Source organism: Streptococcus hillyeri (assembly GCF_041081565.1).
In the GTDB taxonomy this organism is placed as follows: Bacteria; Bacillota; Bacilli; order Lactobacillales; family Streptococcaceae; genus Streptococcus; species Streptococcus hillyeri.
On sequence record NZ_CP163513.1, the window covers coordinates 1834561 to 1949903 of the forward strand.

General features: G+C 40.2%; 97 protein-coding genes, 20 tRNA genes, 3 rRNA genes, 2 other RNA genes and 1 pseudogene (2 of these 123 only partly in view). 20 read left to right on the plus strand and 103 right to left on the minus strand.

The window, feature by feature from the left end:
* A protein-coding gene (locus AB6M99_RS08980) for a tyrosine-type recombinase/integrase (RefSeq protein WP_369350605.1) crosses the window boundary here: on the plus strand, positions 1-4 show its 3' portion. It extends 1076 nt beyond the left edge of the window; the window shows 4 of its 1080 coding nt (coding positions 1077-1080); its start codon lies off the left edge, out of view; it ends in the stop codon at positions 2-4.
* Positions 5-50: 46 nt separating this feature from the next.
* On the opposite strand, the gene AB6M99_RS08985 is transcribed toward AB6M99_RS08980, so the two are convergent.
* The 5 genes and pseudogenes from AB6M99_RS08985 to AB6M99_RS09005 form a co-directional block, all read right to left on the minus strand.
* Positions 51-137, minus strand: a tRNA-Ser gene (locus AB6M99_RS08985).
* Between the two features lie 86 nt (positions 138-223).
* A complete protein-coding gene (trmB, locus tag AB6M99_RS08990; protein ID WP_121836046.1) occupies positions 224-862 on the minus strand; it encodes a tRNA (guanosine(46)-N7)-methyltransferase TrmB in 639 nt (212 codons plus the stop codon).
* 9 nt (positions 863-871) lie between these two features.
* Entirely contained in the window at positions 872-1654 is a 783-nt protein-coding gene (gene ccrZ / locus AB6M99_RS08995; protein WP_369350607.1) for a cell cycle regulator CcrZ, read from the minus strand.
* 54 nt (positions 1655-1708) lie between these two features.
* On the minus strand, positions 1709-2746 hold the full coding sequence (locus AB6M99_RS09000) for an ABC transporter permease (RefSeq protein WP_121836044.1): 1038 nt from the start codon (positions 2744-2746) through the stop codon (positions 1709-1711).
* Between the two features lies 1 nt (position 2747).
* Positions 2748-3526 (minus strand): annotated as a pseudogene (locus tag AB6M99_RS09005) (ABC transporter ATP-binding protein).
* Positions 3527-3591: 65 nt separating this feature from the next.
* Here AB6M99_RS09005 and AB6M99_RS09010 point away from each other — a divergent pair.
* Both AB6M99_RS09010 and AB6M99_RS09015 read left to right on the plus strand, forming a co-directional pair.
* A complete protein-coding gene (locus AB6M99_RS09010) occupies positions 3592-4011 on the plus strand; it encodes an HIT family protein (protein WP_121836042.1) in 420 nt (139 codons plus the stop codon).
* The gene (locus tag AB6M99_RS09015) at positions 4008-4307 is read left to right on the plus strand and encodes a hypothetical protein (RefSeq protein ID WP_121836041.1); all 300 of its coding nucleotides are present in this window, start codon (positions 4008-4010) and stop codon (positions 4305-4307) included. Before AB6M99_RS09010 ends, AB6M99_RS09015 begins: the two co-directional genes overlap by 4 nt.
* A gap of 833 nt (positions 4308-5140) precedes the next feature.
* Here the strand turns inward: AB6M99_RS09015 and AB6M99_RS09020 are convergent.
* The 21 genes from AB6M99_RS09020 to AB6M99_RS09120 form a co-directional block, all read right to left on the minus strand.
* Positions 5141-5212, minus strand: a tRNA-Glu gene (locus AB6M99_RS09020).
* A 14-nt stretch (positions 5213-5226) separates the two neighbouring features.
* Positions 5227-5300: transfer RNA gene (locus AB6M99_RS09025), tRNA-Ile, on the minus strand.
* 33 nt (positions 5301-5333) lie between these two features.
* Positions 5334-5404, minus strand: a tRNA-Gly gene (locus tag AB6M99_RS09030).
* 4 nt (positions 5405-5408) lie between these two features.
* Positions 5409-5481 (minus strand) — tRNA-Phe (locus tag AB6M99_RS09035).
* 13 nt (positions 5482-5494) lie between these two features.
* Positions 5495-5568, minus strand: a tRNA-Met gene (locus tag AB6M99_RS09040).
* Between the two features lie 12 nt (positions 5569-5580).
* A tRNA-Ser gene (locus AB6M99_RS09045) sits at positions 5581-5670 on the minus strand.
* Between the two features lie 15 nt (positions 5671-5685).
* Positions 5686-5759, minus strand: a tRNA-Ile gene (locus tag AB6M99_RS09050).
* A 26-nt stretch (positions 5760-5785) separates the two neighbouring features.
* Positions 5786-5859 (minus strand) — tRNA-Met (locus tag AB6M99_RS09055).
* Positions 5860-5868: 9 nt separating this feature from the next.
* Positions 5869-5942: transfer RNA gene (locus AB6M99_RS09060), tRNA-Pro, on the minus strand.
* A gap of 3 nt (positions 5943-5945) precedes the next feature.
* Positions 5946-6019, minus strand: a tRNA-Arg gene (locus AB6M99_RS09065).
* 15 nt (positions 6020-6034) lie between these two features.
* A tRNA-Leu gene (locus tag AB6M99_RS09070) sits at positions 6035-6120 on the minus strand.
* Positions 6121-6126: 6 nt separating this feature from the next.
* Positions 6127-6198, minus strand: a tRNA-Gly gene (locus AB6M99_RS09075).
* Positions 6199-6212: 14 nt separating this feature from the next.
* Positions 6213-6285, minus strand: a tRNA-Thr gene (locus AB6M99_RS09080).
* A 12-nt stretch (positions 6286-6297) separates the two neighbouring features.
* Positions 6298-6379 (minus strand) — tRNA-Leu (locus AB6M99_RS09085).
* A 4-nt stretch (positions 6380-6383) separates the two neighbouring features.
* Positions 6384-6456: transfer RNA gene (locus AB6M99_RS09090), tRNA-Lys, on the minus strand.
* A gap of 2 nt (positions 6457-6458) precedes the next feature.
* Positions 6459-6531 (minus strand) — tRNA-Asp (locus AB6M99_RS09095).
* Between the two features lie 19 nt (positions 6532-6550).
* A tRNA-Val gene (locus AB6M99_RS09100) sits at positions 6551-6623 on the minus strand.
* 28 nt (positions 6624-6651) lie between these two features.
* Positions 6652-6767 (minus strand): 5S ribosomal RNA (gene rrf / locus AB6M99_RS09105).
* An 83-nt stretch (positions 6768-6850) separates the two neighbouring features.
* Positions 6851-9750: ribosomal RNA gene (locus tag AB6M99_RS09110) — 23S ribosomal RNA — on the minus strand.
* Between the two features lie 159 nt (positions 9751-9909).
* Positions 9910-9982, minus strand: a tRNA-Ala gene (locus tag AB6M99_RS09115).
* 66 nt (positions 9983-10048) lie between these two features.
* A 16S ribosomal RNA gene (locus tag AB6M99_RS09120) occupies positions 10049-11597 on the minus strand.
* Together the 16S, 23S and 5S rRNA genes with 18 tRNA genes alongside form the textbook arrangement of a ribosomal RNA operon.
* 309 nt (positions 11598-11906) lie before the next feature.
* Between AB6M99_RS09120 and AB6M99_RS09125 the strand changes: the two genes are divergently transcribed.
* On the plus strand, positions 11907-13073 hold the full coding sequence (locus AB6M99_RS09125) for an IS30 family transposase (protein ID WP_369350352.1): 1167 nt from the start codon (positions 11907-11909) through the stop codon (positions 13071-13073).
* Positions 13074-13446: 373 nt separating this feature from the next.
* On the opposite strand, the gene AB6M99_RS09130 is transcribed toward AB6M99_RS09125, so the two are convergent.
* The 4 genes from AB6M99_RS09130 to AB6M99_RS09145 all read right to left on the minus strand — a co-directional run bounded on the left by AB6M99_RS09130 (position 13447) and on the right by AB6M99_RS09145 (position 18311).
* Positions 13447-15297, minus strand: a complete 1851-nt coding sequence (locus AB6M99_RS09130; RefSeq protein WP_121836340.1) for a proline--tRNA ligase — start codon at positions 15295-15297, stop codon at positions 13447-13449.
* A 191-nt stretch (positions 15298-15488) separates the two neighbouring features.
* A complete protein-coding gene (rseP, locus tag AB6M99_RS09135) occupies positions 15489-16739 on the minus strand; it encodes an RIP metalloprotease RseP (RefSeq protein ID WP_121836339.1) in 1251 nt (416 codons plus the stop codon).
* Between the two features lie 9 nt (positions 16740-16748).
* The gene (locus AB6M99_RS09140; RefSeq protein ID WP_121836338.1) at positions 16749-17543 is read right to left on the minus strand and encodes a phosphatidate cytidylyltransferase; all 795 of its coding nucleotides are present in this window, start codon (positions 17541-17543) and stop codon (positions 16749-16751) included.
* 12 nt (positions 17544-17555) lie between these two features.
* Positions 17556-18311 carry an isoprenyl transferase gene (locus AB6M99_RS09145; protein WP_121836337.1) on the minus strand — a complete coding sequence of 252 codons (756 nt, stop codon included), beginning with the start codon at positions 18309-18311 and terminating at the stop codon, positions 17556-17558.
* A 366-nt stretch (positions 18312-18677) separates the two neighbouring features.
* Here AB6M99_RS09145 and AB6M99_RS09150 point away from each other — a divergent pair, with 366 nt between their 5' ends.
* Positions 18678-19133: a universal stress protein gene (locus tag AB6M99_RS09150; protein ID WP_121836336.1), complete on the plus strand. Its 456-nt coding sequence runs from the start codon at positions 18678-18680 to the stop codon at positions 19131-19133.
* A 499-nt stretch (positions 19134-19632) separates the two neighbouring features.
* Here AB6M99_RS09150 and yajC read toward each other — a convergent pair whose 3' ends face one another.
* The 3 genes from yajC to AB6M99_RS09165 form a co-directional block, all read right to left on the minus strand.
* Positions 19633-19911 carry a preprotein translocase subunit YajC gene (gene yajC, locus AB6M99_RS09155; RefSeq protein WP_369350611.1) on the minus strand — a complete coding sequence of 93 codons (279 nt, stop codon included), beginning with the start codon at positions 19909-19911 and terminating at the stop codon, positions 19633-19635.
* 88 nt (positions 19912-19999) lie between these two features.
* A complete protein-coding gene (locus AB6M99_RS09160; RefSeq protein ID WP_121836334.1) occupies positions 20000-20338 on the minus strand; it encodes a thioredoxin domain-containing protein in 339 nt (112 codons plus the stop codon).
* 119 nt (positions 20339-20457) lie between these two features.
* Entirely contained in the window at positions 20458-21174 is a 717-nt protein-coding gene (locus AB6M99_RS09165) for a YebC/PmpR family DNA-binding transcriptional regulator (protein WP_121836333.1), read from the minus strand.
* Between the two features lie 185 nt (positions 21175-21359).
* Between AB6M99_RS09165 and AB6M99_RS09170 the strand changes: the two genes are divergently transcribed.
* The gene (locus AB6M99_RS09170; RefSeq protein ID WP_121836332.1) at positions 21360-21710 is read left to right on the plus strand and encodes a metal-sulfur cluster assembly factor; all 351 of its coding nucleotides are present in this window, start codon (positions 21360-21362) and stop codon (positions 21708-21710) included.
* A 196-nt stretch (positions 21711-21906) separates the two neighbouring features.
* Here AB6M99_RS09170 and AB6M99_RS09175 read toward each other — a convergent pair whose 3' ends face one another.
* A complete protein-coding gene (locus AB6M99_RS09175; protein ID WP_121836331.1) occupies positions 21907-22377 on the minus strand; it encodes a DUF3013 family protein in 471 nt (156 codons plus the stop codon).
* 340 nt (positions 22378-22717) lie between these two features.
* On the opposite strand from AB6M99_RS09175, the gene serS reads away from it, so the two are divergent.
* Positions 22718-24001 carry a serine--tRNA ligase gene (gene serS, locus AB6M99_RS09180; protein WP_369350613.1) on the plus strand — a complete coding sequence of 428 codons (1284 nt, stop codon included), beginning with the start codon at positions 22718-22720 and terminating at the stop codon, positions 23999-24001.
* A 227-nt stretch (positions 24002-24228) separates the two neighbouring features.
* On the opposite strand, the gene AB6M99_RS09185 is transcribed toward serS, so the two are convergent.
* The 20 genes from AB6M99_RS09185 to AB6M99_RS09280 all read right to left on the minus strand — a co-directional run bounded on the left by AB6M99_RS09185 (position 24229) and on the right by AB6M99_RS09280 (position 45614).
* The gene (locus tag AB6M99_RS09185; RefSeq protein ID WP_121836329.1) at positions 24229-24867 is read right to left on the minus strand and encodes a ribonuclease P; all 639 of its coding nucleotides are present in this window, start codon (positions 24865-24867) and stop codon (positions 24229-24231) included.
* Positions 24868-24986: 119 nt separating this feature from the next.
* A complete protein-coding gene (gene ldcB / locus AB6M99_RS09190; RefSeq protein WP_121836328.1) occupies positions 24987-25781 on the minus strand; it encodes an LD-carboxypeptidase LdcB/DacB in 795 nt (264 codons plus the stop codon).
* 34 nt (positions 25782-25815) lie between these two features.
* A complete protein-coding gene (locus AB6M99_RS09195; RefSeq protein WP_369350614.1) occupies positions 25816-26469 on the minus strand; it encodes a hypothetical protein in 654 nt (217 codons plus the stop codon).
* A 687-nt stretch (positions 26470-27156) separates the two neighbouring features.
* Positions 27157-27984, minus strand: coding sequence for an ammonia-dependent NAD(+) synthetase (gene nadE / locus AB6M99_RS09200; protein WP_121836326.1), 828 nt, complete (start codon positions 27982-27984; stop codon positions 27157-27159).
* Positions 27981-29438 carry a nicotinate phosphoribosyltransferase gene (locus tag AB6M99_RS09205; RefSeq protein WP_121836325.1) on the minus strand — a complete coding sequence of 486 codons (1458 nt, stop codon included), beginning with the start codon at positions 29436-29438 and terminating at the stop codon, positions 27981-27983. The genes nadE and AB6M99_RS09205 overlap by 4 nt, the downstream gene beginning before the upstream one ends.
* 629 nt (positions 29439-30067) lie before the next feature.
* A complete protein-coding gene (trxB, locus tag AB6M99_RS09210) occupies positions 30068-30982 on the minus strand; it encodes a thioredoxin-disulfide reductase (protein WP_121836324.1) in 915 nt (304 codons plus the stop codon).
* Between the two features lie 198 nt (positions 30983-31180).
* Positions 31181-31405 carry a DUF4059 family protein gene (locus AB6M99_RS09215; RefSeq protein WP_121836323.1) on the minus strand — a complete coding sequence of 75 codons (225 nt, stop codon included), beginning with the start codon at positions 31403-31405 and terminating at the stop codon, positions 31181-31183.
* Between the two features lie 265 nt (positions 31406-31670).
* Entirely contained in the window at positions 31671-32414 is a 744-nt protein-coding gene (locus tag AB6M99_RS09220; RefSeq protein WP_121836322.1) for an amino acid ABC transporter ATP-binding protein, read from the minus strand.
* Complete coding sequence (locus tag AB6M99_RS09225) at positions 32414-33268, minus strand: amino acid ABC transporter permease (RefSeq protein ID WP_121836321.1); 855 nt, start codon at positions 33266-33268, stop codon at positions 32414-32416. Before AB6M99_RS09225 ends, AB6M99_RS09220 begins: the two co-directional genes overlap by 1 nt.
* Before the next feature lie 226 nt (positions 33269-33494).
* Entirely contained in the window at positions 33495-34277 is a 783-nt protein-coding gene (locus tag AB6M99_RS09230) for a transporter substrate-binding domain-containing protein (RefSeq protein WP_369351214.1), read from the minus strand.
* A gap of 327 nt (positions 34278-34604) precedes the next feature.
* On the minus strand, positions 34605-35948 hold the full coding sequence (locus AB6M99_RS09235) for a DEAD/DEAH box helicase (RefSeq protein WP_121836000.1): 1344 nt from the start codon (positions 35946-35948) through the stop codon (positions 34605-34607).
* 337 nt (positions 35949-36285) lie between these two features.
* Positions 36286-37302: a phospho-N-acetylmuramoyl-pentapeptide-transferase gene (gene mraY / locus AB6M99_RS09240; RefSeq protein ID WP_121836001.1), complete on the minus strand. Its 1017-nt coding sequence runs from the start codon at positions 37300-37302 to the stop codon at positions 36286-36288.
* A gap of 1 nt (position 37303) precedes the next feature.
* Positions 37304-39562: a penicillin-binding protein PBP2X gene (pbp2X, locus tag AB6M99_RS09245; RefSeq protein ID WP_369350619.1), complete on the minus strand. Its 2259-nt coding sequence runs from the start codon at positions 39560-39562 to the stop codon at positions 37304-37306.
* A gap of 3 nt (positions 39563-39565) precedes the next feature.
* The gene (gene ftsL, locus AB6M99_RS09250) at positions 39566-39889 is read right to left on the minus strand and encodes a cell division protein FtsL (RefSeq protein WP_121836003.1); all 324 of its coding nucleotides are present in this window, start codon (positions 39887-39889) and stop codon (positions 39566-39568) included.
* A gap of 10 nt (positions 39890-39899) precedes the next feature.
* Positions 39900-40850, minus strand: coding sequence for a 16S rRNA (cytosine(1402)-N(4))-methyltransferase RsmH (rsmH, locus tag AB6M99_RS09255; RefSeq protein WP_121836004.1), 951 nt, complete (start codon positions 40848-40850; stop codon positions 39900-39902).
* A 91-nt stretch (positions 40851-40941) separates the two neighbouring features.
* Complete coding sequence (locus tag AB6M99_RS09260) at positions 40942-42075, minus strand: ABC transporter ATP-binding protein (RefSeq protein ID WP_121836005.1); 1134 nt, start codon at positions 42073-42075, stop codon at positions 40942-40944.
* A gap of 147 nt (positions 42076-42222) precedes the next feature.
* On the minus strand, positions 42223-43071 hold the full coding sequence (locus tag AB6M99_RS09265) for a helix-turn-helix domain-containing protein (protein ID WP_121836006.1): 849 nt from the start codon (positions 43069-43071) through the stop codon (positions 42223-42225).
* Positions 43072-43107: 36 nt separating this feature from the next.
* Complete coding sequence (locus AB6M99_RS09270) at positions 43108-44358, minus strand: glutamate-5-semialdehyde dehydrogenase (RefSeq protein WP_121836007.1); 1251 nt, start codon at positions 44356-44358, stop codon at positions 43108-43110.
* A 9-nt stretch (positions 44359-44367) separates the two neighbouring features.
* On the minus strand, positions 44368-45177 hold the full coding sequence (gene proB / locus AB6M99_RS09275; protein ID WP_121836008.1) for a glutamate 5-kinase: 810 nt from the start codon (positions 45175-45177) through the stop codon (positions 44368-44370).
* 41 nt (positions 45178-45218) lie between these two features.
* Positions 45219-45614, minus strand: coding sequence for a PepSY domain-containing protein (locus AB6M99_RS09280; RefSeq protein WP_121836009.1), 396 nt, complete (start codon positions 45612-45614; stop codon positions 45219-45221).
* A 225-nt stretch (positions 45615-45839) separates the two neighbouring features.
* On the opposite strand from AB6M99_RS09280, the gene AB6M99_RS09285 reads away from it, so the two are divergent.
* The 6 genes from AB6M99_RS09285 to AB6M99_RS09310 all read left to right on the plus strand — a co-directional run bounded on the left by AB6M99_RS09285 (position 45840) and on the right by AB6M99_RS09310 (position 50442).
* A complete protein-coding gene (locus AB6M99_RS09285; RefSeq protein ID WP_369350625.1) occupies positions 45840-47093 on the plus strand; it encodes an MFS transporter in 1254 nt (417 codons plus the stop codon).
* Positions 47093-48130 carry a helix-turn-helix transcriptional regulator gene (locus AB6M99_RS09290; RefSeq protein WP_121836011.1) on the plus strand — a complete coding sequence of 346 codons (1038 nt, stop codon included), beginning with the start codon at positions 47093-47095 and terminating at the stop codon, positions 48128-48130. The genes AB6M99_RS09285 and AB6M99_RS09290 overlap by 1 nt, the downstream gene beginning before the upstream one ends.
* Positions 48131-48200: 70 nt before the next feature.
* A non-coding RNA gene (ssrS, locus tag AB6M99_RS09295) (6S RNA) lies at positions 48201-48393 on the plus strand.
* Positions 48394-48466: transfer RNA gene (locus AB6M99_RS09300), tRNA-Lys, on the plus strand.
* Between the two features lie 150 nt (positions 48467-48616).
* Positions 48617-49054, plus strand: a complete 438-nt coding sequence (locus AB6M99_RS09305; RefSeq protein ID WP_121836012.1) for a GNAT family N-acetyltransferase — start codon at positions 48617-48619, stop codon at positions 49052-49054.
* A 221-nt stretch (positions 49055-49275) separates the two neighbouring features.
* Positions 49276-50442 (plus strand): IS30 family transposase, encoded by a 1167-nt coding sequence (locus AB6M99_RS09310; RefSeq protein ID WP_369350628.1) that lies wholly within the window; start codon positions 49276-49278, stop codon positions 50440-50442.
* Positions 50443-51039: 597 nt separating this feature from the next.
* On the opposite strand, the gene uvrA is transcribed toward AB6M99_RS09310, so the two are convergent.
* Positions 51040-53871, minus strand: coding sequence for an excinuclease ABC subunit UvrA (uvrA, locus tag AB6M99_RS09315; RefSeq protein ID WP_121836013.1), 2832 nt, complete (start codon positions 53869-53871; stop codon positions 51040-51042).
* Between the two features lie 228 nt (positions 53872-54099).
* On the opposite strand from uvrA, the gene AB6M99_RS09320 reads away from it, so the two are divergent.
* A complete protein-coding gene (locus AB6M99_RS09320) occupies positions 54100-55044 on the plus strand; it encodes a magnesium transporter CorA family protein (RefSeq protein ID WP_121836014.1) in 945 nt (314 codons plus the stop codon).
* Positions 55045-55086: 42 nt separating this feature from the next.
* The gene (locus AB6M99_RS09325; RefSeq protein WP_121836015.1) at positions 55087-55740 is read left to right on the plus strand and encodes a DUF1129 domain-containing protein; all 654 of its coding nucleotides are present in this window, start codon (positions 55087-55089) and stop codon (positions 55738-55740) included.
* A gap of 152 nt (positions 55741-55892) precedes the next feature.
* Here AB6M99_RS09325 and ffs read toward each other — a convergent pair.
* From ffs to rsgA, 11 genes are all read right to left on the minus strand, one after another.
* Positions 55893-55978, minus strand: an RNA gene (gene ffs, locus AB6M99_RS09330) — signal recognition particle sRNA small type.
* 153 nt (positions 55979-56131) lie between these two features.
* Positions 56132-57832 carry a glycosidase gene (locus tag AB6M99_RS09335; protein WP_121836016.1) on the minus strand — a complete coding sequence of 567 codons (1701 nt, stop codon included), beginning with the start codon at positions 57830-57832 and terminating at the stop codon, positions 56132-56134.
* The gene (locus AB6M99_RS09340) at positions 57832-58779 is read right to left on the minus strand and encodes a hypothetical protein (protein ID WP_220702232.1); all 948 of its coding nucleotides are present in this window, start codon (positions 58777-58779) and stop codon (positions 57832-57834) included. Before AB6M99_RS09340 ends, AB6M99_RS09335 begins: the two co-directional genes overlap by 1 nt.
* 416 nt (positions 58780-59195) lie before the next feature.
* On the minus strand, positions 59196-59588 hold the full coding sequence (gene rpsI, locus AB6M99_RS09345; RefSeq protein ID WP_012516324.1) for a 30S ribosomal protein S9: 393 nt from the start codon (positions 59586-59588) through the stop codon (positions 59196-59198).
* A gap of 21 nt (positions 59589-59609) precedes the next feature.
* The gene (rplM, locus tag AB6M99_RS09350; RefSeq protein ID WP_024381069.1) at positions 59610-60056 is read right to left on the minus strand and encodes a 50S ribosomal protein L13; all 447 of its coding nucleotides are present in this window, start codon (positions 60054-60056) and stop codon (positions 59610-59612) included.
* A gap of 169 nt (positions 60057-60225) precedes the next feature.
* Positions 60226-61041 (minus strand): pur operon repressor, encoded by an 816-nt coding sequence (gene purR, locus AB6M99_RS09355; RefSeq protein WP_121836017.1) that lies wholly within the window; start codon positions 61039-61041, stop codon positions 60226-60228.
* 127 nt (positions 61042-61168) lie between these two features.
* Positions 61169-62107 (minus strand): 3'-5' exoribonuclease YhaM family protein, encoded by a 939-nt coding sequence (locus AB6M99_RS09360; RefSeq protein WP_121836040.1) that lies wholly within the window; start codon positions 62105-62107, stop codon positions 61169-61171.
* A gap of 76 nt (positions 62108-62183) precedes the next feature.
* Positions 62184-63413 carry a DNA recombination protein RmuC gene (locus AB6M99_RS09365; RefSeq protein WP_121836018.1) on the minus strand — a complete coding sequence of 410 codons (1230 nt, stop codon included), beginning with the start codon at positions 63411-63413 and terminating at the stop codon, positions 62184-62186.
* A complete protein-coding gene (locus tag AB6M99_RS09370; protein ID WP_121836019.1) occupies positions 63410-64054 on the minus strand; it encodes a thiamine diphosphokinase in 645 nt (214 codons plus the stop codon). Before AB6M99_RS09370 ends, AB6M99_RS09365 begins: the two co-directional genes overlap by 4 nt.
* On the minus strand, positions 64047-64709 hold the full coding sequence (gene rpe / locus AB6M99_RS09375) for a ribulose-phosphate 3-epimerase (RefSeq protein ID WP_121836020.1): 663 nt from the start codon (positions 64707-64709) through the stop codon (positions 64047-64049). The genes AB6M99_RS09370 and rpe overlap by 8 nt, the downstream gene beginning before the upstream one ends.
* 7 nt (positions 64710-64716) lie before the next feature.
* A complete protein-coding gene (rsgA, locus tag AB6M99_RS09380; protein ID WP_121836021.1) occupies positions 64717-65589 on the minus strand; it encodes a ribosome small subunit-dependent GTPase A in 873 nt (290 codons plus the stop codon).
* A 228-nt stretch (positions 65590-65817) separates the two neighbouring features.
* Between rsgA and AB6M99_RS09385 the strand changes: the two genes are divergently transcribed.
* Complete coding sequence (locus tag AB6M99_RS09385; protein ID WP_369350634.1) at positions 65818-66294, plus strand: NUDIX hydrolase; 477 nt, start codon at positions 65818-65820, stop codon at positions 66292-66294.
* Between the two features lie 189 nt (positions 66295-66483).
* Here the strand turns inward: AB6M99_RS09385 and AB6M99_RS09390 are convergent, their stop codons facing one another.
* From AB6M99_RS09390 to AB6M99_RS09475, 18 genes are all read right to left on the minus strand, one after another.
* The gene (locus tag AB6M99_RS09390; RefSeq protein WP_369350636.1) at positions 66484-69243 is read right to left on the minus strand and encodes a G5 domain-containing protein; all 2760 of its coding nucleotides are present in this window, start codon (positions 69241-69243) and stop codon (positions 66484-66486) included.
* 253 nt (positions 69244-69496) lie between these two features.
* Entirely contained in the window at positions 69497-70639 is a 1143-nt protein-coding gene (locus AB6M99_RS09395) for an MFS transporter (RefSeq protein ID WP_121836024.1), read from the minus strand.
* A 13-nt stretch (positions 70640-70652) separates the two neighbouring features.
* Positions 70653-71678, minus strand: coding sequence for a low specificity L-threonine aldolase (locus AB6M99_RS09400; protein ID WP_121836025.1), 1026 nt, complete (start codon positions 71676-71678; stop codon positions 70653-70655).
* A 15-nt stretch (positions 71679-71693) separates the two neighbouring features.
* Positions 71694-72017 carry an AzlD domain-containing protein gene (locus AB6M99_RS09405; protein ID WP_121836026.1) on the minus strand — a complete coding sequence of 108 codons (324 nt, stop codon included), beginning with the start codon at positions 72015-72017 and terminating at the stop codon, positions 71694-71696.
* On the minus strand, positions 72010-72711 hold the full coding sequence (locus tag AB6M99_RS09410) for an AzlC family ABC transporter permease (protein ID WP_121836027.1): 702 nt from the start codon (positions 72709-72711) through the stop codon (positions 72010-72012). The genes AB6M99_RS09405 and AB6M99_RS09410 overlap by 8 nt, the downstream gene beginning before the upstream one ends.
* 82 nt (positions 72712-72793) lie before the next feature.
* Positions 72794-73456, minus strand: coding sequence for a hypothetical protein (locus AB6M99_RS09415; protein ID WP_121836028.1), 663 nt, complete (start codon positions 73454-73456; stop codon positions 72794-72796).
* A gap of 6 nt (positions 73457-73462) precedes the next feature.
* Positions 73463-73906, minus strand: a complete 444-nt coding sequence (locus AB6M99_RS09420) for a LytTR family DNA-binding domain-containing protein (protein WP_121836029.1) — start codon at positions 73904-73906, stop codon at positions 73463-73465.
* A 137-nt stretch (positions 73907-74043) separates the two neighbouring features.
* Positions 74044-74349 (minus strand): bacteriocin immunity protein, encoded by a 306-nt coding sequence (locus AB6M99_RS09425; protein ID WP_121836030.1) that lies wholly within the window; start codon positions 74347-74349, stop codon positions 74044-74046.
* Positions 74350-74373: 24 nt separating this feature from the next.
* Positions 74374-75087: a TIGR00266 family protein gene (locus AB6M99_RS09430; RefSeq protein ID WP_121836031.1), complete on the minus strand. Its 714-nt coding sequence runs from the start codon at positions 75085-75087 to the stop codon at positions 74374-74376.
* A 130-nt stretch (positions 75088-75217) separates the two neighbouring features.
* Positions 75218-76579 (minus strand): DNA repair protein RadA, encoded by a 1362-nt coding sequence (gene radA / locus AB6M99_RS09435; protein ID WP_121836032.1) that lies wholly within the window; start codon positions 76577-76579, stop codon positions 75218-75220.
* Positions 76580-76581: 2 nt separating this feature from the next.
* Positions 76582-77025, minus strand: coding sequence for a dUTP diphosphatase (locus tag AB6M99_RS09440; protein WP_121836033.1), 444 nt, complete (start codon positions 77023-77025; stop codon positions 76582-76584).
* 89 nt (positions 77026-77114) lie between these two features.
* The gene (locus tag AB6M99_RS09445; RefSeq protein WP_369350642.1) at positions 77115-77783 is read right to left on the minus strand and encodes an ABC transporter ATP-binding protein; all 669 of its coding nucleotides are present in this window, start codon (positions 77781-77783) and stop codon (positions 77115-77117) included.
* Positions 77783-78601: an ABC transporter permease gene (locus AB6M99_RS09450; protein ID WP_369351232.1), complete on the minus strand. Its 819-nt coding sequence runs from the start codon at positions 78599-78601 to the stop codon at positions 77783-77785. The genes AB6M99_RS09445 and AB6M99_RS09450 overlap by 1 nt, the downstream gene beginning before the upstream one ends.
* Positions 78577-78864, minus strand: coding sequence for a hypothetical protein (locus AB6M99_RS09455; RefSeq protein WP_369351233.1), 288 nt, complete (start codon positions 78862-78864; stop codon positions 78577-78579). The genes AB6M99_RS09450 and AB6M99_RS09455 overlap by 25 nt, the downstream gene beginning before the upstream one ends.
* A gap of 14 nt (positions 78865-78878) precedes the next feature.
* Complete coding sequence (locus AB6M99_RS09460; protein ID WP_121836036.1) at positions 78879-80663, minus strand: ABC transporter ATP-binding protein; 1785 nt, start codon at positions 80661-80663, stop codon at positions 78879-78881.
* Position 80664: 1 nt separating this feature from the next.
* Positions 80665-82167 (minus strand): ABC transporter ATP-binding protein, encoded by a 1503-nt coding sequence (locus tag AB6M99_RS09465; protein ID WP_369350645.1) that lies wholly within the window; start codon positions 82165-82167, stop codon positions 80665-80667.
* Positions 82168-82231: 64 nt separating this feature from the next.
* Positions 82232-82675, minus strand: a complete 444-nt coding sequence (locus AB6M99_RS09470) for a MarR family winged helix-turn-helix transcriptional regulator (protein WP_121836038.1) — start codon at positions 82673-82675, stop codon at positions 82232-82234.
* A gap of 410 nt (positions 82676-83085) precedes the next feature.
* Entirely contained in the window at positions 83086-84252 is a 1167-nt protein-coding gene (locus tag AB6M99_RS09475; protein ID WP_369350352.1) for an IS30 family transposase, read from the minus strand.
* A gap of 228 nt (positions 84253-84480) precedes the next feature.
* On the opposite strand from AB6M99_RS09475, the gene AB6M99_RS09480 reads away from it, so the two are divergent.
* Complete coding sequence (locus AB6M99_RS09480; RefSeq protein ID WP_121835259.1) at positions 84481-85494, plus strand: NAD(P)H-dependent glycerol-3-phosphate dehydrogenase; 1014 nt, start codon at positions 84481-84483, stop codon at positions 85492-85494.
* A 30-nt stretch (positions 85495-85524) separates the two neighbouring features.
* Positions 85525-86427 (plus strand): UTP--glucose-1-phosphate uridylyltransferase GalU, encoded by a 903-nt coding sequence (galU, locus tag AB6M99_RS09485; protein WP_369350650.1) that lies wholly within the window; start codon positions 85525-85527, stop codon positions 86425-86427.
* 103 nt (positions 86428-86530) lie between these two features.
* Here the strand turns inward: galU and AB6M99_RS09490 are convergent, their stop codons facing one another.
* Positions 86531-88426: a M13 family metallopeptidase gene (locus tag AB6M99_RS09490; protein WP_121835255.1), complete on the minus strand. Its 1896-nt coding sequence runs from the start codon at positions 88424-88426 to the stop codon at positions 86531-86533.
* Positions 88427-88760: 334 nt separating this feature from the next.
* Between AB6M99_RS09490 and AB6M99_RS09495 the strand changes: the two genes are divergently transcribed.
* On the plus strand, positions 88761-89156 hold the full coding sequence (locus AB6M99_RS09495) for a hypothetical protein (protein WP_121835253.1): 396 nt from the start codon (positions 88761-88763) through the stop codon (positions 89154-89156).
* Positions 89157-89524: 368 nt separating this feature from the next.
* Here the strand turns inward: AB6M99_RS09495 and AB6M99_RS09500 are convergent, their stop codons facing one another.
* The 18 genes from AB6M99_RS09500 to AB6M99_RS09585 all read right to left on the minus strand — a co-directional run bounded on the left by AB6M99_RS09500 (position 89525) and on the right by AB6M99_RS09585 (position 113693).
* The gene (locus AB6M99_RS09500; RefSeq protein ID WP_121835250.1) at positions 89525-90589 is read right to left on the minus strand and encodes a hypothetical protein; all 1065 of its coding nucleotides are present in this window, start codon (positions 90587-90589) and stop codon (positions 89525-89527) included.
* Between the two features lie 840 nt (positions 90590-91429).
* Positions 91430-92848 carry a Fe-S cluster assembly protein SufB gene (gene sufB, locus AB6M99_RS09505; RefSeq protein ID WP_121835248.1) on the minus strand — a complete coding sequence of 473 codons (1419 nt, stop codon included), beginning with the start codon at positions 92846-92848 and terminating at the stop codon, positions 91430-91432.
* A 48-nt stretch (positions 92849-92896) separates the two neighbouring features.
* Positions 92897-93331 (minus strand): Fe-S cluster assembly sulfur transfer protein SufU, encoded by a 435-nt coding sequence (gene sufU / locus AB6M99_RS09510; protein ID WP_121835246.1) that lies wholly within the window; start codon positions 93329-93331, stop codon positions 92897-92899.
* Positions 93318-94544: a cysteine desulfurase gene (locus AB6M99_RS09515; protein ID WP_121835244.1), complete on the minus strand. Its 1227-nt coding sequence runs from the start codon at positions 94542-94544 to the stop codon at positions 93318-93320. The genes sufU and AB6M99_RS09515 overlap by 14 nt, the downstream gene beginning before the upstream one ends.
* Before the next feature lie 82 nt (positions 94545-94626).
* Positions 94627-95889 (minus strand): Fe-S cluster assembly protein SufD, encoded by a 1263-nt coding sequence (gene sufD / locus AB6M99_RS09520; RefSeq protein WP_121835242.1) that lies wholly within the window; start codon positions 95887-95889, stop codon positions 94627-94629.
* An 11-nt stretch (positions 95890-95900) separates the two neighbouring features.
* Complete coding sequence (gene sufC, locus AB6M99_RS09525; protein ID WP_121835240.1) at positions 95901-96677, minus strand: Fe-S cluster assembly ATPase SufC; 777 nt, start codon at positions 96675-96677, stop codon at positions 95901-95903.
* A gap of 73 nt (positions 96678-96750) precedes the next feature.
* Positions 96751-97902: a glycosyltransferase family 4 protein gene (locus AB6M99_RS09530; RefSeq protein WP_121835238.1), complete on the minus strand. Its 1152-nt coding sequence runs from the start codon at positions 97900-97902 to the stop codon at positions 96751-96753.
* The gene (mecA, locus tag AB6M99_RS09535) at positions 97902-98621 is read right to left on the minus strand and encodes an adaptor protein MecA (RefSeq protein WP_121835236.1); all 720 of its coding nucleotides are present in this window, start codon (positions 98619-98621) and stop codon (positions 97902-97904) included. Before mecA ends, AB6M99_RS09530 begins: the two co-directional genes overlap by 1 nt.
* A gap of 623 nt (positions 98622-99244) precedes the next feature.
* The gene (locus AB6M99_RS09540) at positions 99245-99352 is read right to left on the minus strand and encodes a putative holin-like toxin (RefSeq protein ID WP_121835234.1); all 108 of its coding nucleotides are present in this window, start codon (positions 99350-99352) and stop codon (positions 99245-99247) included.
* A gap of 353 nt (positions 99353-99705) precedes the next feature.
* Positions 99706-99813, minus strand: a complete 108-nt coding sequence (locus AB6M99_RS09545) for a putative holin-like toxin (RefSeq protein ID WP_121835234.1) — start codon at positions 99811-99813, stop codon at positions 99706-99708.
* A gap of 446 nt (positions 99814-100259) precedes the next feature.
* Positions 100260-101111, minus strand: a complete 852-nt coding sequence (locus AB6M99_RS09550; RefSeq protein WP_369350656.1) for a sortase — start codon at positions 101109-101111, stop codon at positions 100260-100262.
* A complete protein-coding gene (locus tag AB6M99_RS09555; RefSeq protein ID WP_369351215.1) occupies positions 101098-101895 on the minus strand; it encodes a class C sortase in 798 nt (265 codons plus the stop codon). The genes AB6M99_RS09550 and AB6M99_RS09555 overlap by 14 nt, the downstream gene beginning before the upstream one ends.
* 83 nt (positions 101896-101978) lie before the next feature.
* Positions 101979-102890, minus strand: coding sequence for a class C sortase (locus AB6M99_RS09560; protein ID WP_369350658.1), 912 nt, complete (start codon positions 102888-102890; stop codon positions 101979-101981).
* 235 nt (positions 102891-103125) lie between these two features.
* Entirely contained in the window at positions 103126-104322 is a 1197-nt protein-coding gene (locus AB6M99_RS09565; RefSeq protein ID WP_369351234.1) for a collagen binding domain-containing protein, read from the minus strand.
* Between the two features lie 24 nt (positions 104323-104346).
* Positions 104347-106404, minus strand: coding sequence for a pilin N-terminal domain-containing protein (locus AB6M99_RS09570; RefSeq protein WP_121835224.1), 2058 nt, complete (start codon positions 106402-106404; stop codon positions 104347-104349).
* Positions 106405-106431: 27 nt separating this feature from the next.
* Positions 106432-110073, minus strand: coding sequence for a SpaA isopeptide-forming pilin-related protein (locus AB6M99_RS09575; protein ID WP_369350660.1), 3642 nt, complete (start codon positions 110071-110073; stop codon positions 106432-106434).
* Positions 110074-110901: 828 nt separating this feature from the next.
* Entirely contained in the window at positions 110902-111738 is an 837-nt protein-coding gene (locus AB6M99_RS09580) for an undecaprenyl-diphosphate phosphatase (protein WP_121835218.1), read from the minus strand.
* A 47-nt stretch (positions 111739-111785) separates the two neighbouring features.
* Positions 111786-113693, minus strand: coding sequence for a DUF2207 domain-containing protein (locus AB6M99_RS09585; protein ID WP_142925590.1), 1908 nt, complete (start codon positions 113691-113693; stop codon positions 111786-111788).
* 264 nt (positions 113694-113957) lie between these two features.
* Between AB6M99_RS09585 and AB6M99_RS09590 the strand changes: the two genes are divergently transcribed.
* Positions 113958-115343, plus strand: partial view of an ABC transporter substrate-binding protein/permease gene (locus AB6M99_RS09590; RefSeq protein ID WP_121835214.1) — the 5' portion only. It continues 195 nt past the right edge of the window; 1386 of the gene's 1581 nt are visible here — the first part of the coding sequence; it begins with the start codon at positions 113958-113960; the stop codon falls past the right edge of the window.

Here is a 115343-nt window from a genome sequence, read left to right on the forward strand (position 1 = left end):
GTGAAAAACGGGTGAAACCCCGTTAAAGCCCATGAAATCAATAGGATAAAAGGAGAGGAGGGGATTCGAACCCCCGAGCCCCGTTAAGGACTACACGCTTTCCAAGCGTGCGCACTCGGCCACTATGCGACCTCTCCACCTTGGAGAGCTAAGCTCTCCCTTATTATAACATATTCAACAGTATGATCTGAATGATTTATTTCCCAAACACTGCATTTGATGCTTAAAATCTAGCCTCCACGCGGTAAATAACCTGACCTTTATCCGAGAATTTTTTCTCATATTCTGTCATAACATTTCCCTCAAAAGACTCATCAGCATGCAAGTCCAACCAGACCTTATTCAAAACCATACCATACTGAGAGAAACTTGCTAAACTGTATTCAAACAACCCTCTATTATCCGTTTTGAAATGAATTTCTCCATTTTCAGGAAGAATCTGCTTATAAGTGTCCAAGAATGTTTTGTAAGTCAAACGACGTTTTTCATGCTTGGTCTTAGGCCATGGATCAGAAAAGTTTAAATACATCAAACTCACTTCACCATCTTCAAAATAATTCGTCAAACTCGAACCATCAACGCGAAGCAACTTAACGTTTTGAGCACCGCTTTCCAGCACCTTATCCAAAGCATAGCTCAATACGGATAGCTGAATATCAATACCAATATAGTTAATATCTGGATTTTGAAGCGCCATTCCTGTGATAAACCCACCCTTACCAGAACCAACTTCGATATGAATCGGATTATCATTTCCAAAAACTTCATGCCAGCGTCCCTTAGAAGCCTCTGGCGTTAAAATCACATACTGAGAATGATTTTGTAAATGCTCTTCTGCACCCTTACGTTTTCTAACTCTCATAATCTCTTTCTAAAATAAATCCCTAAACTGACGTAATTCATAGATTTCGCGGTTGACATGCTCCATATCATAACCTTCGTAGAATTTTAAAATCTGTGATAAGTAAGACAGCTGCCCGTACCAATAAATCTTCTTTTTAACCAGGTCATTATTTTTATAACCATAGTAGCTCAGCCATTCTGCCCAACGACTATAAGGAATATAATGACTTAAAATATGAGCGACATCATACATACGATCTGTCAACCGTACCGAATCCCAGTCGACCAAATAAACAAGCCCACTTGTCGTAATAACCCAGTTGCTATGACGAACATCACCATGAACAATTGTCGCCAATTCAGGATTAAAATCAGGAAGATTCTTCTTTAACTCCGTTACGATTGACTGCAAATACGTATTTTGACGCAACTGCATTGGAGCATTCCTATCCCAATCTTGTAACAGCTCAAATGGATTTTCAATACTATAATTCAACTGTAACAATTGATTAACTAGGGCTTTTGAACGATGCAACTGTAAAAGAATTTGGGCAATCTGCTTACTATTCATATCTGCTTTATTTAAAAGACGCCCATTTAACCATTCCTGAGCACTCATCATGTCACCACCCGCCGTACGTTTTGCCCATAGCAATTGTGGTGTGATTTGTTCCTTAGCCAAAGCAGCCAAAATTGGTGTCGTATTTAATTTGACAAAAACACGCTCCCCATTAGGATACTCTCCCATGAAAGCCTGCCCACTTTTCCCCATCAATGGTTTTAAGGTTAAGTCTTTATCTGTAGTAATCACCTTAACCCTCCTTTTTACTAGTCATTCCTTATTATTTTACTTGTTTTCAAGCCTCTAGTCAATCATCTTCTTCACTTTATAGCGCAAATATCCCTCGACAAGGGTAATATTTAAACATAATAGCAGGGCAGCATACTTTGGATTACCAGCACAAGCCATTTCCACTACAGTTATCCCATAGATGAGGCGTCTTAAAAACAACAATAAGTTTCGCTTTTTAAGGTTCCCTGCAAGTGGGAAAAATGCTGTCATATACTGATAATCATAATGCTTATATAAAGCTAAAAGCTGAAAGGCTAAGAGATACGTGAAAAGAAAAGCTAGACCTACCGCTAACCAATTCACCTTCACAAAAAGCAAACTTAAAACAGCTAAAACGACGAGTCTAATTGTCAAACCCAGATAATCACCTGACCGCAAAAAAGCCCTCAAGTAAAGATTATGCCATGTCTGCGCTGACTGTTTAGCCACAACGACAGTTAATTTATCCAAATAAGCTCTTCGCTTCACTGCACTTGAAATACCTTTAACCGTCGTAAACAGAGCAAAAAATTTCAAAATAGACTGTTGCCGCTTCTGCTCAGCTACAATAGTAAGTTTCCAATTAAGCCTACCAGTCCCGCTAACAAAGTGATTTAGCTTATACTGAAAGATGAAAAACTTAAGTGTAACTAAAACAGCTACCAGAACAACAAATCCCCAAAGTGGAAAATGCAAGGCCACAAAAATAGGATACAAAACTAGCAAGAAAACAACTTGCAAAGCCCCCCATAGGATAAAAGAGCGTTGAGCTGCTTCTTTAATCCAGTCAACGATTTCACCCTCTTTTGCCAATACAAACACTTGGTCAGCCGGCTCTAAAAAAGTAGCGATAGTTCCTAATGGTAACCCACCTACAATCAAGACGGACAGAACCAAAATAAGTCCTAGAGGTTGAGTTGGAAAATGTTTCAACAACTGGCTATATTGAAATAGCAGAAAGCCAACTAAAAAAAGTAAAACAATAACAAAATGATCATTGAGAACATATTTAAGGTATTTGAGACATCGACTATGAAAAGCCTGTCTACGTTTCACAAACATTTCTTTCATCTCAAACCTCTTTAGTCAGCGCCATATAAATATCATTGAGCGAAGCACTATCATCGCCAAAAGTCTCTCGCAAATCAGATAAAGCTCCTTGAGCCCTAACCTCGCCCTTGTGCAAAATCACAAAACGGTCACACATCTTTTCAGCCGAATCCAAAACATGAGTTGACATCAAAATTGACGTTCCCTTTTTCTTTTCCTCATCCAAAAGGGCTATCAAATCATTGATTGCCAGTGGATCAAGTCCCAAGAATGGCTCATCAACAATCAATAAAGCGGGCTCTACAATAAGAGCACAGATAATCATAACCTTCGATTACCATTTTAAAAATTGGAAGTAGGCATAAAAGAAGTGGAAGAAACTTTTTGTTTCATCCCCTTAGAAAACTGCGTTGGAAACCAATCCAGTTTATCCGTTAAACGAAACGTTTCAAGCAGAGGCTCTGCTCGTTTTAAAGCAACATCTACAGCAATATCATAAGCCATAGCAATCGTTTCAATATGCTCACGCAGTGTCAACTCCTCATAAAGACTTGGCGTCTCGGGAATAAAACCAAGTTTTTTTCGATACTCAACCAAATTATCTGCCAAGGTCACACCATCAATCGAAATACGCCCCTCATATGGCGTTAACAGACCAATAATCTCATTAATTGTCGTTGACTTACCAGCACCATTAAGACCAATAAGTCCAACCAATTCACCATCTTTAACTTCAAAGTTTAATTTTTTCAATACAGGAAGATTAACGTAGCCCCCTGTCACGTTTTCAAGTTTTAACATTCATTTCTCTCATCTTTTTTGATATAATTGATTATACCAAAAATAGAGACATAAGGGGAAAACAAATGACAGATTGCATTTTTTGTAACATTATTGCTGGAGAAATTCCTTCATGTAAAGTATACGAAGACCAAGAAGTTCTAGCATTTCTAGATATTTCTCAAACAACTCCAGGCCACACTCTCGTCATTCCTAAAGAACATGTTAGAAATATCCTTGATATGTCAGAATCTACTGCAAGTGTCCTATTTTCACGTGTTCCAAAAATTGCCCGTGCCGTCCAAAAAGCTATGGATGCGCCAGCCATGAACATTATCAATAACAATGAACCTATTGCAGGACAAACCGTTTTCCATGCCCATGTTCACCTTGTCCCACGCTACAGCGAAAACGATGGCATTAACATCACATACAGCGTTCATGAACCAGATTTTAATATTTTAGGAAAAATGGCAGAGCAAATAGCCCAAGAGGTCCGAGCATGAAAGCAAAACCTTTTATTATCTCAAGCCTATTAGCAGCAGGCACTGTTCTACTCTTCTCAAAAAAAGAACAAATTCTCACCGAATTAAACAACACTAACGAAAACCTAAACCAATCAAAAGATAGCCTGACAAAAATCAAACAAAGTCTGTCCACCATTCAAGACCAAAAGCTTGTCCTCAAAGATATCACAAAAGACCTAAATTATAAATTCCAAGTCTTTAACAATGACCTGCAAGCCCACCTCAATGAAATACAAACTATCGCAAACAAATATCAAAAAACAGATAGCGAATAACTTTTAATCCGTTCAACCATAAAAAGCCCTTTGATCACTCCTTTTAAAGAATGATTAAAGGGCTTGCTTTTTTTATTGCACAAAACATTTTTAATACTCATCCAAAATCAAAATTAGCAGTTTAAGTAAAATAAAGAAGCAATAAATGGCTTGATTTACCAGAGCTCCTCTCGCCATGGTGGTATTCTTATTAGTGAAACTGTCCAGTGGACAGTTTTAGCCCAAGCTCAGAAATAAAAGAGCGAGGGGAATTGGCTTGATAAGAACGGATTTTTGGGAGAACTACAGAAATTGAAAGTCAATTTCGTAGTAGTTCCCCCGCAAGGATGATTAGGTTGGACGCTGTCTAGTAGTCGACAAGTACAGCCAATCATCTACTGCGAAAAAGAGGCTCAAAAAGTAGCAATGAAACTCCGTAGGAGGTTTTGATGTTGACTTTGTCAACTCTATTTCCCACCTCCAAAGGTCTCCCAGACCTTTGGAGCGTCCGCACCTTTTTAGAAAGAAGCAAAAAAAGTAACTTTTGATTTTTGTTAAGTATAAGTCAAAAAGCTAAGAATATTTCCTCGCTCATACTGAAATGCAAACAGAAAACCTTGCCAAAAATAACTTGAAAATAAGCTAATTTATAAGGTAACAATTTTCTCTTCACAACACCATTCGGTTATCGTTTTTCATGCAGCTCCAAACTTCCCCTACAAAGAATTTCGTCTCCTTTAGGGTATTATAATCACGGTCACCCTCTACAGTTGACAAAGAGCCACAAAGAACCTTCCCCTTTAAAAATAAAAAAAAAAACTAAAGTTATAAATAACCTTAGCTTTTTATTAAGATAGTCCGTACGGGATTCGAACCCGTGTTACCGCCGTGAAAAGGCGGTGTCTTAACCCCTTGACCAACGGACCATATTTAAAGACAATGGGCACGAGTGGACTCGAACCACCGACCTCACGCTTATCAGGCGTGCGCTCTAACCACCTGAGCTACGCGCCCAAGCTAATGCTTGGTTTATTTATTTCTAAATAAAGCGGGTGACGAGAATCGAACTCGCGACAACAGCTTGGAAGGCTGTAGTTTTACCACTAAACTACACCCGCTAAATGGCGCGAGACGGAATCGAACCGCCGACACATGGAGCTTCAATCCATTGCTCTACCAACTGAGCTACCGAGCCTAATTAATCTATATTGCGGGAGCAGGATTTGAACCTACGACCTTCGGGTTATGAGCCCGACGAGCTACCTAGCTGCTCCATCCCGCGTTAATAATAAAAAGGAGGATGTGGGATTCGAACCCACGCACGCTTTTACACGCCTGACGGTTTTCAAGACCGTTCCCTTCAGCCGGACTTGGGTAATCCTCCAAAATAACATATATATGGACCTTGTAGGACTCGAACCTACGACCGCTCGGTTATGAGCCGAGTGCTCTAACCAGTTGAGCTAAAGGTCCAAAGTCATCCATATTAAAATTAAAAATAGCGGCGAAGGGGATCGAACCCCCGACCTCCCGGGTATGAACCGGACGCTCTAGCCAGCTGAGCTACACCGCCATATTTTCATCGGGAAGACAGGATTCGAACCTGCGACCCCTTGGTCCCAAACCAAGTACTCTACCAAGCTGAGCTACTTCCCGAAATGCACCCTAGAGGAGTCGAACCTCTAACCGCCTGATTCGTAGTCAGGTACTCTATCCAATTGAGCTAAGGGTGCTCTATTAAATTTTGATGCCGAGGACCGGAATCGAACCGGTACGAAGGTTACCCTTCGCAGGATTTTAAGTCCTGTGCGTCTGCCAGTTCCGCCACCCCGGCGCCTCAAGCGAATGACGGGATTCGAACCCGCGACCCCCACCTTGGCAAGGTGGTGTTCTACCACTGAACTACATTCGCATCTCTTTGACTTATGCCGGCTACATGACTTGAACACGCGACCCTCTGATTACAAATCAGATGCTCTACCAACTGAGCTAAGCCGGCTTATATTTCCTATGCGGGTTAAGGGACTTGAACCCCCACGCCCTTCGGCGCCAGATCCTAAATCTGGTGCGTCTGCCAATTCCGCCAAACCCGCATCATGACCCGTGCTGGGCTCGAACCAGCGACCCTTTGATTAAAAGTCAAATGCTCTACCAACTGAGCTAACGAGTCTTCGGTCCCGACGGGAATCGAACCCGCGATCTTCGCCGTGACAGGGCGACGTGATAACCGCTACACTACGGGACCTATTAAGTTTCCTTAATCATGGGAGTTAACGGGATCGAACCGCTGACCCTCTGCTTGTAAGGCAGATGCTCTCCCAGCTGAGCTAAACTCCCAAAGGATTTGTTTGAATCCTTATGATTCGCTAAGCAACTACCCTATCTCACAGGGGGCAACTCCCAACTACTTCCGGCGTTCTAGGACTTAACTGCTGTGTTCGGCATGGGTACAGGTGTATCTCCTAGGCTATCGTCACTTAACTTCTTCTTGGATTATCCATCCAAAATTGAATACCTATATTCTATCAAGAAACCGCTACGCTGTCAATATACTTTCTTATTTCTAGGATAAGTCCTCGAGCTATTAGTATTAGTCCGCTACATGTCTCACAACACTTCCACTTCTAACCTATCTACCTGATCTTCTTTCAGGGCTCTTACTGATATAAAATCATGGGAAATCTCATCTTGAGGGGGGCTTCGCACTTAGATGCTTTCAGCGCTTATCCCTTCCATACATAGCTACCCAGCGATGCCTCTGGCGAGACAACTGGTACACCAGCGGTATGTCCACTCTGGTCCTCTCGTACTAGGAGCAGATCCTCTCAAATTTCCTACGCCCGCGACGGATAGGGACCGAACTGTCTCACGACGTTCTGAACCCAGCTCGCGTGCCGCTTTAATGGGCGAACAGCCCAACCCTTGGGACCGACTACAGCCCCAGGATGCGACGAGCCGACATCGAGGTGCCAAACCTCCCCGTCGATGTGAACTCTTGGGGGAGATAAGCCTGTTATCCCCAGGGTAGCTTTTATCCGTTGAGCGATGGCCCTTCCATACGGAACCACCGGATCACTAAGCCCGACTTTCGTCCCTGCTCGAGTTGTTGCTCTCGCAGTCAAGCTCCCTTATACCTTTACACTCTGCGATTGATTTCCAACCAATCTGAGGGAACCTTTGGGCGCCTCCGTTACCTTTTAGGAGGCGACCGCCCCAGTCAAACTGCCCGTCAGACACTGTCTCCGATAGGGATAACCTATCCGGGTTAGAGTAGCCATAACACAAGGGTAGTATCCCAACATCGCCTCATACGAAACTGGCGTCCCGTAATCAATGGCTCCTACCTATCCTGTACATGTGGTACAGATACTCAATATCAAACTGCAGTAAAGCTCCATGGGGTCTTTCCGTCCTGTCGCGGGTAACCTGCATCTTCACAGGTACTAAAATTTCACCGAGTCTCTCGTTGAGACAGTGCCCAAATCATTACGCCTTTCGTGCGGGTCGGAACTTACCCGACAAGGAATTTCGCTACCTTAGGACCGTTATAGTTACGGCCGCCGTTTACTGGGGCTTCAATTCAGATCTTCGCGTTACCGCTAAACCCTCCTCTTAACCTTCCAGCACCGGGCAGGCGTCACCCCCTATACATCATCTTACGATTTAGCAGAGAGCTGTGTTTTTGATAAACAGTTGCTTGGGCCTATTCACTGCGGCTGACTTTAAGTCAGCACCCCTTCTCCCGAAGTTACGGGGTCATTTTGCCGAGTTCCTTAACGAGAGTTCTCTCGATCACCTGAGGCTACTCGCCTCGACTACCTGTGTCGGTTTGCGGTACGGGTAGTGTATACTTAACGCTAGAAGCTTTTCTTGGCAGTGTGACGTCACTCACTTCGCTACTTAACTTCGCTCCCCATCACAGCTCAATGTTAGAGATATAAGCATTTGACTCATATCACACCTCACTGTTTAGCCCAGCTCTTCCATTCGCTGGGTTGAGTTAGCCTACTGCGTCCCTCCATCACTATATACACTAGTACAGGAATATCAACCTGTTGGCCATCGGATACACCTTTCGGTCTCTCCTTAGGTCCCGACTAACCCAGGGCGGACGAGCCTTCCCCTGGAAACCTTAGTCTTACGGTGGACAGGATTCTCACCTGTCTTTCGCTACTCATACCGGCATTCTCACTTCTATACGCTCCAGCGCTCCTCACGGTACACCTTCGTCGCCTATAGAACGCTCTCCTACCATCCCTTACGGGATCCACAGCTTCGGTAATATGTTTTAGCCCCGGTACATTTTCGGCGCAGGGTCACTCGACTAGTGAGCTATTACGCACTCTTTGAATGAATAGCTGCTTCTAAGCTAACATCCTAGTTGTCTGTGCAACCCCACATCCTTTTCCACTTAACATATATTTTGGGACCTTAGCTGGTGGTCTGGGCTGTTTCCCTTTCGACTACGGATCTTAGCACTCGCAGTCTGACTGCCGATTATATCTCGTTGGCATTCGGAGTTTATCTGAGATTGGTAATCCGAGATGGACCCCTCACCCAAACAGTGCTCTACCTCCAAGAGACTTAACATCGACGCTAGCCCTAAAGCTATTTCGGAGAGAACCAGCTATCTCCAAGTTCGTTTGGAATTTCTCCGCTACCCACAAGTCATCCAAGCACTTTTCAACGTGCCCTGGTTCGGTCCTCCAGTGCGTCTTACCGCACCTTCAACCTGCTCATGGGTAGGTCACATGGTTTCGGGTCTACGACATGATACTAATTCGCCCTATTAAGACTCGGTTTCCCTACGGCTCCGTCTCTTCAACTTAACCTCGCTTCATATCGTAACTCGCCGGTTCATTCTACAAAAGGCACGCTCTCACCCATTAACGGGCTCGAACTTCTTGTAGGCACACGGTTTCAGGTTCTATTTCACTCCCCTCCCGGGGTGCTTTTCACCTTTCCCTCACGGTACTGGTTCACTATCGGTCACTAGAGAGTATTTAGGGTTGGGAGATGGTCCTCCCGGATTCCGACGAGATTTCGCGTGTCTCGCCGTACTCAGGATACTGCTAGGTATAAAGACTATTTCAGATACGAGGCTATTACTCCCTTTGGCTTACCTTCCCAGGTAATTCTCCTATAATCTTTAAGTCCACGTTGCAGTCCTACAACCCCGAGGAGTAAACTCCTCGGTTTGCCCTCCTGCCGTTTCGCTCGCCGCTACTAAGGCAATCGCTTTTGCTTTCTCTTCCTGCAGCTACTTAGATGTTTCAGTTCACTGCGTCTTCCTTCTCATATCCTTAACAGATATGGATACTAACCATTAGTTAGTGGGTTCCCCCATTCGGACATCTCTGGATCTGCGCTTACTTACAACTCCCCAAAGCATTTCGTCGTTAGTCACGTCCTTCATCGGCTTCTAGTGCCAAGGCATCCACCGTGCGCCCTTATTAACTTAACCTTATTAACCTAATTCTTTCAAATTAGAAAACTCATTAATTCACAGCGTTTTCGGTTTATTTTCTTGTTACTATTCTTACAATTCAATTTCTTGAATCGTGGAATTTGATATAGATATTCAATTTTCAATGGACAATCCTTAACATCTCTTCGATGTTAATGGAGCCTAGCGGGATCGAACCGCTGACCTCCTGCGTGCAAAGCAGGCGCTCTCCCAGCTGAGCTAAGGCCCCACATCTGTCTCTTCCTGAGACCACTCAAAACTAAACAAGACGCTACAAGTGCTTCCATTTCCTTAGAAAGGAGGTGATCCAGCCGCACCTTCCGATACGGCTACCTTGTTACGACTTCACCCCAATCATCTATCCCACCTTAGGCGGCTGGCTCCTAAAAGGTTACCTCACCGACTTCGGGTGTTACAAACTCTCGTGGTGTGACGGGCGGTGTGTACAAGGCCCGGGAACGTATTCACCGCGGCGTGCTGATCCGCGATTACTAGCGATTCCGACTTCATGTAGGCGAGTTGCAGCCTACAATCCGAACTGAGATTGGCTTTAAGAGATTTGCTTACTGTCACCAGCTTGCCACTCGTTGTACCAACCATTGTAGCACGTGTGTAGCCCAGGTCATAAGGGGCATGATGATTTGACGTCATCCCCACCTTCCTCCGGTTTATTACCGGCAGTCTCGCTAGAGTGCCCAACTTAATGATGGCAACTAACAATAGGGGTTGCGCTCGTTGCGGGACTTAACCCAACATCTCACGACACGAGCTGACGACAACCATGCACCACCTGTCACCTCTGCTCCGAAGAGAAGTCCTATCTCTAGGACGGTCAGAGGGATGTCAAGACCTGGTAAGGTTCTTCGCGTTGCTTCGAATTAAACCACATGCTCCACCGCTTGTGCGGGCCCCCGTCAATTCCTTTGAGTTTCAACCTTGCGGTCGTACTCCCCAGGCGGAGTGCTTAATGCGTTAGCTGCGGCACTAAGCCCCGGAAAGGGCCTAACACCTAGCACTCATCGTTTACGGCGTGGACTACCAGGGTATCTAATCCTGTTCGCTACCCACGCTTTCGAGCCTCAGCGTCAGTTACAGACCAGAGAGCCGCTTTCGCCACCGGTGTTCCTCCATATATCTACGCATTTCACCGCTACACATGGAATTCCACTCTCCCCTTCTGCACTCAAGTTCCGCAGTTTCCAAGGCGTACATTGGTTGAGCCAATGCCTTTGACCTCAGACTTACGAAACCGCCTGCGCTCGCTTTACGCCCAATAAATCCGGATAACGCTCGGGACCTACGTATTACCGCGGCTGCTGGCACGTAGTTAGCCGTCCCTTTCTGGTAAGATACCGTCATAGTGTTAACTTTCCACTCTAACACCCGTTCTTCTCTTACAACAGAGCTTTACGATCCGAAAACCTTCTTCACTCACGCGGCGTTGCTCGGTCAGGGTTCCCCCCATTGCCGAAGATTCCCTACTGCTGCCTCCCGTAGGAGTCTGGGCCGTGTCTCAGTCCCAGTGTGGCCGATCACCCTCTCAGGTCGGCTATGTATCGTCGCCTTGGTGAGCCGTTACCTCACCAACTAGCTAATACAACGCAGGTCCATCTTATAGTGAGACAATTGTCCCTTTCAAGATGTTAACATGTGTTAACACCTGTTATGCGGTATTAGCTATCGTTTCCAATAGTTATCCCCCGCTATAAGGTAGGTTACCTACGCGTTACTCACCCGTTCGCAACTCATCCGTCTAGTGCAAGCACCAGACTTCAGCGTTCTACTTGCATGTATTAGGCACGCCGCCAGCGTTCGTCCTGAGCCAGGATCAAACTCTCATTAAAAGTTTGAGTTCTTAACTCACTGTTTTGTCATCGCTGACTTATTGTTTTTCTTGACAGGTTATTTTCACTAACCCGCACTTGCTTCGTCTTGTTCAGTTTTCAATGGACTTCTCCTAAGAGACAACTTCTATATTCTAGCAAATCTTTAATAACTTGTCAACTACTTTTTTTAAGTTTTTTTCAAGTCACTTTTGCCGGTAATTTCCCAAAGTAATTTCCACTTTAGCTTTCGAAGTGGAAATTAGTCTAAAACGGATTTTTATGGTGGAATTAAGTCTGAGACGTTTGTGTTAGAAATGAGTCCTTACTATGACAAAATATAAACACCTTACCCTCTCAGACCGCAATGACATCCAACTTGGCTTAGAACGTGGAGAAACCTTCAAAGCCATTGGACAAACTATCCTAAAAGATCCTACTACCGTTTCCAAAGAGGTCAAACGTAACAGACAGGTCAGAACCTCTACCAGTGATGGGCTTCCTTGCCCTCTCATTGATAAATCCCCATTTGTCTGTAACGGATGTCCTAAGAGAAGACAAAATTGTGGCTACAAGAAAATCTTCTACCTCGCTAAACAGGCTCAAAAACAATACGAACAAACCCTCGTTGAGGCTCGAGAAGGAACACCTCTCAACTCTCAAACGTTCTGGGATATGGATAAAGTCATTTCTGATGGTGTGAAAAAGGGACAACACATCTATCACATCCTTAAAACGCATAACCTTGATGTCAGTTCCTCAACCGTCTATCGACACATCCGTAAAGGATACCTTTCTATCGCTCCTATTGATCTGGCTAGAGCTGTAAAATTCAAAGAAAGGCGCAAATCTATCCTGCCTTCTATCCCTAAAGAAGCTAAAAAAGGGCGTTCTTATGAGGACTTCCAAAACTACCTGACACATAGACAACTGACCTCTTGGCTTGAAATGGACACCGTTATTGGACGGGTTGGCGGAAAAGTATTACTCACCTTCAATTTGTCTTTCTGTAACTTTATCTTCGCTAGACTTCTGGACAATAAAACCGCTCTTGAGGTCGCTAAACACTTCTATGTCATCAAGAACACACTTTATGAGGCTGATAGAAATTTCTTCGATGTTTTCCCTATCATTCTTACAGATAATGGCGGAGAATTTGCCAGAGTTGATGACATCGAGATGGATATCAGAGGTGAGATTAAACTATTCTTTTGTGACCCTAATCGCTCTGACCAGAAAGGAAAAATTGAGAAAAATCACTCCCTTATTCGCGATATTCTACCAAAGGGAACTTCTTTTGATAACTTAACTCAGGACGATATCAACCTAGTCTGTTCTCATGTCAATAGCGTGAAACGCGCTGCTTTGAATGGGAAATCAGCTTATGAGCTCTTTACCTTTACCTATGACGAAGAACTGGCTAAACTTCTTGGCATTTCCTTAATTCCCGCAGAAGACGTCTGTCAGTCCCCAAAATTACTCCAACATAAATTCTAAAAACTAATCTAAATATAAGCCACTCAAACGTCTCACACTAACTTCCACCATAACGGAACTTAATCTGAAACGCTTTCAGATGAGGGGATTTTGTGTACCCTTTTTGTCAACTAAATTAGCCTAAAAATGCAATAAATCAACCTTTATAAAAACCAGTGGAACTTACCCTGACACGGAGTTTCACTGGTTGTTAGAGGTTTTATCAGATTAACTTCCACTTTAACAGACGGTGGAAGTTAGTTTGGGAATTTAGCTTCTAAAAAAGTTTGGCAAAAAGTTTGAAAATCTTTCTCTTATGCGCTATTTACAAGAAAAATTGCCATAAAAAAGTAAAAAAATAAACCCAGCTCATTGATAGAACTGGGAATATGTTTTATTGAGATAGAATTTCTAAGGTTTCAATGAGATTATCTGCATGAACTTCGATGGTGTCTCCACTTGATTTGATTTTCACTTCAACAATTCCATCAGCAGCTTTTTTACCAACCGTAACTCGGATTGGTAGACCAATTAAGTCGCTATCTGAGAATTTTGAACCGACACGTTCGTTGCGGTCATCTGTCAAGATATCGTAGCCTTTAACCATCAAATCGCCTTCGATTTTAGCTGTTAATGCTTGAGCTTCTTCGTCTTTTGTATTGACTGTAATCAAATGAACATCAAACGGCGCCAATTCTTTAGGGAAATTGATGCCCCATGCAAATTTAAAGTCTCCTTTTGGTGTTTTATTGACAAAAAGGCGTGCATGCTGCTCAATAACTGCAGATAAGATACGGCTAACACCGATACCGTAACATCCCATAACAATTGGTACTGCTCTGCCATTTTCATCAAGAATCGTCGCGCCCATGCTATCTGAATAGCGTGTACCAAGCTTGAAAATGTGACCAATCTCAATGCCACGTGCAAATTTTAAAACACCTTTACCATCTGGTGAGACTTCGCCTTCTTTGACTTCGCGGATATCAGTATATTCAGCCGTGAAATCACGTCTTGGGTTAACACCTGTCAAGTGATAGCCATCTTCATTAGCACCAACAACTGCATTCGCTACATCTTGAACTTTACGATCGGCAACAATTCGAATCGTTTCAGGAAGTCCAACTGGTCCAAGTGATCCAAAGTTAGCTCCAAAAACATTTACGGCGTCATTTTCTGTAGCAGCTTCAAGGAAATCAGCTCCGAGATAATTTTTTAGCTTGACCTCGTTAACTTGATCATTGCCCACAAGGAGTGCGACAACTGGCTCGTTATCAGCAATAAAGAGAAGCGTCTTAATGGTTTGTTCCTCTGTAACATTTAAGAAATTAGCAACATCATCAATAGATTTACAGTTTGGAGTTTCAACTTTAACAACTTCTTCTTGGACAACTACTTTTTCAACTGGTTTGTACTCGTTTGTAGCCATCTCAAGATTGGCTGCATAGTCAGACTCGCTTGAGTAAGCAATGGTATCTTCCCCAGAAACCAACCATGAGTTAAGCTCTGCTTTGATCTCTTCTAAAACTTCTGCAGGAATTTCATCGATAGAAGCAATGGATTTGTCAAGGACCAACCAACGGTCTAAATCTGTGCGATTTGGCGTAATGGCCATAAATTCTTGAGAGTCTTTCCCTCCCATGGCGCCACCGTCTCCGATAATACCTTTGAAATCTAGACCAGCACGTGTAAAGATTGCCTCGTAGGCTTTGCGATAATCTTCATAGGTTACATCGAGATCTTCATAATTAGCGTGGAAGCTATAGCCATCTTTCATGACGAATTCACGTGTTCGAAGAAGTCCGTTACGTGGACGTTTTTCATCACGGTATTTTGATTGAATCTGATAAAGGTTAAGTGGTAATTGTTTGTAGGACTTGACCGCATCACGTACCAACATGGTAAAGGTTTCTTCATGCGTTGGCCCCAAGATGAAATCAGATTGATCTCTATTTTTTAACTTATAGAGGTCTTCTCCGTATGTTTCATAACGACCAGATTCACGCCATAGGTCTGCTGTCAACAAGGCTGGGGCAAACATTTCAACGGCACCAATTTTTTCAAATTCTTGGCGCATGATTGTTTTGAACTTTTCAATCGTGCGATTAGCCAGCGGTAAATAGGCATAGATACCTGCTGATACCTGGCGAACATATCCTGCACGCAACATCAATGCGTGACTGATAACTTGAGCATCACTTGGCATTTCGCGAAGTGTTGGAATTAACATTTTTGATTGTTTCATATTCTAAAAGATATTAAGGTTAACCTATCCGTTGCTAAAACAACTCGAGATTATTGCTACATAAAAAGACTATCTTAAATTCTTACTGCCATTTCTTTTTATGTATGCCCCTTAAATAATTCCTTTCTTGTCTTTTTATTTTTAATGAGAAAAGCTAGGTTCGAACGAACGATAGCCTTTTTAAATTTTACTTAGAAAAATACTCGCATGATATCATTCCATGTTACAGCAATCATTAATACAACCATGATGGCTACTCCTGCAAGTGTCACATAGGTTTCTGTTTCTTGTTTGAGTGGTTTTCGACGAATGGCTTCCAAGATATTGATAACAATTTTGCCACCATCCAGGGCCGGTATTGGGATTAGATTAAAAATACCCAAATTGATGGAAATCATCGCCATCAAGTAAAGAACCGACTCTATGCCACTAGCTGCCGCTTGATTTGACATTTGATACATAGCAACTGGACCACCTAGTTTATCCAAACTAAAATTAGTAATCAGTCCTTTAAGAGCGTTAAGAATATGGAAGGTTGTCTGCCATGCTTTAATAAAACCTCCTTGAATTTTATCCAAGAAACTTGTTTTCAGAGATGGCATAACACCAATATAAAAAGCTCCGCTATTTTCCACTGGAGTCACAGAGAGGACTTTTTTCTCTCCTGAGAATTTCTCCACTTCAACGTCAAGAGTCGATGGAGATGTTGTAGAACCTACTGCTTTCTGCAACTCAGACCAATTAGAGACCGCAACTCCGGAAATCGATAGGATTCTATCGCCAGTTTGCCCTCCTGCCTTAGCAAATGCGCCATTTTCTGTGGCACGAATCTGAGTAGAATCCAGGTTCTCTACGCCACCTTGCATAAACACAAGGACGATAAAAATGATAATCCCTAAAATAAAATTGTTCATCGGACCAGCAAAATTCGTAAGCATTCTTCCTGGAATTGTTGCATTCTGATATTGAACATCCAGCGGTGCAATACGAATCTCTGTACCGTCTTCTTCTATAATAGTGGCATCGTGATGAACTTTGTAAGTCTTTTGCTCATCTAGAACAAGACCCGATAAGCTGAGCTCATTTTCAAGGTCATACGAGGTAATGTTGATGGGAAGAGCTGTTTTATCAACTTGCTTTCCTGAAAGGTTAATACGAGTGACAATCCCATCTGCGCTGATTGTTATAGCAGCTGGTGTTCCGGTTTTGATTTCAGTCGTATCGTCACCCCATCCTGCCATTCGAACATAACCTCCCAAAGGAAGCATTCGAATCGTATAAGCTGTGCCATCTTTACCAATATGAGCAAAAATCTTCGGTCCCATACCGATAGCAAATTCACGCACTAAGATGCATGATTTTTTCGCAAAATAGAAATGGCCAAATTCATGAACCGTAACAATAATTCCAAAAATCGCAATAAAAGATAAAATTCCTAACATGGCACCTCCCTAAAAAAGCCCAAAGAAATGCATGATTGGAAAAACAAAAATCATGCTGTCAAAACGATCAAGGATACCACCGTGTCCTGGAATTAATTTCCCTGAATCTTTGACTCCAAAATAGCGTTTTAAAGCACTTTCGACCAAGTCACCCAGTTGCGCAAAAACACTAAAGACGGCAACCAAAATCATCATGATTAGGAAATTTTGAGGAACATACACTGTTGGCTTGACTAACATAAATATGACAGCTACCACAACAGCTGATAACACCCCTCCTAAACTTCCCTCTATCGTTTTATTTGGTGAAACAGTTGGTAGAAGCTTGTGTTTCCCGTAAGTACGTCCAAACATATAAGCGCCGATATCAGTTGCCCAAACGATAAAAAGTGCTAAAAGTACCTTGTCTAAACCAGCAATGCGGGCACTGATAAGGTTTTGAAAACCAATTCCCACATAAAAACTAGAAGCGATTGGAAAGAGAGCATCATCAAAGCTATATTTCCCAAAATTTAACACTGTTCCAGCTAAGATGAAAAATACAAACAGCGTATAAGCACTAAGGCTCGCATCAACTGGTAAAAAGGTAAGGTAATGGTCCATTGGAACAGCAAGAACAAATGTCCCCAACATTGCTAATAAGCCTTCAAATGAGAAAATCTCATAGCCTTTCATTTTCACAATTTCAGAAACACCTATCATAGCTAGTAGACCAACAAATAATTGAAAGGGAACCCCTCCAAACCAAAGAAAAGGGGCAAAAATTACTAGAGCTAAGGCTCCAAAAATAACACGTTCTTTCATTTTCTCCTCTTTCTAGACACCACCAAAACGACGATGACGGCGATTATATTCCTCGATCGCTGCCACTAGACCTTTTTCTTTAAAATCAGGCCAAAGAACATCTGTAAAATAAAATTCACTGTAGGCAGATTGCCATGGTAAAAAATTACTCAATCGTAATTCACCACTTGTTCGGATAATTAAATCTGGGTCCCGATAAAGATAAGGTAACGTAGCAGTATTCAAATAATTGGCAATGAGTTCTTCGGTAATATCACCAGTATTAAAACGAGCATCCAAAACATCTTGAGCAATTTGTTTTACTGCCGAAACAATCTCTGCACGTCCACCGTAATTCAAAGCAAAGTTTAAAATCAATCCTGAATTACGTTTGGTCAACTCACGCGCACGATTAAGGGCATCCAAGGTATCTTTTGGTAAACGACTGGTATCACCAATCATCTGCACTTTGACATTATTTTTATGAAGTTCAGGAACGTACTTGTCAAAAAATTCAACGGGTAGACTCATGATAAACTTCACTTCATCGACGGGTCTTGTCCAATTTTCAGTAGAAAAAGCATAAACTGTTAACACTTTAACACCTAATTCAGATGCTTTAATCGTAACAGCCTGCAAAGCATCCATTCCCGCCTTGTGTCCCATAATTCTTGGTTGCATACGTTTTTTAGCCCAACGTCCATTGCCATCCATGATGACACCGATATGCTTAGGAATTTTCTCCAAAGCTACCTGAGTTGATTCTTTTTTTCTTCTAAATGTAAACATACTATTTTCCCATTATTTTATACTCTATTTTCTATTTTACCATAAATCAAGTCAATTAAACGATTTTCCTATCTTATTATCTAAGAATTTCATTGATTTTATTAAAAGGCACATTAGGACTACTTTTTAATAGGACAAGTGCATGACGAAAATCATTTGTTGAAAAAATGTTAAAAATATTATCACTCCCAGAAAAAACTTCTTTCTGTAACCATTGTTCTTGACTCAGTAGCTTTTCAGAATAATTTTTGGTATTTCAGAAATTTCTTGGAACTTTTTCTTCAATCATTTGTCGTTATTTATTGTAAAAACGCTTTCATTTTTAGATAAAAAAGAGTATAATATAATCAAAAGGAGGCGATCTTTATGGTTACACAATCTTATCGGCACATTTTAGTTGGTATTGATGGCTCACCTCAAGCTGAGTTGGCTTTTGAAAAAGGCTGTGCAGTAGCCTTACGTAACGATGCTCAACTTGTTCTTGCTCATGTTATTGACACACGTACCTTGCAAAACATCGCGACTCTGGATACCTTTGTCTTTGAAACATTAGAAAAAGATGCTAGACAAATGCTTGAAGATTATAAGACTCAAGCGCTCGATAAGGGAGTTAGAGACGTTAAAATTGTTTTAGAATTCGGTAATCCTAAAACGCTTTTAGCAGTTGACATTCCCGAATCCGAAAACGTCGATCTTATTCTTTTAGGTGCGACTGGTCTGAATGCTATTGAGAGACTTCTCATTGGTTCTTCATCTGAATACATTATGCGACATGCCAAAGTTGATATTTTGGTTATCCGTGAAGAAAGTAAAACCTTGTGACAATCACTGAGAATTGAGCTTAGCTTCTCTTCACTAACTAATGCTTAACAAAAATCACTTTCTTATTTCTTTCTTAAACGTGCGGACGCTCAAAAGGTTTGGGAAACCTTTTGAGGTGGGAACTACTACGAAATTGATTTTCAATTTCTGTAGTGCTCCCAAAAATCCGTTCTTATCAAGCCAATTCCCATCGCTCTTTTATTTCTGAGCTTGGGCTAAAACTGTCCACTGGACAGTTTCACTAATAAGAATACCACTATGGCGAAAAAAGCTCTAGTAAATCAAGCCATTTATTGGTTCTTGATTTTACTTAAACTGCTAATTTTGATTTTGGATGAGTATAAGACCTATACGCTATAACAACTTAATCTACCAAAAAAGCATAACAGCAATGTCCAATCAAGAACATTGTTGCTATGCTTTTTATCTTATTATCTTCTAAGCAATACCGCTCACAACTATTCTGTTTCTTCAACGGCTGAGGTTTCACCTTCAGCTGTTACTGGGTTAAATCAGATGCTGTTGGAGTAATGACACGTTTAATTGCTGATAATTCAAACGTTAAATAAACGCCATCGACATCAAGTACGATTGTTTTAGCATCAACGTTAACTTCATCAACGACTGCATACATGCCACCAATTGTGACAACTTCGTCACCTTTTTTCAATTGCGCTAATTGATTTTGACGTTGCTCAGCTTGTTTCTTTTGGCTACGGCTAGTAAAATACATCATACCTGCCATCATGACCAGCATAATTAAGATTGTTGCGTTCATAAATGTCTCCTTAAAAATAAGATATAGCAGAAAACCTTCCTAGTTTCCAGCTATGCTATTGCTACTATACCAAATTCTAATCGTTTTTTCAAATCGCAGTTATAAACTCTGAGATAGCGTCTTCTGATAACGATGAGTCACAGACAACCTTAACTACTCCATCATTAGCCACTAAAAGGCCTGGAACTGTTGGGATTTGGTAGGTATTTCGAAAAACTTGAATATCTGACAAGGCTACAAAATTCTCACTATTGATGAAAAACACCTTAGTCCCTGTAGTCATAGCTACATTAGCAAGCTTGGGTTCAAAGCGACGGCAATAAGGGCAAGATGAGCGGCCAATGAAAAGAACCACCTTTTCTTCAGTCTGAATCATTTTCTCTGCTTCTTGCACAGTGATTTCTGTAAAATCTTTAGCAAATGTCATAAATCTCTCCTTAGGTTAGAATACCCTTATCATAAAAGTTTTTAGTGCAAAAAGCAATTTTCAGATACCAAAAAGAGAGGTTGAGACATTTTATCCCAACCTCCTTATCATATTTAAGTTTAGAAATCTGCTACGTTATGGTAAACTTTTTGAACGTCATCATCTGCTTCAAGAGCATCAACTAATTTTTCAAAAATAACCAGGTCTTCTCCCTCAAGCGTCACTTCAGATTGAGGAATCATCTCAAGTTCAGTGACTTGGAACTCTGAAATACCATTTTCACGAAGAGCAACTAAAGCCTTGTGAAGATCTGTTGGTGCTGTGTAAACTGTGATTGAACCTTCTTCTGCTTCAACATCGTCAACTTCAACGTCTGCCTCAAGAAGCAATTCAAAAATAGCATCTGCATCATCACCCGCAAAAACGATGACACCTTTTTTATCGAACATGTAAGAAACTGAACCAGCAGCTCCCATGTTACCACCGTTTTTACCGTAAGCTGTACGCACGTTAGCAGCTGTACGATTAACATTAGATGTCAAAGTATCAACGATAATCATTGAACCGTTAGGACCAAACCCTTCGTAACGTCCTTCAACGAAAGTCTCGTCAGTGTTTCCTTTAGCTTTATCGATAGCTTTATCGATAACATGTTTAGGAACTTGTGCTTGTTTGGCACGATCAATGACAAATTTCAAGGCAGAGTTTGTCTCTGGGTCTGGATCACCTTGTTTAGCAGCTACATAAATTTCAACACCAAATTTTGCATAAACTTTTGATGTTGCGCCATCTTTAGCAGTTTTTTTCGCAACAATATTAGCCCATTTACGTCCCATGGGTATCACCTCTTTGATTTATTTTTTAGAAATAGCAAAGCTACTCCTCTAGAACTTCTCTATTATAGCACTTTGGGGTGATTTAGTAAAATAGGTTTTTCACTCAAAAAATTCAGAAAATTCTTGAATTTACCTATTTTTCTGATATAATATACACATATTTTTAGGAAAGATGAGTGTAATTCATGCGTGATGACATCAAAATCAATGACAGAGCATTAGCTTTATCAGAACCATTAATTGACATTTTTGAAAGTATTTTTGATCCTGAAATTGGTCTTGACATCTATAATCTTGGCCTTATCTACGACATCCATCTAGACGATACTGGTCACATGGACCTGCTCATGACGTTTACTGATATCAACTGCAATTGCTCTGACAGTATGCCTGATGAAATCATCAATAAACTGACTAGTCTCGATGAAATCAATTCTGTTAACGTTGAAATCACCTATAAACCGGTTTGGAAAATGACGCGTATTTCACGCTATGGTCGTATTGCTCTAGGAATTAGCCCAAGAGGTGGGAAATAATTCTCACAAAAGTTAAGAGAGTGGCAACGTTTTTACCACTCTCTTTCTTCTTGATAGGTAATTATAGTTATTTGAATTAGCAATAGGACACTAGCTAATCAGGCTAATATGAGATAGATCTAACCATCATATTTTTGATTGTCCTATTCTTGATTCAAAACACTATACTAGAATAAATGTACGATGTAAATTTGTTTTAATATCTCGGATAAGGGTAGAGAGTTGTTTCTGCTAGTTCTGCTCTGCCATTTTCAAAAGCCTCAGCATCCCATGTGATTGCAAACTCTTCTGCTTCTTCATCTGATAAGAAATCCATCAAATCACTCAAGCCTTCGGTTGCTGTTTCATTAAGAAAGTCTGCAAAGTAGGCTAAAAACTCACGAGACAAGCCTTTTTTAGGATCATAAGGAATCGTTGCTAAGTAGTCATCTGAATCAAATGTTGATTTTACAGGATTATAAAACAAAATATAATCTTCGAAGAAAATATCTTCACTAGAAGCTTCCCCATCAGCATCAACAGTTTCAACTCCAGATGTATTTTGCGCTTCAAGAAGGAAAGTCACTTCAACAGCATGATTTTTCTTATCCCAATCCATCGCAAAGTCGCAAGTCAATGCTTTCTCTAATTCTTCTTCTAACACCGATAAAAAGCCAAATTTAGCCATAAGTCACCTCTTTTTTTGTTATAATCCATTTTACCATAAAAATTTATTTTACATTTGCCTAACAATGCTGTATAATATTCGCAACGGATAAGTAAGTTGTTTTTCTTCTTTCAGAAAGCCTGCGGTTGCTGCGAGCAGGTATTAGAAGCAAGTGAAATTCTACCGTGTTTTTAAGACGGATGTTTTGTTAATGCCGATATGCTATATTGGCGACAAGGAAAATGCCTTCTTAAATTATTTTATCAATATCGTAATTAAGCGCACCTTAGTGAAGTTGGATGGAACCGTGCTACCGCACTCCAACAATGACTAGGGTGCTTTTTATATAAAAGGAGATCATATGTTAGATATTAAACGCCTACGTACAGATTTTGATGCCGTTGCTGAAAAATTGGCAACTCGTGGCGTCTCTGCTGAGACATTGACTGAATTAAAAGAGTTAGATGCAAAGCGTCGTGAACTCTTGGTCAAATCTGAAGAACTCAAGGCTGAACGCAACCTGTCTTCTGCGGCTATTGCACAAGCAAAACGTAACAAAGAAGACGCTAGTGAACAAATTGCAGCCATGCAAAAACTCTCAGCCGATGTTAAAGCTATTGATGCTGAGCTTGCTGAAATTGACGAAAAGGTCACAGCGATTATCACTGTTTTACCAAATACACCTCACGATTCAGTTCCTGTCGGAGCAGATGAAGAGGAGAATGTTGAAGTCCGCCGTTGGGGAACACCACGTGAATTTGATTTTGAGATTAAGGCGCATTGGGATCTTGGCGAAGACCTTGGTATTCTTGACTGGGAACGCGGGGCAAAAGTGACTGGGGCTCGTTTCCTTTTCTATAAAGGTCTCGGTGCTCGTTTGGAGCGTGCTCTTTACAACTTCATGTTGGATGAACACTTGGCAGAAGGTTACGAAGAAGTCATCACACCATACATGGTGAACCGCGACTCAATGTTTGGAACTGGACAATATCCAAAATTCAAGGAAGACACCTTTGAAATCAATGACGACGAACGCCCATTTGTTCTTATCCCAACAGCTGAAGTGCCATTGACAAACTACTACCGTAACGAAATCATTGACGGTAAAGACTTGCCAATCTACTTCACAGCGATGAGCCCATCATTCCGTTCAGAAGCTGGTTCAGCTGGTCGTGACACGCGCGGATTGATCCGTCTCCACCAATTCCACAAAGTTGAAATGGTGAAATTTGCTAAACCAGAAGAATCTTACGATGAATTGGAAAAAATGACTGCCAACGCCGAAAATATTCTCCAAAAACTTGGATTGCCATACCGCGTTCTTGCTTTATGTACAGGAGATATGGGCTTCTCTGCTGCTAAAACCTACGACTTAGAAGTTTGGATTCCTGCGCAAAACGCCTACCGTGAAATTTCAAGCTGTTCAAACACAGAAGATTTCCAAGCTCGCCGTGCACAAATTCGTTACCGTGACGAAGCAGATAGCAAAGTGAAACTCCTTCATACCTTGAATGGTTCTGGTCTTGCGGTTGGTCGTACAGTTGCTGCTATCCTTGAAAACTACCAAAACGAAGATGGTTCTGTAACGATTCCAGAAGCTCTTCGTCCTTACATGGGTGGCGCTGAAGTCATTGCACCGAAATAAACTAAGAAAAGAGAGTGGGACAGAAGTCATGATTTCGAAGAAATTGACTTCGTCGTCCCACCTCCGCACAGTTGATTAGGATGGCCGCTAACGATTGCGTGGTAGTAAAATAGTCCAGTGGACTATTTTAGGTGGACACTTGAAAATGAAGAAGTGTCCAGTTGCAGACCTCCAATCAACCACTGCGTCAATTTGTTATTACCATTAAAAATAGAAGGTTGAGATATTTATGTCCCAACCTCTTTTTTTGTCTGTTCATAATATGGTATCAATAATTCAAAGCCTTTCATCAACTGGTGAACAGCAGCTTCCGACGTCATTTCCTCTGTCACTTGAACGTCGTATTTGATCAGTACCTTGCGCACTGTGCCACTTGCAACCTGCTCTTTCAGCAGCTGACGATTTTCTTCAGTTCCTGCCATACAGCGACTCTCACCATTTTCCTGCACAAGGTAATATAAGGGCTCTGTTATCGGAAGCTCCAATACCTTATGTTGTTTGAAGAGAGTGGCATCTGATTTTTTTCGCTCGACAAAACTGACTTCAACGGAAATACCAAAGTCATCCTCTTTCCCATATAATCGAGTCGCTAATGCAACATCCTCCACAGAATCAGACGGCAGACGGTAATAACACCAAAAATGTGGGCGACAAATCTGCGCCTGATTCATCCACTGGCTAACACGTTCTGACACAAAAGGAGTGACTTGTTGCTCCAAGAGCTGATTTATCGTTTGAAATTCTTTGCGAGCAGACTGAGCTAGCACGCGTAAGTCTATCATATATTCTGCTAAGTTTCCTGCTTTTTCTGGCTTGACATATTTTTCTCCTTTGCAAGCTAGATAAGCCTTAATATGTTCTAACATCGTTTCTCCATTTTTTACAAGCAATCGTAGATATAAAAAGCTAGAACGATTTCTCTTTAAACTAAAAGACTGCAAATCTGCAATCTTTTTATCATTTCTAAATCATTCGTAGCTTTGCTCTATTGAGCGTAATCTCCACCAGAGACACCGAAGTATTCTTCAAGCGTCAGTCCTGACTGGTAAATCTCTGCTGCTTCTTTTCCAATATAGCGCACATGCCAGCTCTCTGGCATATAGCCTGTGCTATATTCTTTTCCTGGAAGATAGCGCACAACAAATCCATACTCGTGGGCGTGCACTGCTAACCAATCAGACGCTGTTGGCTCAGTTAGAAGTTGACCATTACCATCCAACAAATCAAAAGCGAGACCTGTTTGATGCTCACTATAACCCGCACGCGCTGAATAACGGTCAGCATTCGCTTGGCCATCAGAAGCAACATAGTTGCTATAAATAGAAGCCTGTGTCTCATAGGACCTAAATCCACTATAACTATTGCTTACTGAAAAACCTTTAGCTTGCATATCCGAAATTAAGGTCTGAAAAGCAGATAGGGCTGTCGGGTCTTCACCAGGTGCATAGGATTCCGCAACTGGGTGTTTTTTATTGGCAATGATCACCTCACCATACTTTCCTTGCACGCTGTAATAGGAACCATTGAAACTGGCATCTGTCGCTTGAACTGATTTAGTCTCAGAAGTTGTTTCTGCCTCTTCACTGGCTTCACTAGCCTGCTTAGAATCTTCTTCAACCTGATCTGTCGTTTCTGACTTGGTTGCTTTTGGACGTTTTTCTGATTGAGTTACCTGACTTGTTTTAGTGGTCTTGGATGATTTAGACTTGGGATCTGATTTGCCACATGAAACCAAGAATAAGCAAGCTACCAAAATAAGATTTATTAGTTTTTTATTCATATATCTTTCCTCTACTAAGATAAAAGTTGGAGACCTACTCAAACTTCAAACTATATCTGCGATTAGGCTCAATGACCAAGCCGCATTTTCCTTCAACAATCAACTTAAACTGCGCAAGGTTAACTGGAACGGGTTGTAGTTGTTTATAGTTATACCGTTGCGCACTTTCTTTTGAGAGAAAGAGCTTGATAAATTCTTTGCCATTTTGATGGTCAATATCAAAGTTAAAGGTTGGATTACCAGCTGTTAGGATTGGCGATCCTAGGTAATAAAAGGTTCTGCTTTTCAGAGTTTCAAAGCTAACATCTCGAGACAATTTTTCCTTATAGCAAGTCCAGAGTAGTTTAAAACTATCAATAGCGTAGGCCATTTTTTCCAACTCACCACGCTCAAGCGCATAATCTCCCATGGAAAAGCCATAAAAATTAAGCTGTTGGCGATGATTTTTTAGAAGAAAATCAATCACAATACCTAGAGGAAAAGTAACGGCACGGTGTTTGAACAAGAGTATCTGTTCCTCTAAGGCTTTTTGTGAGAGACAAACCCGAATCGTCTGCCCCCAAGGAAGTCCTTCTTCATCAACCAAAACGGCAACTTCGCGGTCCAAATGTTCAAAAATATCGATTTGATCAATTGTCATCAACGGTAGATTATCAAGTTTCTCTGATTGTTTATCTGTGACCATCATTCTTCCTTACTTCAATACTTAACAAAAATCAAAAATTACTTTTTTGCTTCTTTCTAAAAAGGTGCGGACGCTCCAAAGGTCTGGGAGACCTTTGGAGGTGGGAAATAAAGCTGACGAAGTCAGTGTCCCAACCTCCTACGGAGTTTCATTGCTACTTTTTGAGCCTCTCTATCGCAGTAGATGATTGGCTGTACTTGTCGACTACTCGACAGCGTTCAACCTAATCATCCTTGCGGAGGAACTACTATGAAATTGATTCTCAATTTCTGTAGTTCTCCCAAAAAGTCCGTTCTTATCAAGCCAATTACCCTCGCTCTTTTATTTCTGAGCTTGGGCTGAGGTTGGGACATAAATATCTCAACCTTCTATTTTTAATGGTAATAACAGATTGACGCAGTGGTTGATTGGAGGTCCTAAACCCTTGCTACGCAATCGTTAGCGGCCATCCTAATCAACTGTGCGGAGGTGGGACGACGAAGTCAATTTCTTCGAAATCATGACTTCTGTCCCACTCTCACTAATAAGAATACCTCCAGGGCGAAAGAAGCCCTGGTAAATCAAGCCATTTATTGGTTCTTGATTTTACTTAAACTGCTAATTTTGATTTTGGATGAGTATAAAATCTTCTAGCGGAGTAAGCGGACAAAGCTCTTGTTCATAGCTCTGACAATAATTACTTACGACCGATTAGTTTTTCCAAAAATCATCAAAAACAGTGATTGGTAAGTGACGTTTATGCTCTGTCTTGTGCCACCAAGCTTCAATTTTCGCTTGAGCATCAGAAAAGACTTCTTTCCCCTCTAAATAATCGTCAATGTCCTGATAAGTCACTCCTAAGGCAACCTCATCAGTTAGACCTGGGCGATTTTCTTCAAGGTCTGCAATTGGAATTTTTTCATAAAGGGATTTATCAGCACCAAGCTCTGCTAGAAGTTGACGACCTTGACGCTTATTGAGGCGATAAAGCGGTAAAATATCTGCTCCGCCATCTCCAAATTTGGTAAAGAAGCCCGTAATATTTTCAGCTGCATGATCTGTTCCAATAACTGCTCCGCTATATTGCCCTGCAATCGCATACTGCGTAATCATACGCTGACGTGCTTTGATATTTCCCTTGTTAAAATCTGAAATCTCAAGACCTGCCTTTTTCAGCTCTGCTACTTGTCCGTCAACCGCTTCTTTGATATTGACCGTTAAAGCAAGATCTGGTTGGATAAAATTTAACGCTTTTTGGGCGTCAGCTTCGTCAGCTTGGACACCGTAAGGCAAGCGCACTGCGATAAATTGGTAACTCTGATCCCCAGTTTCCTCACGGAGCTCTGCCATTGCCAATTGCGCCAAGCGCCCTGCCAAACTAGAATCTTGACCACCTGAAATCCCTAGTACATAAGTCTTTAAAAAAGGGTGCTTCTTCATATAATTTTTCAGAAAATCAATGGATACTCGGATTTCCTCTTTGGGTTCAATAACAGGCTTTACGCCTAATTGTTTGATAATCGTTTCTTGTAAACTCATGACAAATCTCCATTTTTTGCTTTACGACGCATGTCATCAATAAGCTCCATCTTGTTATCCCAAACATCCTGCGCCAAATCAACAGGGTATTCTTGCGGATTAAGGACACGTTTGTATTCATCCCAAAGGGCATCCAACACATATTTCGCATAAGCTTTGATCTCTGTTAACGTCGGTAATTTATAGACTAGTTTTCCTTCTTTAAAAATGTCAATCAAAAGCGGAACGGCATCAAAATCTTTAACCGTTTTATTGATGTAAGTGTAGGTTGGATGGAACATGAAAATTTCATCTAGACTATTCACATCTGCATCCGCAAAAGTGATATAGTCCCCCTCTGACTTACCTTTTTCGCGGCTGGTAATACGCCACACTTGTTTTTTACCGGGTGTTGAGACCTTCTCAGCATTATTTGATAATTTAATGGTGTCAATCATCTTGCCATTGTCATCTTCGATAGAGACGATTTTATAGACCGCACCAAGGGCAGGTTGATCGTAGGCGGTGATGAGTTTCGTTCCGACACCCCAAACATCAATCTTAGCCTTTTGCATTTTAAGGTTGAGGATGGTATTTTCATCAAGGTCATTTGAAGCATAGATTTTGGCATCCGTAAATCCAGCTTCGTCTAATTGTTTACGCACCTGCTTAGATAAGTAAGCCATGTCTCCAGAATCCAGACGAACACCTTTGAAATTAATCTTATCTCCCAATTCCTTAGCCACACGAATCGCAGCTGGAACTCCGATTTTCAACGTATCATAAGTATCCACTAAGAAAACACAATCCTTATGACTAGTCGCGTAGGCTTTGAAGGCTTGATAATCATTGCCATAGGCTTGGACCAAAGCATGCGCATGGGTCCCTGATACTGGGATATTAAACAATTTACCTGCACGCACATTTGAAGTGGCATCAGCTCCACCGATGACAGCTGCGCGGGTTCCCCAAATCGCCGCATCCATCTCTTGTGCACGACGCGTTCCAAACTCTAAAAGAGGTTCATCTTCAATAACCGACTTAATGCGAGCGGCTTTTGTTGCAATCAAGGTTTGGAAATTAACAATATTTAAAAGAGCTGTTTCGATTAATTGGCACTGCGCAAGCGGCCCTTCGATTTGTACGATGGGTTCATTGGCAAAAACCAAGTCACCTTCACGAGCAGATTTAACGGAAAGTTCTAATTTTAATTCTTTCAGATAAGTCAAAAAATTCTCTGGATAGCCCTGTTCACGAAGATAAGCCAAGTCAGATTCTGTAAATCTTAAATTTTCTAAATAACGGACAATTCTCTCCAAACCTGCAAAAACAGCGAAGCCATTTGCAAAAGGTAGCTTACGAAAATAAACTTCAAAAACAGCGTGCTTATTATGAATTCCTTGGTCAAAATAGACCTGCATCATATTAATCTGGTAAAGGTCTGTATGTAATGTTAAGCTATCATCTTGGTACATGATATACCTCCTACTATTAAACAAAAAGGAAAACTCTCTATCCTTAGATAAGTTCCTTTCAATATCATAAAAACTGAGATTATACTTAACAAAAATCAAAAATTACTTTCTTATTTCTTTCTTAAAAGTGCGGACGCTCCAAAGGTCTGGGAGACCTTTGGAGGTGGGAAATAAAGCTGAAGAAGTCAGCGTCAAACCCTCCTACGGAGTTTCATTGCTACTTTTTGAGCCTCTTTTCGCAGTGGATGATTGGCTGTACTTGTCGACTACTAGACAGCGTCCAACCTAATCATCCTTGCGGGGGAACTACTACGAAATTGACTTTCAATTTCTGTAGTTCTCTCAAAAATCCGTTCTTATAAAGCCAATTCCCATCGCTCTTTTATTTCTGAGCTTGGGCTAAAACTGTCCACTGGACAGCTTCACTAATAAGAATACCACCATGGCGAAAGAGACTCTGGTAAATCAAGCCTTTTATTGGTTCTTGATTTTACTTAAACTGCTAATTTTGATTTTGGTTGAGTATTAAACCTCACTTTTATTCTTGTGACTATTATAACATAAACTAGGGATTAGTAAGGTTTTAAGATTTTAGACAAGTTAAAAGCACCTCAGTAAGGTGCTCAAATTTAATCATTGTCGACAATATATTGGTAGGCTTGTTGTCCTGCCATCGCGCCATCACCAACAGCGGTTGTGATTTGGCGAAGGTCTTTTTGGCGGACATCTCCAATGGCAAAAATTCCTTTTCGAGAAGTCTTCATATGGTCATCGGTTGGAATCCAACCATTTTCATCTGTGATGCCCAGCTCTTTCACAAAATCAGAAACAGGGTCAAGACCAACATAGACAAAGACACCACCAAATTCATGATTGGTTACTTCACCGGTTTTGACATTTTCAATATCAACACTGCGAACCTTGATAGCGTCACCCTTGATTTCTTTGACAATGCTATCCCAGATAAATGAAATCTTTTCATTAGCAAAGGCACGGTCTTGTAATACTTTTTGGGCACGGAGTTCATCACGACGGTGAACGATTGTTACACTTGAAGCAAAGCGTGTTAGGAAAAGGGCTTCTTCAACCGCAGAGTCTCCGCCACCGACAACCAGAAGATCTTGATTACGGAAAAAAGCACCGTCACAAACTGCACAGTAAGAAACCCCACGGCTATTAAACTCAGCCTCACCAGGTACACCAATATGGCGATGTTTAGCCCCTGTAGCTATAATCACTGTCTTCGTTTGATACTCTTCATCATCCGTTTTGACAATTTTATAGTCACCTTTATCTTCAATACCAGTCACAATCCCATAAAGATTTTCCACACCAAGTTTTTCCAAGGGTTCAAACATTTTCATTGATAATTCTGGACCAGAAATCAATTCAAAGCCTGGGTAATTTTCAATATCAGATGTATTGTTCATCTGACCACCTGGAGCTCCTTGTTCTAAAGTGGCTACTTTAAGATTTGAACGGGCGGCATAAAGCGCTGCAGTCATTCCTGCAGGGCCAGCACCAATAATAATTGTATCGTACATATTAGATACCTAAAGCGTTAAGAAGAAAATAGTGATCGTGCAGTTGTCCCACACATTAAAAGGTATTTCCCAAAACTTGAAGTTCTCACTATAGCTAACCTCAAGTCAATTCACAAACGCCATTCCTTTCATTTTATATCAGTAAAAATTACAAAAATGGGATAATAACTTCCCATCCTTAATACGTCATTTTATGACCTATGCCATAAATATAACCATAATGGCCATAAAAGCAAAAGATAAAATAGGAGTTGTCACTAGAAAAATAAGAAACGCCTCATATAAGAGAGCCTGTCTTTCTTTTTTGGTCTTATCCAGACGACGAGCCACACGATAAATTAACCAAGCCAGTAAGCAAAATAAGACCACAACGGCTGACATAGCTAATCCTAGAAGATAAAAACGGTAAATTGTTGCAAGCATAATTTAAACTATCACAAACATAGATTGGATATCATTGTACCAAAAGCAATAAGGTTCTCTTGAACACTTAAAACCAGCCATAAACCTCCAAATCCATATCCAGCATAGCCAGTAAAAGACTACGCTGTCCTTTCCAGAATTTTTTAAACAACTGAGCTGGGACTTGACTTTAAAGTTTTCATCTTTATCAGTCAATCTCTGCATTGTCATAAACGATTAGTAAAAACAAGTCTGAGATACTTTTCCTCAGACTTATTTCATTATATCAAATTGTTCCGCGTTTGTAATTGGCAAAGAATTCTTTGGTACGTTCTTCCTTAGGATGATTAAAAATCTCATCAGGGGTTCCTTCTTCGAGGATTTTTCCTTTTTCAAGGAAGAGCACACGATCTGCCACTTCATAAACAAAAGCCATATCATGACTAACCAGAACCATGGTTTGACCATTCTTAGCTGCTACTTCAATTGCTTTTTCCACTTCACCGACAAGCTCTGGGTCAAGGGCTGATGTAGGCTCATCAAGTAGCAATACATCTGGCTTCATTGCAAGAGCACGCGCCAAGGCTACGCGCTGCTTTTGTCCACCAGAAAGGTGACGAGGATAGTGGTTTTCACGGTCAGAAAGTCCAACCTTGGCCAATTCTTCTTTGGCAATAGCTGTCGCTTCTGCATCAGATAATTTTTTAACAATTTTTAACCCCTCTTTGACATTATCAAGGGCTGTGCGACGCTCAAATAGGTTAAACTGCTGAAACACCATCGCCAATTTACGGCGAAGTGTTAACACATCTTCTTTTTTGATGTTGGTAAAATCAACCTTAAAATCATCAATGGCAAGACTACCATAATCTGCCTGTTCCAAATAATTCATCGAACGCAAAAAGGTTGATTTTCCCGCACCAGAGGCACCAACTAAGGCGATAACCTCTCCTTTTTGAATAGTCAAATTAAGGTTATCTAAAACCTTTTGACCTGAAAACTCTTTACTGAGATTTGAAATGGTAATCATTAACGGTCACCCCCTACTTCAACGATTTGACTTTCTGGATTTTTGATAGCAAGCGCATTTTCAACACCGCGCCCTGCATTTTCAATCAAGAAAGAAATTCCCCAATAAATCATAGAAACAGCTACATAACGCTCAAAGTAACGGTAGTCGTTTCCTGAGATAATTTGCGCTTGATAGAACATTTCTGTAATCCCAGCATTAAAGGCGAGAGATGTCCCTTTCGTCAATCCAATCAATGAGTTAATCAAGGTTGGTGTGGCAATAACAGCTGCATTTGGGATAATCACACGACGATAAACTTGAGTTTCTGTCATACCAAGACTACGCGCCGCTTCAATTTCACCCGCATTAACAGACTGGATAGCCGCACGGATGGTCTCACTGGCATAAGCCGCTTCATTAAAGGCAAATGCTGTCACAACAAAGACCGCAGCAGGAACATTATCAACATTCCAATCAAGTCCATAAGTCAAATTAATCTTACGAAGCAACATTGGAATACCATAGTAACTCAACAAGAGTTGTACCAAAATCGGTGTTCCTCGTAAGAAACTCACAAAGAGCGCTTGAATACGATAAAGCACTGGCACACGTCTGATCTTTACAATCGCAAAAATAAGTCCCAAAATAAGACCAAACAGTGCTCCGAGTAGGGTTAAGCCAATAGTTGTTGGCAATTTCCCTAAAATTTGTGGAACAGCATCAAAAACTGCCCTAGGTGAAAAAATTTTCCCCGTTGGAATGCTTTGTGTCCATCCTTTATAAGGTTCTTCAAAAACCTTGGCAGCAATAACAAGCAACAATAATCCTAGAAGCCATGTCAGCCCCTTACGATGTTTTTTTAACCAAGTCATTTCTTTTCCTCTTTCTCTCCAATATCTTGATAATTCCTTTTTACGATGAGCTACAGACCAAAATAGCCCTAAAATCGAACATTATCAAATATCTTCCTATTATTCTAACATCTCACTACTTAGGTGTAAATCACAAGACTTCCAAACTGTGATAGCTCTTTTCTATCAAGGTGATAGGATTTAACTATAAAAAGCCGGAAAATCCGACTTTCATCAAAACATAACACTATTCTTCAATCGAACTCACGTAATCCCCACCAAAATACTCTTGGCTAATTTTAACTAGAGTCCCATCCTCTTTTAAAGCTTTTAGACGCTTGTTGACAAATGCTTGCAGCTCCTTACCTTCTTTCGTATCCGCAAAAAGAAGGTATTCTAAGCCATCTGTCTCACCACCAATTTGGTCAGTCACCTTGGTAACCGCTAAATCATAACCTTGGTCCTCAACAATAAAGCTCGCTGATATGGCATCATAAAGAATAAAATCAATTTTACCTGTTTCGATATGTAAAATACGGGTTGATAATCCTGTTGAGCTAGCTGCATATTGAATCTCAATTGGTGCCTTATCCTTATTTGCCTCATTCCAATTTTCAAGAACCTGCGCATAGTTTGAGCCAGGGAGAACCTCTGTTGTTTTGCCAGAGAGATCATCTAAACTGTCATATTCCGTTCCGTTGGCTGAAACAATTGCATAGTTTGATTTTGAAATCGGATCAGAGAAAAGATACTTTTCAGCTCGCTGCTCATTGTAATTAAAATCATTTGCAGCAATCTGATAACGGTCAGCATCAATACCAGCTAGAATCGAATCAAAGGCTGTTGTCACAAATGTGACATCGTACTCCTTGGAATCTTTAAAGATTGCTTTGACAACATCAATGTCATAACCTTTAAAGTCATCATTCTCCTTATAAGTGAAGGGCGCTGTGTCAGAATCCGTAGCTACCGTTAAGGTCACTTTAGACTTTTCAGACGACTCTTTTGAAGTCTGAGCACATCCTGCGATAATACCTACCGTAATGCTAACTAGAGCAAGGGACCAAAATAATTTTTTCACAATACAACCTCTTTTCATCATCTCTTAACCACTCTAAAATCCTATCAAAATCAGTAATTCGGAGAATTCTGCTTCTCCTAAATCAGAATAACCTTGTCACCTTATCATGCCCTTCAAGCAAGGACACTTCAAAAATAATTCATTTAGACGGTATATTTACAATAACACAGAAAAGATAGCTTGCCTAATACCTCTTATCTATCACCGCTATAAAGAATTTATATCAGGTTACAAAAAAAGAGAGGATGAGACATTTTAGGTCCCACTCTCCCTTTCTTAAAATGTTTGTTTTTTTGCCTTACGTTCAGCACGTCCTTTAGCTCTAGCCTCTGCACGGCGTTCTTTCTTACGTTTTTCGTCAACTTTCCACTGAATTTTCTTCTTGTAACCTGGTTTTACTTTTTTCTTTTTCTTCTTCACTAGACCAATCATCTCAGTGTCAAGTTTTTTATAGACTTTTTCACGATTGGCACGACGGTCACGATCGTAAGTATCTTGGAATTCTCCATCTTTTAAAACTTTTGGGACAAAGGCAATGCCCAATTTCTCAAGTTCTTTAATATCAGAATCATCACTTGGCTGATAGAGTGTAATCGCTGTGCCTGATAGACCATTTCGACCTGTACGTCCAACACGGTGCACAAAGAATGATAAATCTTGAGGAATGGCATCATTGATAACATGGCTAACACCCTCAATATCAATACCACGTGCCGCTAAGTCAGTTGCTACAATATACTCATAATCCAAGTTTTTAACCTGATTCATGATACGCTTACGCTCACGAGGCGGCACACCTCCATGAATTTTAGCAACTTTCAAACCATTGGAGACCAGATAACTATGCAAGTCATCCGCACGTTCCTTAGTGTTAACGAAAATCATCGCCAAATATGGATTCAAAACTTTAGCAAATTCTAAAATCTGAGCATTCTTATCACGACCTTTTGTAGAGATCAACCAGTTATCAATTGTATCTGCAATAACTGTCGATGTTTTGATTTTCTCCATGACAGGATTCGTCAGATATTTTTTCAAAAACGGCTGAAGCTTCTGAGGAATAGTTGCAGAAAAGACTAAGATTTGCACTTGTTTAGGTAGCGCACTTGCAATCTTATCAACAGTATCCAAAAAGCCCATATCCATCGTCATGTCTGCTTCATCAACAACAAATGTATGCGCCTTATGAATCGCCAAATCACCTGACTTAACCAAATCATAAATGCGCCCTGGCGTACCGATAACAATATGCGGTTGTGCAACCTTCAACTTCTCAATCTGACGAAGCTTATCTGTCCCACCAACATAATTAACCACTCGAATCTCTGTCTCAGAATGATCCGCAATCTGCTTTGTCGCTTGATAAATCTGAGTAGCAAGCTCACGCGATGGTGCTGTGATAACCACCTGAACATCTTTTCCATTTTCATCAATTTTTTCAAAAATCGGTAACAAGAATGTATGTGTTTTACCTGATCCTGTTTTAGATTCTCCGACAAGGTCGCGACCAGAGCGTACCACCGGAATTAATTTCTGCTGTACCGGAGTGGGATTAATAAACTTAATCTCCTCCAAAGCATCTTGAATATAGTTTTTAAAATTAAAATCTTTAAATGACATGTGTAAGATATTGAAGCAATAGTCTCATTTCACTAAAACCCTAAACAGCATAACTTGATGTTAAAAAATCGCTCTAACCTCTCAGCAATGAACTTTCTAACACCTTCTCAATTGGTGCTGCCAGATTTCCTGTAAAAATTTTGCCCCTGTTCAGTTCTAAACAAAATCAACTGAACATCCCTTTCTCTATGATAGCTTTACTATTATACCAAAAAATACTCAAAAAAGCTCTGGTTAGTTTCTTCGTTCACGACATTCGGATGATGATTATTATTCTCATTTACTCAGTCAATCAAGTTCAAACAAAAAACCAGCTTTCGCTGGCTGAATTTTACAATCAGAGGTAAAGAAGCGCTAGCGTGATCAGACTAGCAATTGTTCCTACCGCCCATAGGAAAGCATCAACCTTCCATTCACTCCATTGCTCTGCTTTTCCAGAAAGCCCACCTAACTCCAAATGATGGTGGAAAGGTGTCATACGGAAAATGCGACGTCCTTCACCATATTTTTTCTTAGTGTATTTGAAGTAAGTGACCTGAAGCATCACGGAACTTGTCTCAAAAACATAGACAATTCCAATAAAGAGCAAGGTCCATTCTTGGTGAAGGGTAATTGAGAGTGTGGCAAGCATAGCTCCAAGAGCAAGTGACCCCACGTCACCCATGAACACTTTAGCTGGTTTTTTATTAAAGACAAAAAAGCCAAGTAAGGCACCAATCATGGTAACAATAACTAAGAAAATATCTAATTGCCCTTGTGCGTAAGCGATAACCGCATAAGCAAACAGGCTAATCACCACTGAAATGGAAGCTAGGCCATCAATACCATCTGTTAAGTTGACAGCGTTTGAAAAACCTACAATCCAAAATAGAACAAAGGCCAAATAGAAAACTCCTAAATGAAGTTGGTAGCCAAAAACATTTAAGCTATCATGACCACTTGAATGGACATGAAGAAAATAAAACAAGATACCACCGATGATTTGCGCCGCCATTTTCTGCTTTGAAGTCAGTCCTTCATTAATCTGTTTGAAAATTTTCAAGAAATCATCAAGAAATCCAATGGTACCATAAATGGCTAAAACAGCTAAAATACCTGCAACAGCTGTCCATGACATCGAATCAGCCTTTACCATACTAGCAATCATAAAAAAGACCGAACTGACTACAATCGCTACAACAAGAAATACAGTCCCCCCCATGGTCGGAGTCCCTGCTTTGGCAAGATGTTGTTTCACATCTTCGTGCATTTGTTGTCCACCAATTTTTTTGATTTGAAAAAATCGAATAAAATGTGGCATGGCTATGATGGTTACCCCAAAGGCTACCAGACCCGCTATAATACTTAATAACATCTTAATCTCCCAATGTAATCGTAATTTTATCTATCTTAGAAATGTCTTTTCCGGTGTCAATACTCTGCTTAACAACCGTTCTTCCTGAGCCTTTATAAGTGACATCTATCCCTTGCCATTCAGCAAAAATATCCATGTTTTTCTTGGTCCAACCATACATATCAGGTACCGTTTTTAGAGAATCTGTCAATAGAAGAACTTGGGCATTTGAAGCTAATTTCTGTCCTTTATCAACAGACGCTTTGGTTATCGTTTCACCATTTCCAACAATAACAGGTTGAACAATATTTCGTCTGAGAATATCAGCTGTATCTCCTGATGGTTTCCCAATAACATCAGGCATTTTATAAGCTGTTGTCTTTTCACTAATCGGTGTGATTGGCTGGGTTAATTCTTTTTCCATCAACAGAGCTTCTTCCAAGATAGGATTAAAAATATCACGGTATTCTAATCCTGTCCAAACTTTTGGTTGCTGAATAGTAACATACATCATAAAGGTCGGATCATCTGATGGAATCATTGCAATGACAGAGTTGATTGTGTCATTTGACCCTTGAAGATAGCCACCACCTTCTTCTGCTGAGGCTGCAATCTGAGCTGTACCTGATTTTACAGCAATACTCTCATTACCAACCTGGATAACTGGACTCCCCAGTGTTTTTGAGTAGAGTGTCCCCCATATTGGATCCGTACCAACCGTCACCATGTACTGACGCGTTTCAGTAGCAGCCTCCGATGAAATAGGATTCCCAATAATTTCTGGTCCAACCGTACGACTAGATTCCGTGTTCGGATCATAAATTTGCCCAATAAAATGAGGTTCTAGCATAACACCATTATTACTAATTGATGTGAAAGCGCGCAACATTTGAATTTGGGTCACATTAATCCCCTGACCAAATGCAGACTGAGCAATGGTTACAAGGTTATCTTCTGGAAGATTACCGACCTCTTCATCACTCATTCCAAAACGCGTACGCGTACCGAAACGGAATTTTGATAAGTAATTCATCCACTTATCTATTCCAATCCCTTGTTGTAAATGCAGGATACCAACGTTACTTGAATAAGCAAAACCTTGAGACAACGTTAAATAGTTTCCACTAGATAAGCCCATATTGACATCCCAGTCCCTGATAACAGCGTCTGCAAGCTCATACTTATCACTATAGTAAGTTTGATTTGGGTTAAATGTTCCATTATCAATTGAAGAAGCCAATGTGAAAACCTTCATTGTAGAACCCGGCTCATAATTCCCTTGATAAAGCAAACTATTCCAGGTTCCTATTTTTTCCCCATCTAAGCCTTCAAGGGTATCTGCGTTGTAAGTCGGACGTTGGCTTGTCGCTAAAATCTCTCCTGTTTTAGCATTTACCAAAGTAGCACTAATGAATTTTGCAACCGTTTTTTCTGCCAAAAGATCCAACTGCGTCTCTAAGGCAACCTGCAAGGGTTGTGACAAGGTTGTATAGATATCCTTACCATTGATCGCTGCTTTCACTGGAGTTGAAGACCCTAACAGAACATTACCATTTTTATCTTTTTGATAACTAATAATTCCATCAGTTCCAGATAAAGCTTCATTAAGAGCATATTCCATTCCTGTTGTACCTGTGAATGATTTGCTTCCTGTTTTTTCGTCTTCCATCAACTGAGCTAGTCCTATAAAATGCGATGCAAAGGTCCCATTAGGATACATACGTCCTGGATTGGTATAAAAATCAATTCCTTTAATACCAGCTTTATCAACTGCTTCTGCTACAGCAGACATAGTACTGTAATTTAAATTATTCCCTTGTACGCCAAAGGCAGTCTGAGATAGATTATCTTGCTCTAATTGTTTGATAACATAATCTTTTTTCATGCCTAAATGCTCATGAAAGATATCTGCTACCTTTTTAAATTGAGACTTCTTGACATAAAGTTTATTCCCATAAACGTCAACATAAGAAGTATCCATTACCGCATAGACTGAGTAAGTTGTCGAGTCTTCTGCGATAACATTTCCATGACGGTCATAAATGGTGCCCCGCTTAGCCTGCTGCCTAACTTGTAATTGATAAACCTGCTCCGCCCCTTCTGACAAATCCGTTCCAAATTTACTATCAGTACCGATGATAACAGCAAAGTTAATCAGAAACACGAAAAAGACGAATATGCTCAAAATCATGAGATTCTGACCTACTCGTTTTCGATTGCTCGCAGGAGTTTTTCTATCTTTAACAACATAATTCAAAAAGAATTGTATTAACTTTTTCATAACTTACTCAACCTTTTGAATGTTTTCTGATCTGGGTACTAAACCAGCTTCTTCTGCTACTTTTATAATGCGCTCACGTTGTAACAATTCATTGACTTCTTGTTTGGCGTTATTATACTCCGTCTGTTTCAGATTCAACTCCCCATTCAACTCTGAAATCGTTTGTTGGAGCTGGAGATTACGACTTTGTATATAGATGAGACTAATCGCCATTACAATAGCTGTCAAAATAATTGTCCCATAAAACGCCTTCTCCAGTCTTGTAAATTGGCGAATACGTCTTTGAACAACCTGACTAAGCGCTTCTTGTCTCTTGTCTTCTGGCATAATATTGTCCTTAATTATGTATTTTTCGAGCAACTCGAAGTTTTGCGGAATGAGCGCGGTTATTAACTGCCAATTCCTCATCACTTGGTAAAATCGGCTTACGAGACACCAATTCAAACTTTGGTTTAAGGTCATCTGGAATAAATGGCAAGCCTTTCGGAACATCCACTGTAGACGCTTCTTTGAACAATTGTTTGGTCAAACGATCTTCCAAAGAATGGAACGTAATAACAGAGATATGCCCATCTACTGCAAGTAACTCCATCGCTTGTTGAATGGATTCATCTGCGGCACCAAGCTCATCATTAACTTCAATACGAATGGCTTGGAAAATTTGTTTTGCGGGATGTCCTTTTTTCTTAAGTTCCTTCGCTGGCTTAGCTGACTTAATGAGTTCAGCCAATTCAGTCGTTGTTTCAATCGGTTTAATTTCCCTAGCTTGCTCAATCTTACGAGCAATCTGTTTTGAAAATTTATCTTCACCGTATTTGAAAAAGATACGCACTAAATCTTGGTAAGGATAGCTATTAACCACCTCATAAGCCGTCAAACTAGCTTCTTGATTCATTCTCATATCAAGCGGAGCATCTTTTTTATAAGAAAAACCACGTTCACGCTCATCAAGCTGAGGACTAGAAACCCCTAAGTCATAAAGAATCCCATCTATAGAATAGACTCCATGCTGGGCTAGGTTCATTTTTAGATTTCTAAAATTATCCTTAATAAAGGTAACCATACCGCGATCGATATAGTCTTTTAACTTGATTTGAGCATTGTCAATAGCCTTTTGGTCTTGATCAAAGCAATAAAGATGCCCCTTATCACTTAATTTAGAAAGGAGACAAGAAGAATGTCCCGCTCCCCCAAGTGTCGCGTCAACATAAATACCATCCGATTTAACGTCAAGCATATCAACGGTTTCGTGTAAAAGTACGGTCACATGATGAAATTCTTTAGTCATAACTTTTATTATAGCATAAAGCAGAAGCATCTGTCTAAAATTTGAAAAGCACAAAAACCCGCAGACTCTGCGGGTTGGATTTAGGAGTAGCTTATTTAATACGTTTTTCAGTCTCAACGTCAAAAAAATGACCTTTAGCAACATTGAATGTCAAGTCTACTTTCTCGCCTGGATTGTGGAAGTCACGCGCATCAACACGTGAGGCAAATTCAGTTGATCCAACTTTAACGTAAAGCATGGTTTCACTTCCGAGAAGCTCTGATACCATCACTTCCGCTTTAACTGTCGCGTTTGGATAAGTATCTTGAACGATTGGGTTTCCAGAAATATCTTCTGGACGGATACCAAAGATAACTTTTTTACCTTTGTAGCCAGCTGCTTCAAGCTTCTTAGCTTGTCCTTCTGGAAGAGCAAGTTCGATACCATCTTCACTGCGAAGCACACCATTGTCAAACGTTACGGTAAAGAAGTTCATCGCTGGGCTTCCGATAAATCCTGCTACAAACTTGTTAGCTGGTTCGTTGTAAAGTTCTTGTGGTGTACCGATTTGTTCAACGCGACCAATGGTTCCTGAACCTTCTGGGTTTTTCGTTGAACTCATGATAACGATACGGTCAGCAAGCGTCATCGCTTCTGTTTGGTCGTGGGTAACATAGATGGTAGTTGCACCAATACGACGGTGAATTTTGGCAATTTCAGCACGCATTGAGACACGGAGTTTGGCATCCAAGTTTGACAATGGTTCGTCCATCAAGAACACTTTGGCATCGCGGACAATAGCACGTCCCATGGCAACACGTTGACGTTGACCACCAGAAAGATCCGCTGGTTTACGTGTCAAGAATTCAGTCAATCCAAGAATTTCAGCCGCTTCACGCACACGTTTATCAATATCATCTTTACTATATTTACGCAATTTAAGACCAAAAGCCATATTATCGTAAACAGTCATATGCGGATAAAGGGCATAGTTTTGGAAAACCATGGCAATGTCACGGTCTTTAGGTGCTTCGTCATTCATGAGTTTGTCATCAATGTAAAATTCACCTTCTGTGATATCTTCGAGACCTGCAATCATACGAAGGGTTGTTGATTTACCACAACCTGAAGGACCTACGAAAACGATGAATTCTTTGTCTTTAATATCAAGGTTGAAGTTTTCAACAGAGTAGTGAGTGCTTTTTGGGTATTTTTTGTAAATATTGTTAAGTTTAAGAGTTGTCATACATCTTACTTCCTTGTTTTTATTGTTGAAATAAGTATATCAAAAGCGCTTTCACACTGCTATGGACACCTTAACTAGATTTTTGGGCAAGTTGCACAAAAATAAAAACGTTTTCATGTAGGAGCTAAAAAAAGAGAGCCTACGCCCTCAATTTTCCAATAATAACCAATAGCACAGCGCTAAATCATCTAACTTTTTCAAATTCAGCCCTGACAGGCTTTGAAATTTATCCAGTTTATATTGGAGGCTGTTGCGGTGCAAAAAAAGTTTTTGCGCCGCTTGTACCTGATTGCCGTGGCTTTCCCACAGGGCTGCTACCATATCTGGAACCTCATTTTGCAGGGTCAAATAATAGTTAAGTGCTTCCTTGAACACTCCCACTTCTTGCCCATTGCTCAATGCCCAGAGCAACATTTTTGCAAAGCTCTGCATTTTTTCAGAAGAATGACCCGCTAGGTAGGCAGTAAAAAGAGTCGTTTCCGCCTGAAAAAGCTGTCTCAGATGCTCATCATCTATCCGCGCCCAGCTATTCCCGAGAAAAAGACTAAGCGATAGCCCAAAGTCGCTTTCAATGGTCACCAAAAGCTCCTTCAAAAGCTCAGTGATGTCACTTCCTTGTTCTTGAGTCAATAGCAGAGCTGTCCGATATGATCCAAGTGAAATGGTTGCCACACGTCCCAAAAGAAGTTGGTCCAACAATTCTAGCAACTCCTCCGTAAACGGTTGGGAATGCTCAAGATAGAGAAATTGGTAATTTGGATAAGAGGCTGGCAACTGAGAGCTTCTTCCCATTAAAAATTCTAACCAAGGATTGGTTAATACCGGCCTATCCTCAGCCGTTGTTGAGAATAAGGTGATTAAAAATCGCTCTCTATCAGTCAAATCTTCTTTAGGAATTTGTAACCATTCTTTTTCCAATGGAAGATTTTGAATTCCAGTATCGTCTGACTTTTGCTGACTTTTCTGGGCATTAGGAAAATAATCTTGCCAGTTCATCCAAGCTCACTTTCTAAATTTGTCATGCTTCATTTGTTATTCTCTAATCTGTCCTTGACCATTGATATAGAATTTTGTAGATGTCAAAGCCTCTAACCCCATTGGTCCACGCGCATGCATTTTTTGCGTTGAAATACCGATTTCAGCGCCAAGGCCAAAGACAAAGCCATCGGTAAAACGAGTTGAGGCATTGACATAAACCGCTGCCGCATCCACTTGGTCTTGGAATTTCTCGGCTGCCACAAGGTCACGAGTCACGATGGCTTCTGAGTGCGATGACGTATAGGTATTAACCCAAGCAATCGCTTCTTCCAAGTTCGAAACCACCTTGACAGACATGATATAGTCTAAAAACTCTGTGGCATAGTCTTCTTCTGTTACTGGAACGGCTGTTTTTAAGAGGGCGTATGCCTTCTCATCCGCACGAAATTCAATTGGCTGTACCTGATTAGCCGCCTCTTCCAACATTGGCAAAAACTGCTCTGCTATTTTTTCATGGACCACTAAAGATTCTGCCGCGTTACACACACTTGGACGCTGGATTTTGGCATTAAGGACAATCTTCGTCGCCATTTCTAAATCAGCAAACTCATCCACGTAAATGTGACAATTCCCAACGCCAGTCTCAATCACTGGCACTTTTGATTTTTCTTTAACCGTTTGAATCAATTTGGCACCACCACGTGGAATCAACAGGTCAACATAATCAACTGCCTGCATCAAGTTTTCTGCAACAGCGTGCGAAGTATCTTCAACCAACTGAACCACATCAGGATTGACACCGCCATCTGCTAGCGCCTGACGAATGACCGATACTAGGGCTTTATTTGAGTTAATAGCATCACGTCCACCACGTAAGATAATAGCATTGTTGGTCTTGAAGGCGAGCGAGAAAGCATCTACAGAGACATTGGGACGACTTTCGAAAATCATGGCAATCACCCCTAAAGGCACTCGTTTCTGAACAATCTTTAAACCATCCAAATTCGTATAGCCACGTACCACCTGACCAATCGGGTCTTCCAAATCGGCTACCTGACGAACCCCTTCTGCAATTCCTTCAATTCGTTCAGGTGTCAAACGAAGGCGATCTGTCATAATCTCGGAAATCCCATTTTCTTTAGCTTGTGCCAAATCCTTAGCATTTTCCGTCAAAAGTAGCGCTGTTTCACTGACTAAACGCTTGGTTACCAAGGTTAGGAGAGCATTTTTTTCACTGGTGGAAAGGCTGAGCAAGTCACGCGCTGCCTTTTTAGCTTGTTTTCCTAAAGTTTCAATATAGGTCATACTCTTTCCTCACTTCTGACTAAACAATGTTCCTAGGTGTTCGCCATCTAGAACACGCAAAATATCACGCGGATTGGCACCATTCATCAATACCATCTGCCCATCATTTTCAAAGACAATTTGTGCTGATTGGATTTTAGAAAGCATACCGCCTGTTCCAAACTTAGAACCGGCGCCACCAGCAGAAGCTAAAATCTCTTCTGTGATTTCAGGAACATGGTTACGCAACTTAGCATCGTCATAAATCGTCGGATTTTTATCGAACAACCCATCAATATCTGACAGCATAATCAATAAGTCTGCCTTCGTGATGCTAGCCACAATAGCTGATAAACGGTCATTGTCTCCAAACTTAGTCTGATGGTCCATTTCATCAATGCTGACCGCATCGTTTTCATTGACAATAGGGACTATTCCCATGCTAAATAGACTTTCAAAAGCATTGGTAACATTGGCTAAACTCTCAGGAAATTCTACCACATCACGTGTCAATAAAATTTGAGACACATTGGTCTGGTAGTGGGCAAAAATCTGAGAATAAAGGCTCATCATCGCCACCTGCCCCACACTAGATACTGCTTGTTGCTCTGCCATTTCGCTAGGACGCTTAGCAAGTCCTAAAACATCTAAGCCAAATCCCATCGCACCAGATGAAACGAGAACAACTTCCATTCCCTTATTCATCAAACTAGCAATAACAAAAGCCAACTGATCAATTTTTTCAAGGTTAATCTTTCCTGTTGGTAAGACTAAAGAACTTGTTCCAATCTTAATAACAAGTCTTTTTACGGTTTTAAAATCTCTTTTCATAGTCAACATTATACACTAAAAACCGTGCCAACGCACGGTTTTCTGTCATATTAGTCATTAACGTTTTCTTGACTTTGTTCCAAAACATTACCTGAATCAGCATCAATAGAATAGCTGTATTCTGTAGTATCTTTGACAAACTCAATATCATAGCTATGTGGCATGTCATCAAAATCTTGCTCAACTGTCAAATTGATAACTTCCTCTTGCTTTAGGCCGGCTGCTTCAAGAGCTCTTTTCACAGCATCTTCTTGAGAAATAGCAGGGCTATAGGCACCAGCTTGTCCAGTCGTTTGTGTGCTTGTTTCTGAAGCACTTTGTGAAGTCTGTTGAGTGGTACTCTGCTGTACAGCTACCTCATCTTTATCATCATCAAAATCACAAGCAACTAAAGTCAAAGTAGTTAAAGCTGCTAAACCAAATAAACTCAATTTTTTCAAAGTCATATTAATACTCCAATCTTAGATTAAAGTCATCTTATCATATCAAAACTTTCAAAGTCAAAAAATCTGTTCATGACTAATCTTCGTTTAAGTTTTCGTTAAGAAAAGGATAGAATTAGATATACGCTTTATTTTTGAATTAAATATTGACTTTATAATGCATTAGTTTTGTAATTTATTCAAGTAATTACTTTATTTAAAACTTTAATTATTACTTGAGGTGTTTTTATGAAAAAGATTTTTGCCAACAAAACTTATTTAGCGGTTATTGCCTCTGATCTTCTGTCAAATTTTGGAGATACTCTTTATTACATGGCTCTGATGAACTATGTCTTATTTCTTCCAAATCCTAATTTTGCTTTATCTATTATTACCTTATCAGAAACCCTTCCTACCTTTAGTCGTCTCATAACAGGTTTTTGGTCTGATAAAACCAAAGATAAATTAAAGGCTATTCAATTAACATTAGTTTTTCGTATTACTATTTACACGATTCTAGGCTTTATCATGACCTTTGAACCAGCTTTATGGATTGTCATCGTGGCGGCTATCTTTAATTTTTTCTCTGATGTCGCGGGACAATATGAGAATGGTCTTTACATCCCTATTAGTTTAAGAATTATTCCTAACGAAGACAGAGCAGAATACATGGGATTTAGCCAAAGTTTAGGATTAACAACCAATCTCTTATTTCAATCTGCTGGTGCCTTATTTATTACGATGATGAGTTTTTCCCAGTTAGCCTTTGTCAATGCTGCGACATTTGCAGTATCTCTTCTCATGTACACAATCATTAAACCTCGTATTGCTCAGCTTTTTGTCCAAAAACCTCTAGAAACCTCTGAAAACAAAAGGTCTGGTAATATTTTCAAAGATATGTGGCAAAGCTTGAAGCTAACTCTGTCAGAAATGGCTGCTATTCCTGACTTAAAAGCCTGTATGATTATTGTCCCTGTCCTAAATGGGCTAGGTGCTGTTCTAATCACATTGTTGACCCTTATTATGAGTCATAATAAAGAGTTTATAATCTTTAATGCAGCTACAACCTTAGCAATTTTTCAAACCACTAATATTATCGGCATGATTCTAGGGGGAATTTTAAGTATGAATCTCCTAAAAAATCTTTCTATTTCTCACACCCTACAAGTGGCTTCCGCGCTGTTTTCTGCTCTTATTTTTGCTTATTATCTTCAGAATATCTGGCTCATTCTCATTTTCCTTATTCCTATAGGAATCATTTCGGGTGCTATCAATCCTAAACTAAACACCCTAATTTACACTAGAATCTCTGAGAATAAAATTGCTACTGTGTCTGCTGGCATTTATACCTGGTTTACTACGGGGATTGTAATCACACGATTACTGATGTCAGGACTGATGTTATTTCTTTCGGTAAAATGGCTGACGCTTCTTCTTTTCTTGCTCAGTCTAGGACTTTTAGGTTATACTATTAATGACTTTATCAGAAAGAAAGTAATATAATGGATATTTTTATCAGTAAACATCAAAGTAAAATCATGGATTTTCTTTGGCTACCAAGCATCAGCTACTTCGATCCTAGTCAAATTGATCTAACATTTGAAGAACGTCAAACTTTTCAAGAGGTGTTTAATGATTTTGAAACCATCAAAAAAATATTAGAGCCCTATACACCACGTCTTCACAAATTTTACCGCGGAGCAAACCATGGCCATATTATAGATAGTATTTACCGCTATCTATTAGAAGAAGGCCACGACCCTAAAACAATGGAAGAACTTTATCCACTTGTTTTAGCGGTTTCAGAAGAAAAAATCCGCTCCCTTTTACTAAATCTTATCGCACCTGAAGGCCAAGTCATCGAAACCGAGGAAGATCTTCTTAACCTCTTAGAGGATGACATGATAAAAGAGAGTACCAAATGGCGCGTCTTTTGGTCATATCATCACCCTAAAGAAACCGTCGAAGGCATGGTTGACCTCTACAAAGAGCTTATCCCTCTCTATCAACCGTTTTATGAAAAATACGAAAAAGAGGTGCTAGAGACAATCAATCAGCTTGACATTATGGAACTTTTTAGCGACTCTATTTTTGATATCAAAAAATACCTCTCAAAAAGTCAAAAATCTGCCCTAAAAGTTTTTGTCACTTCACCACTACATCTCAGTCACATCATTACTACAGATGAGTTAGACTTAGAAAAACCTATCTACGTCTATACTTACGCCAGAGCAGAAATCATTCTCAAAGGACGACAACAACACAATCTCAGCAAAGACACTTTGGATTTGGCCATCAAGTCTCTAGCTGATCCCGTTCGTTATGATATTTTAAATATCGTCTCTCACTCAACAATGAAAAATAAAGAAATAGCTGCACAGCTAGGCATCACTCCCGCTAACGTATCTTTCCACATCCAAAAACTGCTCAATGCTGGATTGCTCAGCTTTGCTATTGATAAAGACGAAGCCCGCTATAGGCTCAATAAAGCTTTCATGGCGCAATGTCTTGAGAAAATCAAGTCTGATTTTGACTTATAACAAGCGTTTTCAAAAATTTTAAAAATGCCCTTGAAATTTTTCTAAAAAGTGGTATCATAATGGTACAGAAATATTGCTGTGGCATACGAATTCACATCAATGTGTTGACCGACTATTTTTTGTATTTTTAGGGAAACAAAAGTCTTCCTCCAGTATGTAGGCCGTTTCACGCGGAAACAACTAAGGAGGAGCGAGTTGCCCACCTGCTTTATTGCGCGGGTTCAATACAAAACGTGAATCACCGGTGCCAATACAGCTTTCTTGCCTCCTTAGCTCAGTTGGTAGAGCAGTAGACTCTTAATCTAGGGGTCACAGGTTCGAGCCCTGTAGGGGGTATATGATTCAACAGTCTAAAGCCTTGATTTATAAGGCTTTTTTCTTTGTCTAGTGGTATTTTGTTCTAGATTTGTTCTTGTAGGGGGTAAATAAAGTAAAAAACCCACTATAGTGTAAGGCTTTTTTTCGTATTCTAAGGGAGATATTAACATGAAAATCATTGAATACCAAGACTCTTATCGAGACGACCTTATCTTTATGATACTAGAAGCCAAAGATGCTCTAGGAAGAATTCCAAGTATCAACCCTGATTTATTATCCATTAAAACCTCTTACCAAGATAAGAGCGATCACTTCTGGTTGGGAATTGATGAGAAAAATAGGGTCATCGGATCCATCGCTTATTCATCTCTTCCAAATTCCTCAGAAGTTTTTCTACACCGCCTATTTGTTAAACCTCGTTTGAAAAATCAAGGTTTAGGGAGTCAATTACTTCGCTTCGCAGAAAAACACTTAATTGCAGAAGGTAAAACAGCTATTCATGTCCACCTTGGACAACCTAAAGAAGACTGGAGAGCCTCTTATTCCTTTTACCCCAAGCATGGCTATATTTTTTACGATGATACTCATCTGATTAAAATCTTATAATATGACACACAAAAAACTCCTAGAATCTTGTTACTTAAAACGAGTAGTCTAGGAGTTTTTATGCTAAACAGTAAGTCTTTTACTATATTATACTTAATTTATTTCAGAGGTAATTTCCCAAAGTAATTTCCACTTTAGCTTTCGAAGCGGAAGTTAGTCTAAAACGGATTTTTATGGTGGAATTAAGTCTGAGACGTTTGCGTTAGAAATGAGTCCTTACTATGACAAAATATAAACACCTTACCCTCTCAGACCGCAATGACATCCAACTTGGCTTAGAACGTGGAGAAACCTTCAAAGTCATTGGACAAACTATCCTAAAAGATCCTACTACCGTTTCCAAAGAGGTCAAACGTAACAGACAGGTCAGAACCTCTACCAATGATGGGCTTCCTTGCCCTCTCCTTGATAAATCCCCATTTGTCTGTAACGGATGTCCTAAGAGAAGACAAAATTGTGGCTACAAGAAAATCTTCTACCTCGCTAAACAGGCTCAAAAACAATACGAACAAACCCTCGTTGAGGCTCGAGAAGGAACACCTCTCAACTCTCAAACGTTCTGGGACATGGATAAAGTCATCTCCGATGGTGTGAAAAAGGGACAGCACATCTATCACATCCTTAAAACTCATAACCTTGATGTCAGTTCCTCAACCGTCTATCGACACATCCGTAAAGGATACCTTTCTATCGCTCCTATTGATCTGGCTAGAGCTGTAAAATTCAAACCTAGACGAAAGGCTACACTACCTGCTATCCCTAAAGAAGCTAAAAAAGGGCGTTCTTATGAGGACTTCCAAAACTTCCTGACACATAGACAGCTGACCTCTTGGCTTGAAATGGACACCGTTATTGGACGGGTTGGTGGAAAAGTATTACTCACCTTCAATGTCTCTTTCTGTAACTTTATCTTCGCTAGACTTCTGGACAATAAAACCGCTCTTGAGGTCGCTAAACACTTCTATGTTATCAAGAACACGCTTTATGAGGCTGACCGAGATTTCTTCGATGTTTTCCCTGTCATTCTAACTGACAATGGTGGAGAGTTTGCCAAAGTTGATGACATTGAGATGGATATCAGAGGTGAGATTAACCTATTCTTTTGCGACCCTAAGCGCTCTGACCAGAAAGGAAGAATTGAGAAAAATCACACACTTATTCGCGATATTTTACCCAAGGGAACTTCTTTTGACAACTTAACTCAGAACGATATCAACCTAGTCTGTTCTCATGTGAATAGCGTGAAACGCGCTGCTCTGAATGGGAAATCAGCTTATGAGCTCTTTACCTTTACCTATGACGAAGAACTGGCTAAACTACTCGGCATTTCCTTAATTCCAGCAGAAGACGTCTGTCAGTCTCCAAAATTACTCCAACACAAATTCTAAAAACAACCTAATATAAGCCACTCAAACGTCTCACACTAACTTCCACCATAGCGGAACTTAATCTGAAACGCTTTCAGATGAGGGGATTTTGTGTACCCTTTTTGTCAACTAAATTAGCCTAAAAATGCAATAAATCAACCTTTATAAAAACCAGTGGAACTTACCCTGACACGGAGTTTCACTGGTTGTTAGAGGTTTTATCAGATTAACTTCCACTTTAACAGACGGTGGAAGTTAGTTTGGGAATTTAGCAATTTATTTCAGAAATCTGAAATTGTGAACTTTACACTATAGAAATTTAACCAGATTTATAATTTATATTGAAACTAAAATCCTGTTCAGAAACAATATTCACAAGTTAAAAATTTTAGCGCCAGCTTAAAATGCGACCACAAAATCGCTCAAAACAGACAGTTGCCACCGTGGTAAAAAGACGATTGACTATATTCTGTCAATCGTCGAGGGTATTTTCAAGACCTTAGGCTTGAAAATAAGCAATGGAACTCCGTTAGGAGGTCGCTTGCGTCCCTACCACATAAGGCTAACTGTCCAAAAAATTATGAATACAAGTTATCAAATTTTGATTTTATATGAGTATTAGTTCAAATGCAATTTGGGTTTCAAATATTGTCCTGTATAGCTTTCATTGACTTGTGCGACTTCTTCTGGTGTTCCTGTGGCAACGATTGTTCCACCTCCGACACCGCCTTCTGGACCAAGGTCAATGATATGGTCTGCCGTCTTAATCACATCAAGGTTATGTTCAATGACAAGAACGGTATTTCCCTCATCAACAAAACGTTCCAATACCTTAATGAGACGAGCAATGTCATCCGTATGAAGTCCTGTCGTTGGTTCATCCAAAATGTAGAAGGATTTCCCTGTTGAACGCTTGTGGAGCTCACTAGCCAATTTCATGCGCTGCGCTTCTCCTCCTGAAAGAGTAGTAGCTGGTTGTCCCAAAGTAACGTAACCTAGTCCAACATCCTTAATGGTTTGAACCTTACGAGCAATTTTAGGAATGGCCGCAAAGAATTCTACCGCATCATCAACAGTCATATCAAGGATTTCCGCAATATTTTTATCTTTGTAACGTACTTCTAAGGTTTCTGAATTGTAACGTGTGCCATGGCAAACCTCACAAGGGACGTAAACATCAGGCAAAAAGTGCATCTCTATCTTGATAATTCCGTCACCTGAACAAGCTTCACAGCGTCCGCCTTTGACATTGAAAGAAAAACGCCCTTTTTTATAACCACGAATTTTGGCTTCATTAGTTTGAGCAAAAAGGTCACGAATATCATCAAAGACACCCGTATAAGTCGCAGGATTTGAACGTGGTGTCCGTCCGATTGGGCTTTGGTCAATATCAATCAAGCGCTCGATATGCTCAATTCCTTCAACAGACTTATATTTACCAGGTTTTTCAGAATTACGATTGATTTTCTGAGCAATCACTTTTTTCAAAATACCGTTGACTAGGGTTGATTTTCCTGAACCAGAAACACCCGTAACAGCGACGAATTTACCAAGTGGGAACTTGACATCAACATTTTTTAAGTTGTTCTCAGAAGCACCTTTGAGCTGAATAAATCGTCCATTTCCAGAACGGCGTTCTAACGGTACTGGAATTTCTTTAGCTCCAGATAGGTACTGACCTGTGATGGATTTTTTATTTTTAGCCACTTGTTCTGGCGTACCAGAAGCAATGACTTCACCACCAAATTGACCTGCTCCTGGCCCAATATCAATCAACCAGTCAGCCTGCATCATCGTGTCTTCGTCATGCTCAACAACAATCAAGGTATTGCCTAAATCACGCATTTTTTTGAGGCTTGAAATGAGGCGGTCATTATCTCTTTGATGAAGTCCAATAGATGGTTCATCTAAGACATAAAGAACGCCACTAAGATTTGACCCAATCTGTGTTGCCAAGCGAATCCGTTGACTCTCACCACCAGATAAGGTACCTGCTGTACGAGATAGGGTCAAATAATTCAACCCAACATTATTGAGGAAGGTCAAACGATCTGTCACTTCTTTTAAGATAGGCGCTGCGATTTGCTTGTCGTTACCAGCTAATTCTAATTGTTTAACCAGTGCCAAATGATCTTCAATAGACAAATCTGAAATTTCAGCGATGTTCAAGCCAGTCTCTCCCCCAACACGGACTGAAAGCGCCGCTTCATTGAGGCGATAGCCGTGGCAAGTCTGACACTTAAGCTCATTCATGTAGGCACGCATGACATTACGTGTATAATCACTATTGGTCTCGTGGTAGCGACGATTGATATTTGGGACAACTCCCTCAAAAACAATATCAATATCTCTGACACCACCAAAGTCATTTTCATAATGGAAATGAAACTCACGTTCACCTGAACCGTAAAGGACAAGATTCCTATCACCCTCTGATAACTTTTCCCATGGCGTATCAATGTCCACACCAAATTGAGTCATGGCCTGCTCTAGCATTGCTGGATAGTAATTCGATGAAATAGGATTCCATGGTTCAATAACACCTTCGCGAAGCGTTTTTTCAGGATAAGGTATCACCAAATCAAGGTCAACTTCTAGCTTCATCCCAAGACCATCACAGGTAGGACAAGAACCAAAAGGCGCATTAAATGAAAAGAGGCGAGGCTCAAGCTCTGGCACTGTAAATCCACAGACTGGACAAGAATAGTGCTCAGAATAAAGTAACTCATTACCATCCATCGTGTCAATGATAAGATAACCATCTGCGAGACGAAGGGCTGCTTCCACAGAGTCAAAGAGACGTGAGCGAATGCCGTCCTTGTTGACCAAGCGGTCCACCACAACCTCGATATTATGCATTTGACTCTTGGACAGTTCAGGAACTTCCGTCACATCGTAAATCTCACCATCAACACGGACACGAACATAACCATCCTTTTGAATTTTCTCAAAAATGGTCTTATGTTGCCCTTTTTTGCGTCTCACAATCGGCGCTAAAATCTGCATACGCGTACGCTCTGGTAGCTCCAACACTTCATCCACAATTTGCTCCACAGATGATGCCGCAATTGCCCCGTGCCCATTCACACAGTAAGGAACTCCCACACGCGCATAAAGCAAACGAAGATAATCATTGATTTCGGTCGCTGTTCCTACCGTCGAGCGAGGATTTTTACTGGTTGTTTTTTGGTCAATGGAAATAGCAGGGCTAAGACCATCAATCGAATCCACATCCGGTTTTTCCATATTTCCCAAAAACTGACGGGCATAGGCTGATAAACTCTCAACATAACGACGTTGCCCCTCAGCATAAATCGTATCAAAAGCCAGCGATGATTTCCCTGAACCTGACAAACCAGTCACGACAACCAATTTATCACGCGGAATTTCAACATCAATATTTTTCAAATTATGGGCTCTCGCCCCATGGATTACTAATTTATCTTGCATATAAAAAACCAACCTGACCAACCGACATCTTTCCACCACAAATAAACATCATGTGTGGAAAATCGTAAAAGGTCATTTAATCATTTTCCTTTCATTTATTGAGCATAGTACTCAATATGACAACACTCATTATAACAAAAATCCCAAAAGAGTTCCCACAAAAGACTCGTTTTGTAGTATAATGAAATGTATGCCTATAAGGCAAATTTTATCCGAAGGAGGGGCTTGATGAAACAAATATTTTTATCAACTGCTAAAGAATTCAACGAAATTGAAACGTTCGAGCCAGGGGCTTGGATTAATTTGGTAAACCCTTCCCAGGAGGACTCTGTTCGTATAGCAGAGCAATTTAATATTGATATTACCGACTTGCGGGCACCGCTTGATGCGGAAGAAAGTTCTCGTATCTCCGTGGAAGATAATTATACCCTCATTATCGTCGACGTTCCCATGCAAGAAGAACGCAACAGCAAAAGTTACTATGTGACCATTCCTCTTGGTATTATCGTCGCACAAAATGCTGTCATCACGACTTGCTTAGAAGATGTCCCACTATTTGATTATTTTAAAAATGGTCGTGTTAGAAATTTCTACACCTTCATGAAAACCCGTTTTGTTTTTCAGCTTCTCTATCGAAATGCAGAGCTTTTCCTAACAGCCCTTCGTTCCATCGACAGACAGTCTGATAAAATCGAAGCAGAACTTGAAAAAGCTACTAAAAACGAAGAACTGATCGATATGATGGAGTTGGAGAAGTCTATCATTTACCTAAAGGCTTCTCTGAAAATCAACGAACGTATTGTCAAAAAATTGACTGGAAATGCCTCAAGTTTAAAAAAATACGCTGAGGATGAAGACCTACTGGAAGATACTCTGATTGAAACCCAACAGGCGATTGAGATGGCTAGCATTTATGAAAATGTCTTAAATGTCATGACTGAAACTTCTGCTTCTATTATTGGTAACAATCAGAACACTATCATGAAAACCTTGGCGTTAATGACTATGGCCTTAGATATTCCAACGGTTATCTTCTCAGCTTACGGTATGAACTTTAAGGATAATACCATGCCTTTTAACGGCTTACCTAATGCGTTTTGGTTAATCGTTATGATAGCTGCCTTAGGGTCATCGTGTGTTGTTATTTACTTCTTTAGAAAAAAATGGTTCTAAGAAGAGTTTTAAGGATAATCATTTATTTAGAAAGAAAAAAAAATGGAACTTCAAAATTTAACAAAAAAAAATCAAGAATTTGTCAAAATCGCTACCCATCAATTAATCCAAGACGGGAAATCTGACGCAGAGATTAAAAGTATTTTAGAAGAGGTCTTACCTCAAATTGAAGAAAATCAGAAAAAAGGTATTCCTGCACGTACCTTCTTAGGAGCTCCAACCGTTTGGGCTGGTTCATTCACCCCAAAAGCTGGGCAAACAAGTGCAGCAAAGGTTGAAAAAAATACCAATCCATGGCTCATGTGGTTAGACACAACACTTCTATTCCTCGGAGCATTTTCATTACTAAATGCCATCATACAATCTTTCAATAAAGAAGCGACTAGCTACGGCATTTTAACCCTCCTTATCCTCACAATGACTGGTGGCGCTGCAATGTACGCCATCTACTACTTTGTTTACCGCCATATCAACAACGGCAATCGTCCTCATTGGGCGAAAAGCATGGGAATCCTCTTTGCTGTCACATCACTATGGTTAATCATTTTTACAGTAGCAAGCGTCTTTATTCCAGCAAGCATCAACCCTGTACTCCCAGCACTAGCACTTGCTATCATCGGGGCCCTTGCCTTTGGTGCTCGTTATTTCCTCCAAAAGAAATACAATGTCGCTAATGCACTTAGTGTTGAAAGATAATCATTATAATATAAACAAAAATCCTCTGAAAACACCATTTCAAAGGATTTTTTATTGTTTTATGATTCAAAAAGTCTATAGACCTATCCGTTCGCAGATAGCAGCGGCCTATCCCCCTCTGAAAGCTTGATTTCAAAGGGCTTTTAGATTCCGCAAAAAAAGAGCACACAACTGACTTCGCTTAGGGCTGCTGGATTCCTCCCCTGACCCGCTTCACGCACAGCTGTTGCTCCATAAATAATTATAGCATATTTCTAGATTTTTGCAAGCAAGGAAAATGTTCCTAAAATATACAAGTAGCCTATTTTTCAAATATACTTATATTTTATTTTCTAGATTAAATCTTCTTAAACAGACACTTGTGTCAGGCAAGTGTCTCAATGTTTAGGCTTTATAAGCTTTTCATTTCGTTTGTAATCCTTCCATCAGGTTGTGATGATGTGATACGATACGCCAATGATGTTAAGTCTGCTTCTAAGGTAGCCGTGTAGTGATTATATTCCCATGTTATCTTAATAGTTGAATCTTGATGACTCACTGAAACCGTTGCTTCACTTGAAAATGCTGGATTTGTTTGACGGAAATGTAATAGCTTCAATTGTTCTTGAACAGCTTCATTTTTTAATTGTGCTTCAATTTGTTCTAATGATAAGTTGGTACGATTGATTTCTTTATGACCACCCTCACCTGCTTGTAAAACAGCTTCATGATCATTTTTACCTAGAAATAGATCTAAATACCAGATTTGTGGTTTTCCTGGCATGAATAATTGCAAGGCACGCGCTAGCAACATTTTCGCATCATTTTCACCTAATGCACTATAATAGGTTGCATTCACTTGATAATACATATTTTTCTTACCATGTAAATTTTTAACGTAGCCACCACGTCCAACAATCACGTTAATCAATTCTTCAATACGTGAATCTGACAAAATTCCCTTCAAATCAAGCAAGGGAATCCCGTCATGGCACCCTAACATATTCACAACACGCATGTTCTTTTCAATGATGTCATTAGCCCACTTCGCTAAATGCGTCGCTTCACCACTCTCCAACGCATCAATAATCAAGCCCGGTAAAAAGAAGTCATAGGTCATAAATTCTTTATCTGAAATCACTTCATGCGTTTTTTCACTGTAACTGGTATGGATTTCAGGCAGAACGGTTAATCCATGCTTAGCTGCCATCTGTTTAATCTTTTCAAGCAAATCCCATGTATCAGGCTCATTCATGAAATTTTTTGATCCCGGTGCTTTTGGCGCATAGGCAAAGGCATCTAGACGAATAATTTTCGCACCATAGCTCGCTAATTTAGACAAGGTATCTTCATAAAACTCCCAAACTAAGGGTGAATTTAAGTTTAAATCCATTTGCCCCATATAGGTACGGTTTGCTTGTAAATAATCAATAATGGTATCTTTTACAGATTCAAATCCAGTAAAATCAATGTCTTCGATTTTTCCACCAGATGTTAATGTATCATTAACACGTTGACTCAACACATCTGCTGCCCAATATTTTAAACTGGTCCATTTAATCAGGTCATTGGCTTCAAGCTTCGGATAGCGAATCTCGTTGTAAAAGGTATTCCAGTATGGATAATCTTTCCCATCTGGAAAACGTACCATTAAAATAGGCAATCCTGGTTTTCTAAAGAACATTTTTTCCAAATATTGATCATCTGGTTGAATATAACCTTGTGGGGTTAACGTCCCATAACCTTCCCAAAACTTGTTCCAGTTAATGAAGAAATCTTTATATTTTGAATCTTCACCCTTGTTAATAATATCTTGAAATTGTTCAGATAATACGGAAAGATGGTTTAACACAAAATCTAATTTCAGGTCCAAACCTAATGATTTCAGCGCTTCTAAATCTTCAGCTGTAGCTGTTAAATCATTCAAACGATAATCTAATATTGAAAAACCACGGTCCAAATCGCTATTAAACACACTTGGCAAAATATAAAAAGATGAAAAAGTATCTTGCAAGTCTGATTGTTTTAACAGTTTAACCAATGACGACAGATTGCCACCAATACTGTCTGGATAAGCATTTAACATTGGACCAAGATTAAATTCAGTTGTCATTACTCCGCCTCCAAAACATCTTGATAGTCAATAAATTCACACTGATTTGACACGATAATTTTTGATTTTGCTGCTTGTTTAATTAATTTTTCTTGCTCAATTTCCAAAACGCGTGCCACAAACGGACTATCAGCTTTGCCATCTCGGTTACGTGCCAAACGATTTTGTAACGTTTCAGTCGGTGTACTATTTAAAAAGATTGGAATATCCACACCTTCTAAGGCTTCATTATTTCCATGTGTCCATTCAATGATTAACACATTGATCTCACTAAAGTCTAATTCATCAAAATATAAAGAGGTTTCTGTACGACCCATGCGTTTCAACCAAATCTTACCTTGTCCAGCTTTAAATTGCGCAATAACATGTGATAATTGTGCAAAATTGATCTCATTTTCTGTCCCTAAGTAACCTGTTAATCCTTTAATCCCACCTTTAATATAAGATGACATCCATGGATATTGTTCAACCACTGACCAATCTGCTTCGATTTCTTTATCTTGGAAGGTGCGCAATTGCTGAGCATTCTCTTCGTTATACACACCATCCGCTAGCATTTGTAAAATGCCTTCTTCACGGAAAATTTTCAAACGCTCTGCATCATTATAAACAGGAATACGCTTAGGATAATTATCTCCTGAGAGTGTATAACTGCCTATTCCTACTTTCTCTAAAAAATAAGTAAACAAGGCTGCAACACCTGTCTTGCCGACGCCAGATCCACCGCTAACCGCTACAACGACTTTAGCTGACTTTGTTTCTTTCACATGCTGAATAATTTCACTCACCAAACGCGGAAAAATTAATGCTGCCTTTTCAATATGTTGTGGCACAATTGCAATCTGATCTCCTGGCATATCACCTAGCTTAATATCTCCCTCAATCGCTGGCACTTGCCAGTTTGGTAAAACACCTTCTAAACGTTCCATGAATTGCTTAGTTTCCATAAAAATCCCACCTTTTACCATTTTCATATTGTTTATTACATCTAAAGTATATCAACTATTCAATAATATCGCAATGTATTTCAAATATTATACGAAAAATTCTGATACTGTAAATTATCTTATCAGTTCAATCGCCTTTGCTACCGACATTTCACCTCAAAATATAGCGTATTGTGATCACTAGCTTACTGGTCAACCTTTCCAAAAGTAATCAGATATTTAAGAAATTCACATGATTTATTTCTAACAAATCATTCCCTATCTAATCTTATACCGATGTCTGTCGGCGAAGTGGCTCTAAAAGCCATTTAAAAAAAATAAGGTAAAAATGAGGTAAATTTTTCAAAAAAGTGCACAAAAAAAGCACCCATGAGGTAAACTCTTGAGTGCCTTGAAACGTTGATATATCGCTGATATTAACGTTTTGAGAATTGTGAAGCTTTACGAGCTTTCTTAAGACCTGGTTTTTTACGTTCAACCATACGTGCGTCACGTGTAAGAAGACCAGCGCGTTTCAATGAGTCGCGGAAGTCTGGGTCTACTTGAAGCAATGCGCGAGCGATACCGTGACGGATAGCTCCTGATTGACCTGCGTAACCACCACCTACAACGTTAACGAAAACGTCGTATGAACCTTCAGTTGAAGTAACTGCGAATGGTTGGTTGATAACAAGACGTAAGTCTGCGTGTGGGATGTACTCTTCTACATCTTTTTTGTTTACAGTGATTTTACCAGTACCTGGAACCAAACGAACGCGTGCAACAGCGTTTTTACGACGGCCAGTACCTGCATATTGTGCTTGTGCCATTATTTAGATGCTCCTTTCCTCTTAGATAAGTCCTGAGATATCAAGTACTTCTGGTTGTTGTGCTGCGTGAGTGTGCTCACCGCCAACGAAGACTTTCAATTTCATACCTTGTGCACGTCCAAGAGTGTTGTGTGGAAGCATGCCTTTAACTGATTTTTCAATCAAGCGAACAGCGTTTTTAGAACGCAATTCACCAGCTGTGATTGATTTCAAACCACCTGGGTGAAGTGAGTGAGTGTAGTAAACTTTATCAGTTGCTTTTTTACCAGTTAATTTAACTTTTTCAGCGTTAATAACGATTACGAAGTCACCTGTATCAGTGTGTGGTGTGAAAGTTGGTTTGTTTTTTCCGCGAAGTACGCTAGCAACTACTGCAGAAAGACGTCCAAGTGGCACATCAGTAGCGTCTACTACGTACCATTTACGTTCAACTTGGCCTGGTTTAGCCATAAAAGTTGTTTTGTTCATGATTTCTCCTATATATAGTTCGATTATTTGTTTACAAGTGCGGTGGGTGTTCCGTCCCACCAAAGGTATTTGGAAGGTTCCGGGGCCTTTCAAATGGGGTAAACAATACCGTCTAATATCTTACCAAAAAATGAGACTCAAAGCAAGTACTTTGAGCCTATTTTTAACATTATGCATCAAAAATATTTCCGACTTCCACAGTGACCTTGTTATTTTTAACATCAATTTCTGAAACACTGAGAAGTGATTTATATGCAAAGCTTTCGCGAGTTTCTTGCGTGTTGTCTGCAAAGACTGCAACACCAACAAGGGTTGAGTCAAATTCATTCAAGAGACTTGTCATCCCTGTAATAGTTCCTCCGCCTTTGAGGAAGTCATCGACGATGAGGACGCGGCTGTTTGGTTTCAAGCTGCGCTTAGATAGGAACATTTTTTCAATACGGTCACTTGATCCTGACACATAGTTGACAGAGACTGTAGACCCTTCTGTGATTTTAAGGTCACGACGAACAATGACAAAAGGAACATTCAAGACGTTTGCAACAGCATTTGCCAAAGGAACCCCTTTGGTCGCAACAGTCATAACGGCATCAATCTTCTCTCCACAAAAGGCATTTGCAATGATACGACCGACATTTTGCAAGATAGAAGGTGTGCTTAGAAGGTCTGTTAGATAGATATAGCCACCTGGAAGAATACGGTCACTTTCAGAGAGGCTGCTGCAAAGCTCCTCAACAATAGCACGCGCTTCTGCTTCTGCGATACCGGGTGTGAAGATAACTCCACCACTAGCTCCTGTCACCGTATCAATGTGTCCAATTCCTGCCTCTTCAAAAGCTTTTTTGATAATCGAAATATCCTCAGAAATAGATGATTTTGCAGCTTCGTATTTTTCTGCAAAGGTATTTAAACTGGTTAGAATATAAGGGTTATTGATAAGGTAGTTAGAAATCACTACCATACGCTCACTTCTACGTAATTTCATAATGGTTACTCTTCTCTCATTTAATAATATAATAAAAATATTATACCATAAACCGTATAAAAAGCGAACATTTTAATGTTGTAATGCTCGCTTTTTATCTATTTTAGAGATTATCTGTCTCATTCACTCAATATTTTAGCTTGTAGAAAGAACGATTGTCCATTGCAAAAATTTTGCTGGTCATTTCACCTTCTGACACACGGCTTAGGGCAGTGGTCATCATCATCATTTCAGCATCGATATTATCAATCATATGAAGGATTTCAGCTTCCATGATACGTGGACGCACAGGGCTTCCGTATTCCAATTGTCCGTGGTGGCTTAAAATTACGTGGCGAAGCACGGTAACTTCTTCTTTGCTATCATCAATGTTTAGCTCTGCTATTGCCTTTGTAATTTCTTCATTAATCAAGGCGATATGACCGATTAAGTTACCTCTCACGGTGTATTCCGTATTATCAGGACCTGACAGCTCAATGACTTTTGCCAAATCGTGAAGCATAATGCCAGCAAAGAGCAGGCTCTTATTAAGATCTGGATAGACATCACCAATGGCATCCGCTAGACGAACCATGGTCGCTGTATGATACGCAAGCCCTGTCTCAAAAGCATGGTGGTTGGTTTTGGCTGCTGGGTAGAGGTAGAACTCTTTATCGTATTTGCGGTAGAGATTTCTAACAATCCTCTGCCAGGTGGCATTTTCAATGCGGAACATGACCTGTTCTAAATAATCCTTGACATCACTTGCTTTCACCGGTGGTTTTTCCTTGAACTCAGATGGGTCTGAAGGCTCTCCCTCTCTAGGATTGCGTAGGCTAATTTGATTCACCTGGGGTGTTCCATTATAAACTTCCCGTCGTCCTTTCATAAAGACAACCTTTCCTGCTGTAAACTCTTCCACGTTGTAAGGTTGGGCATCCCAGAGGTTTCCTGAAATTTCGCCACTGTCATCTTGGAAAGTAAAGGCGATGTAATCTTTCCCTGCACGGGTCTTGCGGACCTCGGCAGATTTGATTAAGTAGAACCCTTCAAATAGCTGGTCCTGTTTCATTTGGTTAATTTTCATCATAAATCTATCTTTCTATGTGAGTCGGGTGATTTCTCCTACGCCTTGGATGAAGGTCTCGTTACCGATGTCTGTCTTACTCATCTTCTTCTGAAATAGGGAGGTTTAACAGACTTTGAGTGGCACTATCTTGGTAAGTTTCTACTGTATTCAGTGCCTTGATAATGGCATTGGTGCGTGTGGTCAACAAACTATCAACCGTCTTACTTGCTGTGCTCAATTGTTTTTGAGCCTTTTGTAACATGCCACCAAATTTGCCGAATTCTCCTTTGACATTTCCCAAAATCTTGCTGATATCGTCAGCATTTTTTTGGATATTAAGGGTTTTAAAGCCAACTGATAAGGAGTTAAGCAGAGCTGAAATGGTTGATGGACCTGCAATCACGATATGCTCTTCACGGCGCAGGGAATCAAAGAAGGCTGCGTGGCGAACCACTTCGGAATAAAGCCCCTCTGTTGGTAAAAACATAATCCCAAAATTAGTTGTTTCTGGTGGATTAAGGTATTTGCTTTGGATATCTTTGGCAAAACGTTTGATACTTGCCAACAAGGATTTGCGGTAGCGCTCAATTTCTTCCTTGTCTCCTGTTTCATAGGCCTCTTCCAAACGGTAGTAATCTTCCAGAGGAAACTTGGAATCAATCGGAAGGTAGACATAGTCCCCTTGATTGGTTCCCGGTAGCTTAATCGCATACTCAACACGCTCTGTCGATCCTGAGACAGTGGCAAATTCTCGCTCATACTGGCTGGTCGTCATAATGTCTTCAATAATTTGTCCTAGTTGGATTTCACCTAGAATACCACGCGTTTTGGTATTTGATAAGACCTTACTCAAGCTACCGACATCTTGAGCAACGGATTTCATTTCTCCCAAGCCTTGGTTAACTGACTCCAATTGTTTTGAAACGGTCTCGAAAGAGGCTTGTAGACGAGTTTGAAGGGTTTGCTCTAACTTTTCTTCCACTGTCTGACGCATCTGATCAAGGCGTTTTTCATTGGAAGTCTGCATGTCTTTCACTGACCGGCTCAGATTTTGATTGATTTTCTCAAGCATCTGATCTGAGCGGTCACGGTTGGTCGAAAATTGCTGGTAGAGTTGCTCTTGTAAGAGATTGATTTGCTTGGCAAGCGCCAATTCCTGCTCCTTACGAGAGGTTTCTAACTGATAGCCAATCTGGTCAGAGAGATTATCAGCATTATCATCCAATTTTCTGGACAATTGTTCCTGTAAATCAATAATTTTGAACCAGAGCAGGGCTGTGATTCCCAGACTAAGGAGAGCTATTATCAGTATCATTACGGTCATCTCGCCCTCCTATCTTTGGTCTGCATCACGACCACATAACCGTCACTCAGGCTAATTTCAATCGGACCTGAGAGAAACTCATTGCTAGAATAAATTTTTTTGGTAAAAAAATTGGCTGGGGTTAAATCATATTTGGCACCTAAAATCTGCAAGTCCCCCTCACCCTCGACTAGAAACGACACATAGGTTTTTCCTTCTTGAAGAAAAATGCGGTGCTGACCAGCTGGTTGGTAGGTGACATGATTTTGTGCGTCTACTAGATTGATTTGCGTCATAAAAGGACTCAACTCAGGGTCACTTGGTAAAAAGAGGTTAGACAGTAGGTGGTCAATTCGTCCTCCAAAAGCTCCAAACACGGTCACTTCTGCTTCTGGATAGGTTGCAAAAAGGCGTTTTAAGGCTAATTCTGTATCTGTGTCATCTTTTTCAGAAGGAGACTGATACATTTGCCCTGCGACAGCTGAAATCTTCTCACGCTCAGAAATCGTTACTGAGTCAAAATCCCCAACTGCCCAATCTAGCGGCAGCCTTTGTTCCAAAAGAAAGAGACACCCCCTGTCAACGCCAACGTAAAGGTCAAAGTGAGACAGAGAAGGGAGGTTGGACAAGTCTCCTCCTGCAAATAGGGCAATTCTAGGCATCTAAGGCGTCCCTCAAGGTTTGCACTTGGGCTGGTAGGTCGCTAGCTCTAAAGAGGTAAGAACCCGCCACAAAGACATTAGCACCAGCGTCTGCACAGGCTTTGATGGTCTGATTATCCACACCGCCATCCACTTCAATGTCAAAGCTTAAGCCTTTTTCGTCACGAAGTTTAGCAACAGCAGCAACTTTATCCAAGCACTCTGGGATAAAGGCTTGTCCGCCAAAGCCTGGGTTGACCGTCATGATAAGAACTTGGTCAACTAAGTCAATAACTGGCACCAAGGCTTCAACTGGCGTCCCAGGGTTGATAACCACACCCGCCTTCATTCCTGCTGCTTTAATCTTTTGAAGGGCACCATGAATATGGATAGTAGATTCGGTATGAATAGTCATGATATCTGCACCTGCCTGAGCATAGGCGTCAACATAACGTTCAGGGTTAACCACCATCAAATGCACATCAAAAACCAATTTGCTGTGCTTGCGCATACTAGCGACCACATCTGCTCCGAAGCTGATATTTGGCACAAATTGACCGTCCATGATGTCGATGTGAACGTATTCGGCACTGGTTTCTTCGATACGGCGCAATTCACTGGCAAAATTAGCATAGTCTGCAGCAAGAATAGATGGGGCAATTTTATAAGTTGACATGACAATCCTACTTTCTTTTGATGACTTTTTTATAAACTTCACGGCGGTTTTCAATTTCACTTAGAAATTGAAGATAGTTATCATAGCGCACTTGCCAAAGCTGACCTGATTCAAGCGCTTCTTTCACAGCGCAAGATGGCTCATGGGTATGCGTGCAGGTGCGAAATTTGCAGCCTTGGCTGATATCTTTTAATTCTGGAAAGGCTGCGTTCAATTCTTCAGCTGTTGAGACTTCGTAGTCTAGTGATGAAAAACCTGGGGTATCAGCAATTTTACCACCATAAACATTGTACAGGCTGACAGCGCGTGTGGTGTGACGACCGCGTCCCAGGCTATCAGAAATCTCACCCGTTTCAAGAGCTAATTCTGGAGCGATTTTATTAAGCAGGGTGGACTTGCCGACACCTGTTTGTCCCATAAAGACCGTCACCTTATTGGCTAAATGCGGCAACAATTCTTCCTGAGAGTAACAAAATTCATAACCAATCGCTTCATAGTGAGCTCGAATGGTATCCATCTCTGCTCTGCTATGTAACAAATCCAACTTGGAAATATAAACGATAGGACGAATGTTTTTATGCTCTAGAAGCACTAGAAATCGATCCAAAAGGTTGCTGTTAAAATCTGGCTCCTTGGCACTCATGATGACCACTGCCTGATCAATGTTGACAATCGGAGGGCGCACCAAGCTGTTTTTACGCTCATCGATAGCTAGGATGTAGCCTTCTGACTGCTCCTCTGCTGAAAATTCGACAAAATCTCCTACGTAAGGGGTCTGCCCTTTTTTACGAAAATTTCCCCGCGCTCGGGTCTGATAAACTTGTCCGTCTGCCTCGACATAGTAAAAACCTGCCAAGGACTTGATAATTCTTCCTTGCAAATGAACTCCTTATAGGGTTTGATACTTCTATTTTACCAAAAAATATGCTAAAAACCTAGAAACAAACTAACCGAGATAAAAAGCCATCTATAATTCGTGAATAACCAATGTAATTAGTGCTATCCGAAAAGCAACTACTCTTTTCTTCTGATGTCATCATTTACTTCACTAATTATAAACCTCTCAAAAATGTTATAATGAACACAAATAAATCTTGAGGAGAAACCTATGGACATTAGCTTTATGACTTCAGAAGGAAAATTTAATTTCCGTGCCTGCGCGGTTATTATCAACGATAACAAACTCTTAGCTATGAAAGATGACAAATCACCTTACTACTTTTTACCAGGTGGGCGAATTCAGATGGGTGAACGTGCTGAAGGTGCCCTTATAAGAGAAGTCTACGAAGAATTAGGAATAACAGCTGAGATTGTTCGCCCTTTGTGGCTTAACCAAGGTTTCTTTACAGAAGATGTGGAGCAGGTTAGGTTTCACGAAGTCTGTCTTTATTTTCTAGTAGATGTCGCAACGAGTCACCTAACAGAACTCGGACAAACCTTTCAATCAACCGAAGGAAGTCGCACCCATACCTTTGAATGGCTAGATTTTCACACCTTAAAAGACCTTTATTTCTATCCTAAGTTTCTCAAAACAGAGATTTTCAACTTGCCAGATGGACTGACACTACGAACTGAGGTCGAATAAGAGACATCCCTAATTGTTAAAGTTGGGCTCTATAATTTCTGTAGTGGGTAGATCCACTCTGGTGATTATAGAGCTTTTTGCATACAAAAAAAGCCATCAATTGATGACTTTTTTGACGATTTTCAAACTGACATTCTCTCACATAACTTTTCATCTAAACTTCAAGTAAACGTAAGAATCTCAACTGGCTTAATCATTCATGTTTTGACGTTTATCAGAAATCCAAATCCCTGCCATTGCAAGAGTCGTAAACAATCCACCCAATAACATGAAATAGTTTTGTTCCTCTTCCCCTGTTTTTGGTAGCACTGCTTTTGTTTGCTTTTGCGCCACCTTCTGAGAAGTCGAAATAGCTTTAGATTGAGTAGCTAATGCCATTGTCGTAACTTTAGAAGTCTCTGTGCTTTCTGAGAGGGGAGCCTCTGCTTTAGGTGCTTGCGTTAGCTTTGATCCTTTACTTGTAATTGCCGGAATTTCCAATTCTGGTTTCACATCTTGCGTCAGACCTGAACCTTTGCTTGTAATTGCTGGAACTTCTAGTTCTGGTTTTGCATCTTGCGTCAGACTTGAACCTTTGCTTGTAATTGCTGGAACTTCTAACTCTGGTTTGACGTCTTGTGTCAGACCTGAACCTTTGCTTGTAATTGCTGGAACTTCCAATTCTGGTTTCGCATCTTGCGTCAGTCCAGGACCTTTACTTGTAATTCCTGGAACTTCTAGTTCTGGTTTCGCATCTTGCGTCAGACCAGGACCTTTACTTGTAATTCCTGGAACTTCTAACTCTGGCTTCGCATCTTGCGTCAGACCAGGACCTTTACTTGTAATTTCAGGAACTTCTAATTCGGGTTTCTCGTCTTGAACTAGACCTCGGCCCTTACTTGTTATGACTGGAACTTCTAGATATGGTTTCGCGTCTTGAGTCAAACCGGAGCCCTTCGATACCTCTACTGTTGGTTCTGCTACAACTTCTTTTGAACCAATACGTACTTTTTCAGGGAGAGGTGCCTTTTCAAGTTTTGTTGTCGCTGGATTTTCAATTAATTCACCTGTCTGTGGATTAATGTCATAGGTTGTCACAGTAAGTTCTACACCCACTTGACCTGTAACATCAACTCGACGTTCACCTTTTGGAAGTTCTGGATCTGTGATTTCGATAGTCTCATACGCTACTTCTTTACGTTCTTCCGTTGGTTTTGTGCCAACTTTGATACGTTCTGTTCTAGCAGGAGTAATCACTTCCTCAGGCGCTAGAGCAATCAAATCTCCCGTTTTTTCATCGACACTGTATTTAGTAATAGTGCGTTTTACGCCTTTGATACCTGAGGTAACCGTTACTAGACGTCCTGCTTCGAGATTATCATCTTTTTCATAGATACGATTAAAATTAATAGTCGAACGAACCTCTGTTGGCTTAACACTAACCAAAACAACTTCATTAACTTTCGGAGTAATCGTACGGCGGCTGATTTCCTTACCATCAACAGTTGTAATTTCTTCCTCACCTAGTTGACCAACTGTCTCTACAGACTTAGTTCCAGCAGGATTCGCCGATGTTGCATCTGCCTTATAGATGATATTAAAAGGAATTTCTTTTATCGTTACAATAGGTTCTTCCTTATAAACACCAAGCTCTATGATTGTTTGTTTTAATGCTTCTAATGCGGCATTGATTTCAGATTGAGAAGTCGCAGTATTTAACACTTCATCTGCTTTTTCAAATACTTCATTGTATCTATCAACTAATTCAGGTGATGCAGTTTTTAATTTTTCTGAAATTGCTATTGAATCATACGCCTCATTCACAAGATTTTCTAATTCGGTTATATCTATACCTTTTTCTTCTTCAAGCTTCCAAGAATTGCCATCTTGTACAATTATTTCACCTGCTGGTGTGGGACTTCCTGTTACCACAGGTGTTGCCTCTGGAGTTGTCACAACTACATATGCTTTCTTATCATTAGGTGCCCAATTAGCAGTGTTGTTCTTAATTTCTACATTGATAGCCTCTTTCAACGTTCCAATGTTTAAAGTTCCTGCTGGGCTCATGATAATCTTACCGGTTCCTAACAATTCCTTAACTGTTAATTGATTATCTCCTATGTTCAAGATAGTTCCTGCAGGTACTTCTAATTTATCAGTAATCGTAGAACCAGCCTGTAAAGTGACATTACTATTGCCAGCCAAGGATAACTTTTTAACCTCTGTAGTTTTCACTTCACCTACAAGATTTTTTAGTGTCAAATCTCCACCTTGATACTCATCTACTCCTGTAGAATCCGAAATAACTTTCGCATTATCAGTAGCTTTGACTAATTTAGCATCAATTTGCTTACCTTCCAAAGTTAAGGTTGCACCGTCAGAAACTGTCACATGATTAAATTTTGTTTCACTTGTTCCGTTTGTAACTGTTGCTGTTCCGCTAGTGACTTTTAGGTCAGGTTTTACTGTTCCCGAGGTCGTTACACCGTCTAAAGTAAGATTTCCTGATGAGGTAATAGAAGGATTCGCTAATCCTGTGTCTGCTACTATATTAATTTTTGTGTTTTTTATCGTTAAATCTTTTTGGTTATCAATACTTACCCCTCTTAAGGTAAGATCTTGATTATTCCCCTGTACTGTTGTTATAGCAGTATTATTCAAGGTAGAATTTTGAACCATTCCTTCTGTTACAGCATTTTTATACCCCGTAGCATTCAAATCAATTGTCTTATCGCCTGCCTGATTCCATTCTCGTACAAAATCACTTGAATTATCAACCGTTACGACATTTCCTGCCTCTGCACGCGCCTCTGCAACCGGTGCGGTTTGAGTATTCGCTTGAACTGTTACACTAGTTCCTAAGATAATGCTAGCTCCCAACACCACAGATGCTACACCAAAATGGTATTTACGCAAAGAAAAGCGCTGTCTCAGTCGATACCAATTCATTGAATTTTTTTCTTTTTTCATAAATAGCCTCCCACAGCCTTAAATTATTTCATTCCAATTATACCATATGACAAACACTTATTGAAAACAATTCGTTCGAAAAATGCACATTTTTTAGCCATATGATTAGTTAACTTACGATATAACATTCGGATTATCTAATAAAGGTTATAACTACAAAAGCTTCCAACATCAAACATTATACTGACAAAATACAAAAAAGAGAACCCGTTCGGTCCTCAAAATGTTAATATTGCGTCTATCTACTATTATGTTATTTTTTAACAAGCGCTGGAACGAGCAATCCTACTCCTAGAAGAATAGTTAAAACACCAAATAAGAAGAAGGCAAAATTTACTTCTGAATTAATGATTGATGCCGCTTGAAGGGCAAAGGCTGCGCCACCACCTCCAAGATTACAGCCGAGTAAGACAATTGTTGTGGCTGTGCTGAGCTGGTTGATAGGGAAGTTTTCGGAGACCTTATGAAAGACAAAGGTAACACCTAGGCTATAAACAAAGCCAGTCAGAACTGCACCTACTCCTAATAACCATAGGGATTGGGCTTGCCAAAGCAGGAACATTCCCAGACCAAAGATAAGGGGAACTAGCGGTGAAAACCATTTATTAACAACATGGAGAATCTGACTAAAGACTAAACCTGAAAGAATACCCATCAGCATCATTAAGGTGAGGATAAAACTAGACTGGGTAGCTGTTCCCATGTCTAATTGTTCAACAACTAGGGGAATGCGTAGCATATTAGCGGTATTAACTAAGATAATAAAACCTGCATAGGCAGCTAAACTAACAAGATAAGCTAATTGCTTACCAGTCAGCTTTTCTTTTGTCTCTTGTTGATGCGTTTCAGCAACTTCTGGTGTTTTCGGAACAAACATCAGATATAGCGCCAGCATGATTAATCCAAAGACATAAATGAGATAGGCTTTCGACCAACCAAAAGCCAGAAGTTGACCTGCTAGAAGAGTCATACTAGCAGAACCCAAAACCTCTGATGACCCACGTAACCCCAATACCTTGGTTTTTTCATCACCTTGGTAATGGTGGCTAATGATGTTAATGGCATGCGCATTGATGAGACCAACCCCAGCCCCCAACACCAAGCGTGAGACAAACAAGACCACATAGGCTTGATTAAAAACAGGTAGGGTACCACCAAAACTAATCAACAACAACCCTAGTATAATCGCCACGCGCTCAGGAATCCGACGTAAAATTGGATTCAGCAGTAAGACAACCAGAATCATCATTGACGATAGGGAAAAAAGCTGTTCCACTTGTGAAGCAGTATAGCCCTGTGCTTGATAATGTTTCAACATAGCTGGCAGAGCTGATGATACGGCAAATGGGGTCACAAGCATGAAGGACAAACCTAATAAACTAATCTTTTTTAACATGTCATTCCTTTTCTTATAAAACTTGGGCAATAGCATCTATGTCAGCTTGGGTCGTCGACCAGCTGGTCGCTAGACGAATGACCGTATGGTTTTCATCATATTTTTCCCAGAAACTGTAAACCACTGACTGACCTAGTTCTGTTAGCTTGTCATTTGCGACGATTAAGAACTGCTGATTGGTCGGGCTTTCAAGATAGAAACGATAACCTTTTTCTTTGAGTATGGTTTTGAGTTGTTCGGCATAGCCAACTGCCTCTCGCCCAATTTTCTCATAGAGATTATCTGTAAAGAAACGGTCAAATTGGACACCGAAAATACGACCTTTAGCCACCAGAGCACCGTGTTGTTTCACAATAGCTGTGAAGTGTTTGGGCATATTATTTTTCGTGAAAACGATGGCTTCACCAGCTAGGGCCCCAAGTTTTGTTCCACCGATGTAAAAAACATCGCAGAGCTCTGCTATTGTTTCCAAAGACAAATCAGACGAAGAACTTCCCAAAGCATAACCTAGGCGTGCACCGTCCATAAATAAGGGAATATCATAAGAACGGCAAACCTTCACCAAGGCAGCCAGCTCCTCATGGTTATAGAGGGTGCCATACTCAGTCGGATGAGAAATATAAACCATGCCTGGAAAGACCATGTGTTCGTGATTGCCATCAGCGTAAAAATCCGCCAGGTACTGTGCCACATCATCTGCTTTCAACTTACCAGCATCGTGTGGCAGGGTCAATACTTTGTGCCCAGAAAACTCAATAGCACCTGCTTCATGGGTGGCAACATGCCCTGTCTCAGCCGCAATGACCCCTTCGTAAGACTTGAGCAAGCTATTGATCACCAATTGATTGGTCTGCGTCCCACCTGTCACAAACTGGATCTGTGCCTGAGGACAGCCGCAGGTTTCACGAATCTTGTCAGCTGCACGCTGGGTGTAGCTATCCATGCCATAACCTGCCAAATTTTCGTCATTCGTTTCAATCAAGGCTTTTAATAACTCAGGGTGCGCACCTTCGTTGTAGTCATTTTCAAAATGTAACATCGTTTCTCCTTTTTCCTAAAACACTAGTCGCAGCACTGCCATGCAGATACAGCCGACCACTACGGTGACCATAACATTTTTAGTGCGTAACATAATGGCAAAAGTCGGTAGGACAGCTATCAGCTCTGCCCATTTGACCTGTGGTAAACTCCCTACTTCCACCGTGAAGACACTGGACAATAGCAGAGCAAAAATGATTGAAACTGGTAGGTAATTAAAAAATTTAATCAGCTTTTCTGGTAAAGTCACCACACGCACTAAAGCATAGGGGAGAACCCTCGGAACCCAAGTCACCAGAGTTGCTAAGCCAATCGCTAATAAAAGATAGGTATTAGTCATCAATCATCACCCCCACTGTACAAGCCGTCACCGTTGCTAACAGCACCGCTAGAGAACCTGTTATCACCATTGACGACGCCAAATAAGTCACTGTCACCACAGCCAGAAGCACACCGATTTTCTTAAGCGGTAATCGCTTAGCTAGACTAGTCAGCTGACCTGTAAAAATCGCTACAAACATGGCTATCAGAGCAAAATCAATGCCTAATGCTGCTGGATTAGGGAGGAGATTCCCAAGAACAGCTCCTAAAACGGTTGACAGGCACCAAACAAAATAACTGGCAAAATTATTGCCGTACATCCAGGTCGGACTGACTGTGGTTAACCCATTTTTCAGCTCTGCCCCAAGCAGGACACCGTAACTTTCATCTGTCATAAAGGAACCAATCAGTAGCTGTTGCCATAAGCTTGCTTTAGGAAACAAGGTTGCCGTGTGTAAATTCATCAAAAAGTGACGAAGATTAGTGAGAAACACCGTTAGGGCAATGCTAGACAGCTCTGCCTTTGCCAACAAAAGCGCACAAAGCACAAACTGCCCAGATCCCGAATAAATGAAAACACTGGTTAATAAGGTCTCCAAGGGACTTAATCCCGTTTCGCTCGCTACGATACCAAAGGCTATCCCTATGGATAGGTAGCCCAACATGGTAGGGATGGCAGCACGCACTCCCAACCGTAAGTCCTGTCCTTTCATCCGCTCTCCTCATTTCTCTGTAGTTCTGATTATTTTACCACAAAGAAAAAGGCTTGGAAAGGACCAAGCCATCATAATGGCGCTAAATAAAATTAATCTTGAGACTACTAAATGCCATGTCTGCTTTAACAACTAGTGTTTTATCTGTCACAACATTTTGAGGTTGATAGTCCACTGTACTAAAGACTGAGTCACCCTTGACATCTACTGCCCATGTTTGCGGGACATAGAGGGTAATCGCTGAAAAAGCTGCATCAACTGTAAAAGTAGCCCTTTCTCCCACTATTTTTGCATCGTTAAAATAAATTGTTGCATCACCAAAAGCCACGTCCGCACTGCCATTGTCAAAATACTCATCCTTAATATAACGGACAGAAGAGCCCAAACTTTTTCCCACTAGTCTTTGGCGCTTTCCCTCACTATTATAAAAAACTTGCTTGCGAAAAGGTTTAAATAATAGTCGAATTCCTAAATAAGAAAGTAACCAAGCAAAGCACATGGTCCAAAAACCAGCATCTAGCCATTGATATTCACTATTTAAGACGATAAAGACAAGAGAAAAATCAATGTAACTTCCTATTAATTTTTTTTGCCACAAATCATCTATGCCATCAATAGCAAACAACATCACGATAATCAATTTCCATAGCGGCAACCCCAATTGAGGTAAGGCATTGTGAAACAGTACGCCACCTGCTAGTGCTAATAGTACCAAGCCCCAAAAAATATGATGTTTTACTCTCATTTTTCCTTACCTCATTTCTTGTAATTTTTCTTTTAATAAGTGATAGTAATGCCGTGAGACATAGACTTGCTTATGACTATCGTAAAACCGTATCATGCTCCCTGAAAAGGATTTATCAAGAGAATAAATCTTGCGTGTATTGGCAATACTGGCCTTTGCAATGCGACAAAAATAGTTAGGCAGATAGTCTTCCAGCTCGTACAATTTTAGCTTGACTTCATAGGCATTATCTTTGGTATGCCCGTAAATCTTACCACCATCAGTCTCAAAGAAGAGAATGTCTCCTACATCAATAAAATACTCGCTGTTGCCTTTATAAAAGATTAGCGGAGGCCTTGTCAACTGGCTGAGCAGTTGCTGCATTTGCTCAATCTCAGCTGATAACTTAGGCGTACGGATAATCACTTCCGCATCGGTCAAACTGTCATCCAATTCAATCGTGATTTTCATCTCCTACTCCTCCCCTTTTGATAGTCTCATTATAACAAGCTGACGTTGAAAAACAAGAGCTTTTCAGTAAGTAGTTCGTTTTAAGCATTAAGTGGTTCAAAAAAGAACCCAAGTTTCCTTGAGTCCTTCTATGTTTATTAAGATTGACCACCAAACAAACCACCTAGTATTTGTGTTGTAGCAATTGTTCCTCTATATTTTTGTAATATTTTTTGACTGGCATTTGCTAAATCCGTAATCGTTTTAGGGGCATCATATTTATGTGCCATTAGATACCACGACAAACTTTGACCTAATTTACTAAAAATAAAATTTTCCGGTTCATTTTTATCTAAATCAGCTTTTGCATCTAAACACACTTGATAGAGTTCCTTATCCTTGGCAACTTCTTTGTCCAAAAGAGCATTGTACAACAACTCTATAGCATCCTGATAATTTGTCATCCTATACAACCTCTTTCTAGATTATTATGAATTATTTCCTGTGATAATATAACTTTTCAACTGTTCAGCAAATTGTTGTAAATTGAGGCTTTGAATATAAATTTCACCATAGCCAGAAAAGGTATTAACCACACCCTCACCTGTACCGATAGACTGCATAAAACCATTTTCAAGGTGAATATCATAATCAAGATCACGGCTCCAAGCCACGACATGGGCATTGTCAATCGTGATACTTTCTCCATTTAAAACAAGCTTTTTAATAGAACCAAAACTATTAGCAAGGAGGGTTCCTTCACCTTCAGTCGTCATAACAAAGAGTCCACCTTGACCTCCAAATAAGGCACGGCCAACAGATTGGCGTTCCATTTTATAATGGGCAGAGCCATCAAGAGCAAGAAAGGCACCATCATTAAGACGATATTGTTTCGCACCAAGTTCCAAAGCAATCACTTGACCTGGAGTTGATGGCGCAAGGGCCAATTTCCCGTTAGCACCATTAGATACCGCCTGAGTGATAAACATTGACTCACCAGATACCATTGATCGTCCAAGTGCTCCGACCAATTTACCCAGACCTGAACCACGCCCATTTAAGCGAGTGTTCAATGACACACTAGGTGTATGGTAAACCATGCTTCCTTGTTGAATATAGGCAGATTCACCAGCTTCCAAGGCAATTTCAACTAAAGGAAACTGCATATTGCTATCAATTGTAAATTTCATCCGATTATCCATATCAAACCTCTTCCTTTTGCAAATAGCAGAGCTATTTATTTGTATCGTTTGTTTAGAACAATTATATTATATTTTTAAATCACTGTCAAAGAAAAACAAAAAATCAGCCTTAACTGAGGCTGACATACGGTTATCCAAACACTTTTTTCAAGACTTCTCCGACGGTCATGACACCGATGACCTCAATACCGTTTGGTACTTCAATGCCTTGCAAAGAATTTTTAGGAGCATAAACCTTGGTAAACCCTAGTTTTGCCGCCTCGTTAATTCGTTGCTCAATGCGCGTGACACGGCGGATTTCCCCAGTTAATCCAATCTCACCGATAAAGGCATCTTGGGGATTGGTTGGTTTTTCTTTGTAACTAGAGGCAATGGCTACCGCTACTGCAAGGTCGATGGCTGGTTCATCCAATTTAACCCCACCAGCAGACTTGAGGTAAGCGTCCTGATTTTGCAAAAGAAGCCCTGCTCTTTTTTCTAAAACTGCCATAATTAGGCTAACACGATTAAAATCAAGACCTGTAGTCGTCCGCTTGGCATTTCCAAAAACAGTTGGTGTTACGAGGGCTTGCACCTCTGCCAAGATAGGACGCGTTCCCTCCATCGTCACGACAATCGCAGAGCCTGTCGCACCATCTAAACGTTCTTCCAAGAAGACCTGACTAGGATTAAGGACTTCAACTAGCCCACCTGACTGCATTTCAAAAATACCGATTTCATTGGTTGAGCCAAAACGATTTTTGACCGCTCGCAAGATACGGAAGGTATGGTGACGCTCCCCTTCAAAATAAAGAACCGTATCCACCATGTGTTCCAACATACGAGGTCCAGCTAAAGTACCTTCCTTTGTCACATGACCCACGATAAAGGTCGCAATATTATTGGTTTTAGCCAACTGCATGAGTTCAGCAGTTACTTCTCGAACCTGAGACACAGATCCTTGCACGCTAGATACCTCTGGACTCATAATCGTTTGAATGGAGTCAATAATCAGAAAATCTGGCTGAATTTTTTCAATTTCCGCGCGGATGCTCTGCATATTGGTCTCCGCATAGAGGTAAAATTCATTGTCGATATCCCCTAGACGTTCACTTCGCAGCTTAATCTGCTCTGCCGATTCTTCCCCAGAAACGTATAAAACCGTCCCTTTATTGGCTAACTGAGTTGAAACTTGGAGAAGAAGCGTTGATTTCCCGATACCAGGGTCACCACCAATAAGGACAAGACTTCCAGGAACGACACCGCCCCCAAGGACACGGTTGAACTCATCCATATCAGTCTTGGTACGAGCGTAGTTGATAGAGCTAACATCTTTGAGTTTTGTCGGTTTGGTTTTCTCACCCGTCAAGCTGACGCGGGCATTTTTAACCTCAGCCACTTCCACTTCTTCAACAAAGGAGGTCCAAGCGGAACAATTCGGGCAGCGCCCTAAATATTTAGGAGAATGGTAGCCACACTCCTGACAGATAAAATTTGATTTTTTCTTAGCCATACTTATTTCCCTGTGCTACCAAAACCACCGGTACGCTGACCAGTAGCTTCATCACCATCTACTAATAAAAACGGAGCAAAGACCCCTTGGACAATGCGTTCACCCACTTCAACAACCACCGTCTCATCAGTAATGTTTTTCATCTGAGCAAAAATATGCCCCTCATTAGCCTCATTGCCATAATAATCCCCATCAATGACCCCTACTGAGTTAATCAGTACAAGCCCTTTTTTACGAGGATTAGACGAACGGTCATAGAGGTAAAGCACCTCTGTCGGCTGCATGTAGGCCTTGACACCTGTTGGTACGAGGACAATCTCACCTGGTGCAATCTCCGTTCTCACGGACGCTTTCAAATCATAGCCAGCCGCATGAGCCGTCTCACGTTTTGGCAACAAATCTTGGTTAGTTTCTGTTGAAATCAATTCAAATCCACGAATCTTCATATTTTCTCTTTTCTATCATTAATGCCTTTCTATTATAAAATATTCGTCTTTGAAAAGCAAAAACGCCACTTTCGTGACGTTTTTTCAAATTACTCTTCTAGCACCAATTTACCATTTTTCAGACGGTAAATGTTATCCACCACATCCAAAATACGTTCGTCATGGGTGACTAGGATAGCTGCGGTTTGTTTGACTTCTTTTCTAAGAAGCTCAGCAATTTGACGGCCACGCTCTTCATCAAGACTGGCTGTTGGCTCATCAGCTAGGATAAGGGAGGGATTTCCCACGAAAGCTCTGGCAATCGCTGCGCGTTGTTTCTGACCACCAGACATATCTTTTGGATAGCTATTGGCACAATCTGCAATGCCCAATTCTGTCAGCAAGGCTAGTAAATCAGATTCACTGGCAGACGATTTAGTCATCTTAGCGACCATTTTTAGCTGATCCATGATGGATAGGTAAGGCAGAAGGTGATGATTTTGGAAAATAAAACCAAGGTAATCCCGACGGCGTTTAGTCCACTCTTTAGCATTCTTAGCTGTCACTAAGTCACCTCCTAAGTGGAGCTCACCGCCATCAGCTGACAAGAGGCAACCGATAATAGAAAGCAAGGTACTTTTTCCAGAACCAGAAGGACCTAGAATCGCAATGATTTCTCCCTTTTCTAGCTCCAAATTAACACCGTCTAAGATAACACGTTTTTCCTTACCATCTTGGTAAGCTTTAGTAATATTTTTTAAAACAAGTGGTTTCGTCATTAGGCTTCACCTCCATTGATAATATCAATCGGGTCAATCTTAGCAATACGACTGACAGATAAGAGACTTGCTACTACTGTGACAGCAATGAAGGTAACTGACAAGATTCCCATATCTAATACATTGAGATAAAATGGCATTTTTACTGGTAAAACACTAGCCAGACCAAGGGTTAGCGCATCTCCAACAAGGACACCTACCAAAGCTAGAATAAAAACTTGGAATAACTGTTGACCAGCCAAGTTTCCCATACCCATACCAAGTGCTTTTAATACACCAAATTGCTGGCGCTTATCAAGACTGATGATATAGAAGAAAACCGCTAGAATAGCAGCTGAGGCAACTACCAAGACCCAAGTAATCATGCTAAGCGTTCCTTGCTCTGCTGCATAACCTGGAATTTTTTCAATTAACTCTTCTTTTGACCAGACATCAACCTTGTCCAAGTCTAAATCAGCTGCTGCTTCATCACTTGTCACAAAAGCCTGAGGAGCCCAAGCAAATTTAGGATTATCAACAGTTATCAAATTGTCGTAAGTTTTTTGACTAATGTAACCAATTCCTGTATGACCATACATAGCTCCCTTAGTAAATCCAACAACTGTCAGCTTAGTTTTCCCATTCTTATCAAGAACAACATCACCAATTTTGACATCATCAGCTTGAAAACGCTGATCTAAGACAATCTCATTCTCCTTGGCAAGGGCTTTCCCCTCAATGATTTCAGGAGCAAATTCACTGCCATCTTCCAAGACAAAGTAGGTCACGTCAACCTTTTCATCACTATCAGTTGTTACTTGACTACGTTGAATAGCCAATTCTTCCGTATCATCAAAAGACTTGTCCTTAATAGCCGTGATTTGATCGGCTGAGAATGCGAGAAAGGAATAATCCCTTCTGCTTCCTCTGTCAAGATAAAGTGAGTTGCTGGCATGTTTTCAATACCCGCACTAACAAAACGACGGAGACCATTGGTCAAACCTGATAAAAACATGACCATGAAAATCATGAGAATAACAAGACCTTCAACCAAGAGATATTTCTTTTTGAAAAAAAGTAATTCTTTTAGAGTGTAAGACATATCAACACACTTTCTTATTCAAATACAAATTGATTGTGATAAAGTTCAGAGTAGAATCCTTTTTGTTTGAGGAGTTCGTGGTGGTTTCCTTGTTCAAGCACCTTACCATCTTTCAAGACAATAATTTCATCCGCATTCAAGATAGTTTTCAAACGGTGAGCAATGACAAAGCTTGTACGCCCTGCAATAATGGCTTCCATGGCATTTTGAATTTTCGCTTCTGTTACCGTATCCACATTTGACGTTGCTTCATCCAAAATCAAGACCTGTGGATCAGTCAACAAGGTACGAGCAATCGAAATCAATTGTTTCTGACCTGTCGAGAAGACATTTTCATCATCTGTAACATAAGTGTCATAGCCTTCTGGCAAACTCATGATAAAATCATGAATGTGAGTCGCACGCGCAGCTGTTTCCACCATTTCTTGAGAAATCGCCTCATTACCAAAACGGATATTATCCGCAATAGTACCTGAGAAGAGAACTGACTCCTGCAACACAATCCCAACTTTTTCACGAAGGCTATCCAAATCATACTCACGAATATCACGACCATCAAAGGTAATTGAACCTGCGTTGACATCGTAGAAACGGTTAATCAAGTTCATGATGGTGGTTTTACCAGAACCTGTTGGACCAACAACCGCAATCATTTTACCTTTTGGTGCTGAGATAGTCACATTGTCCAAGACTTTTTGACCAGGTAGGTAACCAAAGTCAATGTTCTTGATTTCCACACCTTCTTTAAGTTCAGTAAACTTAGGGGCATTTTGTGGACGGATTTCTTCAGGCTCATCAAACATTTCTTGCACACGATGAGCACCTGTGAAGGCAAGCTGCAACTCTGCCCAGCTTGACGCAATCTGCATCATTGGTTGGTAATATTGTTGTGAATATTGAACAAAGGTTACGACAAGACCAAGTGCTACCGCTGTATCCATTGAGCTATCGTTTAAAACAATATTAGATCCCGCAAAAATGACAATAGCTGTATTTACCAAGCTCATTCCGTTCATAAATGGGAACATGATTCCACCAAAGAGACGACCTTTAAAGGTAGTGCGGCGCACTTCTTCATTCAATTCTACAAAGCCATCAATGGTTTCTTCTTGGACACCTTGAACGATAATCGCTTTTTGACCCGAAATCTTCTCGTCCATATAAGCATTGAGTTTCGAAACTGCTGCTTGTTGTAGGTTAGTGTATTTACGAGCCATACGGATGATAATCACTAGAGCCAACAAAGCCACTGGTGTTGAAGCAATCGTCACCCAGGCAAGACGTGTATCTTGACGGAACATCATCCACACCATCCCAATGTAGAGCGCCCCATTTGACAAAATCTGCACCATAGATTGGTTAAAAGCGTTTTGAATATTGTCCAAGTCACTGGTAAAACGAGATAGGATGTCACCATCCTTGTGGCGGTCAAAAAAGGCAATGGTCAAGCGTTCTAATTTTCCAAAAAGCCCTTTACGCATACGGTTTGTCGAATGCGCCACAATACGTGTTAACAGTAAGCTATAAATCAAATTTGCTACAACCGTTGCGACATAGGCCATGAAAAGTTTTGACATCACACCATTAAAGTCAGCAACATCAGGGTTCGCTCCTGTTTGTCCCATCTGCTTAGCGATGAGATATTCTTGTCCAATTTTTCCTAGCTCAGCAATCGCATCTCCTAATAAGACTGGGGTTTTTACTTGTAAATAGGTTGCTGCAATAATGGCTGCAAAAATGATGACAAAGGATAATTTGTACCGTTTAAAATAAAACCAGAAAAATCGTGCCGTTTTCATTTTAGTCCTCTTCCTTTCCTTTTTGTGTCTCATAAATCTCACGGTAAACAGCATTGTTTGCCACTAACTCAGCATGAGTACCCTCATCAATCAGACGACCTTCATCCAAGACCAAAATCTTATCTGCTTTCACCACAGATGAAATTTTTTGAGCAATGATGACAGTTGTTGTTCCTTTAAGGTCATGGTTCAAGGCTTCTTGTACCAATTTCTCAGACTTAGCATCAAGGGCTGATGTGGAATCGTCCAATACTAAGACCTTCGGATTACCAATGACACCACGTGCAATGGACACGGTCTGACGAAGTGTTTTTTGATTCACTGCTTTCAAATCACGTCCGCCAATTGAAACCGTCCCTTCTTGAGGGTCAAACAAACGCGGAATCAGTTGTGCTAAGGTTGACTTACCAGCACCTGTTGCACCGACGACACCAACCATCTGACCGGATTCAATTTCAAATGAAATATTCTTGAGCGTTGGCTCAGTATCATGCGGATAGGTAAAACTAACATTATCAAACACAATGTTACCAGCCAAGTCCTCATCAGGGGTATCCACAAAGGTCATGGCAGGCTCTGTTTCCAAAATCTCATTGATACGCTTAATAGAGATTGCCGCACGAGCTGCATTCATTCCCATGAAACTTGTCATAATAATTGAAAACATGATTTGCATCAAGTAACTCATGAAAGAAGTGAAGCCTCCAACAACCTCAAGATTATCTTCCACCATACCAGACACCAAGTAAAGTGACGTAAAAATAGCCATGAATGAGACAAACATCATAACCGGTTGAAGGATTGAGAAACCATAACCAATAAACAGGTTAAGGTCTAACAAATCATTTGACGTCTCTTTAAATTTAGCATATTGCTCACGTTCTTGAACAAACGATTTTACCACACGGATGCCACGAAGATTTTCCTTGGCAATCCCATTCATTTTATCCATAAAAACTTGGAATTTCCCAAAACGTGGTCCCATATGTTTCATCACAATAGCCATAATACTAGCAATCACGACAACCATAACAATAATCATCCACCATAATTCAGGGAGCGTTCTAACTGCCATAAAAAAGGCACCAATGAAAAGTAAAGGCACACGCAAAAGGACTGTAAAACTCATCATGATCAAGTTTTGAATTTGAGTGACATCATTGGTCATACGAACAACCAAGTTCCCCGCATTAAACTCTTCAATATTGGCATAAGAAAAGCTCTGTATTTTTCGGAAAGTTTGTTCACGAACATCAGCTGAAACCCCTTGTGCGATTTTAGCAGCAACAATCGTATTACACATTCCCGCTAAAAGCCCCACTCCTGCAATCACTAAGAGCCATTTCCCAACACGGAAAATCTCAGCCTGATCATTCATCAAGACAGCCGTCAAAACTTCTTTGAGGTAGCTCGGCTGTAACAAAGTCGTTACCACCACAGTCGTTACCAATAAAATCGACCCCAACGCATACCATTTATAACGTAAAAGTGCTTCTTTTATCATTTAATCTCTCCTAATCTCTCCTATTTTCAATTTTAATTAAGCAATCATCTCCCCATAGATTGTTTTACCTTTGGTTTTTATAATTCTCAATATTAACTTTTAATTGCTCAGCCCATTGCAAAACTGTTTTAAAATCTTCTCTTTCAATATTTTGAAATAAAGAGTTGTGCAATTCCTGATGAAATTCTCCTAAATGCCCAACCTTATCTCTACCAAGTACAGTCAAGACAACTTGTTTATAGCGTTTATCTATTTTAGAGGGAATAATCTCAATAAATCCATTTTTTTCCATCCTTTTCACTAAATTACTGGCCACAGATTTTGAGATTTTCAATTCTTTTTCAATATCTTTAACAAATATTTCTTGATCGCTGCAACGATGCAAATAAATCAGAGCCCATCCTTGTGGACCAGCTAAATGTTCGATACCTTTTTCCTTCGCAATATCTTCACAAACCTGCTCCAGTTGGTTAAGTACATTACGAATATCAGAAATAAAATGTCCCATAATATCACTTCCATGCCTGACTATCTATTAAGTTCAGACGTGCTTTTTCGTACTCCTTTCTTATAAAATATAATTCTCACAGAAACTATTATAGTTCGCATGAGAACCATTGTCAAGAAAATGCTCTGCTATTTTCAGAAAACCACCAATAAAATAGCTAAATTCCCAAACTAACTTCCACCGTCTGTTAAAGTGGAAGTTAATCTGATAAAACCTCTAACAACCAGTGGAAATCCGTGTCAGGGTAAGTTCCACTGGTTTTTATAATGGTTGATTTTATTGCATTTTTAGGCGAATTTAGGTGAAAAAAGGGTACACAAAATCCCCTCATCTGAAAGCGTTTCAGATTAAGTTCCGTTATGGTGGAAGTTAGTGTGAGACGTTTGAGTGGCTTATATTTAGATTAGTTTTTAGAATTTATGTTGGAGTAATTTTGGGGACTGACAGACGTCTTCTGCGGGAATTAAGGAAATGCCAAGAAGTTTAGCCAGTTCTTCGTCATAGGTAAAGGTAAAGAGCTCATAAGCTGATTTCCCATTCAAAGCAGCGCGTTTCACGCTATTGACATGAGAACAGACTAGGTTGATATCGTCCTGAGTTAAGTTATCAAAAGAAGTTCCCTTTGGTAGAATATCGCGAATAAGGGAGTGATTTTTCTCAATTTTTCCTTTCTGGTCAGAGCGATTAGGGTCACAAAAGAATAGTTTAATCTCACCTCTGATATCCATCTCGATGTCATCAACTCTGGCAAATTCTCCGCCATTATCTGTAAGAATGATAGGGAAAACATCGAAGAAATTTCTATCAGCCTCATAAAGTGTGTTCTTGATGACATAGAAGTGTTTAGCGACCTCAAGAGCGGTTTTATTGTCCAGAAGTCTAGCGAAGATAAAGTTACAGAAAGACAAATTGAAGGTGAGTAATACTTTTCCGCCAACCCGTCCAATAACGGTGTCCATTTCAAGCCAAGAGGTCAGTTGTCTATGTGTCAGGTAGTTTTGGAAGTCCTCATAAGAACGCCCTTTTTTAGCTTCTTTAGGGATAGAAGGCAGGATAGATTTGCGCCTTTCTTTGAATTTTACAGCTCTAGCCAGATCAATAGGAGCGATAGAAAGGTATCCTTTACGGATGTGTCGATAGACGGTTGAGGAACTGACATCAAGGTTATGCGTTTTAAGGATGTGATAGATGTGTTGTCCCTTTTTCACACCATCAGAAATGACTTTATCCATATCCCAGAACGTTTGAGAGTTGAGAGGTGTTCCTTCTCGAGCCTCAACGAGGGTTTGTTCGTATTGTTTTTGAGCCTGTTTAGCGAGGTAGAAGATTTTCTTGTAGCCACAATTTTGTCTTCTCTTAGGACATCCGTTACAGACAAATGGGGATTTATCAATGAGAGGGCAAGGAAGCCCATCACTGGTAGAGGTTCTGACCTGTCTGTTACGTTTGACCTCTTTGGAAACGGTAGTAGGATCTTTTAGGATAGTTTGTCCAATGGCTTTGAAGGTTTCTCCACGTTCTAAGCCAAGTTGGATGTCATTGCGGTCTGAGAGGGTAAGGTGTTTATATTTTGTCATAGTAAGGACTCATTTCTAACACAAACGTCTCAGACTTAATTCCACCATAAAAATCCGTTTTAGACTAATTTCCACTTCGAAAGCTAAAGTGGAAATTACTTTGGGAAATTACCCACCAATAAAATAAAGCTAAATAAAGTGAAAGCCTTTGCTTTTAGAAAGCGGAAATGACAATCTTATGGTATAATGAAAATGATATTATGACAAGTAAAGGAATGAATGATAACTATGGAAAAGCAGAAAGTTGCTGTTTTAGGGCCTGGTTCATGGGGAACAGCTCTAGCCCAGGTGCTCAATGATAACGGCCATGAGGTTCGCCTCTGGGGAAATATTCCCGAACAAATTGATGAAATTAACACTAAACACACTAATACGCATTACTTCAAGGACATTATCCTAGATGAAGGTATCAAGGGCTATAAAAACCTTTCAGAAGCTATTGACGGTGTTGACGCTATCCTCTTTGTAGTCCCAACAAAAGTGACACGTTTAGTGGCAAAACAAGTCGCAGAAATTTTGAAACATAAAGCTGTTATCATGCATGCTTCAAAAGGCCTTGAGCCTGGCACTCACGAACGCTTATCAACTATTTTAGAAGAAGAAATTCCAGCAGAATACCGTTCAGATATCGTTGTTGTTTCAGGGCCGAGTCATGCCGAAGAAACGATTGTTCGTGACATCACCTTGATTACAGCTGCCTCTAAAGACCTCTTAGCTGCCAAATATGTTCAAACTCTTTTTAGCAATGATTATTTCCGCCTTTATACCAATACAGATGTCATCGGAGTTGAAACAGCTGGCGCTTTAAAAAACATTATCGCTGTTGGAGCAGGTGCCCTACATGGACTTGGTTACGGTGATAACGCAAAAGCTGCAGTCATCACACGTGGCCTAGCTGAAATTACACGCTTAGGCGTTAAAATGGGTGCTGATCCACTCACCTATAGTGGTTTATCTGGAGTAGGCGATCTCATTGTTACCGGTACTTCTGTCCACTCTCGTAACTGGAGAGCAGGTGACGCCCTTGGTCGCGGCGAAAAACTCGAAGACATCGAACGTAACATGGGGATGGTCATCGAAGGGATTTCTACCACAAAAGTTGCCTATGAAATTGCTCAAGAATTGGGTGTCTACATGCCAATCACAACAGCTATTTATAAAACCATCTACGAAGGCGCTGACATCAAAGAAGCCGTCCTTGGTATGATGAAAAATGAATTCAAATCAGAAAATGAATTCTAAAATAATAAATTCTATAAATACGGAGGACTTATGAAAAAAGTTAGAAAAGCCGTCATTCCTGCCGCAGGTTTGGGTACTCGTTTTTTACCAGCGACAAAAGCTCTTGCCAAAGAAATGCTTCCTATCGTTGATAAACCAACGATTCAGTTTATCGTTGAAGAAGCCTTAAAATCTGGTATTGAAGAAATCTTAGTGGTTACAGGTCGTGCCAAACGTTCCATCGAAGACCACTTTGACTCAAATTTTGAATTGGAATACAACCTTCAACAAAAAGGGAAAAAAGATTTGCTGAAATTAGTTGATGAAACCACTGATATTACACTTCATTTCATCCGTCAAAGTCACCCACGTGGTCTCGGTGATGCTGTTTTACAAGCCAAAGCCTTTGTCGGAAATGAGCCTTTCGTGGTTATGCTTGGTGATGACCTGATGGATATCACCAATGATAAAGCTCTGCCATTGACCAAGCAATTAATCAATGATTTCAATGCAACACACGCCTCAACCATTGCTGTTATGCCAGTCCCGCACGAAGACGTTTCTTCCTATGGTGTGATTGCACCACAAGGAGAAGGCGTTAACGGACTCTATAGCGTTGATACGTTTGTTGAAAAGCCCACTCCTGAGGAAGCACCAAGTGACTTAGCCATCATCGGTCGCTATCTCTTAACCCCTGAAATTTTTGATATTTTAGAAAATCAAAAACCTGGAGCTGGAGGAGAAATCCAATTAACAGACGCTATTGATACTTTGAATAAAACTCAACGTGTTTTTGCCCGCGAATTCAAAGGATGTCGTTATGATGTCGGAGATAAATTTGGTTTTATGAAAACTTCAATTGATTACGCCCTCCAACACCCACAAGTCAAAGATGATTTGAAAAACTACATTATCGAACTCGGTAAAAAACTTGATAGTAGATCAGAAAAATAAAGCCAAAAAGCACCTAGAGCAAATCTCTGGGTGCTTTTATTTTTTGTCATATCCTTTTTTCTTGAGTCAAATTTCTCACTCTTTGAACATCAATTCCTACTGATTACCAAATAATCACACGGTCGCTTGGTTCACGCCACATGCCGTCTCCATCTTTGACATCAAATGTTTCATGGAACTCATCAAAGTTTGGCAACTGAACATTGGTACGCAATTTACCTGGTGCATGAACATCAACTGAAATCAAGAGTTTCAAGTATTCTTCACGCGCCTTCATACGCCAGATAGTCGCAAAGTTAGTGAAGTAGTCTTCTGCTGAGAAATCATCTTCTTTCTTAGCTGCTTCTAGGGCTGCTGCCAAACCACCTAGGTCTGCTACATTTTCTGATACGGTCAATTTACCATTGACCTTGCCACCAGCAAAATCAATACCGTCAAATTGAGCCACAACCTTGTCCGTACGTTCTTGGAAGGCAGCGTAATCTTCTTCTGTCCACCAATTATTAAGACTACCATATTCATCAAATGACGCACCATTCGTATCAAAGGCATGCGAAATTTCATGGGCAATCACCGCACCAATACCACCATAGTTTGCAGACGATGACTGCTCTAGGCTATAAAATGGTGCTTGCAAAATAGCCGCTGGGAAGACAATTTGGTTCTGTTGTGGGTCGTAATAGGCATTAACCATATGAGCAGGCATGTGCCATTCGCTACGGTCAACTGGCTTATTCCACTTACTCCAGCTATGAGCAATCGAAATCTTCGCTAAGGCTTGTGCATTTTCCAAAAGAGTTAAGTTCTCATCGATCACTTTTTTAGCATAAGTTTCTGGTAATTTCTCTGGATAGCCAATGTGTGGTGTGATCACATTCAACTTGGTGATAGCCTTGTCACGTGTTTCAGGTTTTAGCCATTCATTTTTAGAAAGACGGTCTTTGTAGACAGCAATCATTGTCGCCACTTTCGCTTCAACATCTGCTTTAGCCTCAGCTGAGAATTTTTCACCAGCGTACCATAAGCCTAGAGCTTGGTTAAACGGCCCTTGAGCCAAGTAAAAGGCTGCTTTCTTTTGAGCCATTGCTTGAGGCGTTCCTGAAAGCGTGCGAGCATAAGCTCCAGATAACACGCGGATTTCCTCTGTCAAATAAGACGTGTAAGCTGTCGCTGCCCCGTTAAGCAAAACTGCCTTCAAGAGTGGCCAATTCTTTTCTGAATAGTACTCCGCCGCAAATTCTGTCCAGAATCTTTCCTCAGGAACGATGACTTTATCTGGCAATGTGCCAAGAATTTCTGTCACAATCTTATCCAATGGCAACTCTGGTGCTAATTTTGTAAAATCAGCCCAGTCATACGGATGATAGAGTTTGGCATACTCTGAACCTTCTTCGCTAGATAGGACATATTTGGCAACCTTAGCATCAAGTTCAATAAACTTGTCCAACATGTCTTTGATTTCATCATCAGAAAAACCAAATTTAGCTAGTAAGTCTTCCTCACATTTGCGCCATGTAGCTAATAATTCCTCACCATTTTTTTCAGGCTCTGTGTAGTAGCTTGTGTCTGGCAAAATCGTTGGTGGTGCAGAAGCCCACAACACATTTGTCCTAGCATCCATAAAGTCTGGTGAAACACCAAACCAAAAGACATTCGGCTTACCAGCCATTTCCAGCTCTGCCATTTTATTAGCAAAAGAAGCAAAGCTATCAAAGTTTTTGTATTCCTCGATTAACGGCTTCACTGGCTCAACACCAAGGCGCTCACGCGTTTCAAAATCTGAAACCAGCTTGTGGTATTTAACAAAATTTTGCAGAATGCTATCTTCTGGAACATCATTTCCAGCCAACCACTGATCGGTGGTCTCAAGCATTAAATCCTCAATTTCATCAGCTAAATCTGAAAAGCCACCTGTACGAGGTTTGTCATCTGGAATGACTGCTGTTTTTGCCCATTCACCATTGACAGCATCGTAAAAATCATCTTGTAAACGTATCATCGTTATCCCTTCTAATCTTTAAAGTGCTTACAATTATATCAAAAAAAATCTCAGAAATCATTAACTAACCCCATACCTAGATAATCTTCTTGAAATAGCAAAATAGTCCTACAACCGTTGGTATCACTACTATTTGTCAATTTTAATAAACGCTTCTTAAGATTATCATTAGCTAATCTTAAGGTAAAAATTAAGGTAATATTGGTTTGGTCTATAGGAAAAATTAACACTTGTCTGTTAAGATATAGGTATAAAACTAAGACTAATCAAACTCATCACAGCCATACCGCTATTAAGATGAAAAACAGTCTTTTAACCATAAAAGGAGGATACCATGTCCAATACATTTTTAACAACCAAGAAATTCGTGCAATCGCTCTGTTTAGCCACACTTACAGCTTGTGTTTTAAACATTTCAAATACCGTTACTCATGCGCAAGAACAGGATAAGACTCCTATCACTCAAGAAAGCAGAGGCACCACTAAACCCTGGATGGAGCTTGAGGCTGAATGGCTTTCGGAGGAAGATTACAAAACATTATATAAAGCTGAAGATATTCCATACCGCCTAAAAGTATTGGAAGAGCGTCGCCTATTTTTAGAAAACATTATCGCAGAATCATTTATTGACCATCCTGAAAAATCCGAAAGACCACAATTAATTGAACGCTACTTGCAAATTGTTCGAGAAATTGAAATTTTAGATTCTATTCAAAAGGGACGTCTATAAATATACTCCCCTATCAACTGACGACTAAGCAACACTAACTAATAAAAATCATAAAATTGGCTCTAGAAGACTGTGATGTGCCTCCTCACAAGCAATCTTCTAGAGCTTTTTGAGTATAAAAATCCTATAAAACTTCCTATAAGCGCTATCCATCTTATTAGAAAGTACCTTATGGAACCATCAGTCAGGTCACATGAAATGAACTCATGACCTATGATACCTATAGTATTATTCAGAGTTACACTGGATTATTTTCCACTTCTATGCACACATTGTAGACAAAAAAAGACGTTCACCTCAGCTGTCTGATAGCCACTCACCATAATCAAAAAATCAGCTCGATAAACCTTATCGAACTGACTATTTCATTAAAATGGACTATTTGCCTCAGATTCGTCTCTAGCAGCTTTTTCTTCAGCAGATAACTCTCCTTTAGAATAGGAAGCATTTCCAAAACCATGCCAGCTACCATCAGCTTCAAATACAATAGGGGTGTAACGACCATCTCGGATATCAAATCCAATAGAACGCTCAGAACCTCCAACACCACCTAGACCTGTAATTCCTGGAAGGAGGGCAATCGCACTACCACTGTAGTTTTCAATGCGATAAACTCCTGGATTGACTTGGGTTAATTGACCAATAGTTGCAGAAGTACGCTCCACTCTGACAGCCTTATCATGGCGATTGTATTCTGAAACTGATGAAATAGTACCGTCAGCCCCGATCGTAAATTCGACACTATCAGCTTGTAGACTACTACCTGACCATGTCCCTACAACCTCCAATGGCAATGAGACTGAAGTTGATTGTTGAGAACCAGCTTCTGAAACTTTAGAATCTCCAGTAGATAAGGCACCTTTATGATAAGCAACCCTAAAATCATGCCAGCCATCTTCCCCGAAAATAATTGGAACAAATTGTCCGTCTCTAATAGTAAAACCTGTGTCTGGAGATTTTCCCCAGCCTCCTAATCCTGTAATTCCTGGCAAGAAAGCTTTGCCATCTCCCGTAAATTTTTCAATACGATAGACATCAGAAGAATCTTCGACTAATTTTGTGATATAGCCTGTTGCCTCCTCTGTACGAGGATAATCGGTTTGACTGCCATATTTTGAGACACTGTAAAAACTACCGTCAGCTCCGATCGTAAATTCGACACTATCAGCTTGCAAACTACTGCCTGACCATGTCCCTACAACTTCTTTAGGCATATTAACGCCGGCTTCATCTTTTGCTTTATCTGATTTCTGTCCGTCCGCTACTTTAGATTTTGAATCACTATCTTTAGAAGATTGTTTTGGAGACAAACCAGTTTTGTCTAATTTTGTCACTTCAGACGTTGAAAAACTATCTGATTGCCGATAACTACAAGCTCCCAGAAAAAGAACAGACATAATGGTTACCATTGATAAAATAGAAGATTTTTTCATTGCTAGAACTCCTTGTTTATTTTTCACTTACATTATATTCTTTTTGTAACATAATTGCAATATTTTATCTCAAAAATGTAATATTTTTTATTTTTCAGTAATAATATCTATCCAAAATCAAAATGAGCATTTTAGAGTCTTTAATACCATTAATAGACCACTGAACGAAGTGAGGCTAAAATGTTTCTTTCGCTATAGTAGTATTCTTATTAGTGAAACTGTCCAGTGGACAGTTTCAGCCTGAGCTTAGAAATTAAAAAGCGAGGGTAATTTGCTTGCTAAGAACGGATTTTTGGGAGAACTACAGAAATTGAAAGTCAATTTCGTAGTAGTTCCCTCGCAAGGATGAGTAGGGCGGACGCTGTCGAGTCGTCGACAAGTACAGCCAATCATCTACTGCGATAGAGATAGGCTCAAAAAATAGCAATGAAACTCCGAAGGAGGTTTTGATGTTGACTTTGTCAGCTCTATTTCCCATCTCAAAAGGTTCCCAAAACCTTATCGACTGTGACGAACTCTGTTCGTCTTATTTCCCACCTCCAAAGGTCTCCCAGACCTTTGGAGCGTCCGCACTTTTAAGAAAGAGATAAAAAAGTAATTTTTGATTTTTGTTAAGTATAAATTTCAAGATTATTAACCTAAAAAGCATAAAATCATGGGTAACTCCCTGTTAATTGGGGAGCTACCCATGATTTTATGCTTTTTGGTATTTTCGTTCAAAGACTTATAGATACCTAACTACTAACCATTTTTAGAAACGCTACCGCATTTTCTCATCTACCACCTCAGTTGGAGATTCTTTGTTTTGAAAAGCCTTATGGCTTTTCAAAGCTAAAGAGTCTATCCAACTGAGCCCTCCATTTCATAGGCTATGAGTCTGTTCAGCTCAACGGCGTATTCCATTGGAAGTTCTTTGGTGAATGGTTCAACAAATCCCATAACAATCATTTCTGTGGCTTCGCTTTCTGACAAGCCTCGGCTCATGAGGTAGTAAAGTTGTTCTTCTGAGATTTTTGAGACTTTAGCTTCGTGTTCCAGAGCAACTTGTGAGTTGTGAATTTCATTGAATGGGATGGTATCTGATTTTGATAAGTCGTCCATCAAGATGGTATCACATTCAATGTGGCTGACTGATTTGGCTGAATCCTTACCAAATGTCACTTGACCACGATAGTTTACCGCGCCGCCACCTTTTGCAATAGACTTAGACACAATTGATGATGAGGTATGCGGTGCGTTGTGAATCATTTTTGCCCCTGTATCTTGGTTTTGTCCTGTATTAGCAAAGGCGATGGTTAGCATAGTCCCACGCGCACCTGGGCCATCCAAATATACCGCTGGGTATTTCATGGTTGTTTTGGCACCAAGGTTACCATCAATCCATTCCACAGTTGCATCTTTAAGAGCGCGCGCACGTTTTGTCACCAAGTTATACACATTGTCTGACCAGTTTTGGATAGTTGTATAACGGCAATAAGCGCCATCAAGGGCAAAGATTTCAACAACCGCAGCGTGCAAACTGTTGGTTGAATAAGTCGGTGCTGTACAACCTTCAACATAATGGACACTTGCTCCTTCATCAACGATGATGATGGTACGCTCAAACTGTCCTGTATTTTCATTGTTAATACGGAAGTAAGTTTGTAGTGGCACGTCTACCTTGACACCTTTTGGCACGTAGATGAAGGTTCCACCTGACCAAACCGCTGAGTTTAGCGCAGCCAATTTATTATCCGTAGGAGGAACCAACTTGGCAAAGTATTGTTTGAAAAGGTCAGGGTACTCTTTCAAAGCAGAGTCTGTATCGGTAAAGATAATCCCTAGTTTTTCAAATTCTTCTTTCATATTGTGGTAAACCACTTCTGATTCGTACTGAGCTGAGGCTCCTGCCAAATAAGCACGCTCTGCTTCTGGAATCCCAATGCGTTCAAAGGTTTCCTTGATTTTCTCGGGAACATCGTCCCATGAACGTGCAGGCTTATCAGATGGTTTTTGGTAATAAATAATATCGTCAAAATCAATCTCAGAAAGGTCTGCTCCCCACTCCTGCATCGGCATTTTATTAAAGGCCTCAAGGGATTTCAGACGAAATTCTAACATCCATTCTGGTTCGTTTTTAGCTGCTGACAACTGGCGGACAACAGCTTCACTTAGCCCCTTACCAGTTGAATAAATCGGTTCCACATCATCGTGAAAACCAAATTGGTATTCCCCAAGATCAATCGGTTTTGGTTCTACAATTTCATTTGTTTCAGACATATTTTTCCTTTCTTACTAAGGTCGTCACTAATTCATCAATCTCTTCTCTTACATTGCTTCTCGTTCAATCGCTTTTTTGAGTGCATTCCAGGATAATGTCGCGCATTTAATCCGTTGTGGAAATTTAGACACACCTGCCATAAAGGCTGCGTCGCCTAAATCTTTTTGACGGTCATCGGACTGCCCTTGCACCATTTCAGAGAAAACCGTTGCCAAGGCTAGTGCCTCTTCTTTGGTTTTTCCAATCACTGCATCAGTCATCATGCTTGATGAAGCTGTTGAAATCGTGCAGCCTTCGCCTGCAAAGGCAATATCTTCAATCACGTCGCCATCAAATTTGACCGTTAAGGCAATCACATCCCCACAGGTTGGGTTATTGAGTTGAATAGCTTCAACCCCCTCTAAAATCCCATGGTGATGCGGGCTTTTAGAATGATCGGCAACCACTGCCATGTAAAGGCTATCTAATCTAGAAAGTGCCATTGAAAAACTCCTTCGTCTTATGAACCGCTTCAATCAATTTGTCACAATCTTCCTTGGTATTGTAAAGGTAAAGACTTGCACGAACTGCTGACGATAAACCAAGATGATTGATTAAAGGTTGCGCACAATGGTGTCCCGCACGTACAGCCACACCTTCGTAATCAAGAGCAGTAGCCACATCATGTGGGTGTAACCCATCAATATTAAAAGCTAATACTCCAGCATGTTTTTCAGGGGCTTTTGGTCCATAAACCGTCACCCCTTCAATTGCCTGTAACTGAGGCAAGAGATAGCTAACCAAGTCTTGTTCATAAGCATGAATGGCGTCCATCCCTAGCTCGGTCAAATAATCAATCGCTGCTCCCAGAGCAATGGCTCCTGAGATATTTGGCGTGCCTGCTTCAAATTTCCACGGAAGTTCTTTCCATGTCGCCTCTTGTTCGTAGACAAAGTCAATCATCTCCCCGCCAAATTCGACAGGCTTCATGAGATTAAGAACTTCTTCTTTGCCATAGAGAACACCGATACCAGTTGGTCCTAGCATCTTGTGACCTGAAAAAGTCAGAAAATCACAATCCAATTCTTGAACATCCACAGCCATGTGAGGAACTGATTGCGCTCCATCTACAACCATATAAGCACCAGCTTGATGAGCTAGCTCTGCAATTTCTTTAACAGGATTGATACAACCTAGGATATTTGACACATGGGCAAGACTGACAAATTTTGTTTTTGCAGTCAACTTCCCTTTCAAGTCTTCCATATCCAGCTCACCATCTTTTAGATAGACATAAACGAGCTTCGCCCCTGTTTTCTGACAAGCCTGCTGCCAAGGAATAATATTAGAGTGGTGTTCCATGATCGAAATCAGAACTTCATCACCAGGCTGTAAAATCTGCTCTGCAAATTTGCCAACCCAATTTAGACCTGTTGTCGTTCCTCTGGTAAACAGAATTTCTTTGGTTGATCTCGCATTAATAAAGGAGCGAACTTTCTCACGACTGGCTTCATATTTAGCTGTCGCACGTTCTGCCAAGGTATGCACGCCACGGTGAACATTGGCATTATCCTCCAAGTAATACTGGTTGATGGCATCCAGCACAGCTTTGGGCTTTTGAGTCGTTGCAGCACTATCAAGATAAACAAGGGGCTCGTCATTGACGATCTGGTCTAAAATCTCAAAGTCTTGGCGAATGTTTTGAACATCAATCACTGCTTTTCCTCCTTGTTTCCCTTATTTCAATTGATTTCATTCATCATATTTTAATTCGTTTCTGATAGCACAATAATTGGCTTTAACGCTTATCCAATTTGCTATCTAAAACAGCAATCATTTCATCTCGAACAGCTTTAACTGGGATTTCTGTAATCACAGCTCCCAAGAACCCTAGGATAACCAAGCGTTCTGCCGTTGCTTTATCCAAACCACGGCTCATCAAGTAATACATGTCTTCTGGGTCAACCTGACCAATTGAAGCGGCGTGACCTGCTGTGACTTCATTTTCGTCAATCAAAAGAATTGGGTTGGCATCTGAGCGAGCTTGGTCTGATAACATCAAGACACGGCTCTCTTGTTGAGCATCCGCCCCTTTAGCCCCTTTTACGATGTGACCAATGCCATTGAAAGTCAAGGTTCCACGTTCTAAAATAACACCGTGCTGTAGGATATGACCAACAGAATGATTTCCGTAATTAGTCACACGGGTATCAATTCCTTGCACCTGACGACCACTTGAAGCTGCGACAACTTTCAGATTAGCATGGCTTCCATTTCCAATCAAATCACTGTCAAAATCCGCCACAATATTGCCTTCATTCATCACACCGAGAGCCCAATCCACAGTCGCATCAGCCGCATGGCGAGCACGGCGACTGAGATAAGCCGTCACATGTTCTCCAAGACGGTCAATCGCTGCAAATTTAATCTGGCTTCCTGCACCTGCAATGACTTCAACAGAAACATTGGCAGAAACCTCCTGAGAACCTGAACCAATGGATTCAAAGCGCTCAAGGTAACTAAATTTACTATTTTTACCAGCAATAATCAGAATGTGTTTATTAAACGGCACAGCACTCTCACTATCCTGCAAGAAAATGCCTTCGATAGGCTCCGCAATTTCCACATTATCTGGCACATAGAGCACCGCTGCGCTATTAAAATAAGCATAGTTATAGGCAGCTAGTTTGTCCTCATCACTTTTAACCGCAGAAGCAAAATGCTTCTCAACCACCTCTGGAATCTCTTCCAAAGCTGAATAGAGGTCTGTAAAAATAACCCCTTGCTCAATCAAAGTCATCGGCAATTGTTCCAGCACCGTTTGTGTTCCCACTTGAACGAGCTTTGGATTATCCCCTAAAGCCGTAAAATCAGGAACATTGCCAATTTCTTCAGTCTCCGTCAACGTCCCATCACCTAGGTTCCAACGGTGAAACTTCACACGCTCAATTTTAGGTAAAGCCAAAGTTTCCAACTTGTCAAAAGCTGATAAACGAAGTTCTGCTAACCAAGATGGCTCTGCCTTTAGTTGTGAGAAGTTTTGAATAACTTGTTTACTCATCAGTTCTCCTTTTAGTCTTCGTCATGTTCATGGTATTCAATACCAAGTTCTTCCGCAATCTTGACATACCCTTCTTTTTCAAGACGAGCTGCTAACTCCGCACCACCTGACATCACGACACGACCTTCCATCATCACATGGACAACATCTGGTGTGATGTAGTTCAACAAACGTTGGTAGTGAGTGATAATCATCGCACCGAAGCCCTCACCACGCATCTCATTAACCCCTTTTGAAACGACTTTAAGGGCGTCAATATCAAGGCCTGAGTCAATTTCATCAAGCAAAGCAAACTTTGGTTCAAGCATTAGAAGTTGTAAAATCTCATTACGTTTCTTCTCACCACCTGAAAAACCTTCGTTGAGGTAGCGCTCTGCCATTTCTTCTTTCATGCCAAGTAATTCCATCTTTTCATCCAATTTTGTGATGAAATCACGTACTGAAATCTTATCTTCATCTTCCTTACCAGCATTCATCGCTGCACGGATAAATTCCGCATTGGTAATTCCTGGAATTTCTGATGGGTACTGCATCGCAAGGAAAAGTCCTAGACGAGCACGCTCATCCACTTCCATTTCCAAAATGTTTTCCCCATCAAAGAGGATTTCTCCCTCTGTCACTTCGTAATTTGGGTGCCCCATAATCGCTGCAGAAAGCGTTGATTTACCGGTTCCGTTAGGACCCATAATCGCTGCAATTTCTCCAGTTTTAAGGGTCAAATTTACCCCTTTTAAAATTTCCTTGTCTTCAATAGAAACATGCAAGTTTTTAATTTCAAGTACAGACATGATAATCTCCCAATTTTTTATTTATAACGTTCTTTATTATAGCAAAAAAGCCCCCGAAAGGCTTTTATCGTGCTTACTTCTTTGACTTCTGCTCAAAAAATTCCTTTCGATAAGCAGAATTACCAACCAATTTCAACAGGTGGAAAAGCGGTGTTCGACCTTCTCCCCAAATTTCCAGCCCCTCAATCAATACCTCAAGTCCAAATAACACACCTACCATCAATAGGACGCCGCCTAGACGTGTTGAGACATTTAACAATAAGGAGATTAAGGAAAATAGCAGAGCAATGCCATAGACGACCAACACAGCTCCTTTATGAGAAAATCCCATTGCTAGCAATCTATGATGAAGATGCATTTTGTCAGGTTCATAAAATTTCTTACCCGATAAAGTCCGACGAATAATCGCTACAAAGGTATCCACAATCGGAACCCCCAAAATAATCACTGGCGTCACAACAGCAACCGCCGTTGCATTTTTTAACCCCTGCAAGGATAACACAGAAATCATAAACCCTATAAATAGAGCGCCCGTGTCACCACCATAAATCCAGGCAGGATGATAATTATAAGGAAAAAATCCCGCAATAGAAGCTACAAGAACAAAAATCGTTAGGGTTAAAAAAATATCAGTATCTGCCAAAAAGAAATTAGAAACAATCCCCATGGTCAACAGACTGATCATTGAGACGCCGCTAACAAGCCCATCTAAGCCATCCATCAAATTGACTGCATTAGTCACACCAACAATCCATAAAATGGTTGCTACAAAGGTCAAAACAGGATTAAATTGAAATAAGGGGCCCCCAAAAGGTAGTTTGAAAGAATCAAAGCGAAAATCGGTAAAATACCAGACCAAAACTGCAGCAATAATAATCCCAATTAATTTTTTCTTGGCAGATAACTCATGGATATCATCAATCAGCCCAGTTATCGCCACAATAATACCACCAATCACTACAGGGAGTATATAAGTGAAATAAGTTTGTCCGTGCACTAATCCAGTCACTACCATTGGCATGAAAAACAGAGTCGCAATAGTAAACGAAATCACTACCGCAAGACCACCGCTACTTGGCATCGGTATCTTGTTAATCCGGCGAGCATTTGGTTGGTCAACAGCTCCGATTTTAAAAGCTAACCAACGAACGATTGGCGTCGCAAAAAGCGAGAGCAGAAAAGCACCAATTAAAACCAAGATATATTCTAGTGAAAAACTAGTCATCAAGCCACCTCGATACTCCTAAGCAAAGGCAGAGCATCATCCATCATTAGTTGAATACCATGCTCTTGTAAATAAGCTCGCGTTCTATCTGCCTTATGAGCATGCTCAATCAAGCGTGCAAAAACAATATTAGAATAGTACGCCGGTTGATTTTCAAGAGAAACTAAGACTGTCATGTAGTAACGTCCATCAGCCTTATAAAGCTCTGAAGCCTCTGTCGGAAAATCAATTGATTGGCAAAACGTCACCACTTCTTCAAAAGTTGGAAAATCCAAAACATAGTGAACATAATCCTGAGTCTCTTCAACCTCCTCAGTTGCACTCTTTTCTTCCTGTTCTTCAATATCAGCCAACTGTTTATGAGCCGCCACATCACCTTTTTCAAACATCTTTTGTTCCAACGTTTTGAAAAAATCTTCCGGAGACATCTGTGAAACATCTCCAAGCTCAGCCAAATCGTCAAAATTCAAATCTTGATTAATCTCAGATTTTGTCACAAAGACATCTAAACGATCTTTTCGAGGCGTCACACGAAAACTAAGCATACCACTTTGCTTGAAATTATCAGGTAATTCCAACTCATCCATAACAGAATAGAAAAATTCTTCCGTTTTTTCTTGAGGAATTAAGAAGTCATGTAGTTCCATCCCACGCTCTTCCAAATCCTCCATACTGATCGTAATTTTCAACGTTATTTCGTTGATTTGTTTCATTTCCATTTAATTACCTCGCACGAGACTAGTCATTATATTATACTAGAAAGAGGTTAAAATAGCAATTTTCTGACCTGTTGAAAGCCATAACCAACATATGACAAAACTTAAATATAGCAGCTTTCTATTGAAGCAAACACTATAAAAATACCTCAATTTCAATCTTTCAACACATTCCTAATCAAATCCAACAAAGATGTTTGCACTAGTTTTTACTCCGACCATCTTATCATTTGCAAATGGAATCACAAAGGGCAGTTGCCTCAACAATTCCTCTAGGTAGAACCTTTTGATAATTGCTACCATTTAATAATTTATCACTCATACTATTTTTAATTAGTTATAATGATATCAATCCCCTCTCCTATCATACTAATACCATCATCTTTATAGCTTCACCACAATATAATTCCCTTCAAGCCCCCTAACAGTCACAATGTACTGTCTTTATGACAAGAACATCAAAGTAACAATCTATGATAATTCTTTTTCTTTCCCATTTTTATCAAATGTGATATACTATAGACAGAAAAAGAGCCGGTTTGCAGACCAGCTCCAATGTAGAACCGTTTAAGACGGTGGCTCAGTTTTGCTAAAGAATAGCCGTTACTGTTCCAAAGTATTGACGGCTATTTCTTTTTGTCATCATCTTTGAAGAGTTTATAGCACAAATTAATCAAAGCAATGGTGAATCCACCAAAACCTAGAATCGTTTGCACAACTTCAAAAGCGGTCAAAAAAGATTGCTCCTCCCTCCATTAGATTTTGATGATTTACCCATAGGCATCACCTCTCTTTCAGAATTCAGAGCCGCCGTCTTTGCGAGGTTGTTGCCATTTTAGTGACTGACAACTTCACATCCCTTTAGGGACACTTTTCTACGAAGTCTATTATACCACACGTCTTTATGACAAGAACATCAAAGTAACAATCTGTGATAATTCTTTTTCTTTCCCATTTTTATCAAATGTGATATACTATAGACAGAAAAAGAGCTGGTTTGCAGACCAGCTCCAATGTAGAACCGTTTAAGACGGTGGCTCGTAATTACTATTAAAGAATAGCCGTTACTCTTCCAAAGTATTGACGGCTATTTCTTTTTGTCATCATCTTTGAAGAGTTTATAGCACAAATTAATCAAAGCAATGGTGAATCCACCAAAACCTAGAATCGTTTGCACAACTTCAAAAGCGGTCAAAAAAGATTGCTCCTCCCTCCATTAGATTTTGATGATTTGCCCATAGGCATCACCTCTCTTTCAGAATTCGGAGCCACCGTCTTTGCGAGGTTGTTGCCATTTTAGTGACGGACAACTTCACATCCCTTCAGGGACACTTTTCTACGAAAATAGTATATCACAAATAGATTATATCTACAAATTCATAGTATGTGTCTAATTATGACGCTTTTTAAAAAAACGAACGGCATTTTAATAAAAGCATTTAAAAGCGATTTTTTCCACCAGTACAACATAAAACCACTCCGAAATTCTCTTCTTGATTTGATACAAGATGAGAAGCTTGGGGTGGTTTTTCTAAAAATAATAAATAAACTAAACGAGTATCAATGCTTTTTCTACTGAGAATGGTTTTGATAAAAACGTTGTAAATGATTGATTTGCTAACTCGTCAGCTGTATTTCCCACTATTGAGCGATTAAAAAACGCACCAATTTCCACAAAACGATCATAAATCCTAAGATAGAAACCATCACTACACCACGGTAAAACCATTGAGTCCCTGAGACACGTGAGACTGATTGTCCTTGCTTGGTGAAAGCTTTTTTTAGAACTGGAGCGATCGTTTTATCCGATTTTTGGTAAACACCGATTCTCTCAAAATTGACCAAAAGGCGTTTATTGAAAGCAGGAATCGGATCACAGGTAATTAAGGTCATGATATTTTTCGTACTAGAAGATGCCAACTTCTCCCACTCCGAAGGCAAGATAATCTCGGTATCAGTCATCCGATATTCCACAATTTCCTGACCATTATCATAATAAAGAACGTCCCCAGCTTTGAGCTGATCAAGATGTCGGAAAAAGACATGGCTTGGCTCTGCACGGTGTCCAGCAATCACTGAACGAATCCCTTTTCCCTCAACAGGAAGAGGCGTCCCATCCACATGCGCCAACCCTATTCCCAAATGATGATAGTCAGCTCCAAGGTAAACTGGCTCCATCACTTCCAAACTAGGGATTGATAAATAACCATAAACAGCGTCTGGATTATCCGATACCCTGTAATTGACCTCATACCCTTCTGCCAAAAAGGGATCCACAATATGATTTTGCGAGTCCAGTTGCTCATTATAATCCAGTGACTTTTGCAATTGTTCTTGATAACTTTTTGTGGTCACAGATGCCGAAAATGTCTTATGACCTTTGACTTGTTCCAGAGACTGCAAAACCATCTGTCCAAAACAATAAACAGGAATTGCAAACGCCACCAACATCAACACGTATCCCAATGATTTTCGTAGCTTAATCTTTGACATGACGATCCTCCAATTGTCTCTCTAATCTCTTAACCGCTTGACGATTACGATACACACGATAGCTCAAAATAAGAATCACAACAATCGCAGCCAGTAAGAGCCACAACCAGTATTGCCCACGCTTTTTCACCGAACGATTCCGCTCAGCAATCGGTGCCGTATAAGGAATCCGTTTCCCGCGCACAAGCAAACGATGACTGTTAATCATGTAAGGCGTGCAAGTCAATAAGGTCGCATAATCTTCCCCTGGTTGAATCAAAACAGGCTCAAAATCATTGGGTTCAACGGTCAAAATCTGATCAACCTTATAAGCCAACACCTGATCCAAAACATGCAGATAGAAAACATCACCTTTTTCCACCTTATCCAACTGAGAAAAAAGTTCAGCCGTTGGCAAGCCCCTATGGGCAGTAATCACCGTATGCGTATTTTCACCACCAACAGGAAGCGAGGTCCCCTCTAACAGACCAGCGCCTTTTTGAAGAACTTCTTCAGCGGTACCGACATACATTGGAATTTCTTGATCAATACTAGGAATTTCCACATAGCCGATACGCTCATGGACCTTCAACATATTAGCATATTCTGAAACCCCTTCTTTTTTCTCTTGATCTGTAAAGGGGTCAAGAACCTCAGTCGGCTTCAAGGTAGCATTAAAAGCCTGAGCTAACCGCAACCGCTCTTCCAGCTCTGCCTTGTCCATCTTAGCGACCGTTTCATCAAATTCCTTAATGATTTCATTAGACTCAATACGGTAGTAATAGCGAGATACCAAAGGATACATCGCAATCGCAAAGCCCAACAAGAAAATCAATAAGAGTACAATCGGATTTTTTTTTCTTTTTCGTCACGCGTCTTCGTGAACGCCTATTTCTCCCCATCAGTTGCCTCCACTTTCTTTACAGCAGCTCTCATCTCTTTCAAAGCTCTTTCTGATTGTTTTTTCTTCTTGCGCAATCGTCGAATAATCCATAGCAGAATCACAATCAAACCAAGCGCTACGTAAAACAGGTAGCGATAAAGATGACTGAGCTTGTTCGTCGCAATAAATTCTTCCTCAACCTCTGGAACATATTCTATTCGATGACCTCGTACCAACAAGCGGTGCGTATTGATCATATAAAGGGTGCAAGTCAATAAGGTCACATAATCATGACCAGGAGCAATGAGCAAATCATCAAAATTCGTTGGCTCAATAACCTTTACCTGATCCACCTGATAAGCCAAGACTTCCTTAATATTGTGCACATAAAATTTATCCCCAACCTTGAGCTTGGTCAAGTCCGTAAACATTTTTGCCGTTGGCAATCCCGTATGCGCTGTAATAACGGCATGGGTCGAATTGCCCCCAATAGGAAGGGAGGTTCCTTCCAAGTGCCCTGCCCCCTGCTGCAGAACTTCTTCAGCAGTACCAGCATAGATAGGTAAGTCCACATCAATAACCGGAATTTCCACGTGCCCCATCCGCTCATGAATTTCCAACATACGTGCATACTCCGCACGCCCTTTTTTCTTCATCTCCTCTGACCACGGATCACCACTGACCACATTATTCAGAGAATCATTAAAGGCCTGAGCCAACTTTATCCGCTCATCAATTTCAGCATCATTCAGATTTGCTTTCTCTGCATCGAAGTCTGCAATCTGTTGATTCGACTCCACTCGATAATAAATCCGAGACACTAGCGGATAGGCCATGACCGCCAACCCAAGGAGAAAGATAAACGCTAAAATCACATTATTACGCTTTTGCTTCTTTGATTTTTTCTTTTTCGTCATAATTCCTTAACTACCTTTTTATAGTAAAAGCCTCTATTTTATCGCTTTTCCTAACAGGTAATCCTACCTGCTAGGAGAAACGAGAAAATCTCATTTCTTTAGTTTACCATTAAGCTAGATACGTGTACATAGGCACCAGCTTCTAATGGCAATAACTCATAATGAGGCTGGCACAAACTGTCCAGCCTCATACAAGTTATGGGTACTCATCGAACCTCTTCAGTTTCTTTGAGTGTTAGTTGTTTGATTTTTTAGTGAGATAGTAGCCACTACCAAATAGCAGAGCTGCTAATCCCATCAAGACGTACAAGGTTTCTTCCCCTGTGTCAGGCACATCAAGCGGTGGACGTTTGTTATTTTTGACCACAGTAACCACCTCTTTTGCCTCTTCCTTTCCGACAGTAAAGGCAACAGGAGAAGCCAGTTGAACGTACCCTTTTGGCGATTGAATCTCCCACAGGTAATAGTCCCCATACTCTAAGCCTTCCACACGGAAACGGCCATTTTTCTCTGAGGTGACAACCACTTCCTTGCCATCTTGAAGAACTGGCGTGTACTGCCCTTTATCTTCTGTCATGACTTTGAAAATAGCCCCTTGAAGGGAATGGTTGGTACGACCATCTACCTTCATAAACTCAGCATTTCCACGTGGCAATTTCTTATTGACAACCGTAACCGTCACTAGCTTACTACCAAGTACTTTAAAGTCAGTATCACCTTTTGTGACTTCGTAACCCGCTAGTGGCTCAACCTCCTTGAAACGATAAGTTCCAAGAGGCAGATTAGTCACAGAAATCTCACCCTTTTTATTCGTATAAAGCACTCGACCAGCTTGACCAGAAGCACTGTAACGATACTCCCCGATCAAAGGCACCGCTTTTTCCGAACCATCCTCTGCGAGAGAAACTAAGGTAAACCCAACACCAGCCAAAGGCTTGCCATCTTGATCCACCTTAATCAGCTTCACCGCTGTCGTAATCGTATCAGACTTCTTAGCCACGATAACCAAAGGCTGGACCGTTTGATCTGTCATCTCAAACAGAAATTCTGATGGATAAGAAACCGCCTCTGTCTTAAGAATAGACCGCACATAATAAAGCCCATTAGGCACATGTGGCACTTGAATCTCGTTGTCACCGAAAATCATCTCAAACAATGCCGTTTTAAATGACGAAAGCTGAGCTTCATCCCATGTATGCAAATCCCTCACGATTTGCACACGATTCTCATGCGAATAAGAATCATCCAACTTCCAGACCTGCAACCGGTGACCATCAGGAGATGGCAGTTTTGCTACCACCTCCTGATAGTTTTCCAATCGCAAGACCAAGGTGTGATCTTCTTGCGCATGGACAGCAGTGGTGCCCCATACAAGAGAAAAACACAGAGCCATAGCAAAGAAGATACGACTAATCAATTTCTGTAATGTCATCAATGGCTCCTTTCTCTCTCTTACTTATGCAAGTTGATCCTCATCCTTGTTGTTTTTGAAATAAGCGTAAAGTGCAGCAGCCATAATCGCAGCACCACCTACAGCAAAGATAATTGTACCAATACCACCTGTTTGTGGGATAGTGATTTTTTTGTTGTCAATAATCTTTAATCTAATATCAAGTTTCTCAGGAGACTCTATTTCTACACCGTCCATAGATCCCGGACCTACTACAAATGAAATAGGAGTAATTAATTTAGCATAGCCAGTTGGTGCCTTTATTTCCACTAATTCATACGCTTCATATACCAAACCTGAAACATGGAAATAGCCATTCTCACCTGAGATAAAAATATAGGCATCTTTTTCTTGTTCAACCCATTTCCATTCTGACTTAGCTGTCTTATAGGCATTATCACGCGCTTCCTTAGCTGCCATAAGTTCCTGACCATTAGAAGTACTAGCAACTTTAACTAAATCTTGATATTTCTTCTCTGCATCATCATATTGGTTCTGATCTTCATTACGTTTAGTAGCGTCTTTACGCGCTAAATATTTCCCTGCTTTATTTTTAACAACAAATTCAGCACCTTTTAAAGCCTTATTATCATGTACCTTATCAACTTTTCTAAAACGTTGACCACCTGTCACTATTTTAGGTTCTTCTGGAGTTAATGGCGGTGGATTATTGTCTTTCCAGTTAACAATAATAATTTGACCATTCTGGTTTACTTTTTTATATTCTGCTGAATAGCCTGATAGATTTGTTTCAATAACCTTATACTCTGTATCGTTATCAAGTCCAATAAATGTATGAGTTGGTTGCTGTTTAGTCAATGTAGCTACTTGTCGCGGCTCTACTGCTTTGCCTGTTTGAGCATTATATAATGTAACTTGTACGTCAACATCTTCTGGGAATTTCCCATCACTAAATTGTTTTTCAACTATAATCTGTTTATTATTTGGTTTAGTAGGAATAGGTGAATTTCCATGTGCTGGATTATTTCCGTAGTGGAAAGTCACATCATTACTTTCTGGAATATCTACAATGACCTTTTTATTGACAGTAGCCGAGTAAGAGATTTTAATCTTAGTTTCTTTAACTTGACCATTGACTTTATTTAATCCCTCTTTAGTAAGCTCCAATTCAAAACCAGTCTCTGTTGTAGTCAACTTATAATCTGTTTTACTAACTGGACCTCCGCCAATTGACACTTCAAAACTATCTTTATTTAAAGTCAAACCTTCCGTCATTTGATCAGACCATTTAGATGTCGCATATCGTGTACCAACAGGAATAAGGGTTTCAATATCATACGCTACTATATCACCAACCGTTTGACTTCTTAATTCTTTGTCCTTGTTCGGTTTTTCTGCGTTAGCCTTCCCTTTAAAGTCTTTATCAATTTTTGGTTTTGTAATAGTATTTTTGGGATAAACGTGGAGATTTTCAATCGGATTACCATCTTTGTTAAAAGCTGGTAACTCTAATCCAAAGGGAACTGCTGCCGAATCAGATAATGTTTCACCATTCGGTCCAATGTAAGATCCAAAGTTTTCAACAACCCAGTATAAGCCAGGCAATAATTCGACTTCAACTCCCGATTGTCCTGTTGGCTGTGTTTCCAAACCTTCTTCTTGCAATTCCTGCTTAACTTTCTCAACAGTATCGTATTGACCAGGATTTTTTACCATTTTTTCATATTGAGTACGATTTTTTACTAACCAATATGTAAATGTTACACCTGATAGTTCTTCTGCACCAGCGCCAAAATACTGGTCAATATTTTGAAGCTTATTGCCATTATAAATACTTCCATCATCACCTACATATGTTCCATCCTCCTGTGGTTTCAACATTTTCCACTTCGCCAAATTATCCAACTTGATTTTATGAATCGTTACATTCGTTGTTTTTGCCTCTTCCGCCCTCACAACCTGTACGACTGGTACAAGATAACTGAATAACAAAGCCACTAGGGCTAAGATTTTTATTAATTTTTTTACCATTATTCCTCTTTCCTTCTTTATATAATTTTTTATGCTACTACTTTTCTTTAAACAGTTAAAAGCGATAAGCATTCCCCCTTTCAAATAGCAGGCTATATTTTATAGATATCGCTTCCGATACCAAAAAACAGACCCAAACATCAGGAAACCACCTATCATCATAAAGACAGAAATTCCTAATCCACCCGTTGATGGGTAACTTAACTTCCTGTTATGAACTGTCATTGTATTCTTTGCGCTATCTGATTCATTATATTTAATCTTAAAAATATCGTTGCTCTCATTTTCCGGGCTATCTCTCACCTTCCCATTTTCAATGATAATTGGTCCCATTGTTTCCTTACGGATACCGTAGCCCTTCGGCGCCTTGGCTTCCTTAAGAACGTAAACACCGTCCACTAAACCTTCAATGACGACTTCACCATTATTGTTTGTCGTCCATTTCGTCGTAGTAATTCCGCCTTTTTGAATAGAATAAATGTACCCTTTCTGTTCATCAGCAGATAATTTTTCAAACTCTTCTTTCGAAAGACTCTTTTCTTCTCCAGTCACACCTAATTTATAAAGTTCAAATACTGCATCTTTCAATTTGACTTTCGTATCATCCGCATCCTGTTTAATAATCTTCAATTTTGAACTAACCGAGTTTCGAATCACGTTATCCTCTGGTGTCACATCAATAATGCGGCCTTCTGCATTGACTTTAAAAGTAGCCACAGCCTTATTTGGTAGGATATAGTTAGGATTTGAAACAGCCGTTTCCCAAACTTCATATTCACCATAAGCTAATTTCGAATAATTAAAGGTTCCATCGGCCCCCGCAGAGGTACGCTCACTTCCTTCCACTTTATCAAAATGACCATTTTCATTCTTCTTACGAAGCTCAAACTTGGCACCTGGGAGAGGCTTATCATCTAAACCGGTCTTAGTAAAAGTAATCTGATTTGGCTTATTAATAATCTTCAGACCGACCTCCCCCTCCGCTTCTGATGAATTCGAATTTAGTACGACATAAGCATTTACTCGATTAGAATATCTATAACCGTTATATGAAAGCCCATCTCCGTAAGCCTCTATTTTTATATTACCCGGATTGTCACTGAAATCCCCATCAACCTTCACTATATATGCATGTCGATATAAATACCTAGACGTCTCCAATAATATTTGTCTTTCTTTAGGAAATCCATCGTACACCTTTTCCCCAATCATTCGACCATTTGGCCCAGTAAGCGGATTTCCATCAGCATCTTCATAATACCCAAAACTTGGCTTCATAGCACCAGCATTTACTCGATAAATTCTTACCCTCGTAGTTTCCGTAATCGGATTAATCGTATCACCTGTATCTATTAAATTTAGTCTAGGATAGGCAATTGAATCGCCATTAACGTTGTAATACACATAAGCGGTATATTTATTTTTCTCTTCATCAACTTTTGTGACTAGGCTCCCCATAGATGGTAGCATAGTTTGATGATAGCCAATAGAATGTTGATTGTAATTCTTGGCTTTTATACGAGCATATCCTTTATAAACGACACTAAATGTCGCCGACACGGTATCTTTTTCAACACCTTTTTTAAGTACACTTCTTGATATTAAAACTTTACGATTATCAGTAACAACTTTTTTATCAATATATGCTGTCAGTGACGTTCCAGCTTTACTTAAAATATAATTTTCTACATAATTTGTGAATGTATAGGTAAGTGTATGGGTAGTCTTATCATACTTACCTTTTGCAACGACACCTGCACTAGATACAATATCTAAATCTACGACTTGTTCATCTGGAGTCAGACCTCCAATTGACAAATTCTCACTTAGTTTAACCTTGAAATAATCTCCAGGTTTTATTTCTTTATTGATGGCTGTAACATCAAAAGTAAATTCACTATTAATTCTTAAGTAACCAGCCTGACCAGGAATAACTTCTTTGTGTATCAATTCATCATTATTAAAGTCATAAGATTTGATACTTCCAGAAGTGGCATGAACCTTATCTCCAACATCTTTTCCCACTGCATTTTTAGGAACATCAAAATCAGGACCAACATAAATTCTTAAAGGTTCTTTATCTCGTTCATAACCACTAGGGGCCTTTGTTTCCTCAATGTAGTATATTCCATATGGCAACTCACTGAACGTAAGACGCCCTGTATTATCTGATTTTTGAGTATCTAGAATATTTCCCTTACTATCTTTAATGACAAAAGTTGCCCCAGGAAGGATGTCTTCTACACCATTTTCTCTAGACATTTTTGTTAATTCAACCTTGCCATCACCACCTATAACATTTTTAATTTCTTTTGTAGTAGGTGTGACATTTTCAAACTCTGCCGCCTCCGTGTAAGTAAACTCTGCTACAAATGCACCATGAGTATCCTTATAACCAGGCGGAGAAACAATTTCTTTCACCCGATATTGACCTGGAGAAATCTTATCAAAGACAAATTTTCCTGTTTTGGCAGCTGAAATTTCTATTTTATGGTTGTTATCTTTTTCATAGTGACCAGTTATAGGATTCAGCTTCCACAACTCAAATTGACCACCTTCAAGATAAAGTTTTTTATTGTTCTCTAACAGTTGACCTTGATCATTTACTGATGTATCAAAAGCATATTTCCTAAACTCAATTTTTCCAAGTTTTCTCTCTTTTGGAACTGTAATTTCTGGATACTCTCGAATGTTAAGATTTTTATAAATAGAAAAATCACATATCTGAGGAATTGGAAAATCACGTACTATTTCTGATTCTACTCCCTTGGGGTGTAAAGTCGTTCGACCGTTGGTGCTATAGAGCGTATGACTGGTGAATTGAGGATTCAAATGAATATTATAAGTCAAAGTGATTTGTTCATCCGTCCCTAGAGTCAGACCAGTGACCCGAAGTGTTTTTGTCTCATCATCGTAGCTCACTTGAGCTTGCTTCAAGACCCCACCATCCTTTTGTGGACCTCCTATTGCTTGACCATTTTCGAGATAGCTTCCGTCACTTCCTTTTAGAGTATAGTCCGTGGAATCAAACAGTCCATCTTTCCCCAATTGAAGTTCAATCATCTCCCCTATTGGATCCGTGATGACTCCCTCTTCAATTGTGGTTTTTTCACTTTCTGTCGTCTCTCCACTAACTGTTAGTTCAATACCATAGCTATTTTCCTCTAAATCATTGACCTTATAAATCTTCTTTGATAGAGTTCCTTCGTCAATTATACGTTCAGATGGTTCTGGATTCCACGCCTTATGTTGTTCTCCTATTTGAGAACCGTCTACTGGAATAAAGTTATATTTCGTTTTATCATCCTCATATACGCCTTCTTGTGGGTAGTTAGGAGATAATACTTCTTCTCTTTCTGTCACCCCGTCTCCACTGACTATTGTCTCCCCGTTCTCTTTAACGTTCACAAGCCACTGTTTTTTTGATGGATGATAACCTACTGGCGATTGTGTTTCTGTTAGGATATATGTCCCTGGAACTAGGTCTGTGAAGGTGATATCACCAGTTTGAGAATCCGTTTTTTGTGAAACAATTGCCCCATCCTTTTGGTTTGTTAAGGTAAATATGGCTTCTTGTAAAATCGTACCACTATCACTTGTCTCCCTAACAACAATCTTTCCGGTCGATGGATTCGCTGGCGATACCTCTGCTGAGGTAAGAGTTGTAGAAAAGACTGTCAGCTGAGATAAACAACACAAACAGGCAACTGCCTTATGAAATATCTTTCTTAGTTTTCTCATGTATGTCTCCTGTAAAACATGCTCCATAGAAGTTAATTGCTTCTATGCTTTTCTTATCTTTCTTACTTTGTACCCAAAGAAACGGATTACTTACCTGTCGAGAAACTTTCTCTTACTAAGTTAATCCGCCTACAAAAAAACGTAACAAAAAATATAAAAGAATACGTTCTAATGATGTTTTCGACTCAGTCAATGACACACTCAAAGCATTCTAAATATCTACTGTTACTATCATTAGTTAGTATAAAACATATGGATTACTATAACAACATAAGTAATTCTCATGTAAAGACTATCAATTTATACATTTTTGACAAAAACAAGCCACCCCTAAATATCTGCTACATCCTAAATTTATCAATGAATCACATGGTTTTATAATCGTTTTAAATTATTAGAATCTGTTCACTTTACCTTAATTATTTAACACAATTTACATGACTAAAAAATATTCAGTAGAAATTCTACTCAAAAATAACAAACATTATCCGCAAATGCTTGCATATCAATGACTGAAAAACTTGGATTAATTCTTTCGCTTTTTTTATCCCTTATAAAAACACATTTGTCAAAACTGTTTAATTTACAACCAGTTATATAAGTATTGAAGAACAAACATCCATGGCTCTCCTCACTACCTCTACTTTCTAAACGAAGTTGACCTTTCATTTTTTTATTTTCTCACAAAAACTCTTTTGTTTGTGATTTTTTTGATAAACATGTTATTAACACCATTTCACCATCGTTTTAAAAAAACAGACAAACATTCCCTTTCTCCTAACCAAGAGTACACAAAAAAGGTTGCCCTAAGACAACCTCCATCATTCTTTAAAAAATATAGCTCAAGCCTGTATAGGCCAAAAGAATAAGTCCCAGTACAATACGGTATTTCCCAAAAATTTTAAAGGTATGGCTCTTCACATAGTCTGTCAAGAAACGGATGGCATAATAGCTGACCACAAATGCTGTAAGGCTTGCCAGAAGTAAGAGAACAATTTGTGAAAACACTAGAGTGTTGCCATCTATAAAGAATTTGACAGCTTTTAAGCCACTGTAACCAAACATGGTTGGAATGGCAAGGAAAAAGGTGAAATCAGCAGCGACGCTTCTGCTTGTTCCCAAAAGAATCCCACCTAAAATTGTAGCACCAGATCGACTCGTCCCAGGCACAATGCTGAGCACCTGAAACATGCCAATATAAAGTGCTGTTTTATAGGACATTTTTGACAAGCTATCAACCTTAGGCGTCATCTGTTGACAATCTTCTAGTAAAATAAAGGCAACACCATAGACAATTAGCATCAAAGCTACCGTTGGCATATTTTGAAAATGACTTTCAAACCAATCGTCCAAAGGCAGAGCGATTAAAATAGACGGTACACAAGCAATCGCAACCTTGACCCAAAGTTGCCAAGTCTTCTGAACCTCTTTAGCACTCTTTCCAGGCTGGAAAGGATTGAGGCGTTTAAAATAAATCACAATAACCGCCAAAATAGCTCCCAGCTGAATGACAATATTAAACATGTCCATGAAGTCTTTATTTTGATTACTAAAATTAATAAATTCTTGGACTAAGATCAAGTGTCCCGTGCTAGAAATCGGAAGCCACTCCGTAATTCCTTCGACTATCCCAAAAAAGATAGCCTTCAACATTTCAAAAAACATAAATACTCCTTACTCACTTTACCTTATTATAACAGATTTTCTCAATTTTAGAAGGAACCACCTCCGCCTCCTCCGCCACCTCCAGAGAAGCCACCGCCTCCACTACTTCCTCCAGACGATACGGAAAAGGTTGAAGCAGTCGTCACATGATCCGAAGTTGAAACAAAATGATTAGTAGATAGCATCATCTGATGGCGGATGAGACGGATGTCCATATCTCCAAATTGTTCAGGCAAAGCGATATGATTGACTTTCAGGTAATCTTCAACTTTGCTGGCATAACCATACAGCGTGGCATAAACTAATAGGCGATTCCAAAGCACTAGCCCTTCAAGTTCCACAGCGTTAAAAGTATTAATTTCCTTAATCATCCGCTCAAAGCTCTGCCATTTTTCCAAACGCTCCCTACCTTCCTCAGTAATGACGCCTAAGGTCGTATAGGGCTTTGTTAAGCGTCCCAATAAAACGATTAGTCCAAAACTAAAGACAGTTATCGCTAAATAAAGCAAAGCTAGCATATGGACTTTCATCACAAAATAAATGGTCACCCCAAAAGTAATTAGGCTAAAAAAGCATCCCAAACTGCTCGCCTCATGAAGTTTTTTGCTTTCTTGAGAAGTCATCGGTCTGTAAATTTTAGGAAGATCTAGTGCCGTCATTTCCTTGGTCACAGCTTTATCAATAGCAGAAGACATTGTTTTGATGCGACGATTCATCTCTTGGGAACTTTTACGAACCTCTGTTTCAAGTTGACTTCCTGAATATTGCTTTTTCAGACGCTTCATAATATTTGGATCATATTGAAAATCATCAAATAATTTGTCTAACGTTACAGACAGGCGATTTCCAAAAGCCATGTCTAAAAAGGCAACATCAGACGAAGTACAGTGATCAAGGTTTACGATGTTCAAAGTCGGTACAGAGGTTGCCTTATCGACACTCACAATCCCTCTATCCAGTAAATCTAAAATCATGGCTTGAACGACATGTTCAAAATGAATCTCACCCTCTTTAGGATTCTCTACGATATCTTTAAAGCTCACTTGGTAAACATCGGAAGTCAAAACCAAGGGAGATAAGTCTTCTGGTACCTCATAAAGCCTTGTTTTCCCTAATTTCGGACTATAACAATCAAGAGCTTTTTTGACTTTGCCAAACCGCCACAACGATAGCCCGGTTAGACATACCATCGCAATTGGAACAGCTCTGCCAAAGATAACTAACAGGAGGTGCGATTTCTTTTCAATTGCTGCTTCCGTTTTTTCAATACGGGGCAGGGCTTTTTCCGAAAGATGAGGAACCGATAGTTTCAAAACACTACTATCCCAATACCCATGCAACTCAAGAATGCCATCGACATCTCTTGCAGTCATGGTATAGGCGCCCTCACCATCTGTTTCTATCCTAGGAGTTTCCTTAAAGTACCCTCTATGCCCCCAAAGGTTACTAGTCTTAGTTGGCTTGTCCGTCGCAACGGTAAAGGTTACACAATCAATGGTCTCATCCCAATCACTAATAGGTTTCCAGTTTAACTCTGCCACATCTTGGTAAGGATAAGTCATATTGACCAGCTCCCAAACAACGGAAATCGTCACGCGATCTCCACCAATACCAGCATTATAGATTTTCAAACGATAGCCGTCCCCTAAATCCTCCAGATAGGAGGGGGGATCAAACACCCGCAAACCATTATTATCAACCGTAATTTTAGGCTCCCCAGTGATACCAAAACCATCTGGCATTTCTCCCGCGCTCCCCAAGGTCACATACTGACCATTGAAAGGTGATTCATACTCATAGGTCACCTCCTGCTTAAAGGTTGCACGATTATCCTCATGAATCCGAAGGTCTCCCTCATAGGAGACGATACGGTATTCAATCTCGCCATCTGCTTTGACCTTTTGTGAAAATAGCAGAGCTATAAAAACCATTAGTATCCCTAGTAACTTTTTCATCGCAGATACCCCCACTGTATTTCTTCCATTTTAACACATCTTTTGAAAGTTTAGACATTTCTATTGAAATACGTCGCTTTTTCCTGTAAAATATGTCAGTATAGTTTTTATTTTAATAGATACATTTTTACCAAACTTTTAAAAGAAAGGATTCATCGGTTAATTCCATTTAATTGATGACGAGACAGGCTTCAAAGCAGATAGGTTTTTTATTTTTTGTTTTTATAATTTTTTGAAAATTCAAACTGTCTCGATATTATTGATATGAAAAAAATCTTTTTAACCCTTTTAGCCTTCTTCGGAATGCTTTTCGTAGGGCAACGAACAGCCCACACAGTTCAGGAGGACAACTATCTCCGTGTCGGAATGGAGGCTGCCTATGCTCCCTTCAACTGGACCCAAAATGATGATTCAAACGGTGCTGCTAAGATTGAAGGCTCTGGACAATTTGCCAACGGTTACGACGTTCAAGTCGCTCAGAAAGTCGCAAAATCTCTCGGCAAAGAATTACTCATCGTTAAAACCGAGTGGGACGGTCTGGTTCCAGCCCTTACCTCTGGAAAAATCGACATGATTATTGCGGGTATGAGCCCAACAGAGGAACGCAAAAAAGAAATTGCCTTTTCTGACAGTTACTACACCAGTGAACCCGTTCTCGTTGTCCGCTCTGATAGTAAATATGCCAATGCAAAATCAATTGAAGATTTTAAAGGCGCAAAAATTACAGCCCAACAAGGCGTTTGGCATGTTAATCTCCTCAGCCAAATGACAGGCATTGAACCTCAAACACCAATGGGTGACTTCTCACAAATGCGTCAAGCCCTTGAAGCTAGTGTTATTGATGCCTATATTTCTGAACGCCCAGAAGGAACAACCGCTGAAAATGCTAACAGCAGTTTTAAAATGGTAACACTGGAAAAAGGATTTGAAGTTGCTGAATCAGATGCTGCTATTGCAGTCGGCATGCGCAAAGATGATGCCCGCATCGCTCAGGTTAACCAAGCCTTATCTGAGATTTCTGAAAATGACCGTATCACCCTCATGGATGATATGATTACCAAACAACCTGTTGAAGAACCAAGTGAAGAAACCGCTGAACCAAACTTCTTCCAACAAGTTACAAGCATCCTAAAAAACAACTGGAAAGAATTCCTCATCGGTACAGGAACAACCCTTCTCATCTCTATTACCGGTACTTGCTTCGGTTTACTTATCGGTCTCTTAATCGGTATTTTCCGTACCGCTCCAACATCAAGCAATAAAGGCATTGCCATCCTTCAAAAACTCTTTGGTTGGTTCCTCAATGTCTACATTGAAATCTTCCGTGGTACGCCTATGATTGTACAATCAATGGTTATCTACTACGGAACAGCCCAAGCCTTCGGTGTCGATATTCCTCGTCTCTGGGCAGCCATTGTTATCGTATCAATCAATACTGGTGCCTACATGAGTGAAATTGTTCGTGGTGGTATCTTCGCTGTTGATAAAGGACAATTTGAAGCCGCAACAGCGCTTGGATTTACTCACGGACAAACTATGCGTAAGATCGTTCTTCCTCAAGTTGTTCGTAACATCTTGCCAGCGACTGGTAATGAGTTCGTCATCAACATCAAGGATACCTCTGTCCTTAACGTTATCTCAGTGGTTGAG

Coding starts and splice junctions, on each gene's coding strand:
- trmB (WP_121836046.1), bottom strand. CDS start 862: ATGAGAGTTAGAAAACGTAAGGGTGCAGAAGAGCATTTACAAAATCAT.
- AB6M99_RS09000 (WP_121836044.1), bottom strand. CDS start 2,746: ATGAAAGAAATGTTTGTGAAACGTAGACAGGCTTTTCATAGTCGATGT.
- AB6M99_RS09010 (WP_121836042.1), top strand. CDS start 3,592: ATGACAGATTGCATTTTTTGTAACATTATTGCTGGAGAAATTCCTTCA.
- AB6M99_RS09015 (WP_121836041.1), top strand. CDS start 4,008: ATGAAAGCAAAACCTTTTATTATCTCAAGCCTATTAGCAGCAGGCACT.
- AB6M99_RS09125 (WP_369350352.1), top strand. CDS start 11,907: ATGACAAAATATAAACACCTTACCCTCTCAGACCGCAATGACATCCAA.
- AB6M99_RS09130 (WP_121836340.1), bottom strand. CDS start 15,297: ATGAAACAATCAAAAATGTTAATTCCAACACTTCGCGAAATGCCAAGT.
- rseP (WP_121836339.1), bottom strand. CDS start 16,739: ATGTTAGGAATTTTATCTTTTATTGCGATTTTTGGAATTATTGTTACG.
- AB6M99_RS09140 (WP_121836338.1), bottom strand. CDS start 17,543: ATGAAAGAACGTGTTATTTTTGGAGCCTTAGCTCTAGTAATTTTTGCC.
- AB6M99_RS09145 (WP_121836337.1), bottom strand. CDS start 18,311: ATGTTTACATTTAGAAGAAAAAAAGAATCAACTCAGGTAGCTTTGGAG.
- AB6M99_RS09150 (WP_121836336.1), top strand. CDS start 18,678: ATGGTTACACAATCTTATCGGCACATTTTAGTTGGTATTGATGGCTCA.
- yajC (WP_369350611.1), bottom strand. CDS start 19,911: ATGAACGCAACAATCTTAATTATGCTGGTCATGATGGCAGGTATGATG.
- AB6M99_RS09160 (WP_121836334.1), bottom strand. CDS start 20,338: ATGACATTTGCTAAAGATTTTACAGAAATCACTGTGCAAGAAGCAGAG.
- AB6M99_RS09165 (WP_121836333.1), bottom strand. CDS start 21,174: ATGGGACGTAAATGGGCTAATATTGTTGCGAAAAAAACTGCTAAAGAT.
- AB6M99_RS09170 (WP_121836332.1), top strand. CDS start 21,360: ATGCGTGATGACATCAAAATCAATGACAGAGCATTAGCTTTATCAGAA.
- AB6M99_RS09175 (WP_121836331.1), bottom strand. CDS start 22,377: ATGGCTAAATTTGGCTTTTTATCGGTGTTAGAAGAAGAATTAGAGAAA.
- serS (WP_369350613.1), top strand. CDS start 22,718: ATGTTAGATATTAAACGCCTACGTACAGATTTTGATGCCGTTGCTGAA.
- AB6M99_RS09185 (WP_121836329.1), bottom strand. CDS start 24,867: ATGTTAGAACATATTAAGGCTTATCTAGCTTGCAAAGGAGAAAAATAT.
- ldcB (WP_121836328.1), bottom strand. CDS start 25,781: ATGAATAAAAAACTAATAAATCTTATTTTGGTAGCTTGCTTATTCTTG.
- AB6M99_RS09195 (WP_369350614.1), bottom strand. CDS start 26,469: ATGATGGTCACAGATAAACAATCAGAGAAACTTGATAATCTACCGTTG.
- nadE (WP_121836326.1), bottom strand. CDS start 27,984: ATGAGTTTACAAGAAACGATTATCAAACAATTAGGCGTAAAGCCTGTT.
- AB6M99_RS09205 (WP_121836325.1), bottom strand. CDS start 29,438: ATGTACCAAGATGATAGCTTAACATTACATACAGACCTTTACCAGATT.
- trxB (WP_121836324.1), bottom strand. CDS start 30,982: ATGTACGATACAATTATTATTGGTGCTGGCCCTGCAGGAATGACTGCA.
- AB6M99_RS09215 (WP_121836323.1), bottom strand. CDS start 31,405: ATGCTTGCAACAATTTACCGTTTTTATCTTCTAGGATTAGCTATGTCA.
- AB6M99_RS09220 (WP_121836322.1), bottom strand. CDS start 32,414: ATGATTACCATTTCAAATCTCAGTAAAGAGTTTTCAGGTCAAAAGGTT.
- AB6M99_RS09225 (WP_121836321.1), bottom strand. CDS start 33,268: ATGACTTGGTTAAAAAAACATCGTAAGGGGCTGACATGGCTTCTAGGA.
- AB6M99_RS09235 (WP_121836000.1), bottom strand. CDS start 35,948: ATGTCATTTAAAGATTTTAATTTTAAAAACTATATTCAAGATGCTTTG.
- mraY (WP_121836001.1), bottom strand. CDS start 37,302: ATGTTATTAAGTATTATAGCGGGTCTGGTAGCCTTTGGGGTAACCATC.
- pbp2X (WP_369350619.1), bottom strand. CDS start 39,562: ATGAAAAAGTTAATACAATTCTTTTTGAATTATGTTGTTAAAGATAGA.
- ftsL (WP_121836003.1), bottom strand. CDS start 39,889: ATGCCAGAAGACAAGAGACAAGAAGCGCTTAGTCAGGTTGTTCAAAGA.
- rsmH (WP_121836004.1), bottom strand. CDS start 40,850: ATGACTAAAGAATTTCATCATGTGACCGTACTTTTACACGAAACCGTT.
- AB6M99_RS09260 (WP_121836005.1), bottom strand. CDS start 42,075: ATGACAACTCTTAAACTTAACAATATTTACAAAAAATACCCAAAAAGC.
- AB6M99_RS09265 (WP_121836006.1), bottom strand. CDS start 43,071: ATGAACTGGCAAGATTATTTTCCTAATGCCCAGAAAAGTCAGCAAAAG.
- AB6M99_RS09270 (WP_121836007.1), bottom strand. CDS start 44,358: ATGACCTATATTGAAACTTTAGGAAAACAAGCTAAAAAGGCAGCGCGT.
- proB (WP_121836008.1), bottom strand. CDS start 45,177: ATGTTGACTATGAAAAGAGATTTTAAAACCGTAAAAAGACTTGTTATT.
- AB6M99_RS09280 (WP_121836009.1), bottom strand. CDS start 45,614: ATGACTTTGAAAAAATTGAGTTTATTTGGTTTAGCAGCTTTAACTACT.
- AB6M99_RS09285 (WP_369350625.1), top strand. CDS start 45,840: ATGAAAAAGATTTTTGCCAACAAAACTTATTTAGCGGTTATTGCCTCT.
- AB6M99_RS09290 (WP_121836011.1), top strand. CDS start 47,093: ATGGATATTTTTATCAGTAAACATCAAAGTAAAATCATGGATTTTCTT.
- AB6M99_RS09305 (WP_121836012.1), top strand. CDS start 48,617: ATGAAAATCATTGAATACCAAGACTCTTATCGAGACGACCTTATCTTT.
- AB6M99_RS09310 (WP_369350628.1), top strand. CDS start 49,276: ATGACAAAATATAAACACCTTACCCTCTCAGACCGCAATGACATCCAA.
- uvrA (WP_121836013.1), bottom strand. CDS start 53,871: ATGCAAGATAAATTAGTAATCCATGGGGCGAGAGCCCATAATTTGAAA.
- AB6M99_RS09320 (WP_121836014.1), top strand. CDS start 54,100: ATGAAACAAATATTTTTATCAACTGCTAAAGAATTCAACGAAATTGAA.
- AB6M99_RS09325 (WP_121836015.1), top strand. CDS start 55,087: ATGGAACTTCAAAATTTAACAAAAAAAAATCAAGAATTTGTCAAAATC.
- AB6M99_RS09335 (WP_121836016.1), bottom strand. CDS start 57,832: ATGACAACTGAATTTAATCTTGGTCCAATGTTAAATGCTTATCCAGAC.
- AB6M99_RS09340 (WP_220702232.1), bottom strand. CDS start 58,779: ATGGAAACTAAGCAATTCATGGAACGTTTAGAAGGTGTTTTACCAAAC.
- rpsI (WP_012516324.1), bottom strand. CDS start 59,588: ATGGCACAAGCACAATATGCAGGTACTGGCCGTCGTAAAAACGCTGTT.
- rplM (WP_024381069.1), bottom strand. CDS start 60,056: ATGAACAAAACAACTTTTATGGCTAAACCAGGCCAAGTTGAACGTAAA.
- purR (WP_121836017.1), bottom strand. CDS start 61,041: ATGAAATTACGTAGAAGTGAGCGTATGGTAGTGATTTCTAACTACCTT.
- AB6M99_RS09360 (WP_121836040.1), bottom strand. CDS start 62,107: ATGAAAATTAACCAAATGAAACAGGACCAGCTATTTGAAGGGTTCTAC.
- AB6M99_RS09365 (WP_121836018.1), bottom strand. CDS start 63,413: ATGACCGTAATGATACTGATAATAGCTCTCCTTAGTCTGGGAATCACA.
- AB6M99_RS09370 (WP_121836019.1), bottom strand. CDS start 64,054: ATGCCTAGAATTGCCCTATTTGCAGGAGGAGACTTGTCCAACCTCCCT.
- rpe (WP_121836020.1), bottom strand. CDS start 64,709: ATGTCAACTTATAAAATTGCCCCATCTATTCTTGCTGCAGACTATGCT.
- AB6M99_RS09385 (WP_369350634.1), top strand. CDS start 65,818: ATGGACATTAGCTTTATGACTTCAGAAGGAAAATTTAATTTCCGTGCC.
- AB6M99_RS09390 (WP_369350636.1), bottom strand. CDS start 69,243: ATGAAAAAAGAAAAAAATTCAATGAATTGGTATCGACTGAGACAGCGC.
- AB6M99_RS09395 (WP_121836024.1), bottom strand. CDS start 70,639: ATGTTAAAAAAGATTAGTTTATTAGGTTTGTCCTTCATGCTTGTGACC.
- AB6M99_RS09400 (WP_121836025.1), bottom strand. CDS start 71,678: ATGTTACATTTTGAAAATGACTACAACGAAGGTGCGCACCCTGAGTTA.
- AB6M99_RS09405 (WP_121836026.1), bottom strand. CDS start 72,017: ATGACTAATACCTATCTTTTATTAGCGATTGGCTTAGCAACTCTGGTG.
- AB6M99_RS09410 (WP_121836027.1), bottom strand. CDS start 72,711: ATGAAAGGACAGGACTTACGGTTGGGAGTGCGTGCTGCCATCCCTACC.
- AB6M99_RS09415 (WP_121836028.1), bottom strand. CDS start 73,456: ATGAGAGTAAAACATCATATTTTTTGGGGCTTGGTACTATTAGCACTA.
- AB6M99_RS09420 (WP_121836029.1), bottom strand. CDS start 73,906: ATGAAAATCACGATTGAATTGGATGACAGTTTGACCGATGCGGAAGTG.
- AB6M99_RS09425 (WP_121836030.1), bottom strand. CDS start 74,349: ATGACAAATTATCAGGATGCTATAGAGTTGTTGTACAATGCTCTTTTG.
- AB6M99_RS09430 (WP_121836031.1), bottom strand. CDS start 75,087: ATGGATAATCGGATGAAATTTACAATTGATAGCAATATGCAGTTTCCT.
- radA (WP_121836032.1), bottom strand. CDS start 76,579: ATGGCTAAGAAAAAATCAAATTTTATCTGTCAGGAGTGTGGCTACCAT.
- AB6M99_RS09440 (WP_121836033.1), bottom strand. CDS start 77,025: ATGAAGATTCGTGGATTTGAATTGATTTCAACAGAAACTAACCAAGAT.
- AB6M99_RS09445 (WP_369350642.1), bottom strand. CDS start 77,783: ATGACGAAACCACTTGTTTTAAAAAATATTACTAAAGCTTACCAAGAT.
- AB6M99_RS09455 (WP_369351233.1), bottom strand. CDS start 78,864: ATGTCTTACACTCTAAAAGAATTACTTTTTTTCAAAAAGAAATATCTC.
- AB6M99_RS09460 (WP_121836036.1), bottom strand. CDS start 80,663: ATGAAAACGGCACGATTTTTCTGGTTTTATTTTAAACGGTACAAATTA.
- AB6M99_RS09465 (WP_369350645.1), bottom strand. CDS start 82,167: ATGATAAAAGAAGCACTTTTACGTTATAAATGGTATGCGTTGGGGTCG.
- AB6M99_RS09470 (WP_121836038.1), bottom strand. CDS start 82,675: ATGGGACATTTTATTTCTGATATTCGTAATGTACTTAACCAACTGGAG.
- AB6M99_RS09475 (WP_369350352.1), bottom strand. CDS start 84,252: ATGACAAAATATAAACACCTTACCCTCTCAGACCGCAATGACATCCAA.
- AB6M99_RS09480 (WP_121835259.1), top strand. CDS start 84,481: ATGGAAAAGCAGAAAGTTGCTGTTTTAGGGCCTGGTTCATGGGGAACA.
- galU (WP_369350650.1), top strand. CDS start 85,525: ATGAAAAAAGTTAGAAAAGCCGTCATTCCTGCCGCAGGTTTGGGTACT.
- AB6M99_RS09490 (WP_121835255.1), bottom strand. CDS start 88,426: ATGATACGTTTACAAGATGATTTTTACGATGCTGTCAATGGTGAATGG.
- AB6M99_RS09495 (WP_121835253.1), top strand. CDS start 88,761: ATGTCCAATACATTTTTAACAACCAAGAAATTCGTGCAATCGCTCTGT.
- AB6M99_RS09500 (WP_121835250.1), bottom strand. CDS start 90,589: ATGAAAAAATCTTCTATTTTATCAATGGTAACCATTATGTCTGTTCTT.
- sufB (WP_121835248.1), bottom strand. CDS start 92,848: ATGTCTGAAACAAATGAAATTGTAGAACCAAAACCGATTGATCTTGGG.
- sufU (WP_121835246.1), bottom strand. CDS start 93,331: ATGGCACTTTCTAGATTAGATAGCCTTTACATGGCAGTGGTTGCCGAT.
- sufD (WP_121835242.1), bottom strand. CDS start 95,889: ATGAGTAAACAAGTTATTCAAAACTTCTCACAACTAAAGGCAGAGCCA.
- sufC (WP_121835240.1), bottom strand. CDS start 96,677: ATGTCTGTACTTGAAATTAAAAACTTGCATGTTTCTATTGAAGACAAG.
- AB6M99_RS09530 (WP_121835238.1), bottom strand. CDS start 97,902: ATGACTAGTTTTTCACTAGAATATATCTTGGTTTTAATTGGTGCTTTT.
- mecA (WP_121835236.1), bottom strand. CDS start 98,621: ATGGAAATGAAACAAATCAACGAAATAACGTTGAAAATTACGATCAGT.
- AB6M99_RS09550 (WP_369350656.1), bottom strand. CDS start 101,111: ATGTCAAAGATTAAGCTACGAAAATCATTGGGATACGTGTTGATGTTG.
- AB6M99_RS09555 (WP_369351215.1), bottom strand. CDS start 101,895: ATGTATCCTTTGGTATCTCGCTATTACTACCGTATTGAGTCTAATGAA.
- AB6M99_RS09560 (WP_369350658.1), bottom strand. CDS start 102,890: ATGACGAAAAAGAAAAAATCAAAGAAGCAAAAGCGTAATAATGTGATT.
- AB6M99_RS09565 (WP_369351234.1), bottom strand. CDS start 104,322: ATGACATTACAGAAATTGATTAGTCGTATCTTCTTTGCTATGGCTCTG.
- AB6M99_RS09570 (WP_121835224.1), bottom strand. CDS start 106,404: ATGCTTATCGCTTTTAACTGTTTAAAGAAAAGTAGTAGCATAAAAAAT.
- AB6M99_RS09575 (WP_369350660.1), bottom strand. CDS start 110,073: ATGAGAAAACTAAGAAAGATATTTCATAAGGCAGTTGCCTGTTTGTGT.
- AB6M99_RS09580 (WP_121835218.1), bottom strand. CDS start 111,738: ATGTTTTTTGAAATGTTGAAGGCTATCTTTTTTGGGATAGTCGAAGGA.
- AB6M99_RS09585 (WP_142925590.1), bottom strand. CDS start 113,693: ATGAAAAAGTTACTAGGGATACTAATGGTTTTTATAGCTCTGCTATTT.